The 115343-nt window shown below is 70.8% G+C and carries 95 protein-coding genes, 1 pseudogene and 1 riboswitch (1 of these 97 running past the window's edge); of the genes and pseudogenes, 39 read left to right on the forward strand and 57 right to left on the reverse strand.

The features are described from left to right. The coding region (locus ACFWWR_RS20795; RefSeq protein WP_384304675.1) for a hypothetical protein at positions 1 to 205 on the reverse strand (205 nt) is incomplete at its 3' end. Between the two features lie 128 nt (positions 206 to 333). Then, a riboswitch (cobalamin riboswitch) is annotated at positions 334 to 476 on the forward strand. A 99-nt stretch (positions 477 to 575) separates the two neighbouring features. Here ACFWWR_RS20795 and ACFWWR_RS20800 point away from each other — a divergent pair. From ACFWWR_RS20800 to cobI, 7 genes are read left to right on the forward strand one after another with little or no spacing between them, the layout of a single operon-like run. Further along, positions 576 to 1574: a cobalamin biosynthesis protein gene (locus tag ACFWWR_RS20800; RefSeq protein ID WP_383865302.1), complete on the forward strand. Its 999-nt coding sequence runs from the start codon at positions 576 to 578 to the stop codon at positions 1572 to 1574. Next, positions 1571 to 3082, forward strand: a complete 1512-nt coding sequence (locus tag ACFWWR_RS20805) for a cobyric acid synthase (RefSeq protein ID WP_383865300.1) — start codon at positions 1571 to 1573, stop codon at positions 3080 to 3082. The genes ACFWWR_RS20800 and ACFWWR_RS20805 overlap by 4 nt, the downstream gene beginning before the upstream one ends. Then, positions 3079 to 6735 (forward strand): cobaltochelatase subunit CobN, encoded by a 3657-nt coding sequence (gene cobN / locus ACFWWR_RS20810; RefSeq protein WP_383865299.1) that lies wholly within the window; start codon positions 3079 to 3081, stop codon positions 6733 to 6735. The genes ACFWWR_RS20805 and cobN overlap by 4 nt, the downstream gene beginning before the upstream one ends. Beyond that, complete coding sequence (locus ACFWWR_RS20815) at positions 6732 to 8741, forward strand: putative cobaltochelatase (RefSeq protein WP_383865297.1); 2010 nt, start codon at positions 6732 to 6734, stop codon at positions 8739 to 8741. The genes cobN and ACFWWR_RS20815 overlap by 4 nt, the downstream gene beginning before the upstream one ends. Then, positions 8741 to 9340 carry a cob(I)yrinic acid a,c-diamide adenosyltransferase gene (cobO, locus tag ACFWWR_RS20820; RefSeq protein ID WP_383865295.1) on the forward strand — a complete coding sequence of 200 codons (600 nt, stop codon included), beginning with the start codon at positions 8741 to 8743 and terminating at the stop codon, positions 9338 to 9340. The genes ACFWWR_RS20815 and cobO overlap by 1 nt, the downstream gene beginning before the upstream one ends. Beyond that, complete coding sequence (locus ACFWWR_RS20825) at positions 9337 to 10803, forward strand: cobyrinate a,c-diamide synthase (RefSeq protein WP_384304678.1); 1467 nt, start codon at positions 9337 to 9339, stop codon at positions 10801 to 10803. Before cobO ends, ACFWWR_RS20825 begins: the two co-directional genes overlap by 4 nt. After that, entirely contained in the window at positions 10800 to 11531 is a 732-nt protein-coding gene (gene cobI / locus ACFWWR_RS20830) for a precorrin-2 C(20)-methyltransferase (protein ID WP_383865291.1), read from the forward strand. The genes ACFWWR_RS20825 and cobI overlap by 4 nt, the downstream gene beginning before the upstream one ends. A 26-nt stretch (positions 11532 to 11557) precedes the next feature. On the opposite strand, the gene ACFWWR_RS20835 is transcribed toward cobI, so the two are convergent. Then, positions 11558 to 12286 carry a ZIP family metal transporter gene (locus ACFWWR_RS20835; protein ID WP_383865289.1) on the reverse strand — a complete coding sequence of 243 codons (729 nt, stop codon included), beginning with the start codon at positions 12284 to 12286 and terminating at the stop codon, positions 11558 to 11560. 148 nt (positions 12287 to 12434) lie between these two features. Here ACFWWR_RS20835 and cobM point away from each other — a divergent pair, with 148 nt between their 5' ends. Genes cobM through cobC form a run of 6 tightly spaced genes read left to right on the forward strand, consistent with a single transcriptional unit; the run spans position 12435 to position 18773 of the window. Further along, positions 12435 to 13253 (forward strand): precorrin-4 C(11)-methyltransferase, encoded by an 819-nt coding sequence (gene cobM / locus ACFWWR_RS20840; protein ID WP_383865287.1) that lies wholly within the window; start codon positions 12435 to 12437, stop codon positions 13251 to 13253. Continuing rightward, entirely contained in the window at positions 13250 to 14485 is a 1236-nt protein-coding gene (gene cbiE, locus ACFWWR_RS20845; protein ID WP_384304681.1) for a precorrin-6y C5,15-methyltransferase (decarboxylating) subunit CbiE, read from the forward strand. The genes cobM and cbiE overlap by 4 nt, the downstream gene beginning before the upstream one ends. Next, a complete protein-coding gene (gene cobJ, locus ACFWWR_RS20850; RefSeq protein ID WP_383865283.1) occupies positions 14482 to 16206 on the forward strand; it encodes a precorrin-3B C(17)-methyltransferase in 1725 nt (574 codons plus the stop codon). The genes cbiE and cobJ overlap by 4 nt, the downstream gene beginning before the upstream one ends. Further along, positions 16203 to 16805 (forward strand): precorrin-8X methylmutase, encoded by a 603-nt coding sequence (locus ACFWWR_RS20855; RefSeq protein ID WP_383865282.1) that lies wholly within the window; start codon positions 16203 to 16205, stop codon positions 16803 to 16805. The genes cobJ and ACFWWR_RS20855 overlap by 4 nt, the downstream gene beginning before the upstream one ends. Then, complete coding sequence (locus ACFWWR_RS20860) at positions 16802 to 17722, forward strand: sirohydrochlorin chelatase (RefSeq protein WP_383865280.1); 921 nt, start codon at positions 16802 to 16804, stop codon at positions 17720 to 17722. Before ACFWWR_RS20855 ends, ACFWWR_RS20860 begins: the two co-directional genes overlap by 4 nt. Next, complete coding sequence (gene cobC, locus ACFWWR_RS20865) at positions 17712 to 18773, forward strand: Rv2231c family pyridoxal phosphate-dependent protein CobC (RefSeq protein WP_383865278.1); 1062 nt, start codon at positions 17712 to 17714, stop codon at positions 18771 to 18773. Before ACFWWR_RS20860 ends, cobC begins: the two co-directional genes overlap by 11 nt. Here the strand turns inward: cobC and ACFWWR_RS20870 are convergent. The 5 genes from ACFWWR_RS20870 to ACFWWR_RS20890 form a co-directional block, all read right to left on the reverse strand. Further along, on the reverse strand, positions 18721 to 20676 hold the full coding sequence (locus ACFWWR_RS20870; protein ID WP_384304683.1) for a DUF2264 domain-containing protein: 1956 nt from the start codon (positions 20674 to 20676) through the stop codon (positions 18721 to 18723). The two genes, cobC and ACFWWR_RS20870, sit on opposite strands and share 53 nt — an antisense overlap. 428 nt (positions 20677 to 21104) lie before the next feature. Next, positions 21105 to 22157: a LacI family DNA-binding transcriptional regulator gene (locus tag ACFWWR_RS20875; protein WP_383865312.1), complete on the reverse strand. Its 1053-nt coding sequence runs from the start codon at positions 22155 to 22157 to the stop codon at positions 21105 to 21107. A 43-nt stretch (positions 22158 to 22200) separates the two neighbouring features. After that, positions 22201 to 23850, reverse strand: coding sequence for a sugar ABC transporter substrate-binding protein (locus ACFWWR_RS20880; RefSeq protein WP_384304685.1), 1650 nt, complete (start codon positions 23848 to 23850; stop codon positions 22201 to 22203). A gap of 58 nt (positions 23851 to 23908) precedes the next feature. Continuing rightward, positions 23909 to 24808: a carbohydrate ABC transporter permease gene (locus ACFWWR_RS20885; RefSeq protein ID WP_383865272.1), complete on the reverse strand. Its 900-nt coding sequence runs from the start codon at positions 24806 to 24808 to the stop codon at positions 23909 to 23911. Further along, positions 24805 to 25686 carry an ABC transporter permease gene (locus ACFWWR_RS20890; RefSeq protein ID WP_384304688.1) on the reverse strand — a complete coding sequence of 294 codons (882 nt, stop codon included), beginning with the start codon at positions 25684 to 25686 and terminating at the stop codon, positions 24805 to 24807. Before ACFWWR_RS20890 ends, ACFWWR_RS20885 begins: the two co-directional genes overlap by 4 nt. A 372-nt stretch (positions 25687 to 26058) precedes the next feature. Between ACFWWR_RS20890 and ACFWWR_RS20895 the strand changes: the two genes are divergently transcribed. After that, positions 26059 to 33036 carry a polymorphic toxin-type HINT domain-containing protein gene (locus tag ACFWWR_RS20895; protein ID WP_384304690.1) on the forward strand — a complete coding sequence of 2326 codons (6978 nt, stop codon included), beginning with the start codon at positions 26059 to 26061 and terminating at the stop codon, positions 33034 to 33036. Positions 33037 to 33108: 72 nt separating this feature from the next. On the opposite strand, the gene ACFWWR_RS20900 is transcribed toward ACFWWR_RS20895, so the two are convergent. Genes ACFWWR_RS20900 through ACFWWR_RS20925 form a run of 6 tightly spaced genes read right to left on the reverse strand, consistent with a single transcriptional unit; the run spans position 33109 to position 38270 of the window. Then, positions 33109 to 33819, reverse strand: coding sequence for a hypothetical protein (locus tag ACFWWR_RS20900; protein ID WP_384304693.1), 711 nt, complete (start codon positions 33817 to 33819; stop codon positions 33109 to 33111). After that, a complete protein-coding gene (locus ACFWWR_RS20905) occupies positions 33816 to 34907 on the reverse strand; it encodes an amidohydrolase family protein (protein ID WP_384304696.1) in 1092 nt (363 codons plus the stop codon). The genes ACFWWR_RS20900 and ACFWWR_RS20905 overlap by 4 nt, the downstream gene beginning before the upstream one ends. Before the next feature lie 25 nt (positions 34908 to 34932). Further along, on the reverse strand, positions 34933 to 35724 hold the full coding sequence (locus ACFWWR_RS20910; protein WP_384304699.1) for a PIG-L deacetylase family protein: 792 nt from the start codon (positions 35722 to 35724) through the stop codon (positions 34933 to 34935). A gap of 55 nt (positions 35725 to 35779) precedes the next feature. Then, a complete protein-coding gene (locus ACFWWR_RS20915; RefSeq protein ID WP_383865260.1) occupies positions 35780 to 36589 on the reverse strand; it encodes an amino acid ABC transporter ATP-binding protein in 810 nt (269 codons plus the stop codon). Further along, positions 36586 to 37422, reverse strand: coding sequence for an amino acid ABC transporter permease (locus tag ACFWWR_RS20920; RefSeq protein WP_383865258.1), 837 nt, complete (start codon positions 37420 to 37422; stop codon positions 36586 to 36588). Before ACFWWR_RS20920 ends, ACFWWR_RS20915 begins: the two co-directional genes overlap by 4 nt. Further along, positions 37419 to 38270 (reverse strand): transporter substrate-binding domain-containing protein, encoded by an 852-nt coding sequence (locus tag ACFWWR_RS20925; protein WP_384304702.1) that lies wholly within the window; start codon positions 38268 to 38270, stop codon positions 37419 to 37421. The genes ACFWWR_RS20920 and ACFWWR_RS20925 overlap by 4 nt, the downstream gene beginning before the upstream one ends. A gap of 225 nt (positions 38271 to 38495) precedes the next feature. On the opposite strand from ACFWWR_RS20925, the gene ACFWWR_RS20930 reads away from it, so the two are divergent. From ACFWWR_RS20930 to thpD, 6 genes are all read left to right on the forward strand, one after another. Then, positions 38496 to 39596 (forward strand): pyridoxal-phosphate-dependent aminotransferase family protein, encoded by a 1101-nt coding sequence (locus tag ACFWWR_RS20930; protein ID WP_384304705.1) that lies wholly within the window; start codon positions 38496 to 38498, stop codon positions 39594 to 39596. A 175-nt stretch (positions 39597 to 39771) separates the two neighbouring features. After that, positions 39772 to 40287: a DinB family protein gene (locus tag ACFWWR_RS20935; RefSeq protein ID WP_383865252.1), complete on the forward strand. Its 516-nt coding sequence runs from the start codon at positions 39772 to 39774 to the stop codon at positions 40285 to 40287. A gap of 291 nt (positions 40288 to 40578) precedes the next feature. After that, positions 40579 to 41097, forward strand: coding sequence for a diaminobutyrate acetyltransferase (ectA, locus tag ACFWWR_RS20940; protein WP_383865250.1), 519 nt, complete (start codon positions 40579 to 40581; stop codon positions 41095 to 41097). Between the two features lie 27 nt (positions 41098 to 41124). Beyond that, complete coding sequence (gene ectB, locus ACFWWR_RS20945) at positions 41125 to 42396, forward strand: diaminobutyrate--2-oxoglutarate transaminase (protein ID WP_383865248.1); 1272 nt, start codon at positions 41125 to 41127, stop codon at positions 42394 to 42396. 51 nt (positions 42397 to 42447) lie between these two features. Further along, positions 42448 to 42852 carry an ectoine synthase gene (locus ACFWWR_RS20950; protein ID WP_053755492.1) on the forward strand — a complete coding sequence of 135 codons (405 nt, stop codon included), beginning with the start codon at positions 42448 to 42450 and terminating at the stop codon, positions 42850 to 42852. Between the two features lie 7 nt (positions 42853 to 42859). Beyond that, positions 42860 to 43756: an ectoine hydroxylase gene (gene thpD, locus ACFWWR_RS20955; protein ID WP_383865246.1), complete on the forward strand. Its 897-nt coding sequence runs from the start codon at positions 42860 to 42862 to the stop codon at positions 43754 to 43756. Positions 43757 to 43953: 197 nt separating this feature from the next. On the opposite strand, the gene ACFWWR_RS20960 is transcribed toward thpD, so the two are convergent. The 3 genes from ACFWWR_RS20960 to ACFWWR_RS20970 all read right to left on the reverse strand — a co-directional run bounded on the left by ACFWWR_RS20960 (position 43954) and on the right by ACFWWR_RS20970 (position 46885). Further along, positions 43954 to 45006 (reverse strand): aminotransferase class V-fold PLP-dependent enzyme, encoded by a 1053-nt coding sequence (locus ACFWWR_RS20960; RefSeq protein WP_384304708.1) that lies wholly within the window; start codon positions 45004 to 45006, stop codon positions 43954 to 43956. Between the two features lie 99 nt (positions 45007 to 45105). Continuing rightward, the gene (locus tag ACFWWR_RS20965) at positions 45106 to 45822 is read right to left on the reverse strand and encodes a DsbA family oxidoreductase (RefSeq protein ID WP_384304710.1); all 717 of its coding nucleotides are present in this window, start codon (positions 45820 to 45822) and stop codon (positions 45106 to 45108) included. A gap of 61 nt (positions 45823 to 45883) precedes the next feature. Continuing rightward, positions 45884 to 46885, reverse strand: a complete 1002-nt coding sequence (locus ACFWWR_RS20970) for a GlxA family transcriptional regulator (RefSeq protein WP_384304713.1) — start codon at positions 46883 to 46885, stop codon at positions 45884 to 45886. A 70-nt stretch (positions 46886 to 46955) separates the two neighbouring features. Here ACFWWR_RS20970 and ACFWWR_RS20975 point away from each other — a divergent pair, with 70 nt between their 5' ends. After that, positions 46956 to 48338 carry an MFS transporter gene (locus tag ACFWWR_RS20975; RefSeq protein WP_383865238.1) on the forward strand — a complete coding sequence of 461 codons (1383 nt, stop codon included), beginning with the start codon at positions 46956 to 46958 and terminating at the stop codon, positions 48336 to 48338. On the opposite strand, the gene ACFWWR_RS20980 is transcribed toward ACFWWR_RS20975, so the two are convergent. Further along, a complete protein-coding gene (locus ACFWWR_RS20980) occupies positions 48304 to 48906 on the reverse strand; it encodes a DUF1349 domain-containing protein (RefSeq protein WP_383865236.1) in 603 nt (200 codons plus the stop codon). The genes ACFWWR_RS20975 and ACFWWR_RS20980 overlap by 35 nt on opposite strands. A 112-nt stretch (positions 48907 to 49018) precedes the next feature. Further along, positions 49019 to 50548, reverse strand: a complete 1530-nt coding sequence (locus tag ACFWWR_RS20985) for an aldehyde dehydrogenase (NADP(+)) (RefSeq protein ID WP_383865234.1) — start codon at positions 50546 to 50548, stop codon at positions 49019 to 49021. 145 nt (positions 50549 to 50693) lie between these two features. Here ACFWWR_RS20985 and ACFWWR_RS20990 point away from each other — a divergent pair, with 145 nt between their 5' ends. The 3 genes from ACFWWR_RS20990 (at position 50694) to ACFWWR_RS21000 (ending at position 53475) form a co-directional block, all read left to right on the forward strand. Beyond that, positions 50694 to 51467 (forward strand): IclR family transcriptional regulator, encoded by a 774-nt coding sequence (locus ACFWWR_RS20990; RefSeq protein ID WP_217235771.1) that lies wholly within the window; start codon positions 50694 to 50696, stop codon positions 51465 to 51467. 3 nt (positions 51468 to 51470) lie between these two features. Continuing rightward, entirely contained in the window at positions 51471 to 51941 is a 471-nt protein-coding gene (locus ACFWWR_RS20995; RefSeq protein WP_383865232.1) for a GNAT family N-acetyltransferase, read from the forward strand. A gap of 88 nt (positions 51942 to 52029) precedes the next feature. After that, positions 52030 to 53475 carry a peptidoglycan D,D-transpeptidase FtsI family protein gene (locus ACFWWR_RS21000; protein WP_384304716.1) on the forward strand — a complete coding sequence of 482 codons (1446 nt, stop codon included), beginning with the start codon at positions 52030 to 52032 and terminating at the stop codon, positions 53473 to 53475. A 67-nt stretch (positions 53476 to 53542) separates the two neighbouring features. On the opposite strand, the gene ACFWWR_RS21005 is transcribed toward ACFWWR_RS21000, so the two are convergent. Further along, positions 53543 to 55000 carry an NCS2 family permease gene (locus ACFWWR_RS21005; protein ID WP_383865228.1) on the reverse strand — a complete coding sequence of 486 codons (1458 nt, stop codon included), beginning with the start codon at positions 54998 to 55000 and terminating at the stop codon, positions 53543 to 53545. A 266-nt stretch (positions 55001 to 55266) separates the two neighbouring features. On the opposite strand from ACFWWR_RS21005, the gene ACFWWR_RS21010 reads away from it, so the two are divergent. The 3 genes from ACFWWR_RS21010 (at position 55267) to ACFWWR_RS21020 (ending at position 57577) form a co-directional block, all read left to right on the forward strand. Then, positions 55267 to 55833: a SigE family RNA polymerase sigma factor gene (locus tag ACFWWR_RS21010; protein ID WP_383865226.1), complete on the forward strand. Its 567-nt coding sequence runs from the start codon at positions 55267 to 55269 to the stop codon at positions 55831 to 55833. Then, positions 55830 to 56663: a hypothetical protein gene (locus tag ACFWWR_RS21015; protein WP_383865224.1), complete on the forward strand. Its 834-nt coding sequence runs from the start codon at positions 55830 to 55832 to the stop codon at positions 56661 to 56663. Before ACFWWR_RS21010 ends, ACFWWR_RS21015 begins: the two co-directional genes overlap by 4 nt. 83 nt (positions 56664 to 56746) lie before the next feature. Continuing rightward, positions 56747 to 57577 carry a pectate lyase gene (locus ACFWWR_RS21020; RefSeq protein WP_383865222.1) on the forward strand — a complete coding sequence of 277 codons (831 nt, stop codon included), beginning with the start codon at positions 56747 to 56749 and terminating at the stop codon, positions 57575 to 57577. A gap of 204 nt (positions 57578 to 57781) precedes the next feature. Here the strand turns inward: ACFWWR_RS21020 and ACFWWR_RS21025 are convergent, their stop codons facing one another. Next, positions 57782 to 58936, reverse strand: a complete 1155-nt coding sequence (locus ACFWWR_RS21025; protein WP_383865220.1) for a right-handed parallel beta-helix repeat-containing protein — start codon at positions 58934 to 58936, stop codon at positions 57782 to 57784. 234 nt (positions 58937 to 59170) lie between these two features. Here ACFWWR_RS21025 and ACFWWR_RS21030 point away from each other — a divergent pair, with 234 nt between their 5' ends. After that, positions 59171 to 61399: a family 43 glycosylhydrolase gene (locus tag ACFWWR_RS21030; protein WP_384304718.1), complete on the forward strand. Its 2229-nt coding sequence runs from the start codon at positions 59171 to 59173 to the stop codon at positions 61397 to 61399. On the opposite strand, the gene ACFWWR_RS21035 is transcribed toward ACFWWR_RS21030, so the two are convergent. The 23 genes from ACFWWR_RS21035 to ACFWWR_RS21145 all read right to left on the reverse strand — a co-directional run bounded on the left by ACFWWR_RS21035 (position 61392) and on the right by ACFWWR_RS21145 (position 88350). Next, positions 61392 to 62189: an HAD family acid phosphatase gene (locus tag ACFWWR_RS21035; RefSeq protein WP_383865215.1), complete on the reverse strand. Its 798-nt coding sequence runs from the start codon at positions 62187 to 62189 to the stop codon at positions 61392 to 61394. The genes ACFWWR_RS21030 and ACFWWR_RS21035 overlap by 8 nt on opposite strands. A 171-nt stretch (positions 62190 to 62360) precedes the next feature. Then, on the reverse strand, positions 62361 to 63476 hold the full coding sequence (locus ACFWWR_RS21040) for a chondroitinase-B domain-containing protein (RefSeq protein WP_383865213.1): 1116 nt from the start codon (positions 63474 to 63476) through the stop codon (positions 62361 to 62363). 39 nt (positions 63477 to 63515) lie between these two features. After that, positions 63516 to 64670 (reverse strand): dienelactone hydrolase family protein, encoded by a 1155-nt coding sequence (locus ACFWWR_RS21045; RefSeq protein WP_384304720.1) that lies wholly within the window; start codon positions 64668 to 64670, stop codon positions 63516 to 63518. Further along, on the reverse strand, positions 64663 to 65916 hold the full coding sequence (locus ACFWWR_RS21050) for a polysaccharide lyase family 1 protein (protein ID WP_383865209.1): 1254 nt from the start codon (positions 65914 to 65916) through the stop codon (positions 64663 to 64665). The genes ACFWWR_RS21045 and ACFWWR_RS21050 overlap by 8 nt, the downstream gene beginning before the upstream one ends. Positions 65917 to 65920: 4 nt before the next feature. Next, positions 65921 to 66949, reverse strand: coding sequence for a pectinesterase family protein (locus tag ACFWWR_RS21055; protein WP_383865207.1), 1029 nt, complete (start codon positions 66947 to 66949; stop codon positions 65921 to 65923). Then, the gene (locus ACFWWR_RS21060; protein ID WP_384304723.1) at positions 66949 to 68112 is read right to left on the reverse strand and encodes a pectinesterase family protein; all 1164 of its coding nucleotides are present in this window, start codon (positions 68110 to 68112) and stop codon (positions 66949 to 66951) included. The genes ACFWWR_RS21055 and ACFWWR_RS21060 overlap by 1 nt, the downstream gene beginning before the upstream one ends. A gap of 362 nt (positions 68113 to 68474) precedes the next feature. After that, the gene (locus ACFWWR_RS21065; protein WP_383865203.1) at positions 68475 to 69788 is read right to left on the reverse strand and encodes a polysaccharide lyase family 1 protein; all 1314 of its coding nucleotides are present in this window, start codon (positions 69786 to 69788) and stop codon (positions 68475 to 68477) included. 28 nt (positions 69789 to 69816) lie between these two features. After that, positions 69817 to 70614, reverse strand: coding sequence for a rhamnogalacturonan acetylesterase (locus ACFWWR_RS21070; RefSeq protein WP_383865201.1), 798 nt, complete (start codon positions 70612 to 70614; stop codon positions 69817 to 69819). A 149-nt stretch (positions 70615 to 70763) separates the two neighbouring features. Then, a complete protein-coding gene (locus ACFWWR_RS21075; RefSeq protein ID WP_383865199.1) occupies positions 70764 to 72113 on the reverse strand; it encodes an ABC transporter substrate-binding protein in 1350 nt (449 codons plus the stop codon). A 49-nt stretch (positions 72114 to 72162) separates the two neighbouring features. After that, positions 72163 to 74136, reverse strand: a complete 1974-nt coding sequence (locus tag ACFWWR_RS21080) for a pectinesterase family protein (protein ID WP_384304725.1) — start codon at positions 74134 to 74136, stop codon at positions 72163 to 72165. A gap of 55 nt (positions 74137 to 74191) precedes the next feature. After that, the gene (locus ACFWWR_RS21085) at positions 74192 to 75748 is read right to left on the reverse strand and encodes a family 43 glycosylhydrolase (RefSeq protein ID WP_383865310.1); all 1557 of its coding nucleotides are present in this window, start codon (positions 75746 to 75748) and stop codon (positions 74192 to 74194) included. 8 nt (positions 75749 to 75756) lie between these two features. Continuing rightward, a complete protein-coding gene (locus tag ACFWWR_RS21090) occupies positions 75757 to 76602 on the reverse strand; it encodes a PmoA family protein (RefSeq protein ID WP_384304728.1) in 846 nt (281 codons plus the stop codon). Continuing rightward, complete coding sequence (locus tag ACFWWR_RS21095; RefSeq protein WP_384304730.1) at positions 76602 to 77744, reverse strand: Gfo/Idh/MocA family protein; 1143 nt, start codon at positions 77742 to 77744, stop codon at positions 76602 to 76604. The genes ACFWWR_RS21090 and ACFWWR_RS21095 overlap by 1 nt, the downstream gene beginning before the upstream one ends. Next, positions 77741 to 79033: a polysaccharide lyase family 1 protein gene (locus ACFWWR_RS21100; RefSeq protein WP_384304733.1), complete on the reverse strand. Its 1293-nt coding sequence runs from the start codon at positions 79031 to 79033 to the stop codon at positions 77741 to 77743. The genes ACFWWR_RS21095 and ACFWWR_RS21100 overlap by 4 nt, the downstream gene beginning before the upstream one ends. Then, positions 79030 to 79926, reverse strand: a complete 897-nt coding sequence (locus ACFWWR_RS21105) for a carbohydrate ABC transporter permease (RefSeq protein ID WP_383865189.1) — start codon at positions 79924 to 79926, stop codon at positions 79030 to 79032. The genes ACFWWR_RS21100 and ACFWWR_RS21105 overlap by 4 nt, the downstream gene beginning before the upstream one ends. After that, a complete protein-coding gene (locus ACFWWR_RS21110) occupies positions 79923 to 80858 on the reverse strand; it encodes a carbohydrate ABC transporter permease (RefSeq protein ID WP_383865187.1) in 936 nt (311 codons plus the stop codon). Before ACFWWR_RS21110 ends, ACFWWR_RS21105 begins: the two co-directional genes overlap by 4 nt. 113 nt (positions 80859 to 80971) lie before the next feature. Then, a complete protein-coding gene (gene araD / locus ACFWWR_RS21115) occupies positions 80972 to 82708 on the reverse strand; it encodes an L-arabinonate dehydratase (protein ID WP_383865185.1) in 1737 nt (578 codons plus the stop codon). After that, complete coding sequence (locus ACFWWR_RS21120; protein ID WP_383865183.1) at positions 82705 to 83613, reverse strand: dihydrodipicolinate synthase family protein; 909 nt, start codon at positions 83611 to 83613, stop codon at positions 82705 to 82707. Before ACFWWR_RS21120 ends, araD begins: the two co-directional genes overlap by 4 nt. After that, positions 83610 to 84278 (reverse strand): GntR family transcriptional regulator, encoded by a 669-nt coding sequence (locus tag ACFWWR_RS21125; RefSeq protein ID WP_383865181.1) that lies wholly within the window; start codon positions 84276 to 84278, stop codon positions 83610 to 83612. Before ACFWWR_RS21125 ends, ACFWWR_RS21120 begins: the two co-directional genes overlap by 4 nt. Before the next feature lie 145 nt (positions 84279 to 84423). After that, complete coding sequence (locus tag ACFWWR_RS21130; protein ID WP_383865179.1) at positions 84424 to 85182, reverse strand: MBL fold metallo-hydrolase; 759 nt, start codon at positions 85180 to 85182, stop codon at positions 84424 to 84426. A gap of 43 nt (positions 85183 to 85225) precedes the next feature. After that, positions 85226 to 85819, reverse strand: a complete 594-nt coding sequence (locus tag ACFWWR_RS21135) for a TIGR03086 family metal-binding protein (RefSeq protein WP_383865177.1) — start codon at positions 85817 to 85819, stop codon at positions 85226 to 85228. Positions 85820 to 86248: 429 nt separating this feature from the next. Next, positions 86249 to 87412 (reverse strand): hypothetical protein, encoded by a 1164-nt coding sequence (locus ACFWWR_RS21140; RefSeq protein WP_384304736.1) that lies wholly within the window; start codon positions 87410 to 87412, stop codon positions 86249 to 86251. Continuing rightward, entirely contained in the window at positions 87409 to 88350 is a 942-nt protein-coding gene (locus ACFWWR_RS21145; protein WP_383865173.1) for a 5-dehydro-4-deoxyglucarate dehydratase, read from the reverse strand. Before ACFWWR_RS21145 ends, ACFWWR_RS21140 begins: the two co-directional genes overlap by 4 nt. Positions 88351 to 88592: 242 nt before the next feature. On the opposite strand from ACFWWR_RS21145, the gene ACFWWR_RS21150 reads away from it, so the two are divergent. The 8 genes from ACFWWR_RS21150 to ACFWWR_RS21185 all read left to right on the forward strand — a co-directional run bounded on the left by ACFWWR_RS21150 (position 88593) and on the right by ACFWWR_RS21185 (position 98438). Further along, a complete protein-coding gene (locus tag ACFWWR_RS21150) occupies positions 88593 to 89417 on the forward strand; it encodes an NAD-dependent epimerase/dehydratase family protein (RefSeq protein WP_383865171.1) in 825 nt (274 codons plus the stop codon). A 265-nt stretch (positions 89418 to 89682) separates the two neighbouring features. Further along, positions 89683 to 90453 carry a DeoR/GlpR family DNA-binding transcription regulator gene (locus ACFWWR_RS21155; RefSeq protein WP_384304739.1) on the forward strand — a complete coding sequence of 257 codons (771 nt, stop codon included), beginning with the start codon at positions 89683 to 89685 and terminating at the stop codon, positions 90451 to 90453. A gap of 78 nt (positions 90454 to 90531) precedes the next feature. Then, positions 90532 to 91911 (forward strand): ABC transporter substrate-binding protein, encoded by a 1380-nt coding sequence (locus ACFWWR_RS21160; protein ID WP_383865167.1) that lies wholly within the window; start codon positions 90532 to 90534, stop codon positions 91909 to 91911. Further along, on the forward strand, positions 91908 to 92846 hold the full coding sequence (locus ACFWWR_RS21165) for a carbohydrate ABC transporter permease (RefSeq protein WP_383865165.1): 939 nt from the start codon (positions 91908 to 91910) through the stop codon (positions 92844 to 92846). Before ACFWWR_RS21160 ends, ACFWWR_RS21165 begins: the two co-directional genes overlap by 4 nt. Continuing rightward, positions 92843 to 93691, forward strand: a complete 849-nt coding sequence (locus tag ACFWWR_RS21170; RefSeq protein ID WP_383865163.1) for a carbohydrate ABC transporter permease — start codon at positions 92843 to 92845, stop codon at positions 93689 to 93691. Before ACFWWR_RS21165 ends, ACFWWR_RS21170 begins: the two co-directional genes overlap by 4 nt. Beyond that, positions 93688 to 94677, forward strand: a complete 990-nt coding sequence (locus ACFWWR_RS21175; RefSeq protein ID WP_383865161.1) for a zinc-dependent alcohol dehydrogenase family protein — start codon at positions 93688 to 93690, stop codon at positions 94675 to 94677. Before ACFWWR_RS21170 ends, ACFWWR_RS21175 begins: the two co-directional genes overlap by 4 nt. 141 nt (positions 94678 to 94818) lie before the next feature. Next, positions 94819 to 97089: a peptidoglycan recognition protein gene (locus tag ACFWWR_RS21180; protein WP_384304741.1), complete on the forward strand. Its 2271-nt coding sequence runs from the start codon at positions 94819 to 94821 to the stop codon at positions 97087 to 97089. A 131-nt stretch (positions 97090 to 97220) separates the two neighbouring features. Continuing rightward, positions 97221 to 98438: a TerD family protein gene (locus ACFWWR_RS21185; RefSeq protein WP_383865308.1), complete on the forward strand. Its 1218-nt coding sequence runs from the start codon at positions 97221 to 97223 to the stop codon at positions 98436 to 98438. Between the two features lie 48 nt (positions 98439 to 98486). On the opposite strand, the gene ACFWWR_RS21190 is transcribed toward ACFWWR_RS21185, so the two are convergent. The 3 genes and pseudogenes from ACFWWR_RS21190 to ACFWWR_RS21200 all read right to left on the reverse strand — a co-directional run bounded on the left by ACFWWR_RS21190 (position 98487) and on the right by ACFWWR_RS21200 (position 100149). Beyond that, positions 98487 to 99059 (reverse strand): TetR/AcrR family transcriptional regulator, encoded by a 573-nt coding sequence (locus tag ACFWWR_RS21190; protein ID WP_384304744.1) that lies wholly within the window; start codon positions 99057 to 99059, stop codon positions 98487 to 98489. Between the two features lie 39 nt (positions 99060 to 99098). Then, positions 99099 to 100014: pseudogene (locus ACFWWR_RS21195) on the reverse strand (DMT family transporter). A 12-nt stretch (positions 100015 to 100026) separates the two neighbouring features. Continuing rightward, a complete protein-coding gene (locus ACFWWR_RS21200; protein WP_384304747.1) occupies positions 100027 to 100149 on the reverse strand; it encodes a hypothetical protein in 123 nt (40 codons plus the stop codon). 192 nt (positions 100150 to 100341) lie between these two features. Here ACFWWR_RS21200 and ACFWWR_RS21205 point away from each other — a divergent pair, with 192 nt between their 5' ends. Next, positions 100342 to 100638 (forward strand): LuxR C-terminal-related transcriptional regulator, encoded by a 297-nt coding sequence (locus ACFWWR_RS21205; protein ID WP_384304750.1) that lies wholly within the window; start codon positions 100342 to 100344, stop codon positions 100636 to 100638. 115 nt (positions 100639 to 100753) lie between these two features. On the opposite strand, the gene ACFWWR_RS21210 is transcribed toward ACFWWR_RS21205, so the two are convergent. From ACFWWR_RS21210 to ACFWWR_RS21230, 5 genes are all read right to left on the reverse strand, one after another. Then, entirely contained in the window at positions 100754 to 101770 is a 1017-nt protein-coding gene (locus tag ACFWWR_RS21210) for a 1-aminocyclopropane-1-carboxylate deaminase (protein ID WP_384304752.1), read from the reverse strand. A gap of 20 nt (positions 101771 to 101790) precedes the next feature. Further along, entirely contained in the window at positions 101791 to 102438 is a 648-nt protein-coding gene (locus ACFWWR_RS21215; RefSeq protein WP_384304755.1) for a GntR family transcriptional regulator, read from the reverse strand. 93 nt (positions 102439 to 102531) lie between these two features. Then, positions 102532 to 104115: a TROVE domain-containing protein gene (locus ACFWWR_RS21220; protein WP_383865150.1), complete on the reverse strand. Its 1584-nt coding sequence runs from the start codon at positions 104113 to 104115 to the stop codon at positions 102532 to 102534. 338 nt (positions 104116 to 104453) lie between these two features. Further along, the gene (locus ACFWWR_RS21225) at positions 104454 to 105899 is read right to left on the reverse strand and encodes an alkaline phosphatase PhoX (protein ID WP_383865148.1); all 1446 of its coding nucleotides are present in this window, start codon (positions 105897 to 105899) and stop codon (positions 104454 to 104456) included. A 184-nt stretch (positions 105900 to 106083) separates the two neighbouring features. Further along, on the reverse strand, positions 106084 to 107520 hold the full coding sequence (locus ACFWWR_RS21230; RefSeq protein ID WP_383865146.1) for a hypothetical protein: 1437 nt from the start codon (positions 107518 to 107520) through the stop codon (positions 106084 to 106086). A 278-nt stretch (positions 107521 to 107798) separates the two neighbouring features. Here ACFWWR_RS21230 and ACFWWR_RS21235 point away from each other — a divergent pair, with 278 nt between their 5' ends. After that, the gene (locus ACFWWR_RS21235; RefSeq protein WP_383865144.1) at positions 107799 to 109625 is read left to right on the forward strand and encodes an endonuclease/exonuclease/phosphatase family protein; all 1827 of its coding nucleotides are present in this window, start codon (positions 107799 to 107801) and stop codon (positions 109623 to 109625) included. A gap of 20 nt (positions 109626 to 109645) precedes the next feature. Here the strand turns inward: ACFWWR_RS21235 and ACFWWR_RS21240 are convergent, their stop codons facing one another. From ACFWWR_RS21240 to ACFWWR_RS21250, 3 genes are all read right to left on the reverse strand, one after another. After that, positions 109646 to 110386 carry an SRPBCC domain-containing protein gene (locus ACFWWR_RS21240; RefSeq protein ID WP_383865142.1) on the reverse strand — a complete coding sequence of 247 codons (741 nt, stop codon included), beginning with the start codon at positions 110384 to 110386 and terminating at the stop codon, positions 109646 to 109648. 16 nt (positions 110387 to 110402) lie between these two features. Then, positions 110403 to 111023, reverse strand: a complete 621-nt coding sequence (locus tag ACFWWR_RS21245) for an ArsR/SmtB family transcription factor (protein ID WP_384304758.1) — start codon at positions 111021 to 111023, stop codon at positions 110403 to 110405. Between the two features lie 94 nt (positions 111024 to 111117). After that, positions 111118 to 111801: a hypothetical protein gene (locus tag ACFWWR_RS21250; protein WP_384304761.1), complete on the reverse strand. Its 684-nt coding sequence runs from the start codon at positions 111799 to 111801 to the stop codon at positions 111118 to 111120. A gap of 112 nt (positions 111802 to 111913) precedes the next feature. Here ACFWWR_RS21250 and ACFWWR_RS21255 point away from each other — a divergent pair, with 112 nt between their 5' ends. After that, a complete protein-coding gene (locus ACFWWR_RS21255; protein ID WP_383865136.1) occupies positions 111914 to 113023 on the forward strand; it encodes a YihY/virulence factor BrkB family protein in 1110 nt (369 codons plus the stop codon). Between the two features lie 704 nt (positions 113024 to 113727). Here ACFWWR_RS21255 and ACFWWR_RS21260 read toward each other — a convergent pair. The 3 genes in view from ACFWWR_RS21260 to ACFWWR_RS21270 are tightly spaced (at most 52 nt apart) and all read right to left on the reverse strand, a layout consistent with a single transcriptional unit that may run on beyond the window. Next, positions 113728 to 114231, reverse strand: a complete 504-nt coding sequence (locus ACFWWR_RS21260; RefSeq protein ID WP_384304764.1) for a DUF3618 domain-containing protein — start codon at positions 114229 to 114231, stop codon at positions 113728 to 113730. Beyond that, a complete protein-coding gene (locus ACFWWR_RS21265) occupies positions 114228 to 114647 on the reverse strand; it encodes a phage holin family protein (RefSeq protein ID WP_383865133.1) in 420 nt (139 codons plus the stop codon). Before ACFWWR_RS21265 ends, ACFWWR_RS21260 begins: the two co-directional genes overlap by 4 nt. Before the next feature lie 52 nt (positions 114648 to 114699). After that, on the reverse strand, positions 114700 to 115343 hold the 3' portion of the coding sequence (locus tag ACFWWR_RS21270; protein WP_383865131.1) for a hypothetical protein. The gene runs 55 nt beyond the window's last position; 644 of the gene's 699 nt are visible here — the last part of the coding sequence; its start codon lies off the right edge, out of view; its stop codon occupies positions 114700 to 114702.

Consider the following 115343-nt stretch of genomic DNA (forward strand, 5'->3'; position numbering starts at 1 on the left):
GGTGCGGGGCTTCGGCCCCGCACCCGCCCGGTCGTCGCAGTACGGCGTTGCCCAGCCGTCCGCCGTTGTCCGGGTCGTCGACGGCGACCGTGCGGGCACACCGCCGGACCGGGCTGCACCCGGCGGCCGCCCGCGTGTCCCACCCGCAACCACCGGCGTCCCGTTCCTGCCTGACGTATCGCGGGCGTTCACGAAACGTGAACAAAGCGCCTCCCCGGAAAGCCACTCCGCGCAGGCGAATTCCCGGCGGGCCAGGCCCCGGTGAGCCGACCGCCACGCTGCCGATGTGGGCCTCAGCACACTCCCCTCTCGCAGGTCAACAGCAAGTTGACGGCCCTTCCAACCCCGTGGTGGACTGCCGGAGCCATGTACGGCGGTAGGAGAGGAAGCCGGTGTGAGTCCGGCGCGGTCCCGCCACTGTCACCGGGGTAGGAAGCCCCGGGAGCCAGGAACTCTCACCGCCGATCTCGTCGAACCAGGGCGTGGACACCCTGAGTGAGGACATATCGCCATGCGCGGCTGCCGTTCGAGGTTCATCACCAGCGCCCTGTCTGTGACAGCGGTCGGCTGAGTTCATGCGTGCCGATCGCGTTTTCGCGTACGGCGCCGCCGCCGGCCTCCTCGGCGACCTCCTGCTCGGCGATCCGCGCCGTGGGCATCCGGTCGCCGTGTTCGGGCGGGCCGCGGGTGCCGTGGAACGGACGTTGTGGCGGGACCACCGAGGGTGGGGCGCGCTGCACACCGTCGTGTGTGCCGGGAGCGCTGCCGCCCTGGGAGCGGTGGCCGCACGGGGCGTACGTACCTCCGCTGCCGCTTCCGTCGCGCTCACCGGGGCCGCCACTTGGGCCGTCGTCGGGGGGACTTCGCTCGCCCGGGAGGCTCGGGGCGTCGGGCGGGCGCTGGAGACGGGGGACGTCGACGCCGCGCGGGCTCGGCTGCCGCATCTGTGCGGGCGGGATCCGCAGGCCCTCGACTCCGACGGGATCGCCCGGGCGGTCGTGGAGTCCGTTGCCGAGAACACGTCCGACGCGGTGGTCGGAGCGCTGGTGTGGGGAGCTGTGGGCGGTGTGCCCGGGCTGCTCGGGTTCCGGGCCGTGAACACCCTCGACGCCATGGTCGGACACAAGTCGCCCCGGTATCGGCGGTACGGGTGGGCTTCCGCTCGGCTCGACGATCTCGCCGGGTGGCCGGGGGCGCGGCTCACTGCCGTCCTGGCCGCGGCGGCGGGGCCGGATCCGCGGGGGGCCGTGCGTGCCTGGCGGGAGGATGCCGCGAAGCATCCGAGTCCCAACGCCGGGCCCGTGGAGGCCTCGTTCGCCGGGGCGCTCGGGGTGCGGCTCGGTGGGACGTTGTCGTACGGGGGGCGGATCGAGCATCGGCCTGTGCTGAACGGGGAGGGGCGTGCCGTGCGCGTGGGGGACATCGAGCGGGCTGTCCGGTTGTCGCAGCGGGTCGGGTGGCTCGCCCTGGGGGTGAGTGCGGCGGGGGCACTGCTGCGGGGGCGGTTCACGCGACGCCCGGCGCCGCAGCCTGTGCCCGCCGGCTTCGCCCCGCACGCGGGGGGTGTGTCATGACCGGCGGTGGTCTTCTCGTCGCCGGCACCACCTCCGACGCCGGCAAGAGTGTCGTCACCGCCGGGATCTGCCGGTGGCTGGTGCGGCAGGGGGTCAAGGTCGCGCCGTTCAAGGCGCAGAACATGTCCCTCAATTCGTTCGTGACGAGAGAAGGGGCCGAGATCGGGCGGGCCCAGGCCATGCAGGCGCAGGCCTGTCGGGTCGAGCCGACCGCGCTCATGAACCCCGTGCTCCTCAAGCCGGGCGGTGAGCAGAGCAGTCAGGTCGTGCTGCTCGGGAAGCCGGTCGGTGAGCTCAGCGCCCGGGGGTATCACGGAGGTCGGCAGCAGAAGCTGCTCGGGACCGTTCTCGACTGTCTCGCCGAGTTGCGGGGCACGTATGACGCGGTGATCTGCGAGGGGGCCGGCAGCCCCGCCGAGATCAACCTGCGGCGGACGGACATCGTGAACATGGGCATCGCGCGCAATGCCGGGCTGCCTGTGCTCGTGGTCGGGGACATCGACCGGGGCGGGGTCTTCGCCTCCTTCTTCGGAACCGTCGCGCTGCTGTCGCCGGAGGACCAGGCGCTCGTCGCCGGGTTCCTCGTGAACAAGTTCCGGGGGGACGTGTCCCTGCTCGAACCCGGGCTCGACATGCTGCACTCGCTCACCGGGCGGCGCACGTACGGTGTCCTGCCCTTCCGGCACGGGCTCGGCATCGACGAGGAGGACGGGCTGCGGGTCTCCCTGCGGGGGACGGTCAGGGAGTCGGTCGTCGCCCCGCCGGTCGGCGAGGACGTGTTGCGGGTCGCCGTCTGTGCGGTCCCGCTGATGTCCAACTTCACCGACGTGGACGCCCTCGCCGCCGAGCCGGGTGTCGTCGTGCGGTTCGTGGACCGGGCGGAGGAGTTGGCCGATGCCGACCTCGTCGTCATTCCGGGAACCCGGGGGACCGTACGGGCCCTGGAGTGGCTGCGGGAGCGCGGGCTGGCCGACGCCCTCGTCCGCAGGGCCGCTGAACAAAGGCCGATCCTCGGCATCTGCGGTGGCTTCCAGGTCCTCGGCGAGCACATCGAGGACGAGGTCGAGAGCCGGCAAGGTCATGTCGAGGGGCTCGGGGTCCTGCCCGTCCGGGTGCGGTTCGCCCGCGAGAAGACCCTCACCCGGCCTGTCGGCGAGGCCCTCGGCGAGCACGTCGAGGGGTACGAGATCCATCACGGGGTCGCCTCCATACGTACAGGTGAACCCTTCCTGGACGGCTGCCGGGTCGGTCAGACCTGGGGCACCCACTGGCACGGCTCCCTGGAGTCGGACGGTTTCCGGCGGGCCTTCCTGCGCGAGGTGGCGGCCGCCGCGGGCCGCCGTTTCGTACCTGCCGCAGACACCTCGTTCGCCGCGCTGCGCGAGGAGCAGCTCGACCGGCTCGGCGACCTGATCGAACAACACGCGGACACGGACGCGCTGTGGCGGCTCATCGAGTCCGGCGCGCCGCAAGGACTGCCCTTCATTCCACCGGGAGCGCCCGCATGAGCACAGTCTTGTTGTTGTCGACCGCCGACACGGATCTGCTGGCGGCCCGGGCCGCTTCCGATGCCTCGTACCGGATCGGCAATCCGAACCGGGTCGATGTCGCGGAGGAGCTCCCGGGGCTCGTCGAGGGCTCGGACATCGCCGTCGTACGACTGCTCGGCGGCAAGCGTGCCTGGGAGGACGGGCTCGCCGCCCTCAAGGCCTCGGGCATCCCGACGGTTCTGCTCGGCGGGGAGACCGTGCCCGACGCGGAGCTCATGGCCGAGTCGTCGGTGCCGGCCGGTGTGGTGGCCGAGGCGCTGCGGTACCTCGTCGAGGGCGGGCCCGCCAACCTCACCGAGCTCGCGCGGTTCCTGTCCGACACCGTGCTGCTGACGGGTGAGGGGTTCGTCGAGCCGCAGAAGATGCCGGAGTACGGCGTCCACGGGGACCGTACGGTCCAAGGCGGCCGTCCGACCGTCGGTGTGCTCTTCTACCGCGCCCATCACCTCAGCGGCAACACCGCCTTCGTGGACACCCTGTGCGACGCGATCGAGGCGAAGGGCGCCAACGCCCTTCCCGTGTACTGCGGTTCGCTGCGCGGCGCGGACGCCGGGCTGTACCAGATCCTCGAGAAGGCCGACGCCCTCGTCGCCACGGTCCTCGCCGCCGGCGGCACGCACGCCTCGCAGGCCTCGGCCGGCGGTGACGAGGAGGCCTGGGACGTCGGAGCGCTCGCCGACCTCAATGTGCCTGTACTGCAAGGACTTTGCCTCACGTCCTCCAAGCAGGCCTGGGACGAGTCCGACGCCGCCCTCTCCCCCATGGACGCGGCCATGCAGGTCGCGATCCCGGAGTTCGACGGGCGGCTGATCACGGTCCCCTTCTCCTTCAAGGAACAGGGCCCGGACGACGTTCCCGTGTACGTCGCCGACCCCGAGCGGGCCGCGCGGGTCGCCGGAATCGCCGTACGGCACGCGGTACTGGCGCACAAGCCGAACCAGGACAAGAAGCTCGCGCTCGTCTTCACCGCCTATCCGACCAAGCACTCGCGGGTCGGGAACGCCGTGGGGCTGGACACACCCGCTTCGGCGATCCGCGTGCTGGACTCGCTCCGGGACGCCGGATACGTCGTCGAGGGGCATCCCGACAACGGCGACGAGCTGATCCACCGGCTCATCAACGCGGGGGGCCACGACGTCGAATGGCTCACCGAGGAGCAGCTCGCCGCCGCGCCCGCCCGGGTGCCGCTCGCGGACTACCGGGCATGGTTCGACACGCTCGACGCGGGGCTGCGGGACGGCATGCTGGAGGCGTGGGGCGAGCCGCCGGGCAGCCTGTACGTCGACGGGGACGACATCGTGCTCGCCTCCCTCCAGTTCGGGAACGTCGTCGTGATGATCCAGCCGCCGCGCGGCTTCGGCGAGAACCCGATCGCGATCTACCACGACCCGGACATGCCGCCCTCGCACCACTACATGGCGGCCTACCGGTGGCTGGAGAACAGCTTCGGCGCCGACGCCGTCGTGCACATGGGCAAGCACGGCACGATGGAGTGGCTGCCGGGCAAGGGACTCGGGCTCTCCAGGAGCTGCGCGCCCGACGCCGTCCTCGGTGAGCTGCCCCTCGTCTACCCCTTCATCGTCAACGACCCCGGCGAGGGCACCCAGGCCAAGCGCCGCGGTCACGCCACCGTCGTCGACCACCTCGTCCCGCCCATGGCGCGCGCGGACACGTACGGCGACCTGGCCAAGCTGGAGCAGCTGCTGGACGAGTACGCGCTCGTCTCCGACCTGGACCCGACGAAGGCGCCGGCCGTGCGCGCGCAGATCTGGACGCTGGTGAAGGCGGCCGAGCTGCACCACGACCTGCACGTCGACGACCAGCCGGACGACGACGCGTTCGACGAGTTCGTCATGCACATCGACGGCTATCTGTGCGAGATCAAGGACGTGCAGATCCGGGACGGGCTGCACATCCTCGGTGGCGGTCCGGTCGGTGAGCCGCGCGTGAACCTCGTGCTCGCCGTGCTGCGGGCCTCGCAGGTGTGGGGCGGGCAGGCGAACGCGCTGCCGGGGCTGCGGGCCTCGCTGGCCGAGCACTTCGGGCTGGTGGAGAAGGAGTTGCTCGCCGAGCCGGGCGCGCCGGTCAAGGTTCCGGTGGAGCTGACGGACCTCGTCGAGGGCCCCGCGCGCTCGGCAGCCGACGCGATCGACCTGCTGGAGCAGTTGTGCCGGCGGATCGCGGAGGGCATGGAGGCACGGGAGTGGGCGGTGTCCGAGGCCGCTCCCCTGATCAGGGACGTCCTGCGAGCCGAACTCCCGGCGGCTGTCGCCGTGTTGGAGTTCGCCTGCACCGAGGTCGTACCTCGGCTCGAGAAGACCACCGACGAGATCGGGCACATCCTCAAGGCGCTGGACGGGGGTTACGTCCCGGCGGGCCCGTCCGGCTCACCGACGCGCGGCCTGGTCAACGTCCTCCCGACCGGCCGCAACTTCTACTCCGTCGACCCCAAGGCCATCCCGTCCAGGCTGAGCTGGGAGGTCGGGCAGTCCCTCGCCGACTCGCTCGTGCAGCGGTACCTGCAGGACACCGGCGCGTACCCGAAGTCCGTCGGCCTGACGGTGTGGGGCACATCCGCCATGCGCACCCAGGGTGACGACATCGCCGAGATCCTGGCGCTGCTGGGCTGCCGCCCCGTCTGGGACGACGCCTCGCGCCGGGTGACCGGCTTCGAGGTCGTGCCGCTCGCCGAGCTCGGGCGTCCGCGTATCGACGTCACGGTCCGCATCTCCGGCTTCTTCCGGGACGCGTTCCCGCACGTGGTCGGACTGATCGACGACGCCGTGCGGGCGGTGGCCGAGCTGGACGAACCGGCCGACGGGAACTACGTGAAGGCGCACGCCGACGAGGACACCGCCGAGCACGGTGACCGGCGGCGCGCGACGGCCCGTATCTTCGGCTCCAAGCCGGGCGCGTACGGGGCCGGTCTGCTGCCGCTGATCGACGCCCGCAACTGGCGTTCCGACGCCGACCTCGCCGAGGTGTACGCGGTGTGGGGCGGCTACGCGTACGGGCGGGGGCTCGGCGGCCGGGCGGCGCGCGGGGACATGGAGACGGCGTTCAAGCGGATCGCCGTGGCCGCGAAGAACGTCGACACCCGCGAGCACGACCTCGTCGACGCCGACGACTACTTCCAGTACCACGGCGGCATGGTCGCCATGGTCCGGCACCTGACGGGCGCCTCCCCCGAGGCGTACGTCGGCGACTCGGCGACCCCGGACCAGGTGAAGACCCGCACGCTCGGCGAGGAGACGCACCGCGTCTTCCGTGCCCGGGTGGTCAACCCGCGCTGGATGGCGGCCATGCGGCGGCACGGCTACAAGGGCGCCTTCGAGATGGCGGCGACCGTCGACTACCTCTTCGGGTACGACGCCACGGCCGGGGTCGTGGACGACTGGATGTACGAGAAGCTCAGCGCGGAGTACGTCTTCGACCAGGAGAACCGGGACTTCATGAAGAAGTCCAACCCCTGGGCGCTGCGCGGCATCACCGAACGACTCCTGGAGGCCGCCGACCGCGGGCTGTGGGCCGAGCCGGACGCCGACACGATCGAGCGGCTGCGGGCCACCTACCTGGAGCTGGAAGGCGACTTGGAGGGTGACGACAAGTGAGTACCCCGTTCCCGTTCACGGCCGTCGTCGGCCAGGACGACCTGCGCCTCGCGCTGCTGCTGAACGCCGTGTCCCCGGCGGTCGGCGGTGTCCTGGTGCGCGGCGAGAAGGGCACCGCCAAGTCGACGGCGGTGCGGGCCCTTTCGGCGCTGCTGCCGGAAGTCCCCGTCGTCCCCGGCTGCCGCTTCTCCTGCGACCCCGCGGCGCCGGACCCGGCGTGCCCTGACGGCCCGCACGAGGCCGGCGACGGCACCGCGCGCCCGGCCCGCATGGTCGAACTCCCCGTCGGTGCCTCGGAGGACCGGCTCGTCGGTGCCCTCGACATCGAGCGGGCGCTCTCGGAGGGCGTGAAGGCCTTCGAGCCCGGCCTGCTGGCCGACGCGCACCGCGGGATCCTCTACGTCGACGAGGTCAACCTCCTGCACGACCACCTCGTCGACCTGCTCCTGGACGCGGCGGCGATGGGTGCGTCGTACGTCGAACGCGAGGGCGTCTCCGTACGGCACGCCTCGAAGTTCCTGCTGGTCGGGACCATGAACCCGGAAGAGGGCGAGCTTCGGCCACAGTTGCTCGACCGGTTCGGGCTGACCGTCGAGGTCGCGGCCTCGCGGGAACCCGACCAGCGGGTGGAGGTCGTACGGCGGCGCCTCGCCTACGACGACGACCCAGCCGGCTTCGTCGCCCGGTGGGCGGACGAGGAGACCGCCGTACGGGCGCGGATCGTGGCGGCGCGGAAGCTGTTGCCGTCGGTGCTGCTGGGCGACGGGGCGCTCCGGCAGATCGCGGCGACCTGTGCCGCGTTCGAGGTGGACGGCATGCGGGCCGACATCGTGATGGCCCGGACGGCGAGCGCGCTGGCGGCCTGGGCCGGGCGGACCGAGGTGATCGCGGAGGACGTACGGCAGGCCGCGCTGCTCGCGCTGCCGCACCGCAGGCGCCGTAATCCCTTCGACGCGCCCGGACTTGACGAGGACAAGCTCGACGAGACCCTGGAGGAGTTCGGGGACGGGTCCGACGACGAGGACCCGGATCCGGATCCGGACGGGCCCGGTGGGGGTGGCGGGCAGCCGCCGTCGGAGGACGGTGCTCAGGGAGGCGACTCCGGTGCGCGGCCCGAGGCCGGGGAGGAGGGCGGCGAGCCGCAGCCCTCCGGGGGCGGCTCGGGCGAGCAGCAGCCGGCGCGGGCCTCCGAGCCCTTCCGTACCAAGGTGCTGAGCGTGCCCGGTCTCGGTGAGGGTGCCGCGGGACGGCGTTCGCGGGCGCGGACCGAGCACGGGCGGACGACCGGGGCCCGGCGGCCCCGAGGAGCGCTGACCAAGCTGCACCTGGCGGCGACCGTGCAGGCGGCGGCTCCGCATCAGCGGGCGCGGGGGCGGTCGGGGCGCGGTCTCGTCGTCCGCCGTGACGATCTGCGGCAGGCGACGCGGGAAGGGCGCGAGGGGAACCTCGTGCTGTTCGTCGTCGACGCCTCCGGGTCCATGGCCGCCCGGCAGCGGATGAGTGCGGTGAAGGGTGCCGTGCTGTCGCTGCTGCTCGACGCCTATCAGCGGCGGGACAAGGTGGGGCTGGTGACCTTCCGGGGGTCGGCCGCCGAGGTCGCGCTGCCGCCGACCTCCTCGGTCGATGCCGCGGCGGTGCGGCTGGAGTCGCTGCCCACCGGTGGGCGGACGCCGCTCGCGGCGGGTCTGCTGCGGGCGCACGAGGTGCTGCGGGTGGAGCGGCTGCGGGATCCGGCGCGGCGCGCGCTGGTCGTGGTCGTGACCGACGGGCGTGCCACGGGTGGACCTGAGCCGGTCGCCCTCGCCGGGCGTGCGGCCCGGCTGTTCGCGGCCGACTCGGTCGCCTCCGTGGTCGTGGACTGCGAGTCGGGGCCCGTGCGGCTGGGGCTGGCCGGGCAGTTGGCGGGTGAGCTGGGCGGTACGGCGGTGACGCTGGACGAGTTGCGGGCGGACTCGATCGCCGGGCTGGTCAGGGACGTGCAGGGCAATTCGAGGAGGGCCGCGTAGTGCCGCAGGGACAGCCGAGTGTCGTACCGGAGGACGGTCTGACGACTCGTCAGCGTCGTAATCGGCCTCTTGTCGTCGTGCACACGGGGATCGGGAAGGGTAAGTCCACCGCCGCGTTCGGGCTCGCTCTGCGCGCCTGGAACCAGGGGTGGCCGATCGGGGTGTTCCAGTTCGTCAAGTCGGCGAAGTGGAAGGTCGGCGAGGAGAACGCGCTGCGGGTGCTGGGCGCCAGCGGTGAAGGCGGGTCCGTCGACTGGCACAAGATGGGCGAGGGTTGGTCCTGGGTGCAGCGGGACTCCCAGATGGACAACGAGGACAAGGCCCGTGAGGGCTGGGAGCAGGTCAAGCGGGATCTGGCGGCCGAGACCTACAAGCTGTACGTGCTCGACGAGTTCGCCTACCCCATGCACTGGGGCTGGGTCGACACCGATGAGGTCCTCTCCGTGCTCCGGGACCGGCCCGGCACCCAGCATGTCGTGATCACCGGGCGCAACGCGCCGGAGAAGCTGGTGGACTTCGCGGACCTCGTCACCGACATGTCCAAGGTCAAGCATCCGATGGACGCCGGGCAGAAGGGGCAGAGGGGCATCGAGTGGTGACGTCTTCCGTCCCTCGGCTGGTCATCGCCGCGCCCTCCTCGGGCAGCGGCAAGACCACCGTTGCCACGGGGTTGATGGCCGCGCTCGCCGCGCGGGGGCTCGCCGTGTCCCCGCACAAGGTCGGGCCGGACTACATCGACCCCGGGTACCACGCGCTCGCCACCGGGCGGGCGGGGCGGAATCTCGACGCGTATCTGTGCGGGCCGGAGCTGATCGGGCCGCTGTTCCTGCGTGGGGCGAGTGGGTGTGACATCGCCGTCGTCGAGGGTGTCATGGGGCTGTACGACGGGGCCGCCGGGGAGGGTGAGCTCGCGTCCACCGCTCATGTGGCGAAGCTGTTGCGGGCGCCGGTGGTGCTGGTCGTCGACGCCTCGTCGCAGTCCCGGTCGGTGGCGGCGCTGGTGCACGGGTTCGCGTCGTGGGATCCGGAGGTGCGGGTCGGGGGCGTGATCCTCAACAAGGTCGGGTCGGATCGGCACGAGGCCTTGCTGCGGGAGGCGTTGGACTCGGCCGGGGTGCCGGTGCTGGGGGTGTTGCGGCGGGTGGCTCAGGTGTCGACGCCGTCGCGGCATTTGGGTCTGGTGCCCGTTGCTGAGCGGCGCGCTCAGGCCGTGGAGGCTGTTGCGGCGATGGCGGAGCAGGTGCGGGCCGGTTGTGACCTGGAGGGGCTGGTCGCGCTGGCGCGGGGGGCCGGTGCGTTGGCCTGTGCGGGGTGGGATGCGGCTGAGGCTGTGGCTTGTTCGCCCCCGCCGCCCCTTCCCGTCCCGTCCCTGGGGGCTGCCGCCCCCAGACCTCCGCTTCGGCCCGAAGGGCCTCGTCCTCAAACGCCGGACGGGCTGGATATTGCGGACCGTCGCTCAGAAGTGAGGGTTGCCGTCGCCGGGGGGCCCGCCTTCACCTTCTCCTATGCCGAGCACGCCGAGCTGCTCACCGCGGCAGGTGCCGAGGTGGTCACCTTTGATCCGCTGCGTGACGAGCAACTGCCCGACGGGACCGACGGGTTGGTCATCGGTGGCGGGTTTCCCGAGGTGTACGCCTCCGAGCTGTCCGCCAACGAACCTCTGCGCAAGGCCGTTGCCGCCCTCGCGGAGAGTGGGGCTCCCGTCGCCGCCGAGTGTGCCGGGCTGCTGTATCTGTGCCGTGAGCTGGACGGGCAGCCCATGTGCGGGGTGCTCGACGCCGGCGCGCGGATGGGCGAGCGGCTGACCCTGGGCTACCGGGACGCCGTGGCGGTGAGTGACAGTGTGCTCGCCGTCTCGGGGACGCGGATGCGGGGGCACGAGTTTCATCGGACGGTCGTGGAGCCGGGGGCGGGGGTTCATCCGGCCTGGGGGGTGCGGACTCCCGAGCGGCGGGTCGAAGGTTTTGTGGAACGCGGTGTGCACGCGAGTTATCTGCACACGCACTGGGCGTCCGAGCCCGGTGTGGCCCGTCGGTTCGTGGAGAGGTGCCGGACGTCATGAGCAGCAGGTTGATCGGAGTCGGGGTCGGACCCGGGGATCCGGAGCTGGTGACCGTCAAGGGCGTCAACGCTCTGCGGGCCGCCGAGGTCGTCGTCGTGCCGGTGATGGACACCGGTGAGCGGGGGCGTGCGGAGGCCACCGTGCTGCACTACGTGCCCGAGGACAAGGTCGTACGGGTGGTGTTCGCGCTGAACGAGCGGACCGACCGGGCGCGGCGGGAGGCCGCCTGGGACGCCGCCGGGGTGCGGGTCGCCCAGCTGCTCGAAGTTCACGGCTCCGTCGCCTTCGCGACCATCGGCGACCCGAACGTGTATTCCACCTTCACCTATCTCGCGCAGACCATCGGCGAGCTGGTGCCGGGCGTCGTCGTGGAGACCGTGCCCGGGATCACCGCGATGCAGGACCTGGCCGCGCGCTCGGGGGCGGTGCTGACGGAGGGGACCGAGCCGCTGACGCTGGTGCCGGTCACCGCCGGGGCCGCCGTGCTCAAGGACGCGTTGAACGGGCCCGGGACCGTCGTCGCCTACAAGTTCGGGCGGCAGGCGCAGGAGGTGGCCGAGGCGCTGCGGGAGACCGGGCGGATCGGCGACGCGGTGTGGGGGTCGGCGCTCGGGCTGCCGGAGGAGTCCATCCGGCCCGCCGCCGAGCTGGACGGGGAGCCCCTGCCCTATCTCTCGACGCTCATCGCGCCCGCGCCGCGCGAGGGCGGGCGGGGCGGCAAGCTGTGAGTCCTTCGAGCCGTCGGCTCGGGCGCTCACTCGGCGATGCCCACCACCAGCCAGATGAACGCCGCGCCCGCGATCGTGCACAGCACGGTCGAGCGGGCGGGGTGTTCGTGGTGGGCCTCGGGCAGGATCTCGGCCGCCGCGAGGTAGAGGAGCGCGCCGCCGAAGAGGCCGAGGTAGCCGCCGAGCAGGGGCTCCGGGATGGTGAACAGCAGCGTCGAGGCCGCGCCGAGCACGGGGGCCGCGGCGTCCGCGAACAGCATGGCGAGGGCTCTGCGGCGGGCGTTCCCGTACAGGCTCGTGATCGTGTACGTGTTGAAGCCGTCCGCGAAGTCGTGGGCGACGACGGCCAGCGCGACCGCCGTGCCCATGCCGCCGCCCACCTGGAAGGCCGCGCCGATCGCCACGCCGTCCATGGCACTGTGGCCGACCATCGCGGCCGCGGCCGTCAGGCCCACCTCGGGGGTGCGGCCGTCGTGTTCCTCGGCGCCGTGCGCGGCCTGCCGTACGGCCAGCAGGCGTTCCACCAGATGGGCCATCAGGAACCCGGCCACGAACAGGAGCAGGGCCACCGGTACGCCGAACACCTCGGTGCCGGCCGCTTCCAGCGCCTCCGGCAGCAGGTCCAGGCCGACCACGCCCAGCATCAGGCCGCCGGCCAGGCCCAGGACGAGATGGCGGCGGTCGGTCACGCGCAGTGCCGTCCAGCCGCCGGCCAGCGTCATGAGGAACGCGCCGAGCGCGACGAGGACCGCCATGTGCCCTTGGTATCCGATCAAGACCCCGTTACGCACGTCCAAGCCCCGCTCACGCGCATCCCGCGGCAGCGCCCGCAGTACTCGTAAGACCTCGTACGACCTCGTACTCGTACGACCTCGTAAGACCTTGAAGAGAGGACCGTTTCCCATGGCCGATGCCCCCACCGGCAAGGTGACCTTCGTCGGTGCCGGCCCCGGCGCCGCCGACCTGCTGACGTTCCGTGCCGCGCGTGCCATCGCCGAGGCCGACGTCGTGATCTGGGCGGCCAGCCTGGTCCAGGAGGAGGTCCTGCAGCACGCGCGCGAGGGCGCGGAGATCCTCGACTCGGCGACGATGTCCCTGGAGGACGTGGTGGCCGTCTACGAGCGGGCGCCGGCGGAGGGGCTGCGCGTGGCCCGTATCCACTCCGGCGACCCGGCCCTGTGGGGCGGTACGCAGGAGCAGCTCGACCGGTGTGCCCGGATCGGCATCGACACCGAGGTGATCCCGGGAGTCTCCGCCTTCTCCGCCGTCGCCGCGCTCGCGCAGCGTGAGCTGACCATCCCCGAGGTCGCGCAGTCCGTCGTGCTCACCCGCCTCGGCGGCGGCAAGACGCCGATGCCGCCCGGGGAGGAGGTGCGGGAGTTCGCCAAGCACGGCACGACCATGGCGATCTTCCTGTCGGCGGCCCGCAGCGGGCAGCTCGTGCGGGAGCTGCTGGAGGGCGGCTACCCGACCGGTACGCCGGTCGTGGTGGCGTACCAGGCGACCTGGCCGGAGGAGCTGATCGTGCGGTGCACGATCGAGACGCTGGAGGAGACGGTCAAGGAGCACAAGCTCTGGAAGCACACCCTCTTCCTGGTCGGCCCGGCCCTCGACGCCGAGGGCACGCGCTCGCACCTCTACCACCCCGGTCACTTCCACGGCTACCGCAAGGCCGACCCGGAGGCCCGCAGGGCCCTGCGCTCACGGGGTGCGAGCACGTGATCACGGTGGTCGGTACGGGGACGGGGGCGCCGGTTCCGGTCGAGGTGCTGGCCGGGGCGCGGCTCGTCGTCGGCGGCCGCCGGCATCTCGCCGCCGCGCCGGTTCCGGCCGACGCCGAGCAGGTGGTCCTCGGTGCGCTGGCGCCCGCGCTGGACGTCATCGAGCGGCACCTGGAGAAGCGGAACCCCGTCGTCGTGCTGGCCTCCGGGGATCCCGGCTTCTTCGGGATCGTGCGGGTGCTGGCCGAAAGGTTCGGGGCGGGAACGCTCGATGTCCGGCCGGGGGTCTCGTCCGTGGCCGCCGCCTTCGCGCGGGCCGGGCTGCCGTGGGACGACGCGGTGGTGGTCAGCGCGCACGGGCGTGACCTGCGTACGGCCGTCAACGTGTGCCGGGCGCGGCCGAAGGTCGCCGTCCTGACCGGGCCGGGAGCCGGGCCCGCCGAACTGGGGGCCGCGCTCAGGGCCGACGCGCGTGTCCTGGTCGTCGCCTCCGCGCTGGGCTCCGCGCAGGAGCGCCTGGAGCGGGTGACGCCGGCCGAGGCCGCCGCCCGCGACTGGGGCGACGCGGTGAGCGTGGTGCTGTGCCTGGACGAGTCGCGGGCGCTCGGTCCCGTGCGCACGGTCGCCGGGCCGCCCCCTGGACCCGCCGGATGGGCGTTGGACGAGGGCGAGTTCACCCACCGGGACTCCATGATCACCAAGTTCGAGGTGCGCGCGCTGGCGTTGGCCCGGCTCGGTCCGCGCCTCGGTGACCTGGTGTGGGACATCGGTGCGGGCTCCGGCTCGGTGGCCGTGGAGTGCGCGCGGTTCGGCGCCTCCGTGACGGCGGTCGAGAAGACCCTGGACGGCGTCGAGCGGATCCGGGCCAACGCGGCGGCGCACGGCGTCGACGTACGGGTCGTGCACGGGGCGGCGCCGACCGTGCTGTCCGACCTCGACGATCCCGACGCCGTGTTCGTGGGCGGCGGGGGGCGCGAACTGCCCGCCGTCGTCACGGCGTGCGCGCGGCGGGCGCGGCGGACGGTCGTCGTCGCCATGGCGGCGCTCGACCGGGTGCCGGCCACGCGCGCGGCGCTCACCGGCGCCGGGTTCGACTGTGACGGGGTGCTGCTGCAGTCGTCCCGGCTCGCTCCGCTGCCGGGCGACGTGACCCGGCTCGCCGCGACCAACCCGGTTTTCCTGCTGTGGGGCGTCCGGCCCCGAGCGCTTGAAAGAGAAGGAGTTGCTCAGTGATCGGCCTCATTTCCGCCACCGCGGCGGGGGCGGCTGCGCGGGACCGGCTGGCCGCGGCGTGGCCGGACCGTACGCGCGTGTACGAGGGTCCCGTCGGGGACGCCGTACGTGCCGCGTTCGCGCAGTGCGAGCAGCTCGTGTGTTTTCTGGCGACGGGAGCGGTCGTACGGCTGGTCGCGCCGCTGCTGGGCGACAAGGCGTCCGACCCGGGTGTGGTGTGCGTCGACGAGGGCGGCCGGTTCGCCGTGTCGCTGGTCGGCGGGCACGGCGGCGGCGCCAATGAACTCGCCCGCGAGGTCGGCGAGTTGCTGGCGGCGCAGCCCGTGGTGACGACGGCGACGGACGCGGTCGGGGTGCCCGGCCTCGACACGCTCGGGTTCCCGGTGGAGGGCGATGTCGCGGCCGTCTCACGCGCCCTGCTCGACGGCGAACCGGTGGCCCTGAAGACGGACTTCGCCTGGCCTCTTCCGCCACTCCCGGTCACCTCGGAGGGGGCGTACGCGATCAGGCTGACGGACCGCCTCGTCGAGCCCGCCGAGCAGGAGGTCGTCCTGCGGCCCCCGTCCCTCGTGGTGGGCGTCGGCGCCTCCAAGGGCGCCCCGGTCGACGAGGTGCTGGGTCTGGTCGAGGCCGCGTTGGCGGATGCGGGACTGTCCGCTCGCAGCATCGCCGAACTCGCCACCGTCGACGCCAAGGCCGGGGAACCGGGGATCGTGGCGGCCGCCGAGCGCCTGGGCGTGCCGCTGGTCACCCACTCCGCGGAGCAGTTGGCCTCCGTGGACGTGCCCAACCCGTCCGGTGCGCCGCTCGCCGCCGTCGGTACCCCGTCGGTGGCCGAGGCCGCCGCGCTCGTGGGCGGGGGCGAACTGCTCGTCCCCAAGCGGAAGTCGCACCGTGCGGACGGGTTGCCCGCGATGGCGACCTGTGCCGTCGTACGGCGGCCCGCGCGCGGCCGGCTCGCGGTCGTCGGGCTCGGTCCTGGCGCCCGGGACCTGCTCACGCCCCGCGCGCAGGCGGAGCTGCGGCGCGCTTCCGTGCTCGTCGGCCTCGACCAGTACGTCGACCAGATCCGCGACCTGCTGCGGCCCGGCACCCGGATCCTGGAGTCGGGACTCGGGGCCGAGGAGGAGCGGGCGCGGACGGCCGTGGAGGAGGCGCGCAAGGGACAGGCCGTCGCGCTGATCGGCAGCGGGGACGCCGGCGTGTACGCCATGGCCTCCCCCGCGCTCGCCGAGGCGTCCGACGACATCGACGTGATCGGCGTGCCCGGTGTCACCGCGGCGCTCGCCGCGGCTGCCATCCTCGGTGCGCCGCTCGGCCACGACCACGTGTCCATCAGCCTCTCCGACCTCCACACCCCCTGGGAGGTCATCGAGCGGCGGGTGCGGGCGGCGGCCGAGGCGGACATCGTCGTGACCTTCTACAACCCGCGCAGCCGGGGCCGTGACTGGCAGCTGCCGAAGGCCCTCGCCCTCCTCGCCGAGCACCGGGAGCCGGCCACGCCGGTCGGTGTCGTACGCAACGCGTCACGGCCGGACGGGTCGAGCCGGCTGACGACACTGGCCGCCCTGGACCCGGCGACGGTCGACATGATGACCGTCGTGACCGTGGGCAACACGGCGACCCGGGACATCGCGGGGCGCATGGTGACACCGCGCGGCTACCGCTGGCAGGCTGCACCGATCAGCGGCCCCGCCGCGGACCAGGAGGACGACAAGTGAACCGTGTGGTCCATCCGATCGAGCAGGAGTCCTTCCGCCGGCTGCGCGCCCGTCTGGACACCTCGCACTTCCCGCCGCTGACCCGGGCCGTGGTGGAGCGGGTCATCCACTCCGCGGCGGACCTGGAGTACGCGTCCGATCTCGTCATGGACGAGGGCACGTTGGAGAAGGCCCACGCCGCGCTGCACGCCGGGGCACCCGTCGTCGTGGACGTGGAGATGGTCGCGGCCGGGATCACCCGGCGGGAGACCGTCTGCCGGCTCAGGGACGCCGTGGCCGGTCCGGAGCTGACCCGCTCCGCGCACGCCATCCGGCTCGCCCACGAGCAGGTCGGGCCCGGCGCTATCTGGGTGATCGGCAACGCGCCGACCGCTCTGGAGGAACTGCTGACCCTGGACGCCTCCCCCGCGCTCGTCATCGGTCTGCCCGTCGGTTTCGTCGGCGCGGCCGAGTCCAAGGCCGCGCTCCGCGAGAGCGGGCTGCCCGCCGTGAGCAACGTGTCCGAGAAGGGCGGTTCGGCGGTGGCCGCGGCCGCGCTCAACGCCCTTCTGTATCACCGCACCGCACACCCTGATTCGCATTCCGAGGAGAAATCGTGACCACCCCGCCGCCCGCCCTGCTCATCGCCGGTCACGGCACCCGGGACGAAGCGGGCGCCGAGGCGTTCCGCGACTTCGTCCGGCAGCTGGGCGACCGCCACCCCGAACTGCCCGTCGCGGGCGGCTTCATCGAGCTGTCCCCGCCGCCGCTGGGGGACGCGGTCACCGAGCTGGTGGAGCGGGGCGTACGACGCTTCGCCGCCGTACCGCTGATGCTGGTGTCCGCCGGCCACGCCAAGGGCGACATCCCGGCCGCGCTGGCCCGCGAGAAGGAACGGCACCCCGGGATCTCGTACACGTACGGCCGTCCGCTGGGCCCGCACCCCGCGCTGCTGTCCGTCCTGGAGCGGCGGCTGGACGAGGCGCTCGGCACTGGGGCGCGCAGGCCCGAGGACCGGGCCGACGTGACCGTGCTGCTGGTCGGGCGGGGCTCGACGGACCCGGACGCGAACGCCGAGGTGCACAAGGCGGCGCGGCTGCTGTGGGAGGGGCGCGGATACGCGGGCGTGGAGACGGCGTTCGTGTCGCTGGCGGCACCGGACGTGCCGAGCGGGCTCGACCGGTGCGTGAAGCTGGGGGCGCGGCGGATCGTGGTCCTGCCGTACTTCCTCTTCACCGGCATCCTGCCCGACCGGGTGCGGCAGCAGACGGAGGGCTGGGCGGCCGCGCACCCGGAGGTCGAGGTGCGGTCCGCGGACGTGATCGGCCCGGAGCCGGAACTGCTCGACCTCGTGATGGAGCGGTACGAGGAAGCCCTCAAGGGCGACCTTCGGATGAACTGCGACTCCTGCGTGTACCGGATCGCGCTGCCGGGCTTCGAGGACAAGGTGGGGCTGCCGCAGCAGCCGCACTTCCACCCCGACGACGACGGCCACCACCACGGCCACCACCACGGCGCCCACTCCCATGCCCACTGAGGGACACGACCTGCGGCACCACGGTGACGCCGAGGTGCGGGACGACGGCGCGCGGCTGACCGACCTGGCGGTGAACGTCCGCGCGGACACGCCCCCGGCATGGCTGCGGGAGCACATCGCCGGCTCGCTCGGCGATCTGGCCGCGTATCCGGACGGGCGGGCCGCGCGGGCCGCGGTCGCGGTGCGGCACGGGCTGCCGGTGGAGCGGGTGCTGCTGGCGGCGGGCGCCGCGGAGGCCTTCGTGCTGCTCGCGCGCGCCCTGAAGGTCCGTCGGCCGGTCGTGGTGCACCCGCAGTTCACCGAACCGGAGGCCGCGCTGCGGGACGCCGGTCACACCGTCGACCGGGTGCTGCTGCGGGAGGAGGACGGCTTCCGGCTGGACCCGGCGGCCGTCCCCGAGGACGCGGACCTGGTCGTGATCGGCAACCCCACGAACCCGACGTCGGTGCTGCACCCGGCCGCCACGATCGCCCGACTGGCCCGTCCCGGACGGACCTTGGTCGTCGACGAGGCGTTCATGGACGCGGTGCCGGGTGAGCGGGAGGCCTTGGCCGGCCGCACGGACGTGCCCGGTCTCGTGGTCCTGCGCAGCCTGACCAAGACCTGGGGGCTGGCCGGGCTGCGGATCGGGTACGTGCTGGCGACCCCCGAGACGATCACGGACCTGGAGCGGGCTCAGCCCCTGTGGCCCGTCTCCACGCCCGCCCTCGCGGCGGCACAGGCGTGCGTCTCGCCGCGGGCCCTGGCGGAGGCGGCCCACGCGGCCCACCGCATCGCCGCGGACCGGGCCCATCTCGTCGCGGGGCTGGAGGAGTTCGCGGCGGACGGGCTACGGGTGGCGGGACCGGCCGAGGGCCCCTTCGTGCTCGTACGACTGCCGCGGGCCGTCGCCGTCCGCCGCCACCTGCGCGACCTGGGCTTCGCGGTCCGGCGCGGAGACACCTTCCCCGGCCTGGGCGAGGAGTGGCTGCGGCTGGCGGTGCGGGACCGGCTGACGGTCAACTCGTTCCTTCAGGCACTGGACCGGGCGATGGCTCTGGCGCATCGCTGAGCCGGGGCGCCACCCGCTCCCGGGTGCCGTCCGGGAAGCGGATCTCCACGGTTCCGTCCGCGGCGACCGACGCGCCCGCTCCCGGGCGCAGCGCGTCCGGGTCGGCGCTGAGCACCACCAGGGTGACCAACAGGCGGGCTCCGCCGCCCAGTTCGAGCACGGGCGTCGCCGAGTGGTGGCCGACGGCGTTGGCGCCGAGGGCCGTCGCGACCGTGCCCTCGGTGCCGTCCCAGCCGTACAGGCCGGTGATCGCGCTGGTCAGGCCGTCCGCGCGGCGGGCCGACGCCCGGCCCGGGCCGGTGCGGGCGACGGGCGGCGCGGTGTCGTCGGCGACGGCCCAGCCGCCTTCGCGGACCGGAGTGCCGGGCGGGACGTCGAGGTGGTGGACGCGCACCTCCCACGGGCCGTGGACCACGCTCACCGTCTCGATGCGGTGCCCCCGCGCCCGGTGCCAGGAGGCGGCACGGCCGCCCGAGGCGCCGAGGGGGTGGATGCGGCCGCGCGGGGACGGCGTGCCGTCGGGGGCGAGCAGCGCGATGTGGTTGTCGGGACCGGTGTCCGGGGCAGTCGGCGTTTCGGGGGCCGTCGCGCTGGAGTACGCGAACCGGGCGTAGTGCGGGCTGTCCTCGGCGGTCGCCGGCGGTGGCGGAAGCCGGTCGCTGCCGTGGTTGACGAGCCGTACGATCCCGTCGGCCGCGGTGGTGTGCAGGAGCCAGCCGGGGGCCGGGAGGGCGAGGCGGACGTCGGCCGTGTCCACGGGGGCGGGCTCCTCGGGTGCCGTCCACACCGGGTGGCTCTCGGGCAGCAGCAGGCCGAGGAAGGCCTTGCTCGCCCAGTACGGGGAGGCGGGGCCCGAGTAGCGCTGGGTGACGGGGAGGAAGGGGCGGTACCAGCCGAGGGTGAGCAGACCGCGCTCGTCCGGCGCGCCTCGCTCGGCGAAGTGCCGCAAGGTGCCCGAGGCGAGGCGGCGGGTGCGGCCGGGCGGCAGCGGCGTGACGTCGGCGAGGACGCCCGCCCACAGTGGGGCGGCGGTCGCGAAACGGTAGGTGAGGGAACGGCCCTGGTGCACCGGGGCGCCGTCGGAGCCGAAGAAGTGCTGGTGGACGGCGAGGAACTCGCGCAACCGGGTGCGGTGCCGGGCCACCGTGTCCGGGTTCGCGCGCGGGCCCGCGATGCGCGCCCACAGCACCGGGTACAGGTGCAGCGCCCAGGCGTTGTAGTAGTCGAACTTGCGGCCGTCGCCGTCGGTGTACCAGCCGCCGCCCCGGTACCAGTCGTCGAGGCGGGCGAGCCCGGCGTCGATCTCGGCGCGGCTGTGCGGGGCGCCGACGGAGGCCAGGAACTCCTCCGTGATGACCTGGAACAGGCGCCAGTTGGAGTCGTTGGCCTCGGCGCCGACGAAACCGCCCAGCCAGTCGGCGACCCGTTCGCGCACACCGTCGTCGAGGTGGTCCCACAGCCAGCGGCGGGACTCGTGCAGGGCGATCGCGATCGACGCGGCCTCGACCATGGGCTGGGCGCGGTCGGTGACGGGCGGCCAGCGTTCGGCGCCGGTCGGGTCCGTGCCGGCGGCGAGTCCGGCGGCGTACCGCTCTATGAGGCCGGGACCGACACGACCGTCCGAGCCCGCGATACGGAACGCGGCGAGCAGGAACGACCGCGCGAAGCCCTCCAGCCCGTCCGACCAGGCGCCGGAGTGACTGGGCGGCCCGGGCAGCCGGAACTGGGCGAAACCCGGCGAGGCGTACGGCACCAGCCCGTCGAGAAGCCGGTCGGCGATCGCCTCCCAGTGGGCGCGGGTCCACCCGGTGACGGGCGAGAGCACCGGGTCGGCCGGAGGCAGTCCGGAAAGGTTCGACAGATGCGTCGGATCGTCGGGGAGCGACACGTGCGGCGCGGTCATACGGGGGTGGGTCCTCCGTCTCGGTGGTGGCCGGGGGGGGCGGGACGATGCTGCGTGGTGGCCGGGGGGCGGGACGATGCTGCGTGGTGGCCGGGGGGCGGGGCGACGCTGCGTGGTGGCCGGGGGCAGGGCGACGCTGCGGCATACGGCGATGTCGGTGCAGGACCTCCGTCGGTCGGTGGCTGCGGCGGGCGGCTGCGCCGCGGCGTGCGGCGATGAGGCTGAGGGCTCCCGTGAATCGGCGGTGGCCGGGGCGGGGCCACGCTTCGGCGTACGGCGATGGCGGTGCAGTCCTGCGTCGGTCGGTGGTGGCCGGAGGCGGGACCACGCTTCGGCGCATGGCGATGTGGGCGCAGGTTCTCCCTCAGCCGTGGTGGACGGGGTGGGACCAAGTGGCGGCGTACGGCGGCAGGGGCGCAGGCTCTCCCTCAGCCGGTGGTGGCCGGGGGTGGGGCCACGCTGCGGCGTACGACGATGTGGGTGCCGAGGAGGTGGTGGCTGCCAGCGGCGTGGTCGGGGTCGCGCAGGGCGATGCGCACGGCGGCGCGGCCGAGTTCCTCGGCGGGGGTGCGGACGGTGGTGAGTGGCGGGTTGAAGTCCTCGGCGAGAGGGATGTCGTTGTAGCCGACGACGGAGATGTCGTCGGGGACGCTCAGGCCCGCGTCCGCGATGGCCCGGAGGGCGCCGGCAGCGACCATGTCGTCGCCGGCGAAGACCGCCGTGAACTCCCGTGACTCCTTGAGGAGTTCGGACATCGCGTGCAGCCCGGCCGCGCGGCCCAGGCCGCAGTCGACGACGTGCGCGGCGCTCGGCGGCAGTCCGTGCTCGGCGAGCGCGGCCCGGTAGCCGGTGACGCGGGCGTCGAGGGCGGTGTTGCCGGGCAGCCCGCCGAGGAAGACGATCCTGCGGTGGCCGGCCGACAGCAGGTGCCCGGTGACGGCCCGCGCGCCGGCCTCGTTGTCGAACTCGACCACCAGCGCGGGGATGTCGGGATCCGGGGCGGGCCTGCCGCACAGGACGAGCCGCGCGCCGGTGGCGTCCAGGGCCTGGGCGTAGTGGGCGACCCGCTCGCGGTAGGCGTCGTCCTCGACGACCCCGCCGACCAGGATCACCAGCCTGGCCCCCTCCTCCCGCATGAGCTGCACGAACTCCATCTCGCGCTGCGGATCCCCGCCGGTCGCGCCGACCACGCACAGCCAGCCGCGGTCGGCGGCCTCCGCCTCCACGCCCTCGGCGACCTGGGCGTAGAACGGGCTGGTCACCTGGCGGACGACGACCGCGGCCATCTTGCGGCCGCCGCCGACCAGGGCGCGGGCGTGCGCGTTGGCCACGTAGTCGAGGTCGCGGGCGGCGCGCAGGACGCGGGCCCGCGTCGCGGGGGGCACCGGGTGGTTGCCGCTGAGCGCGCGGGAGGCGGTGGCCATCGACACGCCCGCCCGCTCCGCGACCTCCCTGATCGTGACCCGCCGCTTGGACCCCATGTCGTTCCCCATCCCCCGCGCTCCTCTTCCACCGGCAGCCGTGTCACGTGTTGGCCGCGTAGTCCTTCGCGAACTCCTCGGCCATTCTGTCGCCGCCCCGCGCCCGCCACTTCTTCACCGCCCCGTCCCACTCCGACAACGGGATCCGTCCGGCGACGATGCCGGTGACGGTGTCGTCGAGGAGCGCCTTGAGCGTGGTGCCCTGGGCGTTCTTCGTGCGGGACTGCAGGCCGTAGGAAGCGTTGCGGACGGCGTTCGGGACGGTCTTCAGCTGCCAGGCGTGCAGCGCCCGTACGGCGTCCGGCATGCCCGGCACGAACAGCACCTGGGGGCCTTCGGCGAGGTACTTCAGGGGGAGGTTGGTGTTGTTCTCCACCTCGCCGAGCTTGGTGGGCTGCGGTGAGCCGTCCTTGCCGCGGGTGAAGTGGGTGCCCTCGACGCCGTAGTGGACGAGTTCCCACTCCTGGCTGCCGAAGGGCGCGGCGAGGTAGTCGAGGATGCGCAGCAGCAGCTCGACGCGTTCCTTCTTGGCCTTCTTGAGCACGGTGTAGCCGAAGGAGCGGCGGGCCGCGACGATGCCGCCGGGCTTGCCGTCCACGCTGTACGGCAGCGCGGCGGCCGGAGTCAACTTGCCTTGTGACTCCCGGTACTTGGGCAGGTAGGCACCGAAGCCGTCCTGCATGGAGCCGACCGTGCCGTTGTAGTAGAGGGTGGTGAGGTCGATCTGGGAGATGGACGTGGCGTCCGGGTGGTAGGAGCCGTCCTTGCGCAGCCGGGACTGGAAGGCGATCGAGGCCTTGAAGCGTTCGTCGGCCCAGCCCGGCAGGAAGGTGCCGTCCTTGGTGACGGCCCACTCCTGGGGTGCGTTGTGGGCGGCGGAGTGCGCGGCGTTGCCGAAGAGGGAGCCCTGGGCGGCGCCGAGCGCGTACGTCCGCCCGCTGGTCGCCCGCTTCGCGACGGCGGCGAAGTCGTCGGCGCTCCAGCCCTCCGTCATGCCGGCGTCGGCGAACATGCCCTGGTTGAGCCAGAGGGTGGAGCCGGGCAGCGGGCGCTCCAGCGGGATGCCGAAGACCCGGCCGCCGATGCGGCCCATGTCGCGCCAGGCGTGGGTGGGGATGTTCGCGAGGTTGGGATAGTCGGTGATCGCCTCGCCGGACAGGTACGGCGTGAGGTCCTCCGCCCGCCGCTGCACGAACTCGGCCTCGCGGGGCAGGACGAACCCGGTGAAGAGGTTGATGATGTCCGGGAGGGTGTCGGCGTCGCCGGCCATCACCGTGGCCATCTTCTTCTGGTAGTCGGCCTGGGAGACGATCGTGTACTCGATCTTCACGCCGAGGGCCTTCTCGACGGCTGCCCAGAACCGGTTCGCGGAGGCGGGCTTGGGCGGGGTGCCGAAGGACACCGACATGACCTTGACGGTGGAGCCGTCGCCCGGGGTGCGGGAGACGGACTTGACCAGGTCGGAGGGATAGGCGGTGTATCCGGCCTGGACTCCGTCGCCGGTGGGGGCGAGGTCCGGTTTGGGGCCGGTGGCGGGCTTGTACGCGGGCCAGGGGGCGAGTTTCTTGCCCGCGTTGGAGACGTCGCTGTCGCCGGAGCTGGTGGAGCAGGCGGTCAGCAGGGCGGGGACGGAGATCGCTGCGCCGCCCGCGGCCACGGAACGCAGCAGGGTACGGCGGGACATGCTGGGCATGGGCAAGTCACCTTTCTACACACGGCTCTTGATGACGGGTCGGCCGACAGCGGGCCGATCAGCTCTTGATGGCGCCCGTGAGCACGCCCTTCGTGAAGTACTTCTGCAGGAACGGGTAGACCAGCAGGATCGGCACGGTGGCGATCACCAGCACCGCCATCTGCACGGTCTGCGGGGCGGTGATCGTGCCCTCGCCGGTCGTCGCGTCGGTGAGCCCGGAGCCGGCCACCACGTAGGTGCGCAGCACCTGTTGCAGGGGCCAGTGGTCGCTCTCCAGGTAGAGCGAGGCGTAGAACCAGGAGTTCCAGTACGACACCGCGTAGAACAGGCCGACCACGGCGAGCGCCGCCTTGGACAGCGGCAGGACGACCGAGAACAGCACCCGCCAGTCCCCCGCCCCGTCGAGCCGCGCGGCCTCGTACAGCTCCTCGGGGATGCCCTGGAAGAAGCCGCGCAGGACGACGAGATTGAAGACGTTGACCAGGACGGGCAGGACCAGTGAGGCGTAACTGTCCAGCAGGCCCAGCTCCTTGACCAGTAGGAAGCTGGGGATCATGCCGGGCGGGAAGAGGAAGGTGAACAGGATGAGGAGCAGGACCGGTTTGCCGCCGAAGACTCCGGGGCGGGACAGGGCGTAGGCGAGGGTCACCGTGCAGGCGAGGCTGAGCAGGGTGCCGATGACCGTGACACCGGCGCTGACGCCGAGGGCGTGGGTGACGATGCCGCCGTCGAGGATGTCGCGGTAGGCGTCGAGCGAGGGTTCGGTCGGCCACAGCACCCAGCCGCCGTTGTCGACGACCTCGTCGGTGGAGGCCAGCGAGGTCGACACGATGACGAGGAACGGCACGCAGACCAGCAGGACGACGGCGACGAGCGCGAGGGCCTTCGCGGCCTGCGTGAGCGGCTTGGGCTTCTCCAGCCAGCCGGGCCGGACAGCGGTCCGGGTGCGGGCACTCACTTGTAGACCCCCTGTTCGCCGAGGCGGTGGGCGACCTTGTTGGCGGCGTAGACGAGGAGGGCGCCGATCACGCCCTTGAACAGGCCCGCGGCGGCGGCGAATCCGTAGTCGCCGCCGACGATGCCCTGGTAGTAGACGAAGGTGTCGATGATCTCGGCGGCCTCCGGGCCGACCGCGTCGCGCTGCAGCAGCATCTGCTCGAAGCCGACGGAGAGGATGTCGCCGAGCCGCATGATGAGCAGCAGCACGATCACCGGGCGGATCGCGGGCAGCGTGACGTGCCAGAAGCGCCGCCAGGGCCCGGCGCCGTCGATCGCGGCGGCCTCGTACTGCTGCTCGTCAACCGTGGCCAGCGCGGCGAGGAAGATGATCGTGCCCCAGCCGGCGTCCTTCCAGACGACCTGGGCGACGGTGAGCGGCTTGAAGGCGTCGGGGTTGCCGATGATGTCGACGGTGCTCAACCCCATGCCGTCCAGCGAGGTGTTGAGGAGTCCGGTGTCGCCGAGCAGCTGCTGGAAGAGGGCGACGACGATCACCCACGAGATGAAGTGCGGCAGGTAGGCCACCGACTGCACGAACCGGCGCACCGAGCTCCAGGTGAGGCTGTGCAGGAGCAGGGCGAGGCCGAGCGGCACCGGAAAGTAGAAGGCCAGCTGCAGGACGGCGATCCAGACGGTGTTGAGCACCGCGTCCCAGAAGGCGCCGTCCTCGAACATCCGCTGGAAGTTGCCGAGGCCGACCCAGGGACTGCCCCAGAGGCCGTCGAAGGGGACGTACTCCTTGAAGGCGATGACGTTGCCGGCCAGGGCGCCGTAGTGGAACAGCAGGAAGTAGGCGAGGCCGGGCAGCAGGAGCAGGATGAGACCGCGGCTCTGCAAACGTTTTCGTCGCGGATGTTCACCACTGGTTCGACGGCGAGTTGTGTCAACCTCCTCCGTACCTGCGCGTTCCCGTAGGACAGCGACCACGGGTCCCCCTCGAGTCTCGATGTCGGAGTGAGGGGAAGTTAAAACGTTTTCATTCGGCAGTCAACACATCCGACACAGAAGGGCTGTTGACGGCCCGCCTGCGTCGGCCTCGTCCAACCGGGCGACCTCCAGGGTCCTTTGGTGTTTTCGAGCAATCGTTCACAGTCCGGAACTCGCCCATTCATTTGACATGTCATTGACACGCCTTTGAAGGGTCTTGGTACACAGGTGGGCCCGCGATTCCTGTGCGACCCCTGTGCCCACGGGGGACAAGGAGCCTTCATGGCACGCTTAGGCCACACCCGCCTCCGCCGTCTCCGTCTGCGTGCCGCCCTCGTCGGCACCCTGGCCACGGCGTTGCTCATCGGCACCGCTCCCTCGTCCCCGGCCCGCACGGGCGAGGCGAGACCCGCGGCAGCCTCCGAACCCGACACCACCGACCCCCGTGACGGCTGGCGCCCCGCCAGTGAACTGGCCGACGAAGAGGACGACCGCGGCTTCTGGGACAGCGTCTTCGGCAGCGACGGCGAGAAGGACGACCGGGACGACGGCGACTCCAAGCCGCCCCGTATCACCCTCGACCGCAGCCGCGGCGCCGCCTCCCTGACCCACCCACGGGTCGCGGGCGAGGCCGACGGCGTCCGTGTCGCCGCGCCCCGCAGTGTGCACGCGACCGGCGCCGACCTGGCCTGGACGGCGTACGACGGCAAGGGTCTGCTGGAGTACGAGGTCCACCGCTCGACGTCGAAGGACTTCACTCCGACCGCCGAGACCCTGCTCGCCCCGGTGGACCGCGACACCCTGACCTTCACCGACCGCACCGCGCCGCCCGCCCTGGAGGGCGACGGCCGCACCCACCACTACCGGATCGTCGTCCGGACCAAGCAGGGCAAGCTCCTGACCGGCCCCGCCCGTGCCGTCGAGCTGCCCGTCGTCGGCCAGGTCGCCCAGGGCGGCAAGCTGCTCGCCGCCCCCGAGGCCGAGACCTACTTCCTGCCGTTCACGCCCGCGCGGATGATCCCCGGCGAGACCGCCACCGTCGAGGCGACGCTCACCAACACCACGGACACGGTGTGGAAGAAGGGCGAGCGCGTCCTGTCGTACCGCTGGACGCTGGACGGCAAGGACGTCACCAACCTGCTCAACAAGGACGCCACCGGGCTGCCGAAGGACGTGGCGCCCGGCGAGACCGTCACCTTCGACGCGCAGGTGAAGGCGCCGGTCCTCGTCGACCCGCTCGACAAGCGGCTGACCTTCGGCCTCGAGTGGGACCTGCGGGAGAAGGCCACCGGCGACTGGCTGTCCGAGACGGACGGCGTGCCGCCGTCGAAACACGAGGTCACCGCCGAGTACCCGACCTCCGACCAGCTCGGTCTGGAGGACTTCCACTCGTACGCCGGCAAGAACACCGGCGCGGGCTCCGCGCTGATGAGCAACCTTTACGCCGGCAACGCGGTGTGGTCGTACAACGCCTTCTCGAACCCGTCGCTCGGGTTCTCGACCTTCCTGCGCCTGGCCTACAACTCGCAGGACGCGTCGAACACTCCGGCCGGTCCGGGCTGGTCGCTGCAGGCGTCCTCGCCCGTGCGGCTCGGCACCCCGCTGGACTTCCACCCGTCCGCGCTGCTGCCCAAGCAGATCACGCTGACCGACGGCGACGGCACCAGCCATGTCTTCAGCAAGAACAAGAAGGGCGAGTGGGACTCCCCGGCCGGAGTCCACTTCCGGGTCAGGCAGCTGGAGAAGGACTGTCTGCTCAAGCCCCACCAGCGGGAGGCCTGGGAGTTTCTGCGCCCGGACCGCACCCGGTTCCTCTTCGACTGCCAGGGCTATCCGAGCGCCCAGGTGGACAAGAACGGCAACCGGATGGAGTTCACGTACGAGGAGCGGCTGCTCGGGCACCCGTCCAAGCTGCTGAAGTACGTCACCGACGCCGAGGGCCGGCGCACGCTCAGCGTCGACTACTGGGAGAAGGGCGAGGCGTACACGTACGTCGACGAGGACGGGAAGGTCCGTGAGGGCAAGCACCTCCTGAACCCGTTCCTCATCGGCAAGGTCCGCTCGGTCACCGACATCTCCGGTCGGCGGATCGACTTCACGTTCACCGAGAAGGGCCTGCTCGCGCTCCTCACGGACGGCGCGAACTCCACGGACAAGGACCTGCGCAAGGTCTTCAGGTTCGGCTACGGCAAGGAGTTCGACCACCCGGGCGTGAAGCTGGTGAAGGTCACCGACCCGCGCGGCAACGCCACAGAGCTGGACTACGTCGGCCCGCACGACGACAAGGACCAGCTGCACTACCTGGGCTACACCAAGGCGGTCACGGACCGGCTCGGCGGCCTGACCCGGTACCGCTACGAGGACGCCGACGACCACGACGGCAAGGCGATCCGGACCGTCGTCACCGACGCCGAGGGCAACCCGGCCACCCAGCTGCTGGACGGCTACGGGCGCCCGGTGAAACTCACCGACGCCAAGAAGCGCACCACGAAGCTGGGCTGGGACGCGGACAACAACGTCACGCGCCTGGAGGAGAACAACAAGGCCGCCCGCACCTGGAAGTACGACCCGAAGACCGGCTACCCGCTGGAGGCGAGGGACGCCGAGAGCGTCAAGAACGACCGGCCCGCCGCCACCCTCGCCTACGCCACCGGCGAGAACGGCTACATCGCCGACCTGGTGCGCCGCGTCTCCCCGGAGGGCCGCGCCTGGCAGTTCGGCTACGACGCGCGGGGCAACATGACCTCGGTCACCGACCCGAAGGGCGTGGCGAGCGAGCCGGCCGGCGACTACACCTCCACCCACGCCTACGACGGCCGGGGCCGGCTCACCTCCGCGACCGACGCCAACGAGCACACCACGACGTTCAAGGACTACGACCCGTCCGGCTACCCGCGGGTGATCGTCGACGCGCTCGGCAACCGCACGGTGACGACGTACGACGGGCGCGGCAACGTCACCGAGGTCGAGGAGGCAGGCGGGGCGACGACCACGCAGACCTACGACCTGTTCGCGCGTCCGCTGGAGAACCGCAGGCCGAAGGACCACAAGGCCGGCGAGTTCATCGTCACGCCCGCGCCGGAGTACGACGCGAACGACAACACCCTCGTCTTCACCGCCCCGAACGGGGTGGCGAGCACCAGCGTGTTCGACGCGGCCGACCAGCTGCTGAAATCCGTCCAGCCGGGCGACGAGGAGGGCTCGCCGGAGCGGGTGTCGACCTTCACCTACGACAAGGTCGGCAACCAGCTCACCTCGACCGAGCCGAAGGGCAACCTCACCGAGACGCCCGGGGACTTCACCTCGACGACGAAGTACGACGAGATCTACCAGCCGATCGAGGCCGTCAACGCGGCGGGCAAGCGCGCGAGCGCCGTCTACAACGACGTCGGTGACCTGGTGAAGGTCGTCGACGCCCGCAAGAACGAGACCGAGGACCCCGACGACTACACCACCACGTTCCGCTACGACCTCGACCACCGGCTGCTGGAGACCACCGACGCGGCCGGCAACGCGACGACCAGCACCTACGACTGGGACGGTCTGACCACCGCCGCCACGGACGCCGACGGCAACCGCACCGAGATGGTGCTGGACGCCCGCGCCGCCCTGGTCGAGGCCCGCGTCCCGCACGACGGGGACGGCGACGACGCTGTCGTACGCACCACCCGCTTCGAGTACGACGAGGCCGGCAACCAGACCCGGGTCATCACCCCGCGCGGCATCGAGACCGGCGACGACCCGAAGGACTTCGCCGCCGAGACCGTCTACGACGAGCTGAACCGCGTCAAGGAGACCCTGAGCCCCTACGACCCGGACGACGCCCGCTACAACACGCCGGACCGCACGACGTACGAGTACGACGCGCTGAGCCGGGTGAAGAAGGTCAGCGCCCCGCCGTCGGAGGGCCAGAGCGTCCGCAACGAGACGGAGTACACCTACTTCGACACCGGCTGGATCAAGACGTCCACCGACGCCTTCGACATCAAGAACACCTACCAGTACAACGACCTCGGCCAGCAGATCCAGAACACCCTGAGCAGCGGGGGCGGTTCGGTCACCCGCACCCTCGACTCCGCCTTCTACCCGAGCGGTGCGTTGAAGTCCCGCTCGGACGACGGAGTGCCGGTCGGTCTCCAGGTGGCGCTCGTCGACAACTCCGACATCAACAACACGGCCACCCAGGGCACGTGGGCCGAGGCAACCGCCGAGGGCGCGTACGGCTACAACGCGCAGACGCACCCGGCCGGTTCGGGCGAGGACCGCTTCGTCTGGCAGCTGACGATCCCGCAGGCCGGCGACTACACGGTCTACGTCCAGTACCCGAAGGTCGACGGGGCGGCGAAGGACGCCACCTACGAGATCAAGTACAAGGACGGCACCGAGACCAAGACCCTCGACCAGACCGAACTCCCGGGTGAATGGCGTTCGCTCGGCAAGTACGCCTTCGGCGAGGACACCGGCCAGGCCGTCACCCTCACCGACAAGGCGACCGGCACGGTCGTCGCGGACGCGGTCCGGCTGGTCCGCGACCACTCCAAGGACACCGACAACGAGGAGAAGGACTTCTCCTACCGCTACGACGCCAACGGCAACCAGATCGAGATCACCGACCGCAGCCCCGGCGTCGAGACCGACCGCTACACCCTGGCGTACGACGAGCTCAACCAGCTCGGCACGGTCGTCGAGCACGACGGCGACACCGTGCGCAACACCACGAAGCTGACGTACGACGCCAACGGCAACACGCTCACCACCACCCACGACCTGACCTGGAGCAAGCTGGACTACGACGTCCTGGACCGGGTCGAGCGCATCACCAACGCGGCCTCGCCGACGGCGGGCGACCGGCAGGTCACGGAGCTGGAGTACACGGACCGGGGCGAGTTGGCGAAGCAGACCAAGCCCAACGGCAACGTCCTCACCGTCGACTACTTCCTCGACGGCTCGACCAAGAAGACCTCCGAGAAGAAGTCCGACGACACCCTCGTCGCCGAACACGCCCTGAAGTACAACGCCAACGGTCACAAGGTCGAGGACGTCCTGAAGCTCATGGACGCCGACGACCACGGCTCCACCATCGACAACACCTACGCCTACACCTACGACCCGCAGGACCGCATCGCCAAGGTCGCCAAGACCGGCGACGACGAGACGACGGAGGAGTACCGGCACGACGCGGCCGGCAACGTGGTCTGGCAGAACGTGGCCGACACGACCACCACCCACCGCTACGACCGCAACCGGCTGCTCACCTCCACGGCGGACGGCGCGTCCTCGACGTACAACTACGACCCGCTGGGCCGCCTCGACACCGTCTCCTTCGGCGGCGAGACGATCCAGAAGTACCGCTACGACGGCTTCGACCGCCCCGAGTCGATCACGGCGGGCAGCGGCGAGTCGGCGAAGACGACCCGCATGACCTACGACGCCTTCGACCGCACGGTGAAGGAGACGGCGGGCAGCGGCGACGACGCCAGGACGACCCTCTTCACCTACCTGGGCATCACGTCACACTCCTTGAAGGAGGAGGTGACGGACGAAGGAGTCACGTCCTTCCAGTACGCCTCCTGGGGCCAGAAGCTCACCCAGATCAAGGACGAGGAGGACAAGGACCCGGAGACGACGCAGTACCTGTACCACCCGCACGGCGACGTCGAGGGGCTGACCGACAAGGACGGCAACACCAAGACGACGTACGGCTACACGGCCTACGGCAAGAACGACCCGGCCCAGTTCACGGGCGCGGACAAGCCGGGCGCGGGCGGCGGCGAGTCGGCGGACCCGTACAACTCCTACCGCTTCAACGGTAAGCGCTACGACACCACGTCCGGCACCTACGACATGGGCTTCCGGACCTACGACCCGGGCCTGAACCGCTTCCTGACCCGTGACATGTACGGCGGCGCGCTGGCGGACATGGGCCTGACCACCGACCCCTACACCGGCAACCGTTACGCCTTCGCCGGCGGCAACCCGGTCTCCTTCATCGAGATCGACGGCCACCTGTTCGGGATGTCCTGGTCCGACATCGGTCACGTGGCCCTCGACGTGGTCGGCCTGATCCCGGTCGTCGGCGAGGCCGCCGACCTGGCCAACTGCGGCTGGTACGCGGCCGAGGGCGAGTACGTGGACGCGGCCCTGTCCTGCGCCTCCGCGATTCCCTTCGCAGGGTACGGGGCGACGGCGGCCAAGGCGGCGAAGTACGGGGACGAGGCGCTGGAGGCACTGGACACGGCAAGCGACGTGGGCCGCAACGTGGACAACGCGACTCCGCCGAGCGCGGCTACGCCGTCCACGGGCAATCCTCCGTCGGCCAGCGGCGCTGACACACCCCCCACCAACACCGGCAACCCGCCGGCGGCGGACCCGGCGCCGGCTCCGGCACCCGCTCCGGCCGCGCCGAAGCCCCCGGACGCGCCCCCGGCCAGCGGTGCCTGCAACAGCTTCGTACCCGGCACCAAGGTCCTGATGGCCGACGGTTCCACGAAGGCGATCGAGGACATCGAGCTCGGCGACAAGGTCGCGGCGTCGGACGTGGAGACAGACGACACCCAGACCCGCAGGGTCACCCGCACCATCAAGGGCGACGGCACCAAGCACCTGGTCACTCTGACCGTCGACACGGACGGCCGGGCGGGCGACAAGACGTCCACGATCACGGCCACGGACGGCCACCCGTTCTGGCTGCCGGACCTGGGCCGCTGGGTGGACGCCGGCGACCTGCGGCGCGGGCAGTGGCTGAGCACGGGCAGCGGCAGCTGGATTCAGGTCACGGCGGTCAAAACCCGGGCGGCGAAGGCGACCGTCCACAACCTGACCGTCGAGGGTCTGCACACGTACTACGTGCTGACGGGGGCGACGCCGGTCCTCGTCCACAATGCCGGCGGACCGGCATGTGCGACCGAAGTCGGGTCCATGGACCATGTGACGTCAGGCATCCTGGATATTCAGGTCGACGAGGTCCCCTTCGCCAGTGGGCCTAATTCTGGCGGATTCATCGACGACATCGCCCGCGTACCGGGAATGACCAACCAGAATTTCCATCACGTCGAGATGCAGGCTGCTGCATACATGCGGTTGAACAACCTCAGGCAGGGCGTCCTGTACATCAATCACCCGCGCGGCGTCTGCGCTTACTGTGACGGGCGCGCCTACGGCGGCGGCCCCAGCATCGAAGATGCCCTGCCAAAGGGCTCGCAGATGTGGGTGGTGGCCCCCGGAGGGCGGACGACGAGATTCACCGGGAACTCCAGGTGAGGTAACACGGCGGTCGGTCTGCCGGTGTGGCTCGAGAAAGCCTCACCGGCAGACCGCCGAACATGCTCGACATCAGAAAGGGAGATCGTCGATCGGCACTTCGATCGGCTGCGGACGACCCACCTCGGTAGGGTTATAGGATTCAAGATCCTTACGATATTCTTGAACGTCCGCACCGGAGACCGTAGCAATGGTAAGCATCCAACTCCGCTGGCCTTCAGGCGCGTACCCGACCGGAGGTGGAGCCACTCTGGCCAGGGCGTTGGCGCTGCAAAGCAGCCGGGCCGAGGGGCTGTCGTTCGCGGGAGGGCTGAATGGCAGAGCAGAGAATGCGGCCAGTGCGCCCTGAAGGGCCGACTCCGGCACCACTGCGGAGAACTTGGATTCTGCTCCCACAATGGCCTCGTGGACGGTGCAGTGCAGGAGGAACCGATCAAGGGTTACACCGGTATCTCGCCACACATCGGACGCGGACTCCTTGACGAAGACCTGATGTTCCGCCAGGTCGGGGTCGAATGCCCAGTAATAGCCGTTCTGATTCTCGACCCAGAAGACGATCATCCCGTCACCGGATCTCGTCAGCTCCGCCGGCGCGATCGGATAGTCCTGAAACGTGACGTCAACTCCTGTGGATGCCGCCGCCTCGTGCCATTCAACCAGTTCTCGGGGAATCCCGGACATCTCCGGGAAAGCGACAGTATCGCCAACCCTGCCCACGCCGTACCAGCGTTCCAGGAAACGTCTCACACTGTCGTGCCGGAGGTTTTTCAGCTCTTCCATCACGCTGCGACCTTCCCGTTCAGCACCACCCGCAGCGGGGCCCCCAGCACGCGGACGTCCGCGCGGGGGTCCCGTTCGTACACCACCAGGTCCGCTGCCGCGCCCTCCTCCAGCCCGGGCCGGCCCAGCCATTTCCGGGCGTTCCAGGTCGTCGCCGCGAGGGCCTCCACCGGCGGGATCCCGGCCGTCACCAGCTCCGCGACCTCATCCGCCACGAGCCCGTGCGGCAGGGTGCCGCCGGCGTCCGTGCCGACGAAGACCGGGATGCCGGCGTCGTAGGCGTTGCGGACCGTGTCGTAGCGGCGTGCGTGGAGCCGCCGCATGTGGGCGGACCAGCGGGGGAACTTGGACTCGCCGCCCTCGGCCAGCGAGGGGAACGTGGCGATGTTGACCAGGGTCGGGACGATCGCCACCCCGCGGGAGGCGAACAGGGGGATCAGGTCCTCCGTCAGGCCCGTCGCGTGCTCGATGCAGTCGATGCCCGACTCGACCAGGTCACGGAGCGAGTTCTCGGCGAAGCAGTGCGCCGTCACCCGCGCGCCCAGCCGGTGGGCCTCCGCGATCGCCGCCTCGGCGGCCTCCCGCGGCCAGCTGGGTGCCAGGTCGCCCGCCTCCCGGTCGATCCAGTCGCCGACCAGCTTCACCCAGCCGTCGCCCCGCCGGGCCTCCTGGGCGACGTACGCCACCAGGTCGTCCGGCTCGATCTCGTGGGCGTAGCCCCGGATGTAGCGGCGCGTGCGCGCGATGTGCCGGCCCGCGCGGATGATCTTCGGGAGGTCCTCGCGGTCGTCGATCCAGCGGGTGTCGGAGGGGGAACCCGCGTCGCGGATCAGCAGGGTGCCGGCCTCGCGGTCGGTCAGGGCCTGCTTCTCCGCGACGTCCCTTTCGACCGGCCCGTGCGGGCCGAGGCCGACGTGGCAGTGAGCGTCGACGAGGCCGGGCAGCGCCCAGCCCGACACCCTGCGGACGTCACGGGCGGCGACGGGACGGTCGTAGGAGATCCGGCCGTCGACCACCCACAACTCGTCCCGGACGTCGTCGGGCCCGACCAGGACCCGGCCCTTCACGTGCAGCACCGTGCGATCGCTCATGGACGGCACCATAACCAGCCCGGCCTCACTGCTCCCAGGGCGGTGGCCCGTCGAAGGCGAGCCGGTGCACGTCGAAGAGGACCGCGGCCTCGACGTCGAGCGCGTGCCCGGCCTGTCGGGCCGACCAGGTCAGGAAGGGGCGGGGCTCGAAGCCCTGGGCCCCGAGGCCCTTGGTGTACTCGGCGTGGGCGGCGAGGGACGCGATGCCCCGCTCCAGTGGTTCGCCCGTCACGTCCACCCCGTGGGTGGGCCGCTCGGCGCCGGCGAAGCACACGAAGCGGACTCCGCCCCAGGGTTCGAGCCCCTCGTCGGCGAGTTCGGGGAAGATCCACCGGTTGCCCGCGTCGCGCGCCGCGTCGAGCGCGGCGAGGCCCACCACGCGGTGGTCGGCCTGGTTGACCACACCGGCGACCATCCGCACCGTGTACGCGCCCGACACCACGACCTCGGGCCGGTGCCGGCGGATCGCCCGCACGATGTCGCGGCGCAGGGCCGGCCCGTACTCGATGCCCCCGTCGCGGTGGTCGAGGAACTCGACCGTGTCCACGCCCACCTCACGGGCTCCGGCCCGCTCCTCGGCCTCGCGCAGCGGGCCCGCCTCGTCCGGGTGCAGCCCGTCGATGCCCGCCTCGCCCCGTGTGGCCAGCAGGTACGTGACCTGCTTGCCCCGAGCCGTCCACCGGGCCACGGCGGACGCCGTCCCGTACTCGATGTCGTCCGGGTGCGCGGCCACGGCGAGGCAGCGTTCCCAGTCCTCCGGCAGTGGAGGCAGCGCGGTGCCGGCTCCGGAGCCGGCCGCGTCGTCGAAAGTCGTCATGCCCCGAATGATGGCGCTCCGCAGCCTCTGACCGACAGAGGAACGTATGTCCCCTTCAGTCGCTTTGGCCCACCTGGTCCGACGTCTCCTCCTCCACCTCGGCCATCGCGGGGTCGAGGAGGCGGGAGAGGAAGTGGCGGGTGCGTTCGTGGCGGGGATCGGTGATGACCTGCTCCGGGGTGCCGTCCTCGACGATCACTCCGCCGTCCATGAAGACGACCCGGTCGGCGACCTCGCGGGCGAAGGTCATCTCGTGGGTGACGACCATCATCGTCATGCCCTCGTTCGCCAGCCTGCGCATCACCGCCAGTACGTCCCCCACCAGTTCCGGGTCGAGCGCCGACGTCGGTTCGTCGAACAGCATCACCTCGGGGCCCATCGCCAGCGCGCGGGCGATCGCGACGCGCTGCTGCTGGCCGCCGGAGAGGGAGGAGGGGTACGCGGTCGCCTTCTCGGACAGTCCCACCCGCTCCAGGTTCTGTGCGGCGATCCGGGCGGCCTCCGCCTTGCCTCGCCGGAGCACCCTGCGCTGCGGCAGCGTGAGGTTCTCCGTCACGGACAGGTGCGGGAAGAGGTTGAACTGCTGGAAGACCATGCCGATACGGCGGCGTGCGGCGTCGATGTCGACGTCGGGGTCCGTCAGCTCCGTGCCGCCGACGAAGATCCGGCCCTTGGTGGGTTCCTCGAGGAGGTTGACGCACCTGAGCAGGGTCGACTTGCCCGAGCCCGACGGCCCGATCACGCACACGACCTCGCCCTGCTTGATCTCCAGGTCGATGCCGCGCAGCACCTCGTTGTCGCCGAACGACTTGTGCAGGGCGCGGACTTCGATCTCCGGGTGCGCCCCAGGAGTCTTCTCGCTCATTTCACGGCCTCCTGGGCCTTCGTCTCCATACGGCGCACGACGAATCCGAGCGGGATCGTGACCAGCAGGTAGCACAGGCCGGCGACGAGGATCGGCGTGGAGTTGGCGGTCGTGCTGGCCAGGTCGCGGCCGTACTTGGACAGTTCGCGCTCCTCCAGGGTGACGCCGAGGAACAGCACCAGCGAGGAGTCCTTGAAGAGCAGGACCAACTCGTTGGTGAGCGGCGGCAGGATGATCCGGAAGGCCTGCGGAATGATGATCGAGACCATCGCGCGTGCGGGCGAGAAGCCCAGGGACCGGGCCGCTTCCATCTGGCCCTTGGGCACGGCCTGGATGCCCGCGCGGATCGTCTCCGCCATGTACGCGGCGGCGACCAGCCCCAGTGCGAGGGCGACCTTGCCGTAGGTGCCGCCGACGATCTCCGTGCCCGGGAAGGCGAGCGGGACGGCGACGCCGATGAAGATGAAGATCAGCAGGGCGGGCAGGCCGCGGAAGATCTCGATGTACACGCCGGCGAACCAGCGGTACGGCCCGACCGACGACAGCCGCATCAGCGCGATGACCATGCCGAGCACCAGGCCGACGACGAAGCCGGACAGGGTGTAGAGCACGGTGTTCTTCAGCGCCAGCGTGATGACGTCCGGGAACATCTGCTCGGCGATGTCGATCTGCGCGAACTGGTTCTTCAGCCGCCCCCAGTCCGCCGAGAACGCGAAGGCGATCACGGCGGCGACGAAGACGGCGTACTGGATGCCTCGCGAGAGGCTGCGCTTCTGACGCCGGGTCAGACCCTTTTTGCGGGGCGTGACGTCGAGCTTCGTGGCATCACTCATGAGGCGGACGGAGAGGCCGCGGACTCGTCGTACGGGCCGATCCACTGCTCGTAGAGCTTCTTGTACGTGCCGTCGGCCTTGGCGTCCGCGATGGCCTTGTTGACCGCGGCGAGGAGCTTGGTGTTGCCCTTCTTCACGGTGAAGCCGTACTGCTCACCGGTGTTGAGGTTGTCGACCACCTTGAAGGCGTCGGCGTTGGCCTTGTCCTTCAGCCAGCCCTGGACAACCGGGTAGTCGATGACGACGGCCTTGACCTGGCCGGAGCGCAGGCCGTTGAGGACCGCGTCGGAGGACTCGAAGGAGACCGGGTCGAAGCCCTGCTTCGTGACGTAGTCCTCGCCGGTGGTCTGCGCCTGGGCGCCCAGCTTGGCGCCCTTGGACTTCACGTCGGCGAGGGAGCCGAGCCCGCTGTCCTTGTCGACCAGGACGGCCTGGGTGGCTTCGAAGTAGGGGTCCGAGAAGTCGACGTTCTTCTTGCGCTCCTCGGTGATGGTCATGCCGGCCGCGGCCAGGTCGCACTCGCCGGAGTTGAGGAAGGCGCCGGTCTTGAAGTTCTCGAAGGGCGTGTCGAGGACGTCCTGCTTCACGCCCAGGTCCTTGGCGGCCAGGTCGATGAGCGAGACGTCGAAGCCCTGCACCTTGCCGTCGATCTCCGACTGGAAGGGCGGGTACGGCAGGTGCGTGCACGTGGTGAGCTGTCCAGCCTTGACCAGCTCGACCCCGCCGGCTGCGGTCTTCGAGCCGCTGCCGCCGTCGTCGGTGGAAGTACAGGCGGACAGGAGCACCAGCCCGGCCGTCGCGGTGGTGGCAGCCAGGACGCGGGTCCGGCGCCCGAGGGGCGTGATCACGGCGGGCCTTCCTATGGGGGAACTATGACGTCAGAGGCTTCAGATTATAAGGAGACCTTTGGGTTCCTCAAACCAAACCGATGGTTGCGGGGCCGTCCGGCCTGAGAAGTCGTCGGTCGGAGAAGGGCGGCGGGCGGCGGTTACCCTCGTCTCGTCTACCCCGTGAGTGACACTCGTTACCCCGCCAGTGGGAGTCGTTGCCCCGTGAGTGAAGAGAGCACTGCCGTGACGCATCCGTTTCTGGATCTGGCCCCGTTGACCGCGGCGCACTTCGCGTCGATCGAGGACCGCGTGGCGCGTCTGCTGAGCACCGGGCAGGACGTGGTGATCACGCAGGGCGAGGCGCTGCTGCCGCTGGAGGGTGCGATCCGTTCCACCGCCGGACCGGGCACCACGGCGCTCAACGTGATCACCGGCCCGTACGGGCAGACCTTCGGCGACTGGCTGCGCGACTGCGGCGCCCGGGTCGTCGACCTGGCGGTGCCCTTCCACACGGCCGTCACCGCCGAGCAGATCCGGGACGCCTTCGCCGAGCATCCGGAGATCGACTTCGTGTCCCTGGTGCACGCCGAGGCCGCGACCGGCAACACCAACCCGGTCGCGGAGATCGGCGAGGTCGTACGGCGGCACGGTGCCCTGTTCTACCTGGACGCCGTCGCCTCCATCGGCGCGGAGCCGGTGCTGCCGGACGCGTGGGGCGTCGACCTGTGCGTGATCGGGGCGCAGAAGGCGATGGGCGGGCCGGCCGGGGTCTCGGCCGTGTCGGTGAGCGAGCGGGCGTGGGCGCGGATGGCCGCGAATCCGGGGGCGCCGCGACGGTCGTACCTCTCCTTGCTGGACTGGAAGGAGAGGTGGATCGACGGCGGCCGCAAGGCACTGCTGCACGCGCCGGCACAGCTGGAGATGCTCGCGCTCGAGGCGTGCCTCGAACGGATCGAGGCGGTCGGCCTGGACACCGTGATGGACCGGCACCGGCGTGCCGCCGTGGCGACCCGGGCCGGCGCACGGGCGCTGGGCGGGGGCCTGGAGCCGTACGTGTACGAGGACGCCGAGGCCGCGCCGGTCGCCACGACGCTGAGGGCGCCGTCGGGGGTGGTGGCGTCGGAGTTGGTGGCTCGGGCCGTGGAGTCGGACCCGGCGGTGCCGCTGGTGGCGGGCGGCGGTGCGCTGGCCAAGGAGATGATCCGGGTGAATCACTACGGGGTGGACGCGACGCGGGGAGCGGTGCGGGCGAGCCTTTCGGCGCTCGGTGCCGCACTGGCCGCGAAGGGGTTGACCGTGGACGTGGAGGGGGCGCTCCGGGCGGCGGAAGCTACGTGGCGGTAGTCGTCGCCGACTGAGGTCTCGGTTCTTTCGCCCCCGCCGCCCCTACCCGTCCCGTCCCTGGGACTGCGCCCCCAGACCCCGCTTTCGGCCCCGAAGGGCCTCGTCCTCGAACTCCCCCAGAGGGGGACCCCCAGACGGGCTGAGATACGCCAACCCCCCATGTAATGCTCGCCATATGACGATGACCCTTCCCGACGGCCGTCCCATCCCCTTCATGACCGGCGACGAGCGCCCCATGCTCGAGAGCTGGCTCGCCTTCCACCGGGCCACGCTGGAGCTGAAGTGTGCGGAGCTGGACGACGCGCAGGTGCGGACCGCCTCGGCGGAGCCGTCGTCGCTCACGCTGCTCGGGCTGGTGCGGCACCTCGCGGAGGTGGAGCGGAACTGGTTCCAGCGGGTGGCCGCGGGGACGGACGTACCGCCGCTGTACGCGGACGGGACGGGCTGTGCCCTCGACCCGGAGCAGGGGCTCGACGAGGCGCTGGCGGTGTGGCGGCGGGAGATCGCACGCGGCCACGAACTGTGTGCGGGGCGGTCGCTGGACGACGTGGGGCGGATCGCCGACGGGTTCATGGCCGGGATCGAGGTCAGTCTGCGGTGGGTGTACCTCCACATGATCGAGGAGTACGCGCGCCACAACGGGCATGCCGACATTTTGCGGGAACGAATCGACGGGGTTACCGGAGCCTAATTCCGAGCTAATTCCGGGTATTCTTTTGCGTGCAGCTTCCCGTATTCTTCTGCCCGCTTTTTCTCGACTTAAACGCAAAGATTCTGCGAACGTCGGTCGATGGAATTCGGGCAGATCTCGTGGGGATTACATGGCTGTGACGCGTTACACATGCCGCCCGCTTTGCCCCCCATTATCCGGTCAAATGGTCTCATTCTTCCGCATGCACCCGCGCGGATAACACAAGCAGCGCCTGGACGTAACCCCACCCGGCGATGCATTTTTCAATTTCCCTCGGTAAATTCACTCGGCATGACTGCCGCACAAGCAGACCTGCAAATCGACCGCCCGGCGGTGGCGGACGGAGCCGCGCTGTGGCGGATGGCAAGGGACTCGAAGGTCCTCGACCTGAACTCGTCCTACAGCTATCTGCTGTGGTGTCGCGACTTCGCCGCCACGTCGGCCGTCGCTCGCGACGAGCACGGCGCGCCGGTCGGCTTCGTCACCGGCTACGTACGGCCGGACCGCCCCGGCACCCTGCTCGTCTGGCAGGTGGCGGTGGACGAGTCGTACCGCGGGCGCGGACTCGCCGCCGCCCTGCTGGACGGGCTGGTCGCGCGCACCGCCGCCGAGCGCGGTGTGACCGCCGTCGAGACCACCATCACGCCGGGCAACACCGCCTCCGAGCGGCTGTTCACGTCGTTCGCCGAGCGTCACGGCGCCCGCCTGGAGCGCGAGGTGCTGTTCGACGCCGGTGTGTTCCCCGACGGTCCGCACGACCCCGAAGTCCTGTACCGCATCGGGCCCCTGTCCCTCACTCCCGCCGCCTGACCCCCACGCAACGAGGAGCGATTCGTCGTGACCATCACCCAGCCCGACCTCAGCGTCTTCGAGACCGTCGAGTCCGAGGTGCGCAGCTACTGCCGCGGCTGGCCCGCCGTCTTCGACCGTGCGCAGGGCAGCCGTATGTACGACGAGGACGGCCATGAGTACCTCGACTTCTTCGCCGGAGCGGGCTCGCTCAACTACGGCCACAACAACCCCGTCCTCAAACGGGCGCTGATCGACTACCTGGAGCGGGACGGCGTCACGCACGGTCTCGACATGTCGACCACCGCCAAGCGGGCCTTCCTGGAGTCCTTCCAGAACCTGGTGCTGCGGCCGCGCGACCTGCCGTACAAGGTCATGTTCCCCGGGCCGACGGGCACCAACGCCGTGGAGGCCGCGCTGAAGCTGGCGCGGAAGGTGAAGGGGCGCGAGGCGATCGTGTCGTTCACCAACGCCTTCCACGGCATGTCGCTCGGCTCGCTCGCCGTGACCGGCAACGCCTTCAAGCGGGCCGGCGCGGGCATCCCGCTCGTCCACGGGACGCCGATGCCGTTCGACAACTACTTCGACGGGCAGGTCCCGGACTTCCTCTGGTTCGAGCGACTGCTCGAGGACCAGGGCTCCGGGCTCAACAAGCCCGCCGCGGTGATCGTGGAGACCGTGCAGGGCGAGGGCGGCATCAACGTGGCCCGCCCGGAGTGGCTGCGCGCGCTCTCCGAGCTGTGCCAGCGGCAGGACATGCTGCTCATCGTCGACGACATCCAGATGGGCTGTGGACGTACGGGCGCCTTCTTCTCCTTCGAGGAGGCCGGCATCACCCCGGACATCGTCACCGTGTCCAAGTCCATCAGCGGCTACGGCATGCCCATGTCGCTGTGCCTGTTCAAGCCCGAGCTGGACATCTGGGAGCCGGGCGAGCACAACGGCACCTTCCGCGGCAACAACCCCGCCTTCGTCACGGCCACCGCCACGCTGGAGGCGTACTGGGCGGACGGGTCCGTGATGGAGAAGCAGACCCGCGCCCGTGGTGAGCAGGTCGAGCAGGCGTTCATCTCCATCACCGAGGAGAACCTCGCCGACGTGAAGGAGTACCGGGGACGCGGGCTCGTGTGGGGCATGGAGTTCCACGACAAGGAGCGCGCCGGCAAGATCGCGCACCGCGCCTTCGAACTCGGGCTGCTCATCGAGACGTCGGGCCCGGAGAGCGAGGTCGTGAAGCTGCTGCCGGCGCTCACCATCACGCCCGAGGAACTGGACGCGGGGCTGAGCATCCTCGCCCGCGCCGTCCGCGAAACCGCCTGACCCCGATCAGGACAACCACCAGTACATCCACCTAGGAGGCATCGCAGCACCGTGATCGTCCGTTCGTTCAAGGACATCGAAGGCACCGACCGGCACGTGAAGGCCGAGTCCGGCACCTGGGAGAGCAAACGCATCGTCCTCGCCAAGGAGAAGGTCGGCTTCTCGCTGCACGAGACGATCCTGTACGCGGGTACGGAGACGTCGATGTGGTACGCCAACCACATCGAGGCCGTCGTGTGCGTCGAGGGCGAGGCCGAGCTCACCGACGACGAGACCGGGCAGAAGTACTCGATCACGCCCGGGACCATGTACCTGCTCGACGGCCACGAGCGGCACACGATGCGGATCAAGGAGGACTTCCGCTGCATCTGTGTCTTCAACCCGCCCGTGACCGGCCGGGAGGACCACGACGAGAACGGTGTCTACCCGTTGCTCACCGAACCCGAGGAGGTGTGACATCACCATGACCACCGCCACCAGGATCCCCGATCTCTACCCCAGTCGTGGCGCCACCGAGGTGGCCACCGAGCGCAAGGACCCGGTCGTGTGGTCCCCGCCCGGTACGCCCGGGCCGGTGACCCACGCCGAGCTGCAGTCCTTCGAGCGCGACGGCTTCCTCGCCATCGACCAGCTCATCGGACCGGACGAAGTGCCTCTCTACCACAGCGAGTTGGAGCGACTCGTCACGGATCCCGCGATCCGGGCCGACGAGCGGTCCATCGTCGAGCCGCGGACCCAGGAGATCCGGTCCGTCTTCGAGGTGCACAAGATCAGCGAGATCTTCGCCAACCTCGTGCGTGACGAGCGGGTCGTCGGCCGGGCCCGGCAGATCCTCGGCTCGGACGTGTACGTCCACCAGTCGCGGATCAACGTCAAGCCCGGCTTCGGCGCCAGCGGCTTCTACTGGCACTCCGACTTCGAGACCTGGCACGCCGAGGACGGTCTGCCGAACATGCGGACGGTGTCGGTCTCGATCGCACTCACCGAGAACTACGACACCAACGGCGGTCTCATGATCATGCCGGGGTCGCACCGTACGTTCCTCGGGTGTGCGGGGGCCACGCCGAAGGACAACTACAAGAAGTCCCTGCAGATGCAGGACGCGGGCACGCCGTCCGACGAGGCGCTGACCGCCATGGCGAGCGATTACGGCATCAAGTTGTTCACCGGCAAGGCCGGTTCGGCGACCTGGTTCGACTGCAACTGCATGCACGGCTCGGGCGACAACATCACGCCCTTCCCGCGCAGCAACGTCTTCATCGTGTTCAACAGCGTGGAGAACGAGGCGGTCGAGCCGTTCGCGGCGCCGGTGCGGCGGCCGGAGTTCATCGGGGCCAGGGACTTCACTCCGGTGAAGTAGGTCCTCGGGGAGCGGGCGGTGTCACAGCCATGCCAGTGACGCCGCCCGCTCCAGCACGTTCCGAACGGCCCCCTCGACCCCGCCCGCGCCCCGCGGCACCTCGCTTCGGCGCGTATACGGGCTCGTCCTCCGGGCGACCACAAGCCGCCTCCCCGTCGACGGCACGGCCGCCTGTGCGGCCCGGTCGGCGGCCGGGTTCAGCCGGACAGGACGTCCAGCAGCCGGTCCACATCCGCCGTCGTGTTGTAGAGGTGGAAGGAGGCGCGCAGGTTGCCCGCGCGGTTGGAGACCTGGATGCCCGCGTCGGCCAAGTCGGGCTGGCGGTGGCCGAGTCCGGGCACGGAGACGATCGCCGAGCCGGGTGCGGGGAGGGGTTCGTGGCCGAGGCCGGCGAGTCCCGAGCGGAACCGGTCGGCCAGGGCGAGGTCGTGGGTGCGCACCGCGTCCACGCCGAGTTCCTCGACGAGTTCGAGGGAGCGGCGCATTCCGGCGTACGAGAACAGGGCGGGCGGCAGGTCGAAGCGGCGGGCGGAGTGGGCGAGTTCGGTGACGGGGCCGTAGCAGCTGTCCCAGGGGTTCTCCCCCGCGACCCAGCCCGCCAGGATCGGCGTCAGCGCGCCGAAGTCCTCGGGCACGACGAGGAAACTCACTCCGTGCGGCCCGAGCAGCCACTTGTACCCGACCGAGACCGTGTAGTCGTACCCGTCGGCCTCGGTCCGCAGCCAGCCGGCGGACTGGGAGACGTCGAGGTACGTCCGGGCGCCGTGCGCCCGGGCCGCCTCCCGGAGGGCGGGCAGGTCGGCGATCCGTCCGTCGGCCGACTGCGCGGAGCTGACCGCGACGAGCGCGGTGCCGTGGCGGACGGACTGGGCGAGCCGCTCCAGCGGCACGGCCCGGACCTTGAGGTCCCCGCGGGTGTGGAAGGGGTTCACGACGGAGGTGAAGTCGTCCTCGGCGGTGAGCACTTCGGCGCCCGCGGGCAGCGAGGCGGCCACCAGTCCGGTGTACGCGGCGACCGAGGATCCGGCCGCGACCCGGCCGACCGGGACGCCGGCCAGCCGGGCGAAGGCGGCCCGGGCGGCCTCCACGTCGGCGAACAGCGGGTCCAGCGGCCGGCCCTCGGCCCTGAGCTGCACGGCCTCGTGCAGGGCCGCGACGGTACGGGCCGGCAGCAGCCCACTGCTCGCGGTGTTGAGAAAGGTGTTCTTCGGGGCGAACTCGGCACGGACGAGGCTCTCGAAGGTCTCCATGGGACCACTGTGAGCCCCTGCCGACCTCCGGTCCATTGCGAATTTTTACGTGATTCCTCTTAGGGCTGCTTATACGTCCGCCCCGACCTGCAGGTTTCCTCAGTGCTGCGGCACCGCGCACCCGTCCGGACCGCACGCCTCCGCGCCCGCCCGGTCGATCAGCTTCAGCGGCGGACGCTCGCCCCACGCCTGCGTCAGCGCCTCGGCGAACACCTCGGCGGGCTGGGCGCCGGAGACGCCGAACTTGCGGTCGAGGACGAAGAAGGGCACGCCGTTCGCGCCGAGCTCGGCGGCCTCGCGCTCGTCGGCGCGGACCTCGTCGGCGTAGGCGGCCGGGTCGGCGAGCACCCTGCGGACGGCGTCGGCGTCGAGCCCCGCGGCGACGGCCAGCTCCACCAGCCGCTCCTCGCCCTCGGCGAAGACGGACCGCTCCTCGGCGAAGTTGGCCTTGTAGAGCAGGGCGAGGAGCTCGTCCTGGCGGCCCTGCTCCTTGGCGAGGTGGAGGAGGCGGTGCATGTCGAAGGTGCTGCCGTGGTCGCGGTCCCGGGTGCGGTACTCCAGTCCCTCGGCGGCGGCCTGCGCACCGAGGTTCTCCTCGCCGGCCTGGGCCTGCGCCTCGCTCATGCCGTACTTCTTGGTGAGCATCGTGATCACGGGCTGGATGTCGTTCTTGGCGCGGCCGGGGTCCAGCTCGAACGACCGGTGCACCACCTCGACCTGGTCGCGGTGCGGGAAGGCCTCCAGCGCCTTCTCGAAGCGGGCCTTGCCCACGTAGCACCAGGGGCAGGCGATGTCGCTCCAGATCTCGACGCGCATGGTGGCAGCACTCTCCAGGTCGTAGGGGTGCGGAGGCTCTCTCCGGTGAGTGTGTGAACGTTCAAGCAGCGGGTTTCATTCCCCGGGTCTCGACGGCCGCGGTTCCCAGGCGGCTGAACTGCGCCCGGTAGGCGCTCGGCGTCAGTCCGGCCCGCCTGACCAGATGTGCCCGCAGCGAGTCGGCCGTGCCGAGACCGCTCTCGCGGGCCACCTGGTCCATGGGCAGGCCGGTGGTCTCCAGGAGTTCCTTGGCGCGCTCGATGCGCTGGTGGAGCAGCCACTGGAGGGGGCTGACCCCGCTCTCGGCGTGGAAGCGGCGCGTGAGGGTGCGTACGGAGACTCCGGCGTGGCGGGCCAGGTCGCTCAGGGCGAGCGGCTTGTCGAGATTGCGCATGGCCCAGCCGCGGGTGTCGGCGCAGGCGGTGCCGCGCTCGGGCGGCAGCGGGGTCTGCGTGAACTGGGTCTGGCCGCCGGGACGGACGGGGGCGACCAGGGTGAGCCGGGCGACCTGGTTGGCCGCGGCGGCGCCGTAGTCGGTGCGGATGATGTGCAGGCACAGGTCGATGCCGGCGGCGTAGCCGGACGCCGTCAGATACGGCCCGTCCTGCACGAACAGCACGTCTCCGCACAGGTCGACCTCCGGGTACCGCCTGCGGAGTTCCTCGGCGTGCGCCCAGTACGTCGTGGCCCTGCGCCCCGCCAGCAGGCCCGCCTCGGCGAGCTGGAAGGCGCCGGTGCACAGGGACGCGATCCGCTTGCCGGCGGCGGCCGCCTCGCGCACGGCGGCCACGATCCTCGCCTCCGGCTCGAACGGCGCCCCGGTACCCGCCACCAGCACCGTGTCCGCGTCCCGCACGGCGTCGAGACCGTGCCGTACGTGCAGATCGAGGCCGCCGGTGGTGGGCACCGGTCCCGGCTCGGCCGCGCAGATCACCACCTCGTACCCCGGCCGCCCGTCCCTGACGACCTTGCCGAAGAGCATCTCCGGGATGGCGAGGTTGAACATCGACACCGGCGAGGGCGCGATGACGACGACGCGGTGCGGGACGACCGACTGGGTCATGGCCAGAACCTCCGGTCATATGGCATTCCGGCCACTACTGTACGTCGGCGGAGATCCGCAGCATGGAGCCATGCCAACGAACCGGACCCTCCAGGCCGACGAACACGCCACCATCCGACAGGAGTTGGAGTCCGATCGGCCCTCCCCGGCACTCACCCTCACGGCCGCCCTGCTCGGCTTCGCGCTGATCTGCCTCGACGCGTCCGTGGTGAACGTGGCGCTGCCCGCGATCGGCTCCTCCTTCGGCAGCGGCATGTCCGGTCTGCAGTGGGTGGTGGACGCGTACACCCTGGCCTTCGCCGCGCTGATGCTGTCCACCGGGGCGTTCTCCGACCGGGCGGGGGCGAGCCGCGCGTACGCGCTGGGCACCGCGGTGTTCACGCTCGCCTCGGTGGCCTGCGGGCTGGCGCCGAACCTGCCGGCCCTGATCGGCGCGCGGGTGGTGCAGGGCGTGGCGGCGGCCGTGGTGCTGCCGGCCTCGCTGGCGCTGGTGCGGCAGGCCTACGCCGAACCGGCCAGGCGGGCACGGGCGGTGGCCCTGTGGGCGGCCGGGGGATCGGCGGCGGTGGCGCTGGGCCCGGTGGCGGGCGGTGCGTTGACGACGGCCTGGGACTGGCGTGGGATCTTCTTCGTCAATCTGCCGGTGGGGCTGGTGATCCTTGCCCTGCTGGTGCGGGCCCCACGCTCGGAACGTCGTCCGGCACCGCTGGATCTGCCCGGCCAAATGACGGCGGTCCTGGCCCTGGTGGCCCTGACGTTCGCCGTGATCGAGGGCGGGGCGGCGGGTTGGGCCGCGGGGGCGGTGGCCGTCGTCGCCGGTGCCGCGTTTCTGCGGATCGAGGCGCGCCAACCGCACCCGGTCGTCCCCCTCGGGCTCTTCCGCGACCGGACCGTCACCGCGACGGTCGCGGCGGGTGCGGCGGTCAGCGTCGCCTTCTACAGCATGGTGTTCGTCTTCTCGCTCTTCTTCCAGCAGGTGCAGGGACGCTCCGCGCTGGCCGCGGGGCTGATGTTCCTGCCGATGACCGGGCTGATCGCGGTGACGAACGTGGCGGCGGGCAAGCTCGCCGGCCGCTACGGTCCCCGGCTGCCCATGCTGGTGGGGCAGGGGCTGGCCGCCGCGGGACTGCTGGTGCTGCTGTACGTCGACGCCGGCACACCGTCGGCTCTGGTGGCCGTTCTCCTCGTCCCCATGGCGCTGGGCTGCGCACTGACGGTGCCGCCGCTGACCGCGGCGATGATGGACGCCGTCCCCGCCGAGCGGGCGGGGCTGGCGGCCGGGGTGCTCAACTCGGCGCGCCAGGTGTCCGGGGGTCTGGGGATCGCCGTGTTCGGGGCGCTGGTCTCCGACGGGTTCGTCGAGGGGATGCGGCTGAGCCTGGTCATCAGCGCGGCCCTGCTCGCGGTGACGTTCGCGCTCAGCTGCCGTCTCTCAGGTCCTTCGGCCAGCTAGGGCGGAACTCGATGTGGTCGTAGGTCACCACGCAGCCCTCCCCCAGCGGCGACTGCGCCATGAACCCGACCAGGGCCGCGCCGGTCTCCTTCTCGTCCCCGAGGGTGAAGAGCCGGACGAAGGTCCAGCGCTGTCCGTCGCGGGAGGCGTGGAAGGCGAAGGCGCGGCCGGTGCGGCTCACCCTGAGCCACACGGAACTGCCCTGGACCGTCCAGGAGTTGGCGTCGTCGGAGTGCCCCCGGGTGACCACCGTGCAGACGGTGGCCACGTCCGGGGAGTACTCCAGACACAGCTTGGCCCAGGCCCGCTCACCGACGTGGACGTACAGCACCCCCGCGTCGAAGGCCCCGGCGAACCCCACCGTGACGCGCGCGATCAGCTGGAAGTCCCCTTCGGGGTCGCCCAGCAGGCGCGGCGCGTCGGAGGCCGGGTCCAGGCCTTCGCCGGTCGGCGGCACGAACCGGTCCTGCCGGGGGCCCGCCCACCCGGTGAGCACACCGTCCTCGTGGGACCAACTGCCGTCGGGACCATAGGTACGGAGAGGAAAGGGCAGTTCGGGAATCTCCACGTCCGGTACCTGTTCGTCTCAGGGGCAAACTGCACGTCCCACAGGGGCGCGGGGAACTGCGCGACCGGCCACGACGGACCGGCAGCCGGCAGTCCACCGCACCCCTACGGCGCTATCGTTCCAGGCGCCCGTTGAACCGACGCGGCAGCCCCAGCGGATTCTCGTCCCGAAGCTCCGCGGGAAGCAGCGCCTCCGGCGCGTTCTGGTACGCGACCGGCCGCAGCCACCGCTCGATGGCGGTGCCGCCGACGGACGTCGACGTCGACGTCGTGGCCGGGTACGGACCACCGTGATGCTGGGACGGGGCCACGGCGACACCCGTCGGCCACCCGTTCACCAGCACGCGCCCGGCCAGCGGCGTCAGCTCGGCGAGGATCTCCGCGCCACGCCCCTCACCGGCCGACTCCTCCGCCGACAGGTGGACCGTCGCGGTGAGGTTGCCGGGGAGACGGGACAGCACGGCCTGCGCCTGCGCGTCGTCGTCGTAGCGAGCCACGACGGTCACCGGACCGAAGCACTCCTCCAGGAGGAGGTCGTACGCGCCCTCGCTAGTCAGCTTCTCGGCCGACACCGTCAGGAAGCCCGCGCTCACCGTGTGCTCGCCACCCGCGCCGGGCGTCACCGGGGTCTCCACGTCGGGCAGCTCGGCCCGCTCGGCGACGCCCGCGACGAAGTTGTCCCGCATGCGGTGGTCGAGGAGCACCCCGGCCTCGGTGTCGCTGACGGCGTCGGTCAGGGACTTCAGCAGCCGGTCGCCCGACGCACCGGACGGGGCGAGAACGAGCCCCGGCTTCACGCAGAACTGGCCGACACCCAGCGTCATCGAACCGGCGAGGCCCGCGCCGATCGCCTCGGCGCGTTCCGCGGCCGCCGCCTCCGTGATCACGACGGGGTTCAGTGACCCCAGCTCGCCGTGGAACGGGATCGGCACCGGCCGCGCGGCCGCCGCGTCGAAGAGGGCACGCCCGCCTCGAATGGAACCCGTGAAGCCCGCCGCGGCGACCAGCGGGTGCTTGATCAGCTCGATGCCCGCCTCGAAGCCGTGGACGAGGCCCACGACCCCGTCCGGGATGCCGTGCTCGGCGGCGGCCCGGCGCAGGACGGACGCGACCAGCTCGGACAGGCCCGGGTGGTCGGGGTGGGCCTTGACGACGACCGGGCAGCCCGCGCCCAGCGCGCTCGCGGTGTCGCCGCCGGCGACCGAGAAGGCGAAGGGGAAGTTGGAGGCCGAGTAGACGGCGACCACACCGAGCGACACCTTGTAGCGGCGCAGGTCGGGGATCGGCGGCGTCGCGGTGTCGTCCGGGTGGTTGATGACGACGTCGAGGAAGGCGCCCTCGTCGACGATGTCCGCGAAGGCCCGCAGCTGGTAGCAGGTGCGGGCGAGTTCGCCGGTCAGCCGGACCGGGCCGAGCGCGGTCTCGGCGTCGGCGGCCTCGACGAGGTGGTCCCTGGACGCCTCCAGGCCGGCCGCGGCGCTGCGCAGGAAGGCCGCGCGGACCGTGCGGTCGGCGAGGGCGCCGCGCGCGGCGTGCGCGGCGCGGACGGCGGCGTCCACCTCCTGGGCTGTGGCCTCCACCGCAACCTGTTCACGCTGCTTCCCGGTTCGGGGGTCGACACTCCAGACTGGTGCTGCTGCCACCGCGGGTCCCTCCACATTGCTTTGCCGGCTTTATTGCCGCAGTTCCTAGGTCATCCACCAGGGTCGTTCGATATGCTGAACGCTGTCTCTGATGGTGAATATGCTGTCGGAGACTATTTCCCGTCGAACGAAGGGGTCAAGGGCGATGTCGGCAGCCGAGACAGGCGGCGGGGCACAGGTCAAGTCCGCGGTACGAACCGTTGAACTGCTGGAGTACTTCGCCGGGCGCCCCGGTATGCATTCCCTGGCCGCGGTCCAGGAGGCCGTCGGGTACCCCAAGTCCAGCCTGTACATGCTGCTCCGCACGCTCGTGGAGCTGGGCTGGGTGGAGACGGACGCGACGGGCACACGGTACGGCATCGGTGTGCGGGCGCTGCTGGTCGGCACGTCGTACATCGACGGCGACGAGGTGGTCGCGGCGGCCCGCCCGACGCTGGACCGCCTCTCGGACGACACCACGGAGACGATCCACCTGGCGCGTCTGGACGGCACGAACGTCGTCTACCTCGCCACCCGCCAGTCGCAGCACTATCTGCGCCCCTTCACCCGGGTCGGCCGCCGCCTGCCCGCGCACTCCACGTCGCTGGGCAAGGCGCTGCTGAGCACCTACTCGGACGAGCAGGTCCGCAAGATGCTGCCCGAGACCCTGCCCGCCCTGACCGAGCACACGATCACCGACCGGGAGAAGCTCATCGAGGAGCTGCACCAGGTGCGGGACCAGGGCTTCGCCGTGGACCGCGAGGAGAACACCCTGGGGCTGCGCTGCTTCGGCGTGGCGATCCCCTACCGCACTCCGGCGCGCGACGCGATCAGCTGCTCGGTGCCGGTGGCCCGGCTGACCCCCGCCCACGAGCAGATGGTGAAGGACGCCCTGTTCGACGCCCGTGACCGGCTGACGCTCGCCACCCGGAGGCTCTGAACCATGCGGGTCGCACTCCGCGACGTCCACGACAGCGACCTGCCGGTCTTCTTCCGGCTGCTGAACGACCCGGAGGCCCTGCGCATGGCGGCCTTCGCCCCTCGGGATCCGGCCGACCGGGACGCCTTCGAGGCCCAGTGGAAGAAGCTGAGGTCGTCGGCCGACGTGGTGCGGACGGTCCTGTTCGACGGTGACGTGGTGGGCAGCACGGCCGTGTACGGGGAGCCGGGCGAGCGCGAGGTCACCTACTGGATCGACCGCATGTACTGGGGCCGGGGCATCGCCACCGCCGCTCTGGGCGCGCTGCTGACCGAGGTGCCGGAACGCCCGCTGTACGCACGTGCCGCCGCCGACAACGAGGGGTCCCTGCGGGTCCTGACGAAGTGCGGCTTCCGCGCGGCCGCCCGGGCCACGGGGTACGCGAACGCCCGCGGCGAGGAGATCGACGAGGTCGTGCTGACGCTGGACGCCTGAGTGCGGGCGGGCCGGCTTCATGAACGCCCGATGAGAAATCCGCCGGAAGGGAACGTTCCGTCCGCTTCCGCTCGTCGTTCTGAGCGGGATGAACAAAACGATCAGGCGCGCCTCCGTCTTCACACTGCTCCTGGTGTTCGCTCTGCTGATCAGGGCGACCTGGGTGCAGTTCTACGACGCCAAGGCGCTCGCGGACAACAAGGACAACCGGCGCAATGCGATCGAGCTGTACAGCGAGCCGCTCGGCGACATCGTCGTGGGCGGAAAGTCGGTCACCGGCTCGGCGCCCACGACCGGCAGCGACCTCAAGTACAAGCGGACGTACACGGACGGCAAGCTGTACTCGGCCGTCACGGGCTACAGCTCGCAGGTGTACGGGGCGACGCAACTGGAGGGCATCTACCAGGACCTGCTCGACGGGACGGACACCCGTCTGAAGACCGTGATGGACACGGTCACCGGCAAGCGGGCCGACCCGGGCAACGTGATCACGACGATCGACCCCGCCGTACAGAAGGCGGCGTACGACGCGCTCGGTGACAAGAAGGGCGCCGCCGTCGCGATCGACCCGACCACGGGCAGGATCCTCGCGGTCGTCTCCACGCCGTCGTACGACCCGTCGACGCTCGCCACGGGGACCGGCGACGCGTGGACACAGCTGACCAAGGACCCCGAGAAACCGATGACGAACCGGGCGCTGCGCCAGCCGCTGCCGCCGGGCTCGACGTTCAAGCTGGTCGTCGCGGCGGCCGCGCTGGAGAACGGGCTGTACTCCTCGGTGGACGAGCGGACGGACAGCCCGAACCCGTATCCGCTGCCGCTCTCCAACAGGGTGCTGTCGAACGAGAACCCGTCGGCGCCCTGCGAGAACGCCTCGATCCGGGTGGCCCTGCAGTACTCCTGCAACAACGTCTTCGGGAAGATGGCCGTAGACCTGGGCCAGGACAAGGTCCGCGCGCAGGCGGAGAAGTTCGGGTTCGACGACGCCTCGCAGGACGTGCCGGTGCGGGCGTACGAGAGCGTGTACCCGAAGGACATGGACAAGGCGGAGACGGCTCTGACCGGCATCGGCCAGTTCGACGTGACGGCGACGCCGCTGCAGATGGCCATGGTGTCGGCGGCGATAGCCAACGGCGGCAAGCTGGTCTCGCCGCACATGGTGTCGCAGATCACCGACAGCGGCGGTGACGTCCTGGAGAACTACGACGACAACACGGACACCACGGAGATCGTCAGCTCCTCCACCGCCGAGCAGTTGCAGTCGGCGATGCAGACGGTGGTCGAGAAGGGCACCGGCACGAACGCGCAGATCTCGGGCGCGACGGTGGGCGGCAAGACCGGTACGGCCCAGCACGGCGAGAACAACAGCCAGACGCCGTACGCCTGGTTCACGTCGTACGGCAAGACCGACAGCAAGGAGGTCGCCGTGGCGGTGGTCGTGGAGCAGTCGAACGCGGCCCGGTCGGAGGTCAGCGGTAACGGGCTGGCCGCGCCGGTGGCCAAGGCCGTGATGGAAGCGGCGCTGCAGAACTAGCGACCCCGGAAAGCCGGGGACAGCCTCGACGGAGGCCGTCCCCGGACCCGACTGCTTCGCTACCGCGCTACTTCGCGCCGAGGATCTGCTCGATCGGGTCGATCGCGAAGTACACCAGGAACAGCGCCGAGGTCGCCCACAGCAGCCAGTGGATCTCCTTGGCCTTGCCGAGGACCGCCTTGATCACCACGTAGGCGAGGAAGCCGGCGCCGATGCCGTTGGTGATGGAGTAGGTGAACGGCATGACGGCGATGGTCAGGAACGCCGGGATGGCGATCTCGTACTTGTCCCAGTCGATGTGCTTGACCTGCGTCATCATCAGGAAGCCGACGGCGACCAGGGCCGGGGCGGCCGCCTGCAGCGGGACGATGGTGAGCAGCGGGGTCATGAAGAGGGCGAGGGTGAACAACCCGCCGGTGATCAGGTTGGAGAAACCGGTGCGCGAGCCCTCGCCGACGCCGGCCGCCGACTCGATGTAGGACGTGGCGGAGGAGGACGAGGCCGCGCCGCCCGCGACCGCCGCGGCACCGTCGATGAGCAGCACCCGGCCGAGGTTGGGGACCTTGCCCTCCTCGTCCAGGAGGCCGGCTTCGGCGCTGATGCCGACGACGGTGCCCATGGTGTCGAAGAAGTCGGAGAGGATCAGCGTGAAGATCAGCAGGACGACGGTGATCACGCCGACGCCGGCCGCGTCGAAGGCGCCGAACAGGCTGAAGTGACCGATGAGCCCGAAGTCGGGGGTGTCGACCACCTTGTCGGGCCAGGCGGGCGTGGTCAGGCCCCAGGCCTTGATGTCGGCGATCGAGTTGATGATCATGGCGATGATCGTCATGGTGACGATGCTGATCAGGATGGCGCCCTTGACCTTGCGGGCGAGCAGTCCGATCGTCAGCAGCACACCGAGGCAGAAGACGAGAATCGGCCACCCGGTGAGGGCGCCGGTGGCGCCGAGCTGGACCGGGACCGTGGTGCCCGCGATGTCCGGGATACGAGTGACGAAGCCGGCGTCGACGAAGCCGATGAAGGCGATGAACAGACCGATGCCGACGCTGATGGCCTGCTTGAGGGCTTGCGGTATGGCGTGCATGACGGCCTCGCGCAGTCCGGTCACCACCAGGACGCAGATCAGCAGGCCTTCGAGGACGACCAGACCCATAGCGTCGTCCCAGCTCATCAGCGGGGCGATCTGGAAGGCGACGACCGCGTTCAGGCCGAGGCCGGCGGCGAGCGCGAGGGGCAGGTTGCCGCCGACGCCCATGATGATCGTCATGACGGCGGCCACCAGGGCGGTGGCGGTGGTGAGTTGGACCGCATCCAGCTGGTCGCCGAACTTGTCCTTGGCGCTGCCGAGGATGATGGGATTCAGGACAAGGATGTAGGCCATCGTGAAGAAGGTGGCGAAGCCGCCGCGTATCTCACGGGCGAAAGTGGATCCCCGCTCGGAGATCTTGAAGAACCGGTCGACGCTGTTCGCCGCGGGTGGCGGGGCACTTCGCCGGTCGGCCACCTTCTGCGGTTCGGACATGGTTGTTGCTCCTTGTTGCCTGAATGATCGGTGTGCGGATGCTGGCTGGATTGTTCCTGCGTTGAACCTGTTTCAGGTTTTCTCCGTGTTACGGAATCGGGGTCGGGGGACCATACAGCGTTCGAAGGTCCGTACGAACCACGTGTTCGATCACTGCTACGCTTCCGGATCTCGTCCCGGCGGACGCCGGACGATCACATGTCATTCACATGACACGCACAGGGTCCCCTGCGGGTGCCCGAGTCGCCGTGAGGAGAGGTCTGCCCGTGGGCACAGTCGTCGACGACGCCGCCTCCGTGGAGTTCCATGCCTTCTTCGAGCGTCACTACGCCGAACTGTCCCGCCTCGCCCATCTGCTGACCGGCGAGGCGGACGCCGCCGACGACCTGGCGGCCGACGCGTTGCTGGCGCTGTGGCACCGCTGGGACCGGGTCCGCGCGGCCGACCATCCGGCGGCGTACGCCCGTGGCGTCGTGGCCAACCTGGCGCGCACCCGCATCCGCAGCGCGGTCCGCGAACGCCGGCGCATCGCGCTGTTCTGGTCGCAGCGCGAGGAGAAGATCGAGAACCCGGACGTCGCCGGCGTGGTGGACGTGCAGGAGGCGCTGCGCAGACTGCCGTTCCGCAAGCGGGCCTGTGTGGTGCTGCGGCACGCGTTCGACCTCTCGGAGAAGGACACCGCGCTCGCTCTCGGAGTCTCGGTCGGTACGGTGAAGAGCCAGACCTCGAAGGGGATGGCGGAGCTGCAGCGGCTGCTCGGCACGCAGGCGGCACCGCTTAGAGTGCATGCGGCGATGGCGCGTACCGGTGACGCCGTGGGAAGGGACCGATGACCATGCAGCGGGAGGTGCACGACGAACTGCGCGCCCGGCTGCACGAGGCTGCCGGAACGCACGAGCCCGACCGCGCCCGCATCCTGGCCCGGATCGAGCGCGGCATGACCGAACAGACCCGCACCGACCACCGGGCCACCCGTCCGCCGGTGTTCGGCTGGGTGCGGGTGGTCGCCGCCACGACCGCGGTCGCGGGCGTTCTCGGTGTCGGCGGCTACGCGGTGGCGTCCGCGGTGAAGGAGGACACTCCCCCGCAGAAGACGGTCGCGGTCACGGCGACGCCGTCCCCCGAGGCCACGAGCCGCGCGCCCGTTCCGCCCGCGGATCCGACGCCGAGCGCCCCGGAACGGTCCCCCGAGACCAGCACGTCGCCGTCGCGGACCCCGAGCGCCTCCGCCACCGCCGAGGCGCCCGCCGCCTCCGGCGTCGAGGACGGCCCGCTGTGGTCGGACGGCTCGGTGGACCCGCACAGCAACGAGTTCTGGGGTCAGAGCAACGTGACCCTCAAGACGGGCGGGAAACTCACCGCGCTCACCGTCCGGTTGAAGGTCAGGCAGACCGGCGGGGTGACGTCGGCGGGCGCCTGGCGATCCGCTCCCGAGGGCGACTTCACGGCGACGGTCGTCGAGCAGGACGGCTTCCTCGTCTACACCTGGGTGCTCAAGCCCGGCCGTTCCCTGTGGACGGGCGAGTGGGTGTTCGCGGGCCAGTACGACCACGACCGCGGCGGCCGGGACGCGCGGGACGACAGCTACACGATCACCGCCACCGTGGACGGCGAACAGCGTGCCGTGGCGGGCGGCTTCGCCGCCACCGAGGACGACTCGTAGAAAATTCCTGAAGGGGCGGCAACCCTCCCCCGGCCCGTGGCGACCAGGAAGCGCAAGGTTCCTCTCCCACGCAAGGAATGGGCATGACTGCACGAGCCGCACAGCGCGTCCGCCACCGCCGCCGGGTCACCACGAGGCGGACCGTGATCGCCTCGACCGCCGCGTTAGGCATCACCGGCGCGGCGATCGTCACCACGACGATGCTGTCCTCCGCCGGCGCCGCCTCGGCCTGGCCCACCGCCAAGGGCAGCAAGGCCGTGTCGTCCACCATCAAGGTGTCCGGCACGTACGACGGCAAGCTCACCAAGTTCTACGGCTCGGGCGCCCTGGGCGGCGACAGCCAGGACGAGGGCCAGGACCCGGTCTTCCAGCTGGCCGACGGCGCGGTCCTCAAGAACGTGATCATCGGTACCCCGGCCGCCGACGGCGTCCACTGCCTGGGCAGTTGCACCCTCCAGAACGTGTGGTGGCTGGACGTCGGCGAGGACGCCGCCACCTTCAAGGGCAAGTCGGCGTCGTCCGTGTACACGGTCCACGGCGGCGGCGCGAGGAACGGATCGGACAAGGTCCTCCAGTTCAACGGCGCGGGCAAGCTCGTGGTCAGCAAGTTCCAGGTCGAGAACTCCGGCAAGCTGGTGCGCTCCTGCGGCAACTGCTCCACGCAGTACAAGCGCACGATCATCATCAACGACGTGGACGTCACCGCGCCGATGAACTCGATCGTCGGCATCAACGCCAACTACGGCGACACCGCCGCCCTGCGCAAGGTGCGCATCCACGGCGACAGCGGCAAGAAGATCAAGACCTGTGTCCGCTTCCAGGGCAACAACACCGGCAAGGAACCCACCCAGATCGGTGTCGGCCCGGACGGAACGTCCTGCAGGTTCTCGTCGTCTGACATCACGTATCAGTGATCTCCTGACTCCGGGTCGTCGCCCAGACGTCCGACGGCCCGGACGCCGGTCGGCCAAGCCCCCCTTGGGCCGACCGGAAGCACTGGTCGAGCCCCCCTCGGCCGGTACGCGGAACGCCCCCGCCGGTGACGACCGGCGGGGGCGTTCATCCGTGCCGGCGCTGGGTGTGCTGACCGGACAGGTTGGCCCTTGGGACGACAGGGCCTAGTCCATCGCCGTGCCGACGGTCCTCGACCCCGTGGTCAGGAACGTCGTGGCGGGCAGCGAGCCGTCCGCCTCGCGGGTGCCGCGGGCCGTGGTGGCGTCCGTCGACCTCAGCGCCGGGGTGCCGACGCCGCTGTCCCAGTTGTTCGCGGCGGAGACGGTGGACGAACCGAGCCCGGCCAGGCCCCCCTTGTTGCTCACCGCGAGGTTGCGAGCCAGCCGTGCCTTCCCCGTGGCGAACTGGAAACCGGTCTCGGCGTTGGCGTAGGCGGTGTTCCGGTTCAGCACGATCGCGCCGGGGTTGGCGTTCTCGGTGAAGCCGTTCGACCTGTTGTCCCACGCCGCGTTGTCGTTGACGACGTGCGCGACCGTGACACCCCCGCCGCCCAGCTCGAACCCGTTGCCGTTGCCTTCGAACGCCGGGTCGCCCCACCGGTTCTCGCCGTTGCCGAAGGCCCAGGTGTGCTCGACGGTGACCGGTGAGGAGAACTGCCACAGGTCGAGGCCGGCGTCGGAGTTGTCGTACAGCCGTGCGCCGGTGATCCTGTTCCCCGTCCCGGAGCCGAACGTCACCGCGATGCCGTCGGCGTTCTGCCCGTGTCCGGCCGGGTCGTAGTTCCCGTGACTGTCCAGGTTCTGCACGAGGTTGTCGGTCGTGCCGTCGCCGCGCAGGGTGAAGCCGGAGTCGCCGTTCCTCGCGGTGACGAGGTTCCTGAAGACGCCGCCCACGGAGGAGGTGGCGACGAAGCCCTGGGCCGGGGAGTTCTGGAAGGTGAGGTTCTGGACGGTCCAGTGGTCGCCGTGGATTTCGGCGAGCCAGGAGCCGGCGGCCAGCCGGGAGCCGTCGATCCTCACCGTCTCGCTGCCGTACGCCCGCAGCGTGATCCGCGCCGAACCGGTGCCGTCGGCCGAGGACTTGAGGGTGGCCGTCGGGTAGTACGTGCCGGCGCGGACCTGGATGACGGTGCCCGCGGACGCGTTCTTGACGGCCGCCTCCAGCTGACCTGTGGTGGACACCGTGACCGTCGTCGAGGCGGCCTGGGCGCCGCCCTCGGACAGTCCGAGGTACACACCGCCCGCGCACGCGGCGACGGCCACCGTCGCGGCGATCGACAGGGTCCGCGTCCTGCGGTGGCGTCCGGTGCTTGGGCGCACGGGGCGTTCCTTTCCTGGGGGGTGGGGGCGAAGCGGACCGGAGGGGCCGCCCCGGCCCGCTTCTGACATCCGGTCGTCACCCCGGCCGAAAAGGTTGCCGCGGCCCCGCGAAAACGATCGAAACTTTCGCTTCCGCCGGCCCCATCCGCACCGATTGACCAGCTGTCCCCCTCCCATGACACTCCGAAGGCGAACCGACTCCACAGAAACCCCCACACTCACACAGGATGTGTCATGCGACCCCCCAGAGGCCGTACCGCCCGCACCCTCCTGATCCCCCTCCTGGCCCTCCTCGTCTCCCTCCTCTCGCTCGTCACCAGTCCGCCCAGCACCGCGCAATCAGGAGCACCACCCGTGAAGCAGTCCCAGTACGCCGGCTATCTCTTCGCCTACTTCACCGGCGAGGGCACCGCCGACGGCGAGCAGATCCGCTACGCCCTCAGCCGCGGCAACGACCCGCTGCACTGGCGTGAGCTGAACGCGGGCAAGCCGGTCCTCACGTCCACCATCGGCGAGAAGGGGCTGCGGGACCCGTTCGTGATCCGCTCCCCCGAGGGCGACAAGTTCTACATGATCGCCACCGACCTGAGGATGTACCGCAACAGCAGCGGCAGCTGGGACCAGGTCCAGCGGCACGGCAGCAAGTCGATCATGGTGTGGGAGTCCACCGACCTGGTCCACTGGACCGACCAGCGCCTGGTGAAGGTCTCTCCGGACAGCGCGGGCAACACCTGGGCGCCGGAGGCCTATTGGGACGACTCGCTCGGCGAGTTCGTCGTCTTCTGGGCGTCGAAGCTGTACGCCGACGACGATCCCGGCCACACGGGGTCGACGTACAACAAGATGCTCTACGCGACCACCAAGGACTTCCGTACCTTCAGCGAGCCGAAGGTCTGGGACGACCCCGGCTACTCGGTCATCGACTCGACGGTCGTGAAGCACAAGGACACCTACTACCGGTACACCAAGGACGAGCGGGACCCGACCTCCAGCTCGCCCTGCTCCAAGTTCATCACCGGGGAGAAGTCGACGAGCCTGACGGACACCTCGTACGACTTCGTCTCCGACTGCATCGGCAGCGGCTCGATCGCCCGCGGCGAGGGGCCGACGGTCTTCAAGTCCAACACCGAGAAGAAGTGGTACCTGTTCATCGACGAGTACGGCGGCCGCGGCTACGTCCCCTTCGAGACCACCGACCTCGACTCGGGGAAGTGGACGATGTCCGCGAACTACCAGTTGCCCGCGAGCCCGCGGCACGGCACGGTGCTGCCGGTGACGCAGGCGGAGTACGACCGGCTGCTGGCCGCCTACCCGGCCACGCCGGCGTCGGTGGTGGACGCGACGGTGACCGGCCAGAAGGGGTACGGGGTCGTCACCGAGGCCGCGTCGAAGGTCGTGCTGCCGATGGAGCCCGGCGCGGATGTGGCGCGTCTCGCGCCGAAGCTGCACGTCAGTGAGGGCGCGAGCGTGAGCCCGCGGTCCGGTACGCGCCGGGACTTCCGCAAGCCGCAGACGTACACCGTGACGTCCGCCGACGGGACGAAGCGCACCTGGACCGTCGAGGCGGTGCGCACCCGCAGCCCGATCCTGCCCGGCCTCAACGCCGACCCCGACGTGCACTATCTGAACGGCGAGTACTGGATCTACCCGACGACGGACGGCTTCCAGGGCTGGGGCGGGACCCGGTTCACGGCGTACTCGTCGAAGGACCTGGTCCACTGGAAAGGTCACGGCGTCATCCTGGACCTCGGACCCGACGTGACCTGGGCGGACAAGTACGCGTGGGCGCCCGCGATCGCCGAGCGCGACGGCAAGTACTACTTCTACTTCTGCGCCGAGCAGCAGATCGGCGTGGCGGTGGCCGACTCCCCCGCCGGTCCCTTCAAGGACGCGCTCGGCAAACCCCTGGTGGCCAAGGGCGGTGCGCTGAGCGGCCAGATGATCGACCCGGCCGTCTTCACGGACGACGACGGGACGTCGTATCTCTACTGGGGCAACGGGCACGGGTACGTGGTGCCGCTCAACGACGACATGGTGTCCTTCGACGCGACGAAGGTGAAGGACATCACCCCGGACAACTTCCGCGAGGGATCCTTCGTGATCAAGCGGAAGGGCACGTACTACTTCATGTGGTCGGAGGACGACACCCGCAGCGAGAACTACCACGTCGCCTACGCGACCGGACCGTCCCCGCTCGGTCCGTGGACCAAGCGGGGGACGATCCTGTCCAAGCGCGCCGAGTACGGCATCCTCGGCACCGGCCACCACTCCGTGGTGAACACCCCGGGCACCGACGACTGGTACGTCGTCTACCACCGGTTCGCCCTGAACGGCCCCGGAAGGCCGGGCGGCGACGGCATGCACCGCGAGACGACGATCGACCGCATGGAGTTCGCGCCGGACGGGTCGATCAAGCCGGTGGTGCCGACGCTGGAGTCGATCAGGCCCGTGCGGTCTAACTGACGAAGTACGACGGGTTCGGCAGCTTGTACGTCCGGTCGGCGTAGCCGCCGTCGAGGTCCGAGTACTGGTCGCCGAAGTTGGCGACGATGTCGTACCCGAGGTCCTTCTCTATGTGCTGCCGGGTGCCGGACTTGTACTGCACGGTGGTGCAGGTCCAGGCGCCCGGCGTGGCGCAACCGCTCAGGTACGACGGCGGGTTGGCCGTGTTCTTGAGGAACATGTGGCCGGCGTCGAGGTTGATGTCGGCTCCGACCTTCTTCAGGTTCTCGACGGCGGCCGAGCGCTGCGCCTCGCTGAGGCCCGAGTTGTAGAAGACCTCGACGCCCTTCTTCTCGGCGTACCGCACGAGTTCGGGGCTGCCGAAGACCGCCGGGCGGTCGGCCTTGTTGACGTAGGCGGCCCAACTGGCCGAGTTGTACGTGTAGTTGTAGCGCTTCTCGTAGTCCAGGCTGAGCAGCAGCGTGTCGTCGATGTCGAAGACGACCGCGGGCTTGACGCCCTTGTGCAGCGCCTTGCGGGCCGCCTGGTCGATGTACTTTCTCGCGGCGGCGTCGATGCGGGCGAGGTCCTTGGCGTAGGGGCTGTCCGCGGACGCCTGGTAGACGCCGTTCGCGTCGGGGGTGGTGCCGTAGTAGGTGTCGATGTCCTTCACCAGGAGCCCGATGTTGTAGGGCTCATGGGTGGAGTTGGCCGTGGACTGGCCGGCGGTGGCCGCACCGGCGCCGTACAGGGCGGCGCCGGTGACGGCACAGGCGGCCGCGACGGCAGCGATACGCAATGGCTTATGCATGACAGGTTTCTACGCGCGTCACCCTCGTCGGCGCGAGACCCTTTGCCGGATCCATACCGCTCCATAGGGGGCGGATGGGGAAGAGACCGGGTCGTTCTGCCGTCGGCGCCCGGCCTCGGCTGACGGCCACGACGAGGAAGCGGGCCGGAACTCCGGCCCGCTTCACGTGGGTCAGTTCATCGTCGCGCCGATGGTGGTCGAGCCCGTCGTCAGGAACGTGGTGGCGGGCAGGGTGCCGCTCGAGCTGCGGGCGTTGTACGTGCTGCTCGCGTCCGTCGACCTGAAGGCCGGAGTAGCGATCCCGGAGTCCCAGTTGTTGCCGGAGGAGGCGACCGAGGAGCCCTTGTTGACGGAGCCGCCGCCGTTGCTCACGGCCAGGTTCTTGCCGAGCTTGGCCGCGCCGGTGGCGAAGTAGTAGCCCCACTTGGCGTTGGCGTAGGCGGTGGTGCGGTTGATGACGATCGCGCCCTTGTTGCTGTTCTCGGTGAAGCCGTTGCCCGCGTTGTCCCAGGCGGCCGAGTTGTTGATGACGTGCGCGACGACCTCGCCGTCACCGCCCAGCTTGTAGCCGTTGCCGTCGCCCGCGAACGCGGAGTCGGACCAGCGGTTCTTGCCGTTGCCCATGGCCCAGGTGTGCTCGACGGTGACGGGCGAGGAGAACGACCAGAAGTCCAGGCCGTCGTCGGAGTTGTTGTAGAGGCGGGCCCCGGTGATGAGGTTGCCGGTGCCGGAGCCGAACTTCACGGCGATGCCGTCGGCGTTCTCGCCGTGGGTGGCGGCGTCGTAGTGGCCGTAACTGTCGATGTTCCTGACGGTGTTGTTGACCGTGCCGTCGCCGGTGAGCGTGAAGCCGGAGTCGCCGCCGTTGATGGTCTTGATGTTGTTCCAGTTGGTGCCGGTGCAGGACTGGCAGACGACCGCGCTGTCCGGGGAGTTCTGGAAGGTCAGGTTGGAGACGTTCCAGTAGTCCGCGGTGAGCTTGAGGATCCAGCCTCCGGAGGGGAGCGACGATCCGTCGATCTTCACCGTCTCCGAGCCGTACGCGGTGAGCGTGATCGGTGCCGACGAGGTGCCGTTGGCCGTGGACTGGAGGGTGGCCGTCGGGTAGTAGGTGCCGCCGCGGACCTGGATGACCGTGCCGGCGGTGGCGTTCTTGATGGCGTTGGACAGGTCGGTCGAGTTGCTGACGACCACGGTCGCCGCCTGTGCCTGGGTGGGGAGCAGGGCGAGGCCGGCGCCGAGGGCGAGGGCCGTGCCGAGGGTGGTGAGAGCGGTACGACGAGTCATGGAGTGCGGGTCCTTTGACGTCGCTGGGATGGGGAGGGGTTACAGGACGCGGTCCAGCCAGGTGAAGACCTCGTCCTGCATGCGGTCGACGAAGACATGGCCGAGGTCGGGCCAGGTCTTCAGGTGCAACCGCTCCTCGGCGTGGCGCGAGCGCCAGACGGCGCGCAGCTTGTCGTGGGCCACCCGGACGCCGTCGGTGGGGAAGAGGGTGTCCAGGGCGCCGCTGAAGAAGAGCATCGGCCTGGGTGCGGCGATGCCCGCCACGTCGGGGAAGTCGAGGAACCGGGGAAGCCCGGGGTGGAGCATGTAGTACGACGACTGCCCGCGCAGCGTGTTGTTGCCGGGCACCATCATTTCCTTCAGCCCGGTCATCCAGCACACGCTCGCCGCCGCGGCGACGTCGTCGCTGAGCGCGGCGGTCTGCCAGGCGCGGTAGGCGCCCATGGAGAACCCGACGGCCGCGACCCGGCGTGCGTCCACGCGGTCGAGGCCGGCCAGGAAACGGGCGGCTCGGGCGTCCTCGCGGGCCATGAGTCCGGCGAGCGAGGAGCCGAGGTTGTAGAAGTTGGAGGCGAGGGCCTGCTGCTGCTCGTAGGTGAGGGGGCCGCGGTCGCCCCAGCCGAGCGCGTCCAGGCACAGGACGACATAGCCGCGCCGGGCCAGTTCGTCGCCGACGAAGCGTCCGCTGAAGTACTTGTCCGCCCACGCCTGCCCGGAGGCGAGGCGCGTGTCGTCGTACCAGGGCCGGACGAGTTTCTCCTTGCCGATGTCGAACCTGGCTCCGTGGTCGTGCAGGAGCAGGACGGCGGGGAAGGGTCCGGTGCCGTGCGGGGTGAGCAGGGTGCCGCGGACGCGTTCGTACGAGGTGAGGGAGAGGGCCACCAACTCCCTTGTGTATCCCTCGCCTTGGGGGCCGGGGGTGAACTCCGGCGCGTACGGCGTCCTGTCCTGCCGGTCGACGAGGAGGTGCTCCTCGACCTTGGAACGGGCGGCGCGGCGCCAGGACTTGAAGTCGCGGACGGGTGACGTGCCCCAGGCGAGCGGGAAGCGCAGTTCGTCCTTCAGCGCCGGGTGGAAATCCGGCAGGTTGCCGCCGACGAGTTCGGCGGCCTGCGCCGGTCCGGGAGAACCTCCGAGGAACGCCGCCGCCGCGGCTCCCGCCACGAAGGTCCGGCGGCCGAACAGCTCAGTCATACTGCCTCCCGGTGCCGGCGTGACGCAGGACGTGATGCTCGACCGCCGACGGGGATCTGAGCGGCCGGTGGTCGTAGACGTCGGCGGGGTCCCAGCCGACCTCGCTCGTCAGGCCGAGGCCGTTCGCCACGGCGTTCAGGTGGGCGGGGCGGCCGTTGAACCAGGAGCCGGTGTCCCGGAAGTGCTCGCCCCCGTAATCGGCGACCGCGAGGGCCGGGTTGCCACGCGGGTATTGGAAGACGTTGCGCTCGGAGAAGATCGCGGACTCCAGGCCGACGCCGAGCGCGTACAGGGTGTCGGCGGGCCGGCCCCGGTAGACGTTGTTGACGACGTGCACCTGCCCGAAGCGGACACGGGGGGCGCGCTGCACGATGTCGGTGAAGAGGTTGCGGACGAAGGTGACCTTGAGGTGCCCGCGGTCCCGGTCGCCGCGTCCGTCCCCGGACCCGATGAGGATCGCCTTGTCGTGGTCGGTGAATCTGCTGTCGGAGACCGTGATGAAGTCCGAGCCGTCCTCGATGTCGAGCAGGCCGTCGTGCCGCTGGACGTGCTCCCCGTGGAAGCCGAGGGGCGCCTCGCGGTCCGGGAAGCGGCCGTCGGTGAGGGTGCAGTGGTCGACCCAGATGTTCCTGCCGGTGATCACGGTCATCGCGTCGAAGCGGGCGTTCCAGTTGCCCTGTGTCCCGTCGTCCGGCGACCAGCTGGTGAAGTGGTCGACGGGCGCTTCGAGGTGCAGGTTCCGGACGATGATGTTCGTGCCCGTGTTGACGGTCAGGAAGACCCCGAGGAGCCGGGCGTCGCCGCCCATGCCGACCAGGGTGGTGTTGCTCGGCACGGTCAGCTGGATCTGCGCCTTTTCCCGGTTCGATCCGTTCTGCCTGAGCGTGCGCTGCTGCTTGCAGTAGTCGTGGCGGGTGTCGGACCAGGTGGCGCCGTCCTCGCCGAAGCAGGACATGTACTTCGCGAGGTCGTATCCGGGCGCGTAGTCCTGCTCGCCGAGCAGCGAACCGTCCGCCGCCTCATGGCCGTCGATGTCGCCGACCACCCGGATCACCTTTTGGGCGGCGGGGTCTCCCCTGTTGGCCAGGGCCTCCTTGAGTTCGGCGCGGGTGTGCACCGTCCAGGTGGTGCCGCCCGCGCCGCCGGTGGTGCCCGTGCCGGTGGAGGCCCAGCCGACAGGTGCGCGCTCGGCGGCCGAGGCCGTCGTCGGCATGAGCAGGAACACGCAGGCCAGGAGGGCTGTCACGGCCCTACGCACGGGGCCGCCAGTCGCCGAGGTAGGCGGACTTGGTGTGCGATTCGGCCTCTGCGCGGGTCAGTTGGGGCCGGTTCTCCGGCACCGTGATCGCCGCGCCCGGGCCGGTGTTGCGGTACTCCCGGAACCGCATGGTCTGCCAGGGATACGCCTCGCGCATGTTGGTGTACGGCGCCACCGCGTCGATCCCGGGCCCGATCCGGCTGTCCCGCACGACGAGGGACGGCCGGGCGGTCGTCTCGTACGACGGCACCCACGGCCGCGCCAGTTTGTACGCCGCGTCCTCCGCGGCCGAGCTGATCCGGGAGCGGAGGGCGAGGATGCCGTGCGGGTTGGCCCGGGCGGTGGACGGGGCGAAGACCATGCCCTTCGGAGTGAAGGACACGTCCCTGCGCAGCGTGCGGAAGTGGCAGTCCTCGAAGACCGCGGTCGCCCGGCCGAAGACGAAGTCGACGTCGCCCTCGATGTAGCAGCGGTGGAAGTACTGCCGGTCGAAGACGTCCAGCGCGGTCGTCTCGACGAAGAGGGTGTCCTGGTGGGCCAGCAGGCGGACGTTCTCGAAGTGCGTGCGGTCGCCGTACGTGTACGCCGCCACCGCCTGTGTCCCGGTGATCTCGGGATGGTCGGCGCGCAGCCAGTCGTTGGCGAGGGTGAGGTCACGGACGGTGAGCCCGGGGGCCGCCGAGGTGAAGGTGGCGGAGCCCGCGGTGCCGTACGTGCCCGAGCCGTCGGGCTTCTGGGTGCCGTTCGCGTTGTCGTACACGATGACGACGTCACGCGGGTCGCGGGTGGCGCCGCGCACGGTCAACTCTGCTTTGGTGGCAGACACGTTGACGACCTCGCGATACGTCCCCGGGTGCACGACGATCGTCCAGCCGGGGCCGGTCACCGCGTCGACGGCCGCCTGGACCGAGTCGCCGGGGCGGACGTGCAGGACGCGGCGGCCGACAGCCCGTGCGGGACCCGCACCGGCTGCCACCACGAGCCCGCCGGCGATGCCCGTGAGGAGCGCGCGCCTGCGCATCAACGCTCCCCCTTCCACGGCGTCCAGTCACCGAGGTAGGCGGCCCGCGTCGCCGACTCGGCCTGCTCGTCGGTGAGTTGGGGACGATTGGCGGGCACCGTGATCTCCGCGCCCGGGCCCGTGTTCCGGTACTCGGCGAACCGCTGGTTCTGCCACGGGAAGGAGTTCGACATGTTGGTGTAGGGCGCGACCGCGTCGATGCCCGGGCCGAGCCAGGTGTTCCGCACGGTGAGCGACGGGCGGGCGGTGGTGTCGGAGCTCGGTACCCAGGGGCGGGCCAGCTTGTAGTACGCGTCGGGGGCCTCGCTGCTGATCCGGCTGCGGAGCACCAGGTAGCCGAGCGGGTTGGCGCCGGCCGTGGAGGGCGCGAAGACGAAGCCGTACGGGGCGCTGGACGGGTCGGTGCGGTTCAGGGTGCGGAAGTGGCAGTTCTCGTAGACCGCGGTGCCCCGGCCGAAGACGAAGTCGACGTCACCCTCGACGTAGCAGTGCGCGTAGTACTGGCGGGCGAAGACGGACAGGGCGAAGGAGTCGGCGTACAGGGTGTCCTGGTGGCCGAGGAAACGGCAGTGGTGGAAGGCCGAACGGTCGCCCAGGACCTTGATGGCGACGGCCTGGGTGCCGGTGATCTCGGGGTGGTCGGCGCGCAGCCAGTCGTTGGCGAAGGTGATCCAGCGGGCGGTGAAGCCGTCGGTGCGGATCAGGGTGGTGGCGGAGCCGGTGGTGCCGTAGGTTCCGGAGCCGTCGGGCTTCGTCGTACCGGCCGCGTTGTCGTAGACGATGACGACGTCGCACGGGTTCTCGCTCGCGCCGATCCAGGTCATCTCGGCGGCGGCCTCGGTGCGCTGCCCGGTGGCCGGGGCGACGACACCGGCGGACACGGTCTCGCGGTACACGCCGGGCGCGATGACCAGGGTGTACCCGGCGGTGGTGGCGGCGCGCACGGCGGCCTGGACGGTGGTGAAGTCGCCGCGGCCTCGCTGGTCGACGTAGAGCGTCTTCGGGGTGAGGCGTGCGGCCGGAGACCCGTAACGGCCGAACGGGCGGGGCCGGCCGGCGGCCTCGGCGGGCAGGGCGGCCAGCCCGAGCGCGGCGCCCGCTCCGGCGCTCGCCATCAGGAATCCCCTTCTGGACAGGGGGAGGTGGAGGTGGGGCGAGGGCATGCGGGTGCTCCTTGGTGTGCGGCTCGGCAGGGTGGTTCGGTGCGGTGCCTCGCGGGGTGCGGGCCGGGGCGGGCGCGCCCCCGATCGGGGGTGCGGTGGGGTCCCGCCCCGGCCGGTTCGTGGGCGTCGGCGCTGTGGCCGGCGCCCACGGCGGTCCGGTGAGCGTCACAGGCGGCCGGCGCCCACGGCGGTCCGGTGGGCGTCAGCGCAGGCGGCCGGCGCCCACGGCGGTCCGGTGGGCGTCAGCACAGGCCGCCGGCGCCCACGGCGGTCCGGTGGGCGTCAGCACAGGCCGCCGGCGCCCACGGCGGTCCGGTGGACGTCAGCACAGGCCGCCGGCGCCCACGGCGGTCCGGTGGACGTCAGCGCAGGCGGCCGGCGCCCGCCCGGTGGCCGACGATCGCCGGTACGGCCTTCGCCGGGTCCACCTTCGTGCGCAGGGTCGGTGTCCAGCCCGCGCCCGACTGCAGGGTCTCGGCTGGGATCTCCGCGTTGTGCACGGCGATCAGGTCGGTCAGCTTGCCGTTGACGCGGTTGTTCTCAGCGGTCAGCGGCGAGTCGTTCCACTTCTTCAGGACCTTGCCGACGCTGGTGCCGGCCGGCAGCGAGATCGCGTTGTGGGTGGCGTGGAGCTGTGAGGAGATGCCGACACCGAAGATGTAGTAGTCGGACTTCTGCTCCTCGGACACCACGTAGTGGTTGTTGTAGACGTCGACCTGACCGAACCGCACACGCGGGGAGCGCTGGAGGATCCCGTCGAAGAGGTTGTGGTGCATGGTGACCTTGAGCTTGCCGGAGTCGAGAGCGGCGGTGCTGTCGCTGTTGCCGATCAGCATGTTCTTGTCGTGGTCCTGGAAGCGGTTCCAGGACACGGTCACGTAGTTGGAGCCGCGCACGATGTCCGTCAGCCCGTCGTGCTGCTGGAAGACCTTGCCGAAGTAGGACGGCCGCTCGCTGTCGGGGTAGCGCCCGTCGGTGAACGTGTTGTGGTCGATCCACACGTGGTCGGTGCCGAAGACGACCACCGCGTCGTACTCGGAGTTCCAGTTGCCGGTCTTGTTGTCGTCGGTCGGGTCCCACTTCGGGAAGCAGTCGAGCGGAGCCTCGATGGTGAGGTTGCGCAGGATGACGTTCGAGACACCCTTGATCTGGAGGCTGCCGCCGAGGATGCCGGAGTTTCTGCCGACGCCGACGATGGTGGTGTTGCTGGGCACGTTGGCCTTGATGGCCGTGTCCTGGTTGGCGGCGGACGCGACCCGCGCGTCCTCCTGCGGACCGCTGGCCACCTTGTCGTTGCCCCAGACGGCCGGGTCGTAGTCCTTCAGGTACTGCTGGAGGTCGTAGCCACCGGCGACGAAGGCATCGCAGCCCTCCGAGACGGCGTCGATCATCCCCTTCACCTTGATGATCTTGGGTGCGGTGCCGCCGGCCTTCAGGGCGGCCTTGAACTCCGCCCAGGTGGTGACGGTGTAGACGTGCTCGGCGTCCGCGGCCGAACCGCCCGTCGTCCCCGCCCCCTCGGAGCCCCAGCCGTCATTGGCCCCGAGGACCTGGCGGCCGACGTCACCGGACCCGGCCTGGGCGGTGGTGCCGGTGACCCCGAGGACGAGCGCGGTGCAACCGATCAGCGCGGCGACCTTCGTAGTGACATGCCCATGCCATACACGTGCGTTCATTGTGCGGCTCTCTCTCGATGAAGGGTGGTTACGCGGTGGCCGTCGGCCAGGTGATCCAGGACTCCGGGATCTCCGCGTCGAGCCGGCGCACTTCCTGGGGCCCCAGCACCCGGTGGTGCAGCAGCTCGGCGGCGACCAGCCGGGCCACGGCGATCGCGCCCGGCGGGTTGAAGTGCGTGTTGTCCTGCTCGGTCGCGGTCCAGTTGAAGTACTTCTTCGTCTCCTCGACGCCGAGCTTCTGCCACAGCGCGAGCGACAGGGCCTGCAGGTCGAGCAGCGCCACGCGCTCCTCCTGGGCGAGCGCACGCATCGCCGCCGGATACTCGCCGTGACTCGGCACGGCGTTGCCGCTCGCGTCGAACCTGCGACGCTCGACGGACGTGGCGAGCACCGGCCGGGCCCCACGGGCCCGGGCGCCCTCGATGTACAGGCGCAGATAGTCCTGGTACGTCGTCCAGGGCTCGGTGTACCGAGTGGGGTCCTCGGTCTTCTCGTCGTTGTGCGCGAACTGGACGAGCAGAAAGTCCCCCGGCCGGATCGCGGAGAGTATGGCGTCGAGACGTCCCTCGTCGACGAAACTCTTCGAACTCCGCCCGTTCACCGCGTGATTGGAAACGGGCCGATCCTTGTGCAGGAAGAACGGAAGCGCCATGCCCCACCCGGTCTCGGGGGCGGCGGCGGCGTATTTCTGGGCGGCGGTGGAGTCACCGGCGATATAGAGGGTCCGCGTACGGCGGCCTGAGGCCTGCGCGGTACCGGTTGCGGCAAAAGCGAGAGGAGCGGCGGCGAGCGCCGCGGTGGTGACCTGTCTGCGGGTGAGCGACACGACGATGTGCCTTTCTCGACGGCCTTACGAGATAACGGTGCCTTTCAAGTGGGGGGAGTACCCCCCGCGCCCCCGAAGGGGCGCGGGGAAACCGCGCGACCAGCCACGACAAACCCGCAGCCAGCCGTAATACCGAACCAGCCGAGCTCTTAGCCCTTCTGCTCGTTCCATTCGGCCTGAGCCGTGTTCAACTGCTCCGCCAGCGTGTCCAGGAAATCCTTCGCGGTCATCTTCCCGAGCAGCACCTTCTGGAAGTTCGGCTCGTTGTCCGACTTCGAGATGGTGCCCCAGTCAGGCAGGTAGTACGGCAGCTGAACAATGCTCGTGGAACCGTCACTCAGCGCGTCGGCCGCCAGCTTCGTGGGCTCGGCCTTCGAAACCCACGCGTCCTTCGCGGCGTCGTTGTTCGCCGGAACCTGACCGGCCGACTCGTTGAACTTCGAGTTCTCCGCGTGGGAGGTGGCGAACTCGATGAACTTCCAGGCGGCTTCCTTGTTCTTGGACGTCTTGAACAGCCCGAGCCCGTCCACCGGGTTGGACACCTGGACCCGCTTGCCGGAGGCACCGATCGGCTGCGGAATACCCCGGAACTTCTCGGTCCCGAACGCCTTCACGTGGTCCTGGTAGGAGCCCAGGTTGTGGTTCAGCATTCCGATCGTGCCGGAGTCCCACTGGGCGACCATCTTGGTGAAGTCGTTGTTCAGGTCGGCCGCCGGCGTGACCTTCTTGTAGAGGGCCGCGTACTTCTTCAGCGCCTCGACGTTCTTCGGGTCGTTGACCGTGGTCTTCGCACCGGCGGCGTCCCAGAAGGACGTGATGCCGGACTGCCCGTACATCGCGTCCAGCGCCTGGGCGATGGATCCGGCGCCACCACGGATGGTGTAGCCGAACTCGTTCTTGCCGCTGTTGGTGAGCTTGTCCGCGGCCTCGTAGAACTTGTCCCAGGTGGTCGGCTCGTCCAGGCCCGCCTTCTCGAACAGGTCGGTGCGGTAGTAGAGGACACCGTTGTTGGCGGAGGTCGGGATCGAGTACAGGGTGCCGTCACCGCCGCCGGCGGCCTTCAGCGACTTGACCATGTCCTCGTTGAGCTTGCCGTTGAGGGAGGACTTGGCGAGGCGGTCGTCCAGCGGGTCCAGCGCGTTCTGCGCGGAGATCGCCGCGATCATCGCCGCGCCGACACCGCCGACGTCCGGCAGGCCGCCGCCCTGGATGGCGGTGTCGACCTTGGACTGGTACTCGGTGGAGGCGATCCCGACGTACTCGACGTCGATGTCCGGGTTCGCCTTCTCGAAGTCGGCGATGATCTCCTTCCAGATGTCGGTGCGGACACCGCCGTTGTTGTCCCAGAAGAGGACCTTGCCCTTGCCGCTGCCCTCGGCGCCCTTGTCACCGCCGGAGCCGCTGCCGTCGTCACCGCAGGCGGTGGCGGTGAGCGCGAGCACGGAACCCAGGGCGACGGCTATGGCAGCGCGCCTGCTTCTACGGATGCTGATCTTCATTGGTCGGCTCTCTTCTTCTGGATCCAGCGGAGACATGAAGTTGTGGGGGTCAGTGGCGGGCGTACGGAGCCCAGTTGTCCGTGCCCGTGAGGTAGTTCGCGACGGTGTGCGTCTTCGCGTCGGCGTCGCTCAGCTGCGGCCGGTCCGCGGTGACGCCCGCTCCCGGTCCGAAGTTTCGGTACTCGGCGAACCGCGCGTCCTTCCACGAGAACCCGCTCATGTCGGTCCACGGGGAGGACTTGACCGCGGCGGGCAGCTCGGTGTCGCGGATCAGCACCTGGGCGACCGCGGCCGGCTCACCGCCCGGGTGCCAGGGCCGTCCGAGGTGGAAGGTCCCGTCCGGCGCGTCGCTCACGATCTTCGACCTGGTGATCAGGAATCCGTGCGGGTTCCCCGTCCACGTCGAAGCCGCGGTGATGTAGCCGTTGTTGCTGGTGGAGCCCCGGCTGAGCGCCTTGATGACGGACCGCTCGATGACGGTGGTCGCGCGTCCGTAGACGAAGTCGACATCGCCCTCGATGTACGAGTCGCGGATGTAGACCCGGCTGATCACGTCCAGCTTGGGGCTGTCGGTCATCAGGGTGTCCTGGTTGCCCAGGAAGGCGGTGTTCTCGAAGACGATCCGGTCGCCGGTCGTCTTCATCGCGAGCGCCTGCTCGGCGCTGAGCTCGTGCGCGGCCTCGTCGAAGTCGTTGCTGAAGGTGAGGTTGCGGGCCGTGACGTCGTTCGCGGCGATCCGTACGGTCGCGCTCCCGGTGGAGCCGCCGTACGCGGCGGGCGTGTCGTAGACGATGACGGTGTCGGACCGGCGTTGTCCAGTCCCCTGGAGCACGATGTTCGGCTTCGTCGCGGGGATCAGGACCTTCGCCCGGTACGTGCCCGGCGCGACCGCGATCGTCACGGGCACGGCGTTGCCGTCGGGCACGGCGTCCACGGCGGCCTGCACGGTCGGGTAGTCGGCCGGAACGTGGAGGGTGGTACCGATCCGCTGCTGCGGGCCGGAGAACCGCTTCACGAGGGCCGGCACGGCGGCCGCCGGATCCAGCCGGTAGTCGTAGAACTCCCGAGGATCGAAGGCGGCACCCCACTCGTCGGTCCGCCCGGTCGTGTTCCTGAGGATCGACCCGCGCTCGACCAACTCGGCGGTGGCATCGGCCTGGTAGGGATGCTGGACGCCGTCGAAGTAGCTGTTCTCCAGGACCATCCTGGTCTTGCCGCGCGCCCAGTTCCCGTACGTCCACACCGGGTCGCCGTCGGCCACCTGCGCCGACAGGTAGTTGTTGTAGAGGTGGGCGTAGGCACAGTTGTCCGCGGAGGGATTGCGCTGCTTGGTGCCCGTGAACCAGTTGTGGTCGATGGTGATCTGGGTCTGGACGTTGGTGGTCCAGCCGATCCCGAACGCCTTGTTGTGGGTGCTGAACTGGTTGTAGGAGACGGTGATGTACTGGCTGTCCTTGCGGATGTCGAGCAGCCCGTCGCCCATGTGCGTGAAGCGGTTGTGGTCGATCCACACGTGGTCGACGGTGTCCATCTGGATCGCGTCGAAGTCGGTCGTCTTGCCGTCCCAGTCGCCCTCGACGTAGGAGTCGCGGATCGTCAGGTTGCGGATGATGACATTGCTGGTGCCTGGGTTCAGGTGGAATTCCCCGTGGACGATCTCGCCGGTGTCGCCGACGCCGATGATCGTCTTGTTCGAGGTCACGACGATGTCCGAACCGAACGGCTCGACGGCGACCGATCCCGACACCCGTATGACGTACGGCTCTTCGGCCGCCGCGTACTTCGCCAGCGCGGCCTGGTCGGTGACGGTCACGACCTTGCCCCCCGCGCCGCCGGTGGTGCCGCCGGCCAGGGAGGCGAAGCCGTGGGCCCGGTCGGTCCAGCGGTCGGCCGCCGAAGAAGGGGCTGCGGCCTTCGCCTCACCGACCGCCCCGAGGCACAGGGCGGCCACCAGGCCGAGCACGGCGGCCACGACTCTGCCGTGCCCAGATCTCGGCAAGCGCTTGCTATGGGGGTGCGTCATTGCGGCTCCCAAGAGGCGTTCTACGGTGCGATGACAGACGTACGCGAGCGGTGCTCTACAGCGGACTGATCCTGAATTGCGTGAAACTCGCCGCGCCGGCATGTCCCGGGCCGACGGGCGCGAGGGCGAACAGGCCGAGCAGGGCGCCGACCCAGCGCCAGGGGGTGGCGGCGAAGACCTGGCCGGAGGGGCGCAGGCCGTCACCGACGTCGTGGAAGAAGCGGCAGCGTGCTCCGGCGCCGATCTCGACGCGCAGCCTGGCCCGCCCCTCGGGCGCGAGCCGCGGGTGGTCGGCGTCGCGTTCCTTCTCGGCCACCGCCTCGGCGAACCGGTGCACCAGGTGGACCGTCCCGTCGGCGCCCCGCTGCAGTCCGATCCAGCTGAACGCGTCGCCGAGGACCGCGAGCCCGGCCCGTGCTCCCGGCTCCTCGCCGTGCAGGGTCAGCTCCACCTCGACGGCGGACGGGACGCCCGGAAGCCGCTGGGTGAGGACGTTCGGCAGTTTGCGCAGGTCGTGCGCGTCGACCGAGCGGACGCAGGCCAGCCTGAGGCCGTCCCCGGAGTGCTGGGTGGCCCAGCCGTCCTGCGGGTTGGCCGTCCACTGCCACTGGCGGCCGAAGCGTCCGCCGGGGAAGTCGTCGTCGGTGGCGGGCGCGGCGGCCGTCTGCGGCGGCAGGTCGGGCTTCCTGTGTACGGCCACGGGGGCGCCGTCGTCGCCGAGCACCGGCCAGCCGTCCGCGCCCCAGCGCATCGGCTGGAGGTGGACGACACGGCCGTAGGCACCGCGCTGCTGGAAGTGCAGGAACCAGTCCTCGCCGGACGGGGTGCGCACCCAGCCGCCCTGGTGGGGGCCGTTGACGTCGGTGTCCTTCTGCTCCAGGACGATCTTCTCCTCGTACGGCCCGAAGAAGCCGCGCGAGCGGAAGGCGCCCTGCCAGCCGGTCTCCACGCTCCCGGCCGGGGCGAAGATCCAGAACCAGCCGTCGTGCCGGTAGAGCTTGGGTCCTTCGAGGGTGAACCAGCCGGGGATGCGGTCTCCGTCGACGATCACCTTGCCCTCGTCGAGCAGTGACGTGCCGTCCGGGTGCATACGGTGGCCGGTGAGCCGGTTCTTGATTCCCGAGCGCGACTTGGCCCAGCCGTGCACCAGGTAGGCCTCGCCGGTCTCCTCGTCCCACAGGGGACAGGCGTCGATGAGCCCCTTGCCCTCCTTCAACAGGTGGGGGCGCGTCCAAGGGCCGCGAATCTCAGCGGCGTTGATCTGGAAGATTCCCTGGTCGGGGTCGCCCCAGAAGATCCAGAACCGGTCATCATAGTGGCGTAACGCAGGCGCCCAGACTCCGCAGTCGTGCCGCGGGGACCTGAACTCGCTCGCCGGTTCCAGGCGTTCCAGCGCGTGGCCGACCAGGGTCCAGTTGACCAGATCGCGGGAGTGCAGCAGGGGCAGCCCCGGGGCGCGGCCGAAGCTGGACGCGGTGAGGTAGAAGTCGTCGCCCACACGCACGACGTCCGGGTCGGACCAGTCGGCGTTCAGGACGGGGTTCGTATACGTCTCGACGGTGGGAACGGCCTCCGGGTTCGTCTCGGCGGTCGGAACGGGACTCGGGTTCATGTCGGCGTTCACAGGCTCACCGCCTTGCGGATGAGGGCCGCGGCCCCGTCCCGGTCGAGGCGGCCGTCGGCGACCACGGTGACGATCCGGCGTACGACGGTGTCGCCCGGCTCGATCGGCACCCGTTCCTCGTGCGCGAGGGACGAGCCGACGCCCGGGTACTCGGCGGTGCGGACGAACCACGGGTCCCGGCGGGTCCGCTCGGTGGCCCCGGCGAAGACCAGGGTCCAGGTGGCGCCGGCCAGGGCGATCCAGTCCGCGCGGGCGCCGTGGATCCGGGCCTCGCCCTCGGCGCCGGCGGTGAAGACCTGCGGGGCCTCGTCCTCCTTGCGGGCCCGCCAGAAGAAGCCGCCGTAGGCCGCGCCGGGGCGGCCGTTCGTCGCCGGGCTGCCGATCGACAGCGGGTCGGCGGTGACGTTGGTCAGGGAGAAGGTGAAGTCCAACGCCCACGCGGTGTCGGTGAGTTCGGAGGCGGCGACGGTACGGCGTTCACGCAGCAGCTCACCGCCCGCGGCCACCCAGCGCAACTCCTCCACGAACCCGTCGGGGTCACGGAGCTGGAACGCCGTGTGCCTCTGGGCACCGTGGTTGTCGAGCTCGGTCGGGCCCTGGTCGCGGACGTAGGTGCGTCCGCCCCAGAAGTTGAACCCCTCGACGTCGGGAACGGCGACACCGACGCCGAGGTGGTGTGTGTGGTCGGCGGGGCTGAGCTCGGTCACCGCCGTGCCGGCCAGGGTGGTGACGGGGTGCAGGTACGGGCGCGGGGAGAGCCGGGCCGGCAGCTCGGGCCGGGTGACGTACCGGCCGACCGGTCGGCCCGCGACGCGCAGCACCGGCGAGTCGTTGGTCGTCATCACGTGCTCACCTCTTTCGGTAGGGCCCAGGGGGCGCCCAGCTCGGAGTAGAGGGCGAGGTTGTCGGCGGCGGCCGCGACGAGGCCGTCGATGCCGGGTACGACCCGGCGCTGCTCGTCGGGGAGCAGCTGCCAGACGCCCTCCGGCAGCGGGGCCGGGTCGGGGGCCTGGCGGATCGCCTCGACGACCTTCATGAAGGAGCCCGTCACGTCCGGCGTGACCAGCAGCTCCACGCCGTCGGCGAGGTGCTCGACGAGGTTCTCCAGCAGGTCGGTGCGGCCGTACTCGTACTCCTCCGGGCCGTGGTCGGCCCGCTGGAGCAGCACGCGGTCCTGCTTGTACCAGAAGGTGATCCGGCCGCGGCTGCCGTGCGCGACGACGTACGGCTCGTCGGGGTCCTCGGCGCACAGGGTCGCGGCCACGGTCACCGGCAGGCCCTGCGTGGTGGTGACGCGGACGCAGGAGGTGTCGTCGGACTCGATGTCGTTGGCGCGCAGCAGCTCGGTCTCGATCCCGGCGACATCCTCGGCACGCGGGGCGCCGGCCAGGGCGAGGGCGGTGGCGACGGCGTGCGCGAGGGGGTTGGTCAGCGCCCCGTCGATCACGTCGACGCCGTTCAGCCGCCGTTTGCCCGCCCAGGGTGCCCGCCGGTAGTAGGCCTCGGGACGCGCCCAGGCGCCGGCCCCGCCGACACCGGCCAGGTCGCCGATCGCGCCCTCGGCGATCAGCTCGCGGACCGCGGGCACGGCGTGCGAGCCCAGCGACTGGAAGCCGATCTGGCAGACCACCCCGGCCTCGGCGACCCCGTCCGCCATGCGGCGGAACTCGGCGTACGAGGGGGCGGGCGGCTTCTCCAGGAGGAGGTGCACGCCCCTTCGCGCGGCCGTCAGTGCCAGGTCCGTGTGGGTGGGGATCGGCGTGCAGATCACCGCGATCCGGGCGCCGGTCGAGTCGAGGAGGGCCCCGAAGTCCGCGGACTGCTCGGGCGTGCCGAGGCCCTCGGGGAGCTCGTCCTCGGTCAGCGGGGTCAGCTCGCAGATGCCGGCGAGCCGGACGATCCCCTTGTCCTGGAGCCTGCGGATGTTGTCCAGGTGCCAGTGGCCGTGGCCACGCGCGCCCGCCAGGACGATGTCTACGGTCATGGGGTCCTCCCTGCGCCCGCGCCGCGTGCCACCTCTCGGTCGGCCGCCTCGGCGCTGTCGATCTTTGTGTGCAGGGTAGGTGTCCAGCCGACGTCGGCCGTGAGGTCACGCTCACTGGCCGAGTTGTAGGCGTTGTAGATCGTGAGCAGGTCCACCGGATAGCCGTTGAAGAGGCTGCCGCTCTGGTGCAGGGCGCTGCCGTTCCAGCTCTTGACCAGGTCGGCTGCCTCGATGTGGCCGGGCGTGGTGAAGGCGTTGTTCTCGGCATGGATCGCCGACTCGGTGGACACCCCGATGGAGTAGCGGTAGTCGTGGGCGTCCTCCGGGACGACGTACCGGTTGTTGTAGAGGTGCACTTGGCCGAAGCGGACGCGCGGGGCGCGCTGGACGACGGACTCGAACTCGTTGTGGTGCAGGGTCACCCGGAGCTTGCCGCGGTCGCCGGTGGCCGAGTCGCTGTTGCCGATGAGCATCGCCTTGTCGTGGTCGGCGAAGCGGCTCCAGGAGACGGTGACCAGGTCGGAGCCGTTGGTGATGTCCAGCAGGCCGTCGTGGCGGAGGTAGTTGCGGGCGAAGTAGGTGGGTTCCTTCTCGTCCGGGTGGCCCTTGTCGGAGGCTGTGACGTGGTCGACCCAGACGTGGGTGGCACCGCGCAGCCAGAGGGTGTCGTACGCCGTCTTCCAGTCGCCGAGGCCGCCGTTGTTGGGCTGCCAGACGGGGAAGCAGTCGTAGGCGTCGCGGAGTTCGAGGTTGCGGATGATCACGTTGTCCGCGTTGTTGACCTGGAGGCTGCCGCCCTTGAGGACGGCCTTGGAGCCGAGGCCGACGATCGTGGTGTTGGAGCCGACCGGCAGCACGACCCGCTCCGCCTGCCGGGCCGCCGACGCCTGGCGGGCCTCCTCCTGCGGGCCGCTGGGCGGGGCCGAACCCCAGGTGCGGGGATCGTAGGCGGCCAGGTACTTCTTCAGGCTGTAGCCGCCGGTGGTGTAGTCGGCGCAGTCCAGGTGGTCGCCGTCGTCGTCGGTGTTGGCGTCGATGGTCCCGGCGATCTTGATGATCTTCGGGGTGGCGCTGCCGCCGTCGAGGGCGCGGACCAGTCCGGCGCGGTCGGTGACCGTGTAGACGTGGGCGTCGTCGGCCGCCGCGCCCCCGGTGGTGCCGCCGTCGGCGGCCGCCCAGCCGTCGTTCGGGGCCAGGGTCTCGCGGCTGATGTCACGGGCCTCGGCGTGGGCGGGGACGCAGAGCATCCCCAACAGGCCCAGGGCGAGGCCGAGGTGACGCTTCCTCATCCCTTCACCGCCCCTGCGCTGAAGCCCGTGATCAGCCACTTCTGGATGAAGGCGAACACGATCACGACGGGTACGGCCGCGATGATGCCGCCCGCGGCGAGCGCGCCGAGGTCGACGCTGTCCGCGCTCATCAGGGTGTTGAGGCCGACCGGGATGGTCTGCTTGTTCTGGTTGTTCAGGAACATCAGGGCGAACAGGAAGTGGTTCCAGGAGTGCACGAAGGCGAAGGAACCGACGGCGATCAGGCCGGGCCGCAACAGCGGCAGGACGACGATCCTGAAGGCGGTGAACCGGTTGCAGCCGTCGACCCAGGCCGCCTCTTCCAGCGAGTACGGCACGTTCTTGATGAAGTTGCTGATCAGGATGATCGACAGCGGAAGCTGGAAGACGGTCTCCGCGATGATGACACTGCCCAGCGAGTTGATCATCTGGAGCTCGGCGAAGATCTCGAACAGCGGGACCAGGAGCAGCGCGCCCGGCACGAACTGGGAGCACAGCAGGGCCAGCATGAAGGCCTGCTTGACCTTGAAGTTGAACCGGGCGAGCGCGTAGCCGCCGGCCAGCGCGACGAGGGTCGTCATCACCAGGGTGGCGAGACCGACGAGCAGGCTGTTCTCGAAGTAGGTGGCGAAGCTGCGCTCCGTCCACACCTTCTCGAAGTGGTCGAAGGTGATGGGCCAGGGCACGAGCGAGGTGGAGCCCGCCGGGCGCAGCGCGAAGAGCAGGATCCAGTAGAACGGGATCAGGGTGAAGACGAGGTAGATCGACAGCGGCAGGTAGATCTGCCAGCGAGGGGCCTCGTCCCAGGCGGGGCGCTTCTTGACCGGACGCTGCGGTTCGGGAACCGTGCGCCGGGGGGCCGGTGCCACCGCGGTGGCCTCCTTGGTGCTCACTTGTCCCCACCTCCGAACTTGCTCAGGCGCAGATAGACCATGGAGCAGAAGAGCAGGATCACGAACGCCACCGTGGTCAGGGCGGACGCGTAGCCGAAGTTGTGGGCGTCGACGCTGGTGTTGGCGATGTAGAGCGGGAGTGTCGTCGTCTCGCCGGCGGGTCCGCCGCCCGTGAGGGTGTAGAGGAGGTCGACGTTGTTGAACTCCCACACCGCGCGCAGCAGCGTGGACAGGACGATCGCGTCCTTCAGGTGCGGCAGCGTGATGTGCCAGAACTGCTTGATCCGGCTCGCCCCGTCGACCTCGGCCGCCTCGTACAGGTCCTTCGAGACGGACTGCAGGTCGGCGAGGATGAGGATGGCGAAGAACGGGACACCGCGCCACAGGTCGGCGACGACCGCCGCCGAGAACACGGTCGAGGTGTCCGACAGCCAGCTGGTGCCGTAGGAGCCGATGCCCATGTCCGCCAGGTAACGGGTGATGCCCGTCTGGGAGTTGTAGAGCAGCACCCAGATCGCGGAGGTGAGGACGCCGGAGACGGCCCACGGGGAGAAGACCATGGCGCGGCCCAGCGAGCGGCCCACGAAGGTCTGGTTGACGATGAGGGCCAGCGCCAGACCGAACAGCAGCTGGAGCCCGACCTCGACGACGACCCACTTGGCGCTGAAGGTCAGCGTGTCCCAGAAGATGGGGTCGTCGGTGAAGGCGTGGACGAAGTTGTCGAAGCCCGCGTAGCCGTTCCGCCACGGTTTGGTGGGGTTGTAGTTCTGCAGGCTGTAGTAGAAGACGCTGATGACCGGGTAGGCGATGAAGCCCAGCATGAGCAGGGCCGCCGGCGCGATCAGCAGGTAAGGGAGCCTGCGCGGCGTGGCGGAGGCACGGCGTCGCCGGGGTGGCCCCGGCGGTTTCGCCACGGCTGCGGCTTGGGCCATGACTGTTCTCCGTTTCTGGTACGTCGTGCGTTCTGGTGCGGGTGTTTCGCGTTCGGGTGAAGCGCTTTCTCTCAGTGCGCGCCTGGTTCTTGTCCGAGCGGGGGTACGGCGGTTCAGCCCGCGTACGGGTCCTGCACCTTGCCGGGGCGGGCCAGGAACTCGAAGTCGCAGCCCGTGTCGGCCTGGGTGATCTGTTCGTTGTAGAGCGCGCCGTAGCCGCGCTCGTAGCGCACCGGGGGCGGCGTCCACTCGGCCCGTCGGCGTTCCAACTCCTCGTCGTCCACGTGGAGATGGAGGACGCGGGCCTCGACGTCGAGGGTGATGCTGTCACCGGTCCGGACCAGGGCCAGCGGTCCGCCGATGTACGACTCGGGTGCCACGTGCAGGACGCACGCGCCGTAACTCGTGCCGCTCATCCTGGCGTCGGAGATCCGGACCATGTCCCGCACACCCTGCTTGAGCAGGTGGTCGGGGATGGGCAGCATGCCGTACTCGGGCATGCCCGGGCCGCCCTTGGGCCCGGCGTTGCGCAGCACCAGCACGCTGTCGGCGGTGATGTCCAGCGACGGGTCGTTGATGGTCCGCTGCATGGTCCGGTAGTCGTCGAAGACGACCGCGGGGCCGGTGTGCTTGAGCAGGTGCGGCTCGGCGGAGATGTGCTTGATGACCGCGCCGTCCGGGCAGAGGTTGCCGCGCAGGACGGCGACCCCGCCCTCGGTCGCGACCGGGTTGTCCCGGAGCCGGATGACGTCGTCGTTGTGCACCTGCGCGCCGGTGATCTGCTCGCGCAGGGTGTCGTACGAGACGGTGGGCCGCTCCAGGTGGAGCAGGTCCGGGATCCGGGAGAGGAAACCGGGCAGACCGCCGGCGAAGTGGAAGTCCTCCATCAGGTAGGTCTGTCCGCCGGGCCGTACGTTGGCGAGCACCGGGACCGTGCGGGCGATGCGGTCGAAGTCGTCCAGGGTGAGCTTGACTCCGGCCCGGCCCGCCATGGCGATCAGGTGGATCACCGCGTTGGTGGAGCCGCCGAGGCCGAGCACGGTGGTGACCGCGTCCTCGAAGGCGTCACGGGTGAGGATCTCGCTCAACTTGCGGTCCTTGTGGACCAGTTCGACGATCCGGAGACCCGCGGCGGCTGCCATCCGGTCGTGCCCGGAGTCGACGGCCGGGATGCTGGAGGCACCCGGGACCGTGACGCCGAGCGCCTCGGCGGCGGCGGTCAGTGTGGACGCCGTACCCATCGTCATGCAGTGGCCGGGTGAGCGGGCGAGTCCGGACTCCAGTTCGGTCATCTCGCAGTCGCCGATGAGGCCGGCCCGCTTGTCGTCCCAGTACTTCCACATGTCGGTGCCGGAGCCGAGGATCTCGTTGCGCCAGTGGCCCGGCAGCATGGGCCCGGCGGGCACGAAGACGGCGGGCAGGTCGACGGTCGCGGCGCCCATGAGCAGTGCGGGCGTGGACTTGTCGCAGCCGCCCATGAGCACGGCCCCGTCGACCGGATAGGACCGCAGCAGTTCCTCGGTCTCCATCGCCAGCATGTTGCGGTAGAGCATCGGGGTCGGCTTCTGGAAGGTCTCGCTGAGCGTGGAGACCGGGAACTCGAGCGGGAAACCCCCGGCCTGCCACACCCCCCGCTTCACCGCCTGCGCGCGGTCCCGCAGATGGACGTGACAGGGGTTGATGTCGGACCAGGTGTTGAGGATCGCGATGACCGGCTTGCCGAGGTGCTCCTCGGGCAGGTAGCCGAGCTGGCGGGTGCGGGCGCGGTGGCTGAAGGAGCGCAGGCCGTCGGTGCCGTACCACTGGTGGCTTCTGAGGTCTTCGGGGCGCCTTCTGGTGGGCTCGTTCATATGGACCACCCGGCGGCTATGGCGGCGACTTCCGCCCGCTCTTCCTCGGGCAGGTGCCTGCTCGGCGGCCGGACCTCGCGGCGGCACAGGCCGAGGGAGGCGAGGGCCTCCTTGACGACGGTGACGTTGTTGGCGGACCCGTTGGCCGCACGGAGCTCCTCGAAGCGGCGGATCTGCTCCCAGACCTTCATCGCGGCCGGGAAGTCGCCGGACCGAAGCGCCTCGATCATGTTCAGCGAGACGGACGGGGCGACGTTCACGAGTCCCGAGGTGAAGCCGGTGGCGCCCGCGGAGAAGTACGAGGGGGCGTACGGCTCGGCGAGTCCCGCGACCCACACGAAGCGGTCGAGCCCGGCGTCGCGGGCGAACGCCGCGAATCTGGCCGCGTCCGGGACGGCGTACTTCACGCCGATGACGTTGGGGCAGGCGTCGGCGAGTTCGGCGAGACGGACGCCGTGCAGCTGGGCGTTGCGGATGTAGGGGACGACGCCCAGTTCGGGCACCGCCTCGGCGATCGCGCGGTGGTAGTCGACCCAGCCGCTCTGCGAGACGTACGGGTGGACGGGCTGGTGGACCATGACCATCTGGGCGCCGAGCTCACGGGCGTGCCGTGCGGAGGCGATGGCGGTCGGCACGTCGTGTCCGACCCCGACCAGGATCACGGCACGGTCGCCGGCCTCGTCGACGGTCCACTCGGTGACGAGCTGCCGCTCCCGGGGGGTGAGGGCGTAGAACTCCCCGGTGTTGCCGTTGGGGGTGAGGGTCCTGACCCCCCCGTCGAGCAGACGACGCAGCAGGGCCCGGTGGGTGTCCTGGTCGATGGTGCCGTCCTCGGCGAACGGGGTCACCGGGATCGCCACCACGTCGGCCAGGGCCGTCCGCTGGGTCTCGAACGTCGTTGTCATGCCTGACCGTCCTCTCCCTGGGCCCCGGACTCCGCTTGCGGAAAGGCCCGTTGCACGAACGACCCGATGTGCGCGTGAAGGGCGCGTGCGGCTCCGTCGGCGTCACCGGCGAGGGCGAGCCGCAGGATCTCCCGGTGCTCGCCGGCCTCCCGCTCCCAGGACGGCGAGGCCGCCCAGGCGACGGCGGAGACGAGGGCCGCCTGGTCGCGCACCTCGTCGAGCATCCGGCCGAGCAGCGGGTTGCCGCACGGCAGGTAGAGGGCGCGGTGGAACTCCCGGTTGGCCAGGGAGCGTTCGGCGGTGTCGGTGGCCTCGTCGGCCCTGGTCAGCGCGGAGCGGGCGGCGTCGAGGGACGCCCCACGCCTCACGGCACGCTTCAGCGCCTCGGGCTCCAGGAGCAGCCGGACGTCGTAGACCTCGCGCGCCATGTCCGCGTCCACCATGCGCACCGTGACGCCCTTGTACTGGTTCATCACGACGAGCCCGGTGCCGGCCAGGGTCTTGAGCGCCTCGCGCACCGGGGTCTTGGACACCCCGAACTGCGCGGCGAGCTCGGTCTCGACCAGAGCCTGCCCCGGGGTCAGCTGCCCGGTGAGGATGCGGTGTTTGATCCCTTCCAGCACGTACTGCGTGCGGGAGGGGATCGGCGTGGGCACAGAGGTCATGCGCGCCTCTCGGATATCGCGTATCGGATCTCACGTATCGCGTCTCATATATGACGTACGAAGTACGACGCGTTGAAGGTAGGGAGGAGGTGTGTGTTTCGTCAATGCTTCTGACAAAGGAAGGTGAGGTTGCGGTAAAGACCGCCTAGACGGACCGGGTCTCCCCGACCCGGGCGGCGGCGGTCGGCCCGCCGAAGACCGCCGCGGCACGGGCGGTCGCCGCCTCGGGGGTGAGCGTGGGCCCGACATGCGTCACCAGCAACTGCCCCACACCGGCCGCGCGGGCCGTGTCGCCGACGTCCTCCGGTGTCAGATGAACCTGTTCGCCTTCGCGATGCGCGTCGATGTCGGCCTCACAGAGGAAGAGGTCGGCGCGGTGTGCGAGACCGGTGAGCGCGGCGCAGGGTCCGCTGTCACCGGAGTACGCGAGGGCGCGTCCGCCGGTCTCGACGCGCAGTCCGTAGGCCTCGACGTCGTGCTTGACCTCGTGCGCGGCGAGGAGCAGCTCGCCGTGCCGGGCGGTGTGGCCGTCGTACAGGGTCCGGAAGTCGAAGATCCCGCTCAGGAACCCGGCGTCCGGCCGCCCGAAGAACCCGGCGAGGCGCTGCGCGCAGCCGTCCGGGGCGTAGACGGGGATGGGGGCGTCCGGGGTGAGTCCGCCGTAGGCGAGCCCGTAGACGGCGGAGATCAGGTCGGCGTTGTGATCGGCGTGCAGATGGGAGATCCAGATGGCGCTGAGCCGTGCCGGATCGGTGTGCCGCTGCAACTCCGCGAAGGTCCCCGGCCCGGCGTCCACCCACACCTCGGCACCGCCACCGCGCACCAGATAGCCGGAGCAGGGCCGGTCCGGCCGCGGATGCGGGGAGGCGGTGCCGAGGACGGTGAGGGTGAGAGTGAGGGGCATGCGGGGAGCGTAGTTCGCCGCCCCGGGCCGCACCGCCCGCCGATCACGGCCTCGGCGACCACCCCGGGTCCCGCCCGCTCAGCCCCACCGCCCGGTCGAGCAGCGAGGCCTTTGCGGGGACCGGGACGATCGGGCCGAAGATCTCACCGCGGCCGGGGTCGTCGGCGGAGGCGAGGAGGAAGTCGTACGACGCCTGCAGTGCGGCGGGGTCAGGGACGTACGGCTGCCCGGTGGCACGGGCCAGGTCCCAGCCGTGGACCACCAGTTCGTCGACCGCGACCATGGCGGCGACCGCGCCCGGCAGGTCCACGCCGCCCGCGCGGGTCATGCCGGTCCACGCGGCCGGGTCGCGCCAGGCGTCGGCGAGTTCGTCGAGGACCTTGGGCAGTTCCTCGCGCCAGCCGGGGCCGATGTCGGGCACCGTGGCATCCGGATCGGTGTCGGTCGTGACGCCCAGGTCCTTGCGGCCGGCGTCGCGGAAGGCGACGGCCAGGCCGGTCAGGTGTCCCAGCAGGTTGCGCACCGCCATGTCCGGGCACGGTGTCGCGCCTTCGAGCTGCGCGTCGGACACTCCCTCCGCGAGACGCGCGACGATCCGGGTCTGCGGTCCGAGATCGAGAGGTGTCGGGTCGGTCATGTGCTGCTCCTCCGGGGTGCGAAGCCCTGCGGGTACGGACTCCTGCGGGTGCGGTCTCCTGGGGGTAGACCGGCAGCCCCCCGGAAACTCATCGCACCTCGGAAACCCGCACGCAGGCCGATGCCGGTCAGGGCCCAGAAGCCGAGGCCCCCGACGGGGCGCCGCCTGCTCATGACCCTTGCCGCCGGGCCGGCATCGCACCTCGGAAACCCGCACGCAGGCCGATGCCGGTCAGGGCCCAGGAACCGAGGCCCCCGACGGGGCGCCGCCTGCTCATGACCCTTGCCGCCGGGCCGGGTGCCGCACGCGCCCCAGCGGCATGACCGACGGGCCCCGACGGATTTCGGCCCGGCCCCCGCTCCCCCTACGGCACCTGCCCGATCCGGCCCCCGGCCTCAGCCGAGTCGGCGCTGGTGCCGGAGGCCCTGCTCAGAGTTCGCTGAACCCCGTGCGTACGGCGGCCAGGTCGTCGTCCGACGCCAGCCCCGCGTGATACAGCCGCAGTTCGGTGGCGCCGAGCTCCCGGGCCCGCACGGCGTCCGCGCGGACCGTGCCCGGGCTGCCGCCCATGCCCGAGACCATCCCGAGGTTGGCGGCGATGACGGCGCCCGCCCGCCGCTGCTGCGCGAAGGGCGTCAGCAGGCCGGGACCGCCCGCGCACGGCACGACCACGCCGTCCGCGACGGACAGGATGTGCGCGGGGTCGACGCCCGGGTTGGCACCGACGTGGTGGGTCTCGGGGTCGGCGTGCAGCAGCACCTGGAAGCCCTCGGGAGCGGCCGCGCGGACCGCGGCGACGGCCGCCTCCTGCAGCGTGCGGGCCCTCTCGTCGCGCCACGCGCGTGTGGCGGCCGCCGTCTCCTCCCCGAGGAGCTTCTCGACCCCCGCCCAGCCTCCGTCGTCGGGCGCGCCCTGCCACACCGGCTCCAGCGCGGCCCGAACGGCGGCGGCCAGCTCGTCGGCGTCCAGGCCCTGTCGGCCGTACCCCTCCCGGCAGGACGGGCAGAAGCACAGCGCCATCAGGTACTGGCCGGCGTCCCCGAGGCCGACCCCGCCGGTCTTGTCGTGGGCGTGCAGGTGCTGGAGTCCGTACCAGCCGAGGGACTCCAGCTCGGTGCCGGCAGCACCCGGGCGTACGGCGGCCTCGGCGGCCAGGTCCACGAGGTACGCGCGCGTGGCGGGCTGTGCGATGCAGGGGGCCCACGGGTAGCGGTCGCCGTAGGCGTTGACGACCGAGGTTCCCGGGTGTTCGGCGCCCAGGCGGGAGTTGTGCGCGAGGACCACCCAGGTGTGCACCTCGAGACCGGCCTGCGCGAGCGCGTCGGCGGCCTCGCCGAAGGCGTCCCCGGGAGCCCAGTCCCCGGCGGCGTACGGGCGCAGCTGTCGCCCCTGCCAACGGTCGTCCGTGGGATAGAGGACGGCCGCGTGCTCGGCGGTGACGATGCGGTGGCGCGGGTGGCGGGGGGTCAGGGCGCGGGTGGAGTGGTAGGCGGCCGCGAGGGTCACCTGCTGCACGCCGAGCGCGGCGACGCGTCCCGCGGCCTCCGGGTCGCCGTTGACATCCCAGGGGTAGACGAATGTCGACGCCTTCACTTGTTCTCCTCGAGGATCGCGTACCCACGCTCGATCACCTGAGCGAGCTGCTTGACATGATCCTCGCTCGGCTCGGTCAGCGGGGGCCGCACCTCCCCCACGTCGAGCCCGCGCAGCCGTACGCCGGCCTTGACGAGGGCGACGGCGTAGCCGCGGCCCTGGGCGCGCAGTTCGACGAAGGGCCGGTAGAAGCCGTCGAGGAGGCGGTGAGCGGTGGTGTCGTCGCCGGTCCTGTGGGCCTCGTAGAAGGCCTGGGCGATCTCGGGCGCGAAACAGAAGACGGCGGAGGAGTAGAGGGTGATGCCGAGGCCGCGGTAGGCGAGCTGGGTCTGCTCGGCGGTCGGCAGTCCGTTGAAGTAGAGGAAGCCGCCGGGGATCTCCGTGCGTACGGCGCTCACGATCCGCTGCATCAGGTCCAGGTCGCCGAGCCCGTCCTTGAAGCCGATGATCCCGTCCGTGCGGGCCAGCTCGACGACGCTCTCGGGGGTGAACACGGCGTTGTCGCGCTGGTAGACGATCACCGGCAGCGCGGTCGCCGCTGCCACCTCCCGGTAGTGCCGCAGCAGTCCCTCCTGCCCGGCGACCACCAGGTACGGCGGCATGGCGAGCAGCCCGTCCGCCCCGGCCGCCTCGGCGAGCCGCGCGTAGCGCACGGCGAGCGCGGTGCCGTATCCGGCGCCCGCGACGACCGGCACCCGGCCCGCCGTCTCCTCCACCGCCGCCCGCACGCACGCCTCGAACTCCTCGGGCGCGAGCGCGTGGAACTCCCCCGTGCCGCAGCACGCGAAGACGGCGGCGGCCCCGGCCTCCACCCCGCGGCGCACGTGCGCGCGGTAGACGTCGAGGTCGACGGAGCCGTCGGGGCCGTAGGCGGTGACGGGGAAGAACAGGGGCCCGCTCGGGATGCCGAGCCGGGCGGCGAGGGGGGCAGACGTCACGGGCTCTCCCTAGAACAGGCGCTCATGTTTATGATTTGCATCCATATTTATGAACGACTCCACCCTAAAGAGCCCCTTCAGCGCCGGTCAAGCGCGCAAACCCGCGTCGCAGAAGCGGATTTACCAGCTCCCCGCCATACTTGACGGGACGCGACACGGATCCCTAGCGTGTCCACGAATGTGAATGCTGTCCACGCATGCGCCTACCTGGTCACAGGCGGCGGACCCAAGGAGACCCGAGGATGCCCGCTCCCCGCACCGTTCTGCTCACCGGCGCAGCCGGTGGACTCGGCTCCCTGATGCAGAACCTGCTCCCGGCCTTCGGCTATGAACTGCGCCTGCTCGACCTGCGCCCCATCGACGGCGAGCCGGACGCGATCGCCGCGGACCTCGCCGACAAGGACGCGGTGCGCGAGGCCGTGCGGGGTGTCGACGCGATCATCCACCTCGCGGGCATCTCCCTGGAAGCCCCCTTCGAGAAGATCCTCGGCGCGAACATCGTGGGCACGTACAACCTGTACGAGGCCGCCCGCGAGGAGGGCATCGAGCGGATCGTCTTCGCCTCCTCCAACCACGCCGTCGGCTTCACCCCACGCCCCCATGGCGACACTCCGGTTGATCCGGACGCCCTCATCCCCATCGACACCCCGCACCGGCCGGACACCTTCTACGGCCTGTCCAAGGCCTTCGGCGAGGACCTCGCACAGTTCTACTGGGACAAGCACGGCATCGAGACCGTCTCCGTGCGCATCGGCTCCTGCTTCCCCGAGCCGACCAGCGTGCGCATGCTCTCGGTGTGGATGAGCCCCGCCGACGGCGCCCGCCTCTTCCACGCGGCCCTGACCGCCGAGGGCGTCGGGCACACCGTCGTCTACGGCTCCTCCGCCAACACGCGCCTGTGGTGGGACCTGACCACCGCGCGGGGCCTCGGCTACGAACCGCAGGACGACTCCGAGCCGTACGCCGAGAAGCTGATCGCCGAACAGGGCGAGCTGGACCCGGAGAACGTGGCGCACGCCTACCTGGGCGGCCACTTCGTGAGCGACCCGCCGATCTGGCCGTACTAGTACTTGCAGGCAACACACCACGGCGGGCGGGCACCGAACGGGCCCGCCCGCCGCCGTGTTCGGGCACCCGCGCTGCCCGGTCCCACGCGCCGACGCCCGGCACCGCAGGTCCGAGACGGGCGCGGCCGGCGGTGAACGGGCACACCCGGGCAGTATCGGGCCCCCAACAGACCTGGTCAGTGCCGCGCACCGGCTGTAGAACTTCCCCCATGGGCCGAACAGGGCCCGAACGGGCAGGGCGGCAGCACGGAGGCAGGTGTCGGCCATGAACATCAGGACGGCAGAAGAGCGTCAGCGGGAGATCGTGCGGGTCGCGCGCGCCACCGGCTCGGTCGACGTCACCGCGCTCGCCGCCGAGCTGGGCGTGGCCAAGGAGACCGTACGACGGGATCTGCGCGCCCTGGAGGACCACGGCCTGGTCCGCCGCACCCACGGCGGCGCCTATCCGGTGGAGAGCGCGGGCTTCGAGACGACGCTCGCGTTCCGCGCCACCAGCCACGTCCCCGAGAAGCGCCGGATCGCGGCCGCCGCGGCCGAACTGCTCGGGGACGCCGAGACGGTCTTCGTCGACGAGGGCTTCACCCCGCAGCTCATCGCCGAGGCACTGCCCAGGGACCGGCCGCTGACCGTGGTCACCGCGTCCCTGCCGGTCGCGGGCGCACTGGCCGAGGCCGACGGCATCTCCGTACTGCTGCTCGGCGGCCGGGTCCGCTCCGGCACCCTCGCCACCGTGGACCACTGGACGACGAAGATGCTGGCCGGCTTCGTCGTCGACCTCGCCTACATCGGCGCCAACGGCATCTCCCGCGAGCACGGCCTGACCACACCCGACCCCGCGGTCAGCGAGGTCAAGGCGCAGGCGATCCGGGCCGCGCGCCGCACGGTGTTCGCGGGCGTGCACAGCAAGTTCGGGGCGGTCAGCTTCTGCCGGTTCGCGGAGGTCGACGTACTGGAGACGATCGTGACGAGCACGCTGCTGCCGACGGCCGAGGCCCACCGCTACTCGCTGCTGGGACCACAGGTCATCCGCGTCTGAAATCCGACTCACCCCCTGCACAGGGTGCCTCCACACCCAGGTGTGCCCTTTATCTACCGAAACGTCCAGGAGCGATCCATGCGAACCCAGAGCCGACGACGGCCCTCGCGAGCCACGCTCGCCGCGGCCGCCGCAGGGACGCTGCTCGCCCCGCTGCTCTCCGGCTGTTGGGTCGGGGCAGGCGGGTCCGGTTCCGGCGGCAACTCCAACACCGTCAACGTACTGATGGTCAACAACCCGCAGATGGTGGAGCTGCAGAAACTCACCGCCGCGCACTTCACCGAGGAAACCGGCATCAAGGTCAACTTCACCGTCCTCCCCGAGAACGACGTCCGCGACAAGATCAGCCAGGACTTCGCCAACCAGGCCGGCCAGTACGACGTGGCCACCCTGTCCAACTACGAGATCCCGATCTACGCCCGCAACGGCTGGCTGCACGAGATGAACTCCTACGTCGCCAAGGACCCGGCGTACGACGAACAGGACGTCCTGAGGCCCATGCGCCAGTCACTGACCGGCGACGACGGCAAGCTCTACGGCCAGCCCTTCTACGGCGAGTCGTCCTTCCTGATGTACCGAAAGGACGTCTTCGAGAAGGAGGGTCTGACGATGCCCGCGCACCCCACCTGGACCCAGGTCGCCGACCTGGCGGCGAAGGTGGACGGGGCCGAGCCGGGCATGAACGGCATCTGTCTGCGCGGGCTGCCCGGCTGGGGCGAGGTGATGGCCCCGCTGACGACCGTCGTGAACACCTTCGGCGGCACCTGGTTCGACAAGGACTGGAAGGCGCGGCTCGACTCCCCCGAGTTCGAGAAGGCGGTGAAGTTCTATGTCGACCTGGTCCGCGAGCACGGCGAGTCCGGCGCCGCCCAGTCCGGCTTCGCCGAGTGTCTCAACAACATGACCCAGGGCAAGGTCGCCATGTGGTACGACGCCACCTCCGCGGCCGGTTCCCTGGAGGCGTCGAACTCCCCTGTCAAGGGCAAGCTCGGCTACGCCCCCGCCCCCGTCGAACGGACGAAGTCCGCCGGATGGCTCTACACCTGGGCCTGGGGCATCCAGGACGCGTCCCGGAACGCCGACAAGGCCTGGAAGTTCGTCTCCTGGGCGTCCAGCAAGCAGTACGAGCAGCTGGTCGGCGACGAGATCGGCTGGTCCAACGTGCCCGCCGGCAAGCGCGCGTCGACGTACACGAACCCCGCCTACGTCAAGGAGGCCGCCGCCTTCCAGGAGATGACCAAGGAGGCCATCGAGGGCGCCCGCCCCAACGACCCCGGCGTGCAGCCGCGCCCCGCGCCCGGCATCCAGTTCGTCGGCATCCCCGAGTTCACCGACCTCGGCACCAGGGTCTCCCAGGAGATCAGCGCGGCCATCGCCGGACGCCAGTCCGTCGAGTCGGCCCTGAAGAAGTCCCAGCAGATCGCCGAGCGGATCTCCGAGGAGTACGAGGGACGATGACCGCGACAACCACGGCTCCGATAGCCACCACACCTGTACACACCGTGCGGCGGCCCTCCGACCGCCTGCGCGCCTGGGCCACCCGGGGCCCGCTGCTCCCGGCCCTGATCTTCATGATCGCCGTGACCCAACTCCCGTTCGTGGCCACGGTGGTCATCTCCTTCTTCGACTGGAACTCCCTCTATCCCAAGGCCCGCCGCTTCACCGGCCTCGACAACTACCGGCAGGTGCTCACCGACGCCGACCTGCGCCACTCGATGTGGACGACGGTCCTGCTGACGGTCACGGTGGTCCTGGTCAGCCTGGTCCTGGGACTCGTCCTGGCGCTGCTCCTGGACCGCAGGTTCCGGGGCCGGGGCGTGGTGCGGACCCTGCTGATCGCGCCCTTCCTGGTGGTGCCGGTCGCGGCCGCCCTGCTCTGGAAGCATGTGCTCTACAACCCCGAATACGGCCTGTTCAACGGGTTGTTGCACTATGTGGGCGGTCCACAGCCCGACTGGATCTCCAACACCCCGCTGCTCGCGGTCGAGGCCTCCCTGGTCTGGCAGTGGACGCCGTTCATGATGCTGATCCTGCTGGCCGGCCTGCAGAGCCGCGACCAGCAGCAGATGGAAGCGGCGCGGGTGGACGGTGCCAGCGACTGGCAGATCTTCCGCCACCTGACCCTCCCGCACCTGCGCCGCTATCTCGAACTCGGCGCCCTGCTGGGCTCGATCTACATCGTCCAGAACTTCGACGCGGTCTTCACGATCACGTCCGGCGGCCTGGGCACCGCCAACCTCCCCTACACCGTGTACCAGAGCTTCTACCAGGCCCACGAGAACGGCCTCGCCTCGGCCGCGGGCGTCCTGGTGGTCATCGGCTCGATCATCATCGCGACCTTCGCCCTGCGCGTGGTGTCGTCGCTGTTCCGCGAGGAGGTGTCGCGCGCATGAGTGCCACGACCACGACCGTACGAGTCCGCCGCAAGGGTGCCGGTCTGGGCCTGGTGGCCTGGCTGGCCGGCATCGTCTTCTTCCTCCCCGTCGCGTGGATGGCACTGACCTCCTTCCACTCCGAGCAGGACGCGGCCACCAACCCGCCGTCCTTCACCGCCGCCCTCACCCTGGACGGCTACCGCGAGTTCTTCGGCACGGGCGGCGGCGCGAGCCCGTGGCCGGCGCTGATCAACTCGGTGGTGGCGTCGGTGGCGTCGACCCTGTTCGTCCTGCTGCTGGCCCTCCCGGCGGCGTACGCGCTGTCGATCCGTCCGGTGAAGAAGTGGACGGACGTCCTGTTCTTCTTCCTGTCGACGAAGATGCTGCCGGTGGTGGCGGGCCTGCTGCCGATCTACCTCTTCGCCAAGAACACCGGGATGCTCGACAACATCTGGCTCCTGGTCATCCTCTACACCTCCATGAACCTGCCGATCGCGGTCTGGATGATGCAGTCCTTCCTGGCCGAGGTCCCGGTGGCGATCATCGAGGCGGCGCGGGTGGACGGGGCGCGGCTGCCGACGATCCTCGCGCGCGTGGTGGCCCCCATCGCACTCCCCGGAATCGCCGCAACCGCCTTGATCTGCTTCATCTTCAGCTGGAACGAGCTGCTGTTCGCGCGCGTGCTGACCGGCGTGGTCGCCGAGACCGCCCCCGTCTTCCTGACCGGCTTCATCACCAGCCAGGGCCTGTTCCTGGCGAAGGTGTGCGCCGCGTCGCTCGTGATCTCCCTGCCGGTGCTCGCCGCGGGGTTCGCCGCCCAGGACAAACTGGTCCAGGGCCTGTCCTTGGGAGCCGTGAAATGAAGGCCGCCGTCATCGAGTCCGTGGGCCGTGCCGTCGTCGCCGAGGTCCCGGACCCGACGCCCGGGCCGCGCGAGGTCGTCGTCGAGGTCGCCGCGTGCGGGCTGTGCGGGACCGATCTGCACATCCTGCAGGGCGAGTTCGCGCCGAAGCTGCCGATCGTGCCCGGGCACGAGTTCGCGGGCGAGGTGGTCGGAGTCGGCACCCAGGTCACGGAGGTGTCGGTGGGCGACCGGGTCGCGGTGGACCCCTCGCTCTACTGCTACGAGTGCCGGTACTGCCGTACGGGCCACAACAACCTCTGCGAACGGTGGGCCGCGATCGGCGTCACCACCGCGGGCGGCGCGGCGCAGTACGCCGTGGCGCCGGTCGCGAACTGCGTGAAACTGCCCGAGCACGTCCGCACGCAGGACGCGGCACTGGTGGAGCCGCTGTCGTGCGCGGTGCGCGGCTACGACGTCCTCCAGTCCCGCCTCGGCGCCCACGTCCTGATCTACGGCTCCGGCACGATGGGCCTGATGATGCTGGAGCTCGCCAAGCGCACCGGGGCCGCGAGCGTGGACGTGGTGGACCTGAACCCGGCGCGGCTGGAGACGGCGCGACGGCTCGGCGTCTCCGGGTCGGCGGCGAACGCGGACGAGTTGGAGCGGCCGCAGGGCTGGGACGTCGTGGTCGACGCGACGGGCAACGCGGCGGCGATCCAGGACGGACTGGAGCGCGTCGCCAAGGCCGGTACGTTCCTGCAGTTCGGCGTCGCCGACTACGCGACCCGCGTGACGATCGACCCGTACCGCATCTACAACCAGGAGATCACCATCACCGGGTCGATGGCGGTACTGCACAGCTTCGAGCGGGCGGCCGAACTGTTCGCGAACGGCGTGCTCGACCCGGACGTGTTCATCAGCGACCGCATCCCGCTGGAGCAGTACCCGCAGGCGCTGGAGCAGTTCGCGGCGGGGGTGGGCCGGAAGATCGTGGTGGTGCCGTAGGGAACGGATGTGCGGTTGATGCCGCACAACCCTTCAGGGGCGTCGGGAGTCTCCCTCCCGGCGCCCCTTTCTCTTTGGGCGCTGCACGCCTCACCGACCTCGTTCGCCTCACATCTTCACGAAGGACGGCACAAGACCACTATGGGTAGACCTCGATACCTCTGGGGCGCGGCCGCCACGGCCGTCGCCGGGCTCTCCGCAGTACTCGTCCTTCAGGGAGGACCCGGCGAGTCCGCCGACAGCACGGAGGGCGACGGCAAGCCGGGCCCGGTCACCAGCAAGTCCCGTACGGTCGCGCTGCCGACGGCCGAGCGCGGCACCCGCGCGGCTCTGAAGCAGCAGGACACCAAGCCGTTCAGCATGCTCGGCATCACCTGGTCCGACCCCTCGGCCCGGGTCACGGGCAGCATCGAGGCGCGCACCCGGGCCACCGACGGCGGACAGTGGTCCAAGTGGCTGCGGCTGGACGGCGACAGCGGGCAGGACGAGAGCACGGCCCGGCGCGGCGGGACCGAACCGGCGTGGGTGGGGCCCTCCGACGGCGTGGAAGTACGGGTCACCGCGGACGGACGCACCTCCGACAAGCTCCCCGCCGGACTGCGGCTGGACATGATCGACCCCGGGGAGACCGCCAAGGGCGGGATGGAGCCGGCGGCCTTCGCCGCCGACCCGACCGAGGACCCCACGGCGACGGCCGGCTCGAGCGAGCCCACGGCTTCGGACACCACGGCGAGCGCGACCGCGACCACCGAGCCCAGCGATTCGCCGGCCCCGACGACACCGGCTCCCACGACGTCGGCCCCGACGAGCACCACCCCGACGCCGACCGGGACGACGTCCACGTCCGCGAGCCCGAGCGCCACGGCGCCCCCTGCCCCGCCGTCCACCGCGCCCCGCCCCGCGATCACCTCGCGGGCCGGCTGGGGCGCGGACGAGTCGATCAGCCCCGAGGAGCCGGGCTATCTCCCGGGCGGGAAGATCAAGGCGGTGGTGGTCCACCACACCGCCGAGAACAACGACTACACCTGCGCCCAGGCCCCGGCCGTCGTACGCGGCATCTACACGTATCACGTCACCAGCCTGGACCTGCAGTGGAAGGACATCGGCTACAACTTCCTCGTCGACAAGTGCGGCACCGTCTACGAGGGCCGCAAGGGCGGCGTCGACCGGCCCGTCATGGGCGCCCACGCCTACGGCTTCAACTCCGAGACCACCGGCATCTCGGTCCTCGGCACCTACACGGACGTGGCGCCGAGCCAGGCCGCCATGGTCTCGGTCGCCAAGATCGCCGCCTGGAAGCTCGGCCAGTACGGCGTCGACCCCAACGGCACCACGACCCTCACCGCGGGTGCGGCCGGCACCAACTACTTCCGCAAGTCCTGGGCTCAGGGCGCGCAGTTGAGCTTCCCGACCGTCCACGGTCACCGTGACGGCTACAACACCCAGTGCCCCGGCGACTCGCTCTACGCCAAGCTGCCCACCATCCGCGGCTGGGCGGCCGGTCCCGTCACCGGCCTGACGGTCAAGTCCGTCAGCGGCGGTGTCTCCGGCACGACGTACTACACGAAGGCCGGCGTCACCGTGGGCTGGGCGGCCACCACCCCGTCGACGCTGATCTCGAAGTACGAACTGCTCGTCGACGGCAAGACCGCGGCCACGGCCGCGGGCAGCGCCACCTCCGCGAAGGCCACCCTGGCGGTGGGCTCCCACAAGGTGCAGGTGCGCGCCACCCACCAGTCGGGCAAGACCGTCACGTCCACGGCCGCCACGGTCGTCGCGGAGACGACCGCCCCCACGTTCACCACCAAGCCGAACCTCGCCCTGCGCGCCGGCACGGTGAACACCACGGCCGTTCCGCTGAAGCTGAGCTGGAAGGCCACCGACACCGCCGCGCTGAAGCAGGTCAGGCTGACCGCGCCGGTCGCCGCGACGTACGGCCCGACGGCGACCACCGCGAACCACACGGCCAAGTCCGGCGTGGCGACCGCCTGGTCCATGACCGCCTCCGACCAGGCGGGCAACACCGCCACGGCGTCCGTCTCCGGCACGCCGGTCATCCTCCAGGAGACCTCGGCCGTCAAGGCGGGCACGTGGACGAGCAAGTCCTCCACCAGCTACCTGGGCGGCAAGTCGTACTCCAGCTCCTCGAAGAACGCCTCACTGACGTGGACGTTCACCGGCCGCTCGGTCGCCTGGACGGTGTCCCGGGCCACCACCTCCGGCCAGGCGTACGTCTACGTCGACGGCACGAAGACGGCGACCGTCGACCTGAAGTCGGCGAGCACGAAGTACCGCGACGCGATCTGGACCAAGAGCTGGGCCGGCAGCGCCAAGCACACCGTCAAGATCGTGGTCGTCGGCACCTCGGGACGCCCGACCGTCACCACGGACGGCATCGTGTACCTCAAGTAGGTCCCTGATCCGTCACCCGGGGGCAGGCCTCTTCGCCAGGTCCGGTCCCCGGGTGACGGGCACCCGACCCGATTGGCCTCGGGTAAGGGAACGGTAAAACGCCCTCGCTCGTTCAAGGGGGCATGACAGCTATGACCCCCGGCTCGAACATCCCTCTGTCCGCCGCCCGCGTGACGGTGGACGTCGCCGCTCCGGTGCGGCTCGACGTATCGGGCCTGCTGCTCACCGCCGACGGCAAGGTGCGCTCCGACGACGACTTCATCTTCTACAACCAGGCCACCGGGCCCGGCGTGACCTACCGCTCGGGCGGCGGTACGGCCCCGGACGCGATCGTGGTCGACACCAGCGCCGTCCCCCCCGGCATCGAGAAGATCGTCGTCACCGCCAGCCCGGACGCGGCCGGCCAGACCTTCCAGGGCATCGAGCCGACGGCCACCATCCGCAACGCGGACGACAACAGCGTCCTGGCCACGTTCACGCCCCCGCAGCTCGGCACCGAGACCGCCCTGGTCATCGTCGAGGTCTATCTGCGCAACGGCGCCTGGAAGGCCCGCGCGGTCGGCCAGGGCTACGCCAACGGCCTGGCCGGCATCGCCACCGACTTCGGCGTCTCGGTCGAGGAGCCCGCCGCGCCGGCCCAGCCCGTCGCCCCGCCGGCGCCGACCCTGCAGACGCCCGTCACCCCGCCGGCCCCGCCGCTGGACCCGCGCGTCAGCACGCCCCCGCCGCCGGCCGCTCCCCCGGCCCCGCCCGCCGCCGCCCCCGGCACCGGGAAGATCAACCTCGACAAGGGCCGGGTCAGCCTCCAGAAGAACCAGACCGTCTCCCTGGTCAAGGGCGGCCGGCCGCTGCTGTCCCAGGTCAAGATGGGCCTCGGCTGGGAGCCGGCGTTCCGCGGCAAGGACATCGACCTGGACGCCTCGGTCATCGCCTACGGCCCGCAGCGCAACCACATCGACAGCTGCTACTTCGGCAAGCTGTCCATCGTGGGCGGCGCGATCAAGCACTCCGGCGACAACCTCACCGGTGAGGGCGGCGGCGACGACGAGGTGATCGTCGTCGACCTCGGCCGGCTCCCGCAGGAGGTCACGGGTCTGGTCTTCACCGTCAACTCCTTCTCCGGCCAGAAGTTCACCGAGGTCGCCAAGGCGTACTGCCGCCTCCTGGACGCCGCGAGCGGCGAGGAGCTCGTCCGCTTCGACCTCACCGGCGCCGAGGCGCAGACCGGCGTGCTCATGGCCAAGCTGATCAAGCAGTTCTCCGGCGAGTGGGAGATGACGGCGATGGGCGACTTCGTGAAGGCCCGCACGGTCCGGAACATGGTGAAGCCGGGCGCACAGTCGCTGTAGTCTCCGGTCCGGCTTCGGGGGCGCCCCCTCGTCGGGGCGCCCGCCGCCTCACGTCCCCGGCCGCAGTCCCTCGGTCAGCAGCGCCAGGTACCGCCGGATCGCCTTGCCCTCGCCGTCCGCCAGCTCCGACGCCGTGGCCACCCCGTGCGCGAGCCGCAGCACCTCGATCGGCTCGACGTCCGGCCGCAGGGTGCCCTCCCGCTGTGCCGCCTCCACCAGCCGCGTCGCCGCCGACGTCATCGCGCCGGCGCACAGCGTGACCGCGACCGGGCTCCCGTCCGTGACGGCCGAGCCGAGCAACGCCTTCAGCCCGCGGACCTGGATCATCCCGGCACCGAGCTCGTTCAGCCACTCCACCAGCGCCTCACCCGGCGGCAGTTGCGCGGCGAACTCGTCCGCGCGCGCGGCGATCGCCTCGACGCGGTCGACGTAGGCCGCCTCCAGCAACGCCTGACGCGTCGGGAAGTGCCGGTACAGCGTGCCGGATCCGACCCCCGCCCGCTTGGCGATGTCGTCGAGCGAGGCACCCTCCCCGTGCTCGGCGAAGGCCTGGGCCGCCACCTCGAGCAACCGCTCGTAGTTGCGACGGGCATCCGCGCGCATGGGTCTGACCCGCGTCATCCAGCACCTCCTCGCAAAACCGGGGGCTCTCCCCGTATCTTACGAGCAAGCACGAGGGCCCGTCCGGCGGTCATGCCGGACGGGCCCTTGTGACGACGTGCCGACCGTGTCAGTCCCGGGCCGACGCCGGCTCCGGGCGTCGGCCGCCGGGGTGGTGCTGCGCTGTGTGCGCCGCGAAATGCCCACGCCGGCAAGGCACAACGCACCTCCGGCCAACGCCAGTGCCGACGGAAACTCGCCCAGCGTGGGCCAGGCCAGCACCACGGTGATGGCCGGGACGATGTACGTCACCGCTCCCAGACGGGCCCGCCGGCATGTGCGACAGGGCGTACGACCAGGTCCAGAAGGCCAGCGCGGTCGGAAGGACTCCCAGGTACAGCACTCCCGCCCAGGTCCCGGCCGAGGCGTCCCCGAGGTCGTCGACGAGCTGACCCGCGAAGGGCAGACAGGCGACGGCACCGATCGCGCCGGCGTAGGCGGTGACCTGCAACGGCGAGGCATGACCCAGCGCGGGCTTCTGGAAGATCACGCCCACCGCGTGTCCCGCCGACGCGGCCAGGCAGAGCAGTACGCCGATGACGGCGGTGTCGCCGCCGCCGCTGGACGCCCCGGCCAGCGCCGCACCGACGAAGGCCACCGCGAGACCGGCGAGCAGCGGACGCGGGAAGCCCTCCTTCAGCAGGAACCCGGCGAGCAGCGCCACCACGAGCGGGCCGCTGCCGACGAGGAGGGCGGCCGTTCCGGCGTCCGTGTGCTGCTCACCCCAGTTGAGCGCCACCATGTACAGCCCGAACCAGAAGACGCCCATGCCGGCGATCCCGGGCCACGCGGCGCGCGCCGGCAGGCCTTCGCGCCGGACCGCCACCAGGGCGAGCAGCAGGACGGCGCCCACGAGCAGGCGGCCCAGGGCGAGCGGGCCGGGGCGCACGCTCTCGCCGATGTGCCGGATCGCCACGAACGCCGAGGCTTACAGGACCATGGTGAGCACCGCGGCGACCGTCGCGGAGACGGGGATCTTCGCGACGGCGGGCGGGCTCGCCGCGACAGGGGCCGCCGGGGCGGCAGGGGTTGACGTCTCACTCTGGGCCATCGGGCACCTCCGTGTTCCCTCCGCGCAGGACGCGGCGGAGGATCTTTCCTGTGCTGTTGCGCGGCAGTGCCTCGACGAACTCGACGTCCTCGGGGACCTTGTACCAGGTCAGCGCGGCCTCGGCGGTCGCGCGGATCGTCTTCGCCAGGCGGTCGCCGTGGGCCCGGCCTCAGCGTGGTACGCGAACCGTCCGTGGTGGCGACGCCGTGGCACACGCTCACCGGGGCGTGGAGTGAGGCACGGCCCTTCGACGGCCGCTACGACCACGCCGGCGCACGCTCTGCCTCCGCCCTGATCGACGAATCCATTCTGCGCATGCTGCTGAACGGCCTCGAGGACAAGGTGATCGCCCGCCGCCTCGACATCTCCCTGCGCACCTGCCAGCGGCGCATCGCGGACCTCATGGACGCCCTCGGCGCCAGGACCCGCCTCCAGGCCGGCTACGTGCTCGGCCGACGCCTGCGGTCCGGTGAGCGACAGGCCGCGTAGCGCGGGACGCGAGAGCCCCTTCCCGCGGTGCGCGAAGGGGCTCTGCCGTCACGTGTCACCTCGGACGCGGACGGTGCCGGAGCACGAACTCGACCAAGCCGCCGGGGTGGTACGGCTAGAACAGCGCGCTGTACGCGTTCAGCGCGGGCTGCCCGCCGAGGTGCGCGTAGAGCACGGTGGAGTCCCGGGCGATCTCCCCGCGCGCCACCAGGTCCACCATCCCGGCCATCGACTTCCCCTCGTACACGGGGTCGGTGACCATCCCCTCGGTGCGGGCCGCGAGCCGCATCGCGTCCAGCGTCATCTCGTCGGGGATTCCGTACGTGCCCGCGTGATAGCGGTCGTCCAGCTCCACGTCCGCTTCCGTCAACTCCGCCTGTACACCGATGAGTCGCCCGGTGTTGTGGGCGATCCGGGCGATCTGCTCCCGGGTGCGGACGGGCGCCGCCGACGCGTCGACGCCGATCACGCGCCGCGGCCGCCCACCCGCCTCCTCCAGCGCCCGGAACCCGGCGACCATGCCGGCCTGGGTGGACCCGGTCACCGAGCACACCACGACGGTGTCGAAGAAGACGCCCGACTCCCGCTCCTGCTCGGCGACTTCGTACGCCCAGCCGGCGAAGCCCAGGCCGCCGTACGGGTGGTCGGAGGCGCCGGCCGGAATGGCGTACGGCTTGCCGCCGGCCTCCTCGACCTCCCTGAGCGCCTCCTCCCAGCTCTCCTTGAACCCGATCCCGAAGCCGGCCTTCACCAGTCGTACGTCGGCTCCGGCCAGCCGGCTGATCAGGATGTTGCCGACCTTGTCGTACACGGAGTCGGGCCACTCGACCCAACTCTCCTGCACGAGAACGCACTTGAGCCCGGCGCGGGCGGCGCAGGCGGCGACCTGACGGGTGTGGTTGGACTGCACCCCGCCGATGGAGACGAGGGTGTCGCACCCCTTCGCGAGTGCGTCGGCGATCAGGTACTCCAGTTTGCGCGTCTTGTTGCCGCCGTACGCGACACCGGAGTTGCAGTCCTCCCGCTTGGCCCACAGGGCGGCGCCGCCGAGGTGTGCCGTGAGCCGCTCCAGGGGGTGCACGGGGGACGGCCCGAAGAGCAGGGGGTAGCGGTCGTAGGAAGAAAGGGACATGGGTCCTCCCGGGGTCGGGATCAGTCGCTGTCGGCGAGTTCGGCCAGGCCTCGCCAGATCTCCGCGGTGACACGGACCGCTTCGTCCACGTCCGAGGCCGCACAGGACTCGATCAGCCGGTCGTGCAGACCGGCCGAACGGCAGTTGCCGCCCTCGCCGAAGCGTCGTCGCTCCAGGCGGCGGATGAGGGGGGTGTAGCGGGCCGCGGTGGCGGCGGCCGCCCGATTGCCGCTGACGCGGACGAGGACGTCGTGCAGTTCGTCGTCGGCGCGCAGGGCGGTGTCCACGTCACCGGCGCGGACGGCGGCCGCGAACCGCTCGTTGGCCGCGCGCATCGCCTCGACGTCCGCGGCGAACAGCCGGGGCACGGCGACCCGCGTGACCAGCTCGTGCATGGCGCCGACCACGGCGGCGGCATCCCGTACGTCGGCGGCCACCACCGGGGTCACCCGGGTGTAGCTCTGCGGCTTGCTCTCCAGCAGACCCTCGTCGACCAGCCGCGAGAACGCCTCCCGCACCGGCGCCCGGGACAACCCGAGCCGGTCGGCGAGGTCGGCGTCCCGCACCACCGCGCCGGGTTCGATCTCCCCGGCGACGATGGCGTCCCTGATGGCTTCGTAGGCGCGGTCCCTGAGCAGGGTGCGCGGCACGGGTCGAATGGCTTCCACAAACTGAAATGTTAGATGTCAACCATCGGTGCGGCAAGAGGCCACAAAGAAGAGGGGCCCGCACCGAAGTGCGGGCCCCTTCGCGAGGGAGCGTCAGGCAGCCCAGGGCCAGTCCGCGTCCCGAGCCGCCTCGAGCAGCGGCACCATGCGGAAAGCCGCGTCCGAGAGGCCGCCGAAGGTGTGCCGGTTCGCCTTGCCCGACGGGCCGTGGCCCGCCCGGTACCCGGCCAGGTTCCAGGTGTAGACCGGCACGTCGGCCGGGACCTGCTCGGTCGGATCGCCGTAGTGGCTGAAGGCGTACTGCTCGTCGGTGACGATCAGCACCCGGTGGTGCTTCCGGTAGTGCCGGCGCACCGCAGCCGTGGTGTCGGTGCCGCCCAGGTCGCCGAAGCGGCCGAGGACCTTCAGCACCGACTCGCCCGTACGGAACGGCACCTCGTTGCTGCTCGTGCCGAACTCGACGAGATCCGCGTCCGCCGCCCGCAGCGCGAGCGCCGTACCGAAGATCGCCGCCGCGTCGGCCCGGGTGAGCTCCGAACGGTCCGACAGCCGCGAGTAGAACATCGAGCCCGAACGGTCGACGAGGATCAGTGTCCGCCCGGGCAGCGCGGGCACCCGGGCCAGCGAGTGGCCGAGCGCCTGCTCCAGCGGGTACGACCAGCGCAGCGACGGCGCGTGCTGGTACGCGGCGAGGTACCGGAACGGGAACTGCCGCGAGCGCGCCACCTCGGCCGGGTCACTGATGCGCGCGGCCACCCGGGCCGCCACCTCGTCGGACACGCCGGCCTGGTCGAAGTTCCGCAGGTTCCGTACGAGGGCCATCGCGCCCATCGAGGGAATCACGGCCTCCCAGGCAGCCTTGTCCATCGGCCCCTGCAGCCAGCCCGCCAGCGCCTCCCACGTCATCCCGGCCGCCGCGAGCCGTTCGGCACCGCCGTCCGAGGTGGCGACCGCGCGTCGCTCCTCGACCGGCAGCGCCATCAGCTCGCGGTGGGCGGTCAGGACACGGTCGGACGCGGGTGGCACGGCGGTGTCCGGGTGGTGCCGGCGGTCGAGGGCGTACTGGAACAGCTCGCCCTGCCACGACTTGCCCGGGTCCGGGGCCGCGTGCACGAGGTTGAGGATGTCGCCGAAGCGGTAGCCCTTGGAGGCGGTGTCGTACTTCAGCAGCGACTTGCCGCTGTAGAGACGTCGTACGGCGTCGGCGATACCGCGCTTGACCGGCTTGGGGACGTTGCGACCGTACGTGGCGGTCCAGTACGCGAGCAGCTCACCGGGCTCGTCGGGCCGCTGCAGCACGGAGTCGACGACCTGCCGGTTGGACGGGCCCTCGGTCACGCCCGCGTCCAGGCGTGCCTTCACGTACTCGGCGGCGCCCACGACCGCCGCCGTGCGGAGGTTGCCCTCGCCGCGCAGCCAGCCGAGCAGGCCGGCGGTCCACGCCGGATCGGTGACGGCGAGCTCGCCGAGGAGACGCGCGAAGCGGTCGTCGCGGGCGGCGCCGGTCTCGTAGAAGGTCTGCTGCGACACGAAGTGGGAGACGGCGAGCAGGAAGAGTTCGGAGCGGGCGTCGCGCTCGCGGCCTCGGCCGCCCTCGAAGGTACGGAGTACCCGGCCCGTCGAGGTGACGCGCGAGGTGGGCTGCGCCTTGGTGCCCTTGGTGTTGAAGCGTGCCATGGTGAATTCCCCCGAATTCCTTGGTGTTCCGGAGGAAGGCACAGCAAAAGGTGGATGCCCGAGATCAAAGTCGACGACGGTACGTAACTCGGCGCGTCTTCCATTTCCGCCACATCGACCCGAGGTCGATGACGGGATTCGAACCCGCAACATACCGTGTGCTGAAGTAACCGTTGCCTGCGCACCGGGCACCCACCATGAGCTGCGCCTCCCGAGATCAAGTCGGCTGCGGCGTTGGATTCTTTGGAAGAGAAGTAGCCGCCGCCATCGCACCGGGAGGTGCGTGACGTTGTGATCTCACTGTAGGAGGCGCAACTCGGGAGGGGCGACCGAATTAATCACCCGCGCTTCTGGCGCTTCCAGGGCCCGGTGATGGCGAGCAGGATTCCCGGGGTCTGGATGTTGGCGAACAGCGTCCTGCCGTCGGGCGAGAAGGTGACGCCGGCGAACTCGCTGAATTCCGGCTCCTCTTCGGTGCCGACGTTCAGGTCGTTGCGGGCGATGGGGTAGGTGCGGCCGCGGTCCGTCGCGCCGAAGAGGTGCGAGACGCCTTCGCCGTCCTCGGCGAGGACGAGGCCGCCGTACGGGGAGACGGTGATGTTGTCGGGGCCGTCGAAGGCGCCGTCCTTGGAGGGGTCCGGGTTCACGCCGAGGAGGACCTTCAGTGTCAGGGTGCGACGCTTGGGGTCGTAGAACCAGACCTGGCCGTCGTGCTGGACGGGGCTCTCCGCGCGGGCGTAGGAGGAGACGACGTAGGCGCCGCCGTCGGCCCACCACATGCCCTCCAGCTTGCGGGCGCGGGTGATGTCACCGGCGGCGAACTGCTTGCGCACGGCGACGGTCTTGCCGTCACGGTCGGGTACGTCGACCCAGTCGACGCCGTACACCGTGCCGATCTTCGTGGCGCGGGACAGGTCGTCGACGAACGTGCCGCCCGAGTCGTAGCACCTGGGCGCCTGGAGGACACCGGCGTCGTCGGCGAGGGTGCGGAACTTCCCGCGGCCGTGCTCGAAGCCCTGGGGCGGGGTCCAGCGGAAGAGCAGACCGTTGGGGCTCGCGGCGTCCTCGGTGAGGTAGGCGTGGCCGCGCCTGGGGTCGATGACGACGGCCTCGTGGTCGTAACGGCCGAAGAACTTCAGGGGCTTGGGGTTCTTGTTGGCGCGCCGGTCGATCGGGTCGACCTCGAAGACGTAGCCGTGGTCCTTGGTCATGCCGTTGGTGCCGGCCCGGTCGGAGTTCTCCTCGCAGGTGAGCCAGGTGCCCCAAGGGGTGCTGCCGCCCGCGCAGTTGGTGGAGGTGCCGGCGATGCCGACCCATTCGGCGACCCGACCGTCGGGGCGGACCTCGACGACCGTGCAGCCGCCGGACGCGGCCGGGTCGTAGACCAGGCCCTCGGCGAGCGGCACGGGGTGCGGCCAGTTGGCGCGCGGGCCCTTCAGCTCGTGGTTGTTGACGAGGAGGGTGGTGCCGCGCGGGCCGTCGAAGGTGGCCGTGCCGTCGTGGTTGGACGGCGTGAACTCGCCCGACTCCAGCTTGGTCTTCCCGCTGTAGGTGAGGATCCGGTAGGTGAACCCGGCGGGCAGCGCGAGGATGCCCTTCGGGTCGGGGAGCAGCGGTCCGTAACCGACACCGCCGTGGATGTCCGCCGCCCCCTGCGTGCTCTCGGTCTCCGTGGACGCGAGGGCGTTCGGAGCGGTGGCGAGGGCGCCGACGCTGCCCGCCAGCGCTACACCGGCACCGGTGATCGCGGATGATCTGGCGAAGTCCCTGCGGGTGAGCGACATGGTGTCTCCTGTGCGGTGGGTGTGCCGTGGAGGGTGGCGGACCTCGGTCCGCGTCACCGTCCCGCCCATGCCTGAACGCCGGTTGAACACCGGGCGACGTCACCGGGCCCTGTTGCGTGAATGCGTGCACACCGCCCCAGGAGACCTCGAAGGGACCTCGCGGTCCCCCAAAGCCTGCGCCGGCTCAACCCCCTTGCTGCGACCGCGCCTTGAACGCCGCCTTCCGTGCCTGCTTCGCGATCCTCTTGTCCGGGTGCAGCCGCCCCATCGCCTCCAGCACATCCGCCGTCGCCGGGTGGTCGACCCGCCAGGCGGCCGTGAAGAACCCGCTGTGCTGCTGGGCCAGGCCCTCCACGAGGCCCCTGAGCTCGTCGGAGTTGCCCTCGGCCGCGAGCTGGGCGGCGAGGGTGTCGACGGTCAGCCAGAACACCAGCTCCTCGGACGGTGCCGGTACGTCGTCGGCGCCGCGTTCGGCCAGCCAGACCCGCGCCAGTCCGCCGAGCTCGGGGTCGTCGAGCACTTCGCGCAGGGCGGGCTCGGCCTCGTTGCCGACCAGGGACAGAGCCTGCTGGCAGCGCAGCCGCCGCAGCGGCGCCCCGGTGTCCAGTCCCCGCGCCGCCGCCAGCAACTCCCGTGCCGCGGCGAGGGATTCGCGGCGGGCCAGCCACTGCTCGGTCTCGGCCTGGGCGGCCGTCGGCGGGAAGCCGGCCGTGCCGTCGAGCAGCGCGTCGGCGCCCTTGTCCGCGAGGTCGCCGACCGCGGGCGCCTCGAACCCGGCCTCCAGGAGCCGCGCCCTGAGGCCGTACAGGCCGAGCGGGGTCAGCCGGACCATGCCGTAGCGGGAGACGTCGGTGTCGTCGACCGGCGACGAGGGCTCCTCGTCGGTGTCGGCCATCAGCGCCTCGTCGACGGGCCGGTACGCCACGAGCCCCACCGGCTCCAGCAGCCGGAACTGGTCGTCGAGCCGCATCATCGCGTCGGAGACCTGCTCCAGCATGTCGTTGGTGGGCTCGCTCATGTCGCTGGGGACGATCATCGAGGCGGCCAGCGCGGGCAGCGGCACGGGGGCCTCGCCGGGCCCGTCCTCGCCGGCGGTGAGGAGGTAGAGGTTGCCGAGCACGCCGTCCAGGAACTCGGCCTCGGCCTCCGGGTCCCAGTCCAGGGAGGAGAAGTCGATCTCGCCGACGCCTTCTTCGGGGCTCATCGCGCCGACCAGGTCGTCCAGGTCCGGCACGCTCGCGTCGGCGAGCACGGTCTCCAGCGCGGCCAGCCACACGCCGAGCACGTCGTGCGGGGCGCCCCCGGTGAGCAGGGCCAGGTCCTGGCCGGCGGCGACGGTGCCGGCCTCCTCGTCGACGACCTCGACGAGCCCGGTGTCGACGGCGACCCGCCAGGCCTCGCTCGCGTACGCCGCCGCGTCGTCCCCGCTCAGTCCGAGAGCCTCGGCCGCCGCGGGCAACTGCTCGTCGACGAGCCCTCCCCCGGCGTCGATCCGCGTCTCGGGCCCGGCCCAGCGGGCGAGCCGCGCGGCCCGTGACAGCAGGGGCGTGGACAGGGCGTCTCGCGCCAGCTCCGCTTCGGGGTGCAGGCGCACCGGTGGCAGGGGGGAGCTGTCTGACATCGGCTCGTTCTCCTAGGGGCGTGTCGTACCACTCGGCCGCTCAGCCTAGACCGCTTTCCACCCATGCCACCCGGTTCATCTCCCGGTCAGGGGCAGTACATGGCCGAAACCTTGACAAGTGGCGTGACCAGGCACGAGATTGACGCGCGTAGAAACCAGGTGGACATCTGTTCACGCTACTTTCTACGCGCGTCGCCACCGCCCCACAGGTCGCGGCTCCCACCGTTCCACGCACCACCCTCGTCCCGGCGCCCATGTACGTCCCCGGAGGGATCCCGTTGCCGAGCAAGTCTTCCGCGCGCCTCGCCGCGCTCACCGTCGCCGCCGTCTGTTCCGCGGCCTCCACCGTCGTGCTCACCTCGCCCGCGCACGCGGCGGCCGTGAGCATCCATGACATCCAGGGCACGACCCGGATATCCCCGTACGCCGGCAAGACGGTCACGGACGTGGCCGGAATCGTCACCGGCGTGCGCACCTACGGCTCCTCCAGAGGCTTCTGGATCCAGGACCCGAACCCGGACGCGGACCCCGCCACCAGCGAGGGCGTCTTCGTCTTCACCAGCTCGGCCCCGAAGGTCGCGGTCGGCGACGCGGTGACCGTGTCCGGCACGATCTCGGAGTTCGTCCCGGGCGGCACGTCCTCCGGCAACCAGGCGCTGACCGAGATCGTCCGCCCGACGGTGACCGTCGTCTCCAGCGGCAACGCGGTCCCGGCCGCCACCGTCGTCGACGCCAGGTCGGTGCCGAGCGCCTACAGCCCGGCCGGTGACGCCGCCGCGGGCGGCTCGGTCAACGGCCTGACGCTGCAGCCGAGGAAGTACGCCCTGGACTACTACGAGTCCCTGGAGGGCATGAACGTCCAGGTCGCCGACGTCCGCGTGGTCGGTGCCACCGACCCGTTCACCGAGCTGTGGGTCACGGTGAAGCCGCGCGAGAACAGCAACCGCCGCGGCGGCACGGTCTACGGCTCCTACGAGTCGCAGAACACCGGCCGGCTCCAGATCCAGTCCCTGGGCGCGACCGCCGACTTCCCGAAGGCGAACGTCGGCGACGTCCTCACCGGCAGCACGGCGGGCCCGCTGGACTACAACCAGTTCGGCGGCTACACGCTCGTCGCGGGCCGGATCGGCACGCTGAAGAGCGCCGGTCTCGCGCGGGAGACCACTCAGAAGCAGAAGAACGGCGAGCTCGCGGTCGCGACGTACAACGTCGAGAACCTCGACCCGACCGACGCCACCTTCGAGGAGCACGCCTCCGCGATCGTGAACAACCTGAAGTCGCCCGACATCGTGTCCCTGGAGGAGATCCAGGACAACAACGGCGCGAAGAACGACGGCACGGTCGCCGCCGACCAGACGGTGACCAAGCTGATCGACGCGATCGTCGCGGCGGGCGGCCCGACGTACGACTGGCGCTCGATCGACCCGGTGAACAACACCGACGGCGGCGAGCCGGGCGGCAACATCCGCCAGGTGTTCCTGTTCAACCCGGAGCGGGTCTCCTTCACCGACCGCGCGGGCGGCGACGCCACGACCGCCGTCGGGGTCACCAAGGAGAAGGGGAAGGCCGCGCTGACGGTCTCGCCGGGCCGCATCGACCCGACGAACACCGCCTGGACCAGCAGCCGCAAGCCGCTGGCCGGCGAGTTCGTCTTCCGTGGCCGGACGGTCTTCGTGATCGCCAACCACTTCAACTCCAAGGGCGGCGACCAGGGGCTGACCGCGCAGTACCAGCCGCCGGCGCGCAGCTCGGAGACCCAGCGTGCCCTGCAGGCGACCGCGGTGAACGCGTTCGTCAAGGACATCCTGGCCACCCAGAAGAACGCGGACGTCATCACCCTCGGTGACATCAACGACTTCGAGTTCTCCGGCACCGCCGAGATCCTGGAGAGCGACGACGCCCTCTGGTCGGCGATCAAGTCGCTGCCGAAGAGCGAGCGTTACTCGTACGTCTACCAGGGCAACGCCCAGGTCCTCGACCAGATCCTGGTCAGCCCGTCGATCCGGCGTTCCTGCGACTTCGAGTACGACAGCGTGCACATCAACTCGGAGTTCAACGACCAGATCAGCGACCACGACCCGCAGGTGCTGCGGTTCAAGCCGTAGCCGCCGACCGGTCGTAGTGCTCAGGGCTGGCTGAACACGCCGTTCAGCCAGCCCTTCCAGGCGGCCTCGTCCGCCTCCGCGTCGGCACCGGCCGCGAAGTCGTGGACGCTGATCCCGACCGGGTAGCTCCAGTGGTTGCGCCCGAAGAAGCGGATCAGGGCGTCCTCGGTGCGCAGCCCGATGAAGTACGGGTTGCGGAAGTCCAGTACGGCGTCCAGCAGTTGACCCTCGGGGCCGCGAGCCCGGACGCGCGCGCCCTCGGCCGTGTCGTCCGCGAGGCCGAGCGCCCGGCCGACGGCAGCGAGGGCGTCCGGTGTCTTGGACGCCTCGGGACCGTCGAAGGTGGTGAAGGCGGCCGTGCGGGGCGCGAAGTGGAGCAGGTACTGGCGCAGGGTCGCCATGTAGAAGTCGGTGTGCTTGGCGGCGCCGTCGTACTGGTTGTCCCAGTCGTCGACGAAGATCCCGCTGTGCACGTACCGCACCCAGGCGCGGCGCCCGTCGTCCCGCGGTTCGATCGTGTAGTCGAGCTGGTTGAGGGTCTGTTCGGAGATGCCCTCGACGTCCTCGACACGGTTGGTGTAACGGTGCGGCGGGTCCCAGGCGGTGACCTTGGACCCGAAGGGTCCCTTGCCGCCCTCGCGCGGCTCGGGGGCCTCCATCGGCCACAGCCAGCCGTCGGTCCCGGCGGTGACGGCCTCCCACACCTGCTCCGGCGAGGCGTCGACCTCGAACTCGCGGGCGATCTCGAATTCCTTGGACATGGTGGGCTCCTGAGTACTACTGGTCCAGTTCTGCGGCGGGCTGGGCGTCGCCCGTGGGCTTGAGCGTGGGGTGGACGGCGACGACGATCCGGTGATCACGGCCGTCCTCGGTGTCGGGGGCGTCGTATTTGCGGATCAGCGCGGTCACCCCCGCCGTCAGCTCCTGGATGAACGCGGCCCGGTCGGCGGCCGAGGCGAAGCGCACCTCGCCGTCCAGTGCGTACGTCGCCAGCCGCTTGCGGGCTTTGGCCGCGCCGGTGATCAGCGAGCCGACGTCACTCACGAGCCGGGCGCCGAGCGCGAGCAGCCAGCGGGCGGAGAGCTGGTCACGGAAGCGGTCCGGATCCGGCTGCACTGCGGCGAGCGCGAGCGGTGAGATGACGTACGACGCGGCGGTCGCCCGCATCAGCCGCTCGGTGACGTTGCCCTTGCGGCGCTCGCCCGCCAGCTCGACCAGGCCGTGCCGCTCCAGCGCCTTGAGGTGGTAGTTCACCTTCTGCCTCGGCAGCCCGACCTGGCCGGCCAGCATGGTGGCCGACGCGGGGCCGGCCGCCAGTTCGGCGAGCAGCCGGGACCTTATGGGGTCCAGGGAGGCGGCGGCGGCCTCGGGGTCCTCGATCACGGTCACGTCCAGCATGGATCAACCATCTCACCGAACACTTTTTTTGTCCAGACGATTCTAGTGTTCGGTCGTGAGGTCGCCTCCGGCCGCCTTAGGCCGCCTTCGGACGTCACTCGGGCACGAGGCCGAGGGCGTGGCGGTAACGCGTGCCCGTGAAGCCCTTCACGCCGGGGTACGTCCGCACCCGCTCCCACTCCTCGTCGACGGGCACGGCGATCGCCCTGTCGTACGCCTCCGCGGTCTCCCATTCCGCGTAGTTGAGGACGTGGGTGCCGTCGGTGGCCAAGTGGAAGTGGGCGGCGATCAGGCCGTGGTGGGCGCCCGGGGCGGGGGCGGTCCGCAGCAGGAGGTCGACCCAGTCGCCGCGCCGGTCGGCCGCGCCGGGCTCGAAGTCGATCCGCACGGTCACGATCAGACCCGGCACACGGTGGTCGCAGGCGGCCCGCTCTTCGCTGCGGTAGTACCGGTACCGGTCGAGTCCGACGCGCTCGATGCCCGGTACGGCGGTGTCGATCTCGTCGTTGCGTTCCTGGCGGTGGGTCTTGACGAAGGCCTCGTAGGCCTGCTCGCCCGCCCACTGCGAGTGGTGCATCAGCGTCTCGCCGTCGTGCCCGGTGTAGACGTGGTAGGCGAGCAGGTCGGCCGCGGGCCAGGGCCTGCGCTCCCAGGTCTGCGCGATCACCTCGACGGCCTGCCGCTGCCGCTCGGGGGTGCCGACCCGCCAGGTGCTGAAGAGGGCGGCACCGACGCCGGGATGCGTGGGGTCGGGGTGGGTGCCGGTACGGCGGGTCATGGTGGCCTCCGTCGATGGGTACGGGATGCGTGCACCGACCACCCTTCAACCTCAACCAAGATTCAGGTCAAGTACCCGATTCGCGCGGGGAATTCGGGAGACCCGCCTGGTCATGGACGAGAAGGCCCGGAGGGCCGAGATGGTGGAGAAGGCCGGGACGGCCGAGACGACGGGGACGGCCGGGACGACGGGGACGGCCGGGACGACGAAGACGGCCACGACGACCGGACCGGCGGACACGACGACCGAGCCTGGGGACACGACCGACACGGCGAAGACGGACAGCCCTACCAAGTTGCCCGCGCGGTCGTGGCGGGCGGTGGTGTGGCGCACACTGAAGGAGTTGCTGGACGACGAACTGGCCGACCGGGCGGCCGCGTTGACGTACTACGGCGTCCTGTCGCTCTTCCCGGCACTGCTGGTGATGGTCTCCCTGCTCGGTGTGGTGGGACAACGCGCGACGGACAAGATCCTCGACAACATCGGCGACCTCGCCCCCGGGCCCGCCCGGGACATCCTGCGGGACGCGGTGGCCCAACTCGGCGACAGCGGCGGCACCGGCAGCGTCCTGGCCGTGCTCGGCCTGCTCTTCGCCCTGTGGTCGGCGTCCGGGTACGTCGCCGCGTTCATCCGTACGTCCAACGCGGTGTACGACCTGCCGGAGGGACGCCCGGTGTGGAAGCTGACGCCGCTCAGGCTGGGGCTGACCGTGGTGCTGATGCTGATGCTGGCCGTGAGCGCGCTGATCGTGGTGTTCACGGGTCCGCTGGCCGAGCGGGCCGGCACGACGATCGGGCTCGGTGACGAGGTGATCGCGGTGTGGGGTGTCGCGAAGTGGCCGGTACTGCTGCTGCTGGTGATCCTGATGATCGCCCTGCTGTACTGGGCCGCCCCCAACGTCCGCGGCCGGGGCTTCCGTTGGATCTCCCCCGGCAGCGTCCTCGCCACCCTGATCTGGCTGGCCGCGTCCGCCGGATTCGCCCTCTACGCGGCCAACTTCGGTTCCTACAACAAGACGTACGGCACTCTCGCGGGCGCCATCGTCTTCCTCGTGTGGCTCTGGCTGACCAACATGGCGATTCTCCTCGGCCTCGAGTTCGACGCGGAACTCGCACGCGAGCGGGCGATCACGGCAGGCCGCCCGCCGACGGAGGAGCCGTACGTGGAACCGAGGGACACCCGCAAGTGGCCGGCGAGGCTGAGGGCTGCGCGGGGCAGGTAGTACGGCGCCGGCGACCTTGGGCGCGAGTCTTGTGCCACCCGGCGTCGACGCGGCCTGCCGGGGCTCCGCCCCCAGACCCCCGAACCTGTGCCCACCCACCACCCGTCTCGGTCACTCAAAAGGTGCCGACACCCCCTCCGCCATCCCACGGATACCCGACGTCATCCCCCACCCGGCCCCACGCCGCCCCGGGCACCCGCCGCGCCTACGGTCCTGGGCCCGACCGCCATCGTCCTGGCGGCCGTCTCCCTGTGGCGTGGCACGACCCGCAAGGGCCGCGCCACGCCCACCCACGCCGTTCACCGTCATCCCGCGGGCAGTCGTGCCGCTGGGGCGGCACGGGTGGGCGCGGGCGGCGCCCCGACAGCGCCGGGCTGCGCGACCCGCCCCGCACCGCGGTGCCCCTGAGCGCCGGCTTGCGCGACCCAGCCCCCGGGCACCCGCAAGCACCGCGCTGCGCGACCACCTCCGGCCCCCGCCCACCCCGTCACCCCGCGGGCAGTCGTGCCGCTGAGGCGGCACGGGTGGGCGCGGACGGTACCCCGCAAACGCCGGGCTGCGCGACCCACTCCGCGGCACCTCGTAAGCGCCGGGCTACGGACCCACCCCGTGGTCCCACCCCACACACCGCTTCGGCCCAGGTCGGCCGATGAAGCCAACCTGGGCCGAAGATCGTCAGCCCCTTCTCAGCGCCCCGCGTGTTCTCAGCGCCCCGCGCGCCGGCGCCGCAGCACCTCCACCGCGATCACCGCACCCACCGCCGCCACCCCGATGAACAGCACCGGTCGCGGATGCCGGGCCCCGGCCTGCACGGCGGTGCGGACCGGAACGGGCATGGTGTGTTCGACGGCGTGACCGGCACGGGTCGCCCTGGACTGGACGGTGTGGCCCGCCTGAGTCGCCTTGTCCTGGACCGTGTGCCCCGCCCGGGCCGCCTTGTCCTGGACCGTGTGCCCCGCCTGGCCCGCCCGGTCCTGGACCGCGTGGCCGGCCATCGCCGCGCTGCTGCGGAGCTGTACCGTCATCGCGCCCGCCTTGTCCCGCAGGTCGGCGGCCCGGGCGCGGGCGCGGCCCTTGACGTCGACCTTGCCGGCCAGCTCCTCGACCGTGTCGCCCAGCTCGCTGCGGGTGCGTTCGATCTGTTGGCGGAGCTCGTCGGGCCCCTTGGCGCCGCCCGCCCCGTGTCCGTGTGCTGCCTTGTCCGTCATCGGTGCGCCCTTTCCCTGATCTCCTCGACGTCGGCCCTGACGCTGCCGAGCGCTTCCTCGGGCGTGGGTGGTGTGGCGCGGCGCAGCTGGGCGCGGCCGGTCGCCGCGAGCAGGCCCGCGAGTGCGAACAGGACGGCCGTCACGATGAGCGCCGCCGCCCAGAGGGGCAGGACCAGCGAGAGCGCGACGGCGGCTGTGGCGGCCAGGGCGAGGAAGCCGGCGTAGCCGACGGCGCCCGCGGCACCGAGCAGTCCGCCGCCGCGTCCGGCGCGACGGCCCTTCTCCGCGAGCTCCTCCTTGGCGAGGGCCACTTCCTGTCGTACGAGCCGGGAGACCTGCTCGGTGGCCTGTCCGACGAGGTCGCCCACCGAATGGTGTTCGTCATGTACCGGCCTGGGTGCCGTGGTCCCGGTCACGGTTCCGCCTCCTCTCGGTATCGGAACCCCCGGGTACCCTGACCGGCCCCCGCTACCCCTGCGGGCCGCCTCCGGGACCGCGCTCGCCGAGCCGGGCCAGCTGGCTCTGGAACCAGTCGAGCCGGGCCTGCAACAGGGCTGCCTCCGCGACGAGTTCGGGCACTCCGAGCCCTCCGGAGGCATCCGGCGCCGACGCCTCCCCCGCCACCCGCAGCCCTTCCCCGGCCACCACCCGCAGCCCGTCGGCGGCCAGCCGGGCGAAACCGGCCAACGAGACGGACGTACGACCGCGCAGACATCCCGCGCAGGAGGCAGCCAGCGCACGCCACCCCGGTCTGCCCCAGCCGGCGTCGGCCAGCGCCGCCGCGACCGTGCCGCAGGCGCACGGGCCGACGGTCGCCGTGCGGACGCGCTGACGGGCGTACCGGAAGCCGCGCTCGAAGCGGATGTACCGGCCGAGGACGGAGATCTCGAGCAGGACGGCCGTACGGTGCTCGGCCGTGCACAGCAGCGCCTCGGCCGTCGTACGGTCGTGCACGCAGTGGAAGCCGCAGTCGCAGCGACGGTGCGGTGCCCGGTGCCGCAGGCCGTAGACGCAGGACGCGTCGTCCAGGACTCCGTACGGCAGCGCGCCGCCCAGCGACACCCCGGTGAACCCGGCCCGGACGCCGTCGTGGGACAGCACCGGGTGGGCGA

The organism is Streptomyces sp. NPDC058678 (assembly GCF_042714835.1).
Taxonomy (GTDB): Bacteria; Actinomycetota; Actinomycetes; order Streptomycetales; family Streptomycetaceae; genus Streptomyces.

Coding starts and splice junctions, on each gene's coding strand:
- ACFWWR_RS20895 (WP_384304690.1), top strand. CDS start 26,059: ATGGCACGCTTAGGCCACACCCGCCTCCGCCGTCTCCGTCTGCGTGCC.
- ACFWWR_RS21055 (WP_383865207.1), bottom strand. CDS start 66,949: ATGCGCAGGCGCGCGCTCCTCACGGGCATCGCCGGCGGGCTCGTGGTG.
- ACFWWR_RS21080 (WP_384304725.1), bottom strand. CDS start 74,136: ATGACGCACCCCCATAGCAAGCGCTTGCCGAGATCTGGGCACGGCAGA.
- ACFWWR_RS21180 (WP_384304741.1), top strand. CDS start 94,819: ATGGGTAGACCTCGATACCTCTGGGGCGCGGCCGCCACGGCCGTCGCC.
- ACFWWR_RS20875 (WP_383865312.1), bottom strand. CDS start 22,157: ATGGGGTCCAAGCGGCGGGTCACGATCAGGGAGGTCGCGGAGCGGGCG.
- ACFWWR_RS21065 (WP_383865203.1), bottom strand. CDS start 69,788: ATGAACGCACGTGTATGGCATGGGCATGTCACTACGAAGGTCGCCGCG.
- ACFWWR_RS21225 (WP_383865148.1), bottom strand. CDS start 105,899: ATGTCGCTCACCCGCAGGGACTTCGCCAGATCATCCGCGATCACCGGT.
- ACFWWR_RS20880 (WP_384304685.1), bottom strand. CDS start 23,850: ATGCCCAGCATGTCCCGCCGTACCCTGCTGCGTTCCGTGGCCGCGGGC.
- ACFWWR_RS21185 (WP_383865308.1), top strand. CDS start 97,221: ATGACCCCCGGCTCGAACATCCCTCTGTCCGCCGCCCGCGTGACGGTG.
- ACFWWR_RS20905 (WP_384304696.1), bottom strand. CDS start 34,907: ATGAGCGATCGCACGGTGCTGCACGTGAAGGGCCGGGTCCTGGTCGGG.
- ACFWWR_RS21155 (WP_384304739.1), top strand. CDS start 89,683: ATGAACATCAGGACGGCAGAAGAGCGTCAGCGGGAGATCGTGCGGGTC.
- cobM (WP_383865287.1), top strand. CDS start 12,435: ATGGCCGATGCCCCCACCGGCAAGGTGACCTTCGTCGGTGCCGGCCCC.
- ACFWWR_RS21220 (WP_383865150.1), bottom strand. CDS start 104,115: ATGGCACGCTTCAACACCAAGGGCACCAAGGCGCAGCCCACCTCGCGC.
- ACFWWR_RS20835 (WP_383865289.1), bottom strand. CDS start 12,286: ATGGCGGTCCTCGTCGCGCTCGGCGCGTTCCTCATGACGCTGGCCGGC.
- cobI (WP_383865291.1), top strand. CDS start 10,800: ATGAGCAGCAGGTTGATCGGAGTCGGGGTCGGACCCGGGGATCCGGAG.
- ACFWWR_RS20970 (WP_384304713.1), bottom strand. CDS start 46,885: ATGACCCAGTCGGTCGTCCCGCACCGCGTCGTCGTCATCGCGCCCTCG.
- ACFWWR_RS20990 (WP_217235771.1), top strand. CDS start 50,694: ATGTCGGCAGCCGAGACAGGCGGCGGGGCACAGGTCAAGTCCGCGGTA.
- ACFWWR_RS21100 (WP_384304733.1), bottom strand. CDS start 79,033: ATGAGGAAGCGTCACCTCGGCCTCGCCCTGGGCCTGTTGGGGATGCTC.
- ACFWWR_RS21015 (WP_383865224.1), top strand. CDS start 55,830: ATGACCATGCAGCGGGAGGTGCACGACGAACTGCGCGCCCGGCTGCAC.
- ACFWWR_RS20995 (WP_383865232.1), top strand. CDS start 51,471: ATGCGGGTCGCACTCCGCGACGTCCACGACAGCGACCTGCCGGTCTTC.
- ACFWWR_RS21030 (WP_384304718.1), top strand. CDS start 59,171: ATGCGACCCCCCAGAGGCCGTACCGCCCGCACCCTCCTGATCCCCCTC.
- ACFWWR_RS20800 (WP_383865302.1), top strand. CDS start 576: ATGCGTGCCGATCGCGTTTTCGCGTACGGCGCCGCCGCCGGCCTCCTC.
- ACFWWR_RS21240 (WP_383865142.1), bottom strand. CDS start 110,386: ATGTCCAAGGAATTCGAGATCGCCCGCGAGTTCGAGGTCGACGCCTCG.
- ACFWWR_RS21005 (WP_383865228.1), bottom strand. CDS start 55,000: ATGTCCGAACCGCAGAAGGTGGCCGACCGGCGAAGTGCCCCGCCACCC.
- ACFWWR_RS21135 (WP_383865177.1), bottom strand. CDS start 85,819: ATGACCGACCCGACACCTCTCGATCTCGGACCGCAGACCCGGATCGTC.
- ACFWWR_RS21260 (WP_384304764.1), bottom strand. CDS start 114,231: ATGACGGACAAGGCAGCACACGGACACGGGGCGGGCGGCGCCAAGGGG.
- ACFWWR_RS21110 (WP_383865187.1), bottom strand. CDS start 80,858: ATGGCCCAAGCCGCAGCCGTGGCGAAACCGCCGGGGCCACCCCGGCGA.
- ACFWWR_RS21035 (WP_383865215.1), bottom strand. CDS start 62,189: ATGCATAAGCCATTGCGTATCGCTGCCGTCGCGGCCGCCTGTGCCGTC.
- cobN (WP_383865299.1), top strand. CDS start 3,079: ATGAGCACAGTCTTGTTGTTGTCGACCGCCGACACGGATCTGCTGGCG.
- ACFWWR_RS21230 (WP_383865146.1), bottom strand. CDS start 107,520: ATGTCAGACAGCTCCCCCCTGCCACCGGTGCGCCTGCACCCCGAAGCG.
- ACFWWR_RS21095 (WP_384304730.1), bottom strand. CDS start 77,744: ATGACCGTAGACATCGTCCTGGCGGGCGCGCGTGGCCACGGCCACTGG.
- ectA (WP_383865250.1), top strand. CDS start 40,579: ATGACTGCCGCACAAGCAGACCTGCAAATCGACCGCCCGGCGGTGGCG.
- ACFWWR_RS21075 (WP_383865199.1), bottom strand. CDS start 72,113: ATGAAGATCAGCATCCGTAGAAGCAGGCGCGCTGCCATAGCCGTCGCC.
- ACFWWR_RS20805 (WP_383865300.1), top strand. CDS start 1,571: ATGACCGGCGGTGGTCTTCTCGTCGCCGGCACCACCTCCGACGCCGGC.
- ACFWWR_RS20935 (WP_383865252.1), top strand. CDS start 39,772: ATGACGATGACCCTTCCCGACGGCCGTCCCATCCCCTTCATGACCGGC.
- ACFWWR_RS21245 (WP_384304758.1), bottom strand. CDS start 111,023: ATGCTGGACGTGACCGTGATCGAGGACCCCGAGGCCGCCGCCGCCTCC.
- ACFWWR_RS21200 (WP_384304747.1), bottom strand. CDS start 100,149: ATGGCCCAGAGTGAGACGTCAACCCCTGCCGCCCCGGCGGCCCCTGTC.
- ACFWWR_RS21190 (WP_384304744.1), bottom strand. CDS start 99,059: ATGACGCGGGTCAGACCCATGCGCGCGGATGCCCGTCGCAACTACGAG.
- ACFWWR_RS21085 (WP_383865310.1), bottom strand. CDS start 75,748: ATGAACCCGAGTCCCGTTCCGACCGCCGAGACGAACCCGGAGGCCGTT.
- ACFWWR_RS21255 (WP_383865136.1), top strand. CDS start 111,914: ATGGACGAGAAGGCCCGGAGGGCCGAGATGGTGGAGAAGGCCGGGACG.
- ACFWWR_RS21130 (WP_383865179.1), bottom strand. CDS start 85,182: ATGCCCCTCACTCTCACCCTCACCGTCCTCGGCACCGCCTCCCCGCAT.
- ACFWWR_RS20920 (WP_383865258.1), bottom strand. CDS start 37,422: ATGAGTGATGCCACGAAGCTCGACGTCACGCCCCGCAAAAAGGGTCTG.
- cobC (WP_383865278.1), top strand. CDS start 17,712: ATGCCCACTGAGGGACACGACCTGCGGCACCACGGTGACGCCGAGGTG.
- ACFWWR_RS20870 (WP_384304683.1), bottom strand. CDS start 20,676: ATGACCGCGCCGCACGTGTCGCTCCCCGACGATCCGACGCATCTGTCG.
- ACFWWR_RS20965 (WP_384304710.1), bottom strand. CDS start 45,822: ATGCGCGTCGAGATCTGGAGCGACATCGCCTGCCCCTGGTGCTACGTG.
- ACFWWR_RS21040 (WP_383865213.1), bottom strand. CDS start 63,476: ATGACTCGTCGTACCGCTCTCACCACCCTCGGCACGGCCCTCGCCCTC.
- ACFWWR_RS21090 (WP_384304728.1), bottom strand. CDS start 76,602: ATGACGACCAACGACTCGCCGGTGCTGCGCGTCGCGGGCCGACCGGTC.
- ACFWWR_RS21125 (WP_383865181.1), bottom strand. CDS start 84,278: ATGACCTCTGTGCCCACGCCGATCCCCTCCCGCACGCAGTACGTGCTG.
- ACFWWR_RS21210 (WP_384304752.1), bottom strand. CDS start 101,770: ATGTCCCTTTCTTCCTACGACCGCTACCCCCTGCTCTTCGGGCCGTCC.
- ACFWWR_RS20975 (WP_383865238.1), top strand. CDS start 46,956: ATGCCAACGAACCGGACCCTCCAGGCCGACGAACACGCCACCATCCGA.
- ACFWWR_RS21160 (WP_383865167.1), top strand. CDS start 90,532: ATGCGAACCCAGAGCCGACGACGGCCCTCGCGAGCCACGCTCGCCGCG.
- ACFWWR_RS21120 (WP_383865183.1), bottom strand. CDS start 83,613: ATGACAACGACGTTCGAGACCCAGCGGACGGCCCTGGCCGACGTGGTG.
- ACFWWR_RS21020 (WP_383865222.1), top strand. CDS start 56,747: ATGACTGCACGAGCCGCACAGCGCGTCCGCCACCGCCGCCGGGTCACC.
- thpD (WP_383865246.1), top strand. CDS start 42,860: ATGACCACCGCCACCAGGATCCCCGATCTCTACCCCAGTCGTGGCGCC.
- ACFWWR_RS21250 (WP_384304761.1), bottom strand. CDS start 111,801: ATGACCCGCCGTACCGGCACCCACCCCGACCCCACGCATCCCGGCGTC.
- ACFWWR_RS21045 (WP_384304720.1), bottom strand. CDS start 64,670: ATGACTGAGCTGTTCGGCCGCCGGACCTTCGTGGCGGGAGCCGCGGCG.
- ACFWWR_RS20915 (WP_383865260.1), bottom strand. CDS start 36,589: ATGAGCGAGAAGACTCCTGGGGCGCACCCGGAGATCGAAGTCCGCGCC.
- ACFWWR_RS21175 (WP_383865161.1), top strand. CDS start 93,688: ATGAAGGCCGCCGTCATCGAGTCCGTGGGCCGTGCCGTCGTCGCCGAG.
- ACFWWR_RS20960 (WP_384304708.1), bottom strand. CDS start 45,006: ATGGAGACCTTCGAGAGCCTCGTCCGTGCCGAGTTCGCCCCGAAGAAC.
- ACFWWR_RS21000 (WP_384304716.1), top strand. CDS start 52,030: ATGAACAAAACGATCAGGCGCGCCTCCGTCTTCACACTGCTCCTGGTG.
- ACFWWR_RS21150 (WP_383865171.1), top strand. CDS start 88,593: ATGCCCGCTCCCCGCACCGTTCTGCTCACCGGCGCAGCCGGTGGACTC.
- ACFWWR_RS20910 (WP_384304699.1), bottom strand. CDS start 35,724: ATGACGACTTTCGACGACGCGGCCGGCTCCGGAGCCGGCACCGCGCTG.
- ACFWWR_RS21165 (WP_383865165.1), top strand. CDS start 91,908: ATGACCGCGACAACCACGGCTCCGATAGCCACCACACCTGTACACACC.
- ACFWWR_RS21170 (WP_383865163.1), top strand. CDS start 92,843: ATGAGTGCCACGACCACGACCGTACGAGTCCGCCGCAAGGGTGCCGGT.
- araD (WP_383865185.1), bottom strand. CDS start 82,708: ATGAACGAGCCCACCAGAAGGCGCCCCGAAGACCTCAGAAGCCACCAG.
- ACFWWR_RS21060 (WP_384304723.1), bottom strand. CDS start 68,112: ATGCCCTCGCCCCACCTCCACCTCCCCCTGTCCAGAAGGGGATTCCTG.